Origin of the sequence: Virgibacillus sp. CM-4, from assembly GCF_000445495.1 — a bacterium.
Taxonomy (GTDB): Bacteria; Bacillota; Bacilli; order Bacillales; family Amphibacillaceae; genus Virgibacillus; species Virgibacillus salexigens.
In genome coordinates this window covers 173,014-273,918 of sequence record NZ_AUQA01000001.1, presented here as the reverse complement: position 1 = coordinate 273,918, position 100,905 = coordinate 173,014, and the positions used below count along the sequence as shown (strand labels likewise).

The following is a 100,905-nucleotide window of genomic DNA, read 5'->3' as shown; positions in this document are numbered from 1 at the left end:
CATGGCCTTGGTTTTGTACTACTAATCTTAGTATGTTTGGGGTGTTTATTATTGAAAACGATAGGAGAAACAAAATGATGGGATTCTAACCTCTCTGGGAGCGCAATTGTGGATTGAGAAATGGAAGGAATTTACAGAATTGTGTGAGGGAATATTATATTTAGAAATAGGATTGTTCCTCGAAGCAGCAAATTTTATCACGTACTGATTTTTGATTGGAAATAAAGATTTACATTTTTTGTCTTCAAATTTTAGTCACATACCTGTCTAAATTATGAAAAAATTACACGTAATATATTGCATGTTACGCAAAAAGATAGTATGATTAACAACATCGATATATTGCATATAAATTAAACAATATAAACTAAAATTTTACATCTGGGAGAGGGCATATTTATGAAGGAAAAACTTACATTTTCATCGTACGCAACTATAGGTGTGATGTTGTTTGCGTTATTCTTTGGAGCTGGTAATTTAATTTTTCCTGCTCAACTTGGACAACTTGCTGGAGAGAATGTATGGCAGGCGGTATTTGGCTTTTTAATTACGGGAGTAGGGTTACCGCTTTTAGGTATTCTGGCTATGAGTTTTTCTGGTAGTAAAAATCTCCAGGATTTGGCAGGTAGAATTCATCCAATATATGGCGTCTTATTTACTTCGTTACTTTATTTAACCATTGGCCCTTTTTTTGCTGCTCCCCGAACAGGGACAGTAGCATATGATGTTGGTATTTCACCATTTGTTAGTGAAGGATTCCAGCAAGGAGGCTTACTGATTTTTACACTTGGTTTCTTCTTCGTAACGTTACTTTTTTCGCTGTATCCTGCGAAAATTGTCGATTATGTTGGAAAGATACTAGCGCCTGGCATTGTTGTATTACTTGTAGTGTTGCTAGCTATGGTTGTCTTTCAGCCAATGGGCGCCTTGCAATACCCTCAAGAAGCATATACAAATGGTGCATTTGTGAAAGGGTTTTTGGAAGGATACAATACAATGGATGCTTTAGCTTCGCTTGTATTTGGTATTATCGTTATTAAAGCAATTCGTTCACTTGGTATTACCTCCAAAAGGGAGATACTAGGAGCGACTGCAAAGGCAGGATCTGTTGCCATCGTTTTATTAGGTGCAATATATGTTGGAATTGCTTATTTAGGTGCTACGAGTACGGAAGTTTACGGAATATTTGATACTGGTGGACCAGTGTTAAGCAGTGCAGCAACGCATTATTTTGGAACATTCGGTTTAATTTTATTAGCCATCGTTATTACCTTAGCCTGCTTAACGACGAGCATTGGTTTAACAACAGCTTGTGCAGAATATTTTCATTCGCTATTTCCGAAAGTAAGTTATAAGAAATTTGTTGTATTTTTCGCATTTATAACGTTTGTTATAGCTAATTTTGGGCTTGCGAATATTATTACCTACTCTATACCTGTATTAATGTTTTTATATCCTTTAGCGATTGTGTTAATGTTATTAGCATTCTTATCTCCATTGTTTTATCATAGACGAGCTGTTTATATTTCAGTTATATCTGTAACTTTTTTAATCAGTAGTATTGATGGTTTAAAATCATTGTGTGAGTCAGTAGGAATACCATATTTTGATTGGATGCTCCCAATAATTTCATTCTACGAAACAGTATTACCACTTTATCCAGAAGGGCTTGGTTGGTTACTTCCTGCATGTATCGTAATGATAGTTACTGGTGTTGTTATCCGAATTCAAAAAGCATCGACCGTTCATGCTTAACTAAAAAAACCGACTTTCTACTAGAGAAAGTCGGTTTCATCGTTTATAAACCTACCTATAAATGCTATTTTAATGCTTGAAATTCTTGAATGGTACGTAACCAGTTTTCCTTCATAATCGGAGCTAATGCCTCATTATTACCTTCTTTCATAAGTTTAATAATTTGGCTATGTTCTTCTATGGATTTTTCGGTTAGAATGATGGAGTTATGGAAGAATAATCGTCTTACATGGGCCTGTAAGTTAGCAATAATATTGTGGATATAAGGATTATTAGCAGCATCTACAATGATTTGATGAAATTCTTCATCAATTTTTAATGCAGCATAGTAGTTCTCAGAGCGAATGGCCTTGGCAAACCTCTCGTTAACCTCTTCCAATACCGCAATGATATCTTCTGTTAAGTTTTCAATAGCCAATTCTGCTGATAAAGCTTGTAAAACGGCTAAAGGCGGTAACAAATCATTCATCGATTCCTTTTCAACATCGGTTACTTGTGTAGCTTTCCCAGGAAACATCTTTACGAACCCTTGCACTTCTAAAAGTTGTAAGGACTCTCTGACTGGCGTTCTACTTACGCCTAATGCTTGAGCAAGTTCAGAATCATTAAGCTTCTCACCAGGTTGTAAGGTACCATCTATAATCCATTGTTGAATTTGATTAAATGCACTTTCTTTCGCGGATTGTCGAACTGGCTTGGAATGATCTGAAGGTATTGGCATATCTACTCCCCCTTCCTGAATAATTTTTAGTATACTAAACAGTATACAATAAAAATGGGAATATGAAAAATGCAATATATTAGTTGAAAATTGTAAGTGAGGAGGTCATTTTTTGGTTGCTTATGAGGACATCGTTTCCCAAGAGTTAGCACAATGGCGTAAAAAGATGTATGCGAAACCTAGCTTATTTAATCAGCTTTCTAAAAAAGCACAAACAAAAATAAACAATTGGATTCCTGAGAAGATACACGGTATCATAACCGATAGTATTAAAAATATGGTGAAGGCAACTTTGGTTGGTTCTCATATGACTACGCGAAAACCAGAAGTACAGGAATTGAATTTGTATCAGCAAGATCAACTTGTAAAAGAAAAGTTATCTACTTATAGAAAAACTGCATCTGCGGAAGGTGCAGGGACCGGTGCAGGTGGAATATTACTGGGATTTGCTGATTTCCCATTGTTACTTTCAATTAAATTAAAGTTTCTATTTGAAGCTGCTACGATATATGGCTTTAATACGAAGGAATATGAAGAACGATTATTCATTTTACATATCTTTCAATTAGCCTTCTCTAATGAAAAAACACGGAAACAGACCATGCGCATTATCGAAAATTGGGAACAAGAAAAGCAGCATTTATTAGATATGGATTGGCGGGCTTTTCAGCAAGAGTATCGTGATTATATTGATTTAGTTAAATTATTACAATTAGTCCCAGGTTTTGGAGCAATTGTTGGTGCCTACGCTAATTACAATTTACTGGACCAGTTAGGGGAAACAGCGATGAATGCTTACCGCCTCAGGATTTTGAATATACCAAAAAACTAAAGCTCCCGAATTGGGAGCTTTACCTTTTTAATATGGGTCGGCGTCGTGTCCTTTTTCAATAGCCTGTTCTGGTGCCTTTTCACTATCTTTATTGCCTAACGGATTTTTACTTGTCTCATCCATCATCATTTTCTTCGCTTCTTCTATCCCTTCACGCAAGCGACGGCCATATTCTTCATCTGCTTCTTCAGCAAGAGCAATCATTTTGTCTTGAATTCGTTGGTCGCATACGGAAATATCATTAACTAGATTTGTAATTAAATCGTCTTTTTCCCAGTCCTTGAAACGACGGAATGTTTCGCCTGCTTGTTTTGTGTTATTGTTTCTTTCAATGGATTCACGCACAAGCTCGCCTTTTACTTCAGGGGTGTATTCTTTTCCTGTTTGTTCTGCTTCTTTTAGTCCCCCTAATACCGAAGGCTCATAGTTAACATGAGGGTTTTGACCAGGTGCTTTATCGTTTTGTTGGCGTAATTGACCGCCTTCCTGATTGGTAGCAACTCGCTTCTTAGCAGCATTTATTGGAACCTGTAAATAGTTTGCGCCTACCCGATAGCGTTGTGTATCTGAATAGGAAAAGGTTCTCCCTTGCAGCATTTTGTCATCTGAGAAGTCGAGTCCATCAACAAGAACTCCGGTTCCAAATGCTGCTTGTTCTACTTCCGTAAAATAGTTTTCCGGGTTTTTATTTAATACCATTTTTCCAACTGGTAACCACGGAAACTTATCCTCTGGCCATAATTTTGTATCATCCAGTGGGTCAAAATCTAACTCGGGATGATCATCGTCGCTCATAATTTGGACAAATAACTCCCACTCTGGATAGTCACCTCTCTCAATCGCATCATATAAGTCTTGGGTAGCATGATTGAAATTGGTTGCTTGAATTTCATTTGCTTCTTGTTGAGTTAAGTTCTTAATTCCCTGTTTCGGTTCCCAATGATACTTAACTAGTACGGCTTCCCCTTCTTCATTTACCCATTTGTACGTATTTACTCCCGAACCTTGCATCATTCGATAGTTTGCAGGTATACCCCAGGGAGAATAAACAAATGTCACCATATGAAAGCTCTCTGGTGAATTAGCGCAAAAGTCAAAGAAACGCTCACTGTCTTGGATATTCGTAACCGGATCTGGTCGGAAAGCATGAATCATGTCTGGAAATTTCATGGCATCTCGAATGAAAAAGATTTTGAGATTATTTCCTACCAAATCCCAGTTTCCATCTTCCGTATAAAATTTAACAGCAAACCCACGTGGATCTCGTACCGTTTCTGGAGAGTGGTTACCATGAACTACTGTGGAGAATCGAATAAAAACAGGTGTCTGTTTTCCCTTATCCTGAAAGACTTTTGCTCTTGTATACTTAGATACTGGCTCATCGCCAGCCGTTCCATATGTTTCAAAATAACCATGTGCTCCTGCTCCACGAGCATGAACAATCCGTTCAGGGACTTTTTCACGGTCAAAATGACTAATCTTTTCAATAAAATCATAGTTCTCCAACGTTGCTGGTCCACGATTTCCTACTGTGCGGATATTTTGATTATTGGTAACGGGGTGTCCTTGCCTTGTCGTTAAGGTATCTTCATTTTCAATGTTATTAGGCTTATTTGGATCTTTTCTTTCCATTAGAATCACCATCCTATTTTCAATCAAGTTTCGCTGTTTTTAGTGTTGCCCATTTCATTGCAAATCATTCTTATTTTGTAACAGATACAGACGGAATAAGCTGATACATGATAAGATAATGATAGAGTATTTTGTATAGAGAGGGTTTTTCACGTGAAATTATCAGAAGCGAGACAAACAATGTCCCCATCCTATGATCCGTGGGAAGCATATTTAGATGTGGAACAGTATGGGGAAATGACATTGTCTAACATTGAATTTACAACAACAACGCTTTGTAATATGCGCTGTGCCCATTGTGCTGTTGGTTATACACTGCAAGGAAAGGATCCCGATGCTTTGCCAATGGAATTAATGGAACAGCGATTAGATGAAATTCCTCATCTGCGGACCTTAAGTATTACTGGCGGAGAGCCAATGATGTCAAAAAAATCGGTTCGTAATTATGTACTGCCATTGCTACAATATGCACATCAACGTGGCGTTAAGACACAAATAAATTCCAATTTAACATTGCCTTATAGCCGATATGAAGAGATCATCCCATATTTAGATGTATTACATATTTCACATAATTGGGGTACAGCAGAAGAATTTGCAGCGACTGGTTTTGCGAGGATGGAGAGAAAACCGACGGAGGAAAATCGAAAGAAATATTTTGAACGAATGGTGGCTAATTCCCAAAAATTATCAAGGGCAGGCGTCATGGTTTCTGCTGAAACCATGCTAAACGGCCGAACCTACCCTTATTTAGAAAAAATTCATGACCATGTTTTAGAAATGGGATGTACACGCCATGAAATCCACCCAATGTATCCAGTAGACTTTGCCAGTAATTTAGAAACCTTATCGTTAGAAGAAATGCGGATTGGCATTGAAAGATTATTAGATCATCGTGATCCAGATACATGGATGCTATTTGGGACGTTACCTTTTTATCCTTGTAGCTCATCCACAGAAGATATAGCGTTACAAAAGCGTCTTTTTCAAGAAAAAAATGTCTCAGTCAGGAATGATCCAGACGGACGATCCAGATTAAATGTCAATATCTTCTCAGGGGATATCATTGTTACGGATTTTGGAGATGAGCCAAAACTCGGAAATATTCAGACAACGTCTTTACCAGAAGCTTATGCGCGTTGGATGCAAACAGATACGGCTAAATCATTGAATTGTCATTGTCCAGCTGTCAAATGCCTCGGACCAAATATTCTTGTCAAAAACACGTATTACAAAGAAATGGATTTTCAAAAACGACAAACGAATATTATGTTATAGCAATAACACGCCATCATTTTTTTGACGAACGATTCAGTTCCAAAGACACTACGAATGAACGCCAGTAGTGTCTTTTTGTTGTGCCACTGGTATTCAACATAACAGACTGCATGTCTATTCTTCCTCTGATGAATATATACATATAGTAATAAACATCTTTTGGGGGTAAATTTGCGTTATGTCTTTAGAATTTCTTCAATTTTTACAAACCTATGAAAAGCTGATTTATTGTAGTTTAGCTGTTGTTGTTTTTTTCATGTTTTATTTGCTTAAAAAAGTAATTACTAGGAATTTATTTCTACTGCTATTAAAAATAAGTAAGCATCGACTTAACGGCTTCTTTTTGCAATTACGCTTGTCATTTGAACAACCTATACAGGGATTGATCTTAATACTTGGGGTTTATGTTTCTGTTCGAATATTTCCGTACCTCGATCAAGACCATGTGTTTTTTATGCATGTCATACGATCATCCATCATTTTTATGATCGGTTGGGGGTTATTTAATTTATCTTCATCTTCATCGTTGATGTTTACCAAATTAAATAAGCGATTTCATTTAAAGATTGATTCCATTCTTATTCCCTTCTTTTCAAAAGCTATCAGGCTCATTATCGTTGCAATTAGTCTTAGTGTTATTGCTCAAGAGTTTGGCTATGATGTCAATGGTTTTGTTGCTGGATTAGGGATTGGCGGACTTGCGTTCGCTTTGGCAGCTAAGGATGCATTGGCTAATTTATTTGGGGGCATTATTATCATTACAGAAAAACCATTTACAATTGGCGATTGGATTCTTACACCAAGTGTAGAAGGTACCGTTGAAGATATCTCTTTTCGAAGTACGAAAATCAGAACCTTCGCTCAAGCATTAGTTACCGTTCCCAACGCAACATTAGCAAATGAATCCATAACGAACTGGAGTAAAATGGGGAAAAGACAAATAACTTTTAGTTTACGTCTTACGTACGACACATCAAGAGAAAAAGTGGAGAGTGTTGTATCTCAAATTGAATTGTCATTAAGAGAGAATAAGAACATTCATCAAGATACAATCTTTGTTAATTTTGATACCTATAAAGAAAATGGACTCGATGTTTTTCTGTATTTCTTTACGAAAACAACCGATTGGGGAGATTATTCAAAGATTAGAGAATCTGTTAATCTGGAGATTCTTGATATTCTGGAAAGAGAAGCGGTTTCTATCGCTTTACCAACCAGAAAATTACTGATTGATAGAGATGTTGCTGCAAATGATCCTTTCGTTCAACAGCAGACATAATAAAAATCGGGCTGGGAAATAAAAGATAATTCCTAACCTAAAAAGAGACGATAATTGGCGGGACAGCCCCAGCTAAACCGAGGGGAAGGAAAATCGCTTACCCCGGTCTTCCGCCTCGTACTGTACCCTTGGCTCTGTTTGCCCTATCCCTATGGCAACATAGTTAAGATACAATGGAAAACGATATTTGTTTAAAAGAAGATTGCTTGTATGCACGGATAAGACCATTCGTAGTTATTTCGCGTTTAGTCACCCATTTATATGAATAACCAAAGGATGTATCCTTTTGAAATGGAAAATCATTAACACGTAATGTATGGTTATCTTTCCAAGTTATTTCTAGTGATTTTCCATGAAAACAATCTAATGTATCTGGTATCGGGATTCCATTTTTAAAGAAGGGATGTTCGTTTTTACCAGGTTCATTGATGCATAGAAATAATGAAAGGTTATCACATAACTGTAAAAGACCATAATGCTTCATGAATATATCAAAACGAAATTCTGGAAGCTGGCGAATAATTCGTTGCTGCCGTAATCTTTCTTGGCTAACAAACTGGCGACTTTCTAATTGATTATCGTCTAAAAGAAACCGAGTATAATGAAAACTGCATAATAATGCTGCGTATGAATCATGAGCTTCAACATTTTCAATTCCATTTGTGTAAAGCAATGTTTTAGCTGGATTGGGGAAATCGGTGAAGCTATAGGGGACTTGATGATAGTCGTTCCAAAACGGATCCTGATCATAAGCTTTCCAGCCACCATCATGCTGATCAATGGCTAAAAACAACGAGGATTGAAATGGAGAATTTGGCAAATGGAACGTATTCCATTGTCTAATCATATCACCAGAGACTCGTGCATGATGATCTTGTTCAATCATAATAAATCCATCTGGTTGTTCTCTAACAATCATGAAAATTGGCCTCCCTTTCTAAATTCAATGTAAGAATATCTGTTTTTTTCTATCCTTAACTTGATCTTGCACCTAATTTGCCTTATAGGACAAATTTTACTGATTGGATTTAGATAATTCAATTATTTAAAATTTTAATAGATAAAGGGGCTGAGACACAACTAAAAATAGGTAACCAAAAAGCCGAATGATAAAACAAGGTGAAATAAACGCTGATACGGAGTTTTTTGACGGAGGGATGATAGAACCTGTTTTATGTAAAAAAATAATTCGAACGGTTTCCGGTGAATCCGTTCGAATTATAAGATACTTATACCTCAGTCTCTTTTAAGTAGTCTGTTAATGATGATGGTCATGAGACCTTTCTTGTTCAGGTATATCTTTCTGTAAATATTCAAGATCGTTATCTGATAATTCTCCAACAATAAATTGTTGTTTGGGCATTATTTCAGAATCTTGATGCTTAATATGGGCCTTTATAAAATAGAGACCTTCACTTGAGAAGGAAGTTGTTAATTGGTATTTTCCATTGCCACGATTATCAGGTATTTTGTGAATGGTAGGTATTGATCCGTCTTGCTTCCAAATTTTAACATGAATGTTATCTACCTGGTCAACGGGATTTCCATCTTTTGTGAGAAGAATTTCTATAGTTTGTTCTTCTTTGGTTGATATGGAATCGTCTAAAGTTATTTCTGCATCTAGATTTGGTTCTTGTTTATACAGTTGGGCGACATTTGAATTAAGGGTACATCCGCTTAATAGTATGAATAACGTGAATAGTATCGAAGTAGATAGTAATCGATTCATATTCGTTCCTCCTTTAAGCATGAAAGAAATTTCGAAGTTTTGATATCTTGCGTATAACGAATCGATCTATTAAATAAACAAAGATAATAGATAAACCAACTAATGGAAAAGTAAGGCCTAATCCAATTATTAAAATGAAGAAGAGCTTCATGCTATAAATCGGAGGTGCCTTTGGTGCTCCTAAGCCATCATCTGGCTTTCGTTTCCACCATAGATAAAGTCCACTAAGTGCAACAAAAACAATACCAATGCATATGAATAAGCTGATGATTTGGTTTATAAACCCAAATTGTGTTCCTTTATGAAGAGTGATACCCCATGCAACGACTTTTCCAATTGATCCATAATTATCATAGCGGTAATCTGCTAAAACTTTTCCCGAGTACTGATCAATATGCATAGTGATTTCGTCTTGCGCTTTAGGAGGAAAAGCTGAAAGCGTGTAAACTCCTGTATTTTCTTGAGGAAGATACAATGTATAACTCGAATGCACACCTTCTCGATCAGCAATTGCTACAATGTCGTCGATAGAAACAGGAACCCTACCTTGAATGTCCGATTTGGGTACATCTAAAGTTTCTGCAGCCCAAGGGACTTCTGCAATATCTTTTGTTTCTATTTGGGAGGTTTGGGCGTTACCAACCCAAACAGAAGGAGGGTAACCATTACCTAAATTAGTCGTTACTGTTTGAAAATTCGTTCCCCAAAACCCTGACCAAGGTAGTCCAGTCAGGATTAAGAATAACATCCCTGCTGTTATCCAAAAGGCGGGCACTACATGTAAATCCCTTCGAAGTATTCGTTTTTTGCTAGTTAATCTCGGTACTAAGACACCAGATATTCGAAGCTTGTTTCTGGGAAACCACATGTAAAGGCCAGTTACAATTAATATAATTGCCCAGCAAGCAGCTAATTCCACAATACGGTCACCTAAAGTTCCAGCCATTAGTTCCCCATGAAATTCCTCGATTTTGTCCATTATTCTATCTTCGTTATTTAATTTTCCTAAGGATTTGCCTGAGTATGGATCAATAAAAATAGTTGATGATTGATCATCCATTGTAATATGGAATTCGCTTGAGCGTGTGGCATCCTCCCCAGGTCGATACGCTGTTATTACTGCATTAGGATCTTCGTTTTTAACTTTTTCCATCAGTTGAGATGGTGGAATTCGATCACCCTCAGGAGTTACTTCATAATAATCTTGATAGATGATTTGCTCTATTTGAGGCTTAAATAAATAAATGGATCCAGTGATAGCTAGGATAAGAAGAAATGGTGAAATGATAAGTCCTGCATAAAAATGCCATCGCCAGAAAAGTTTATAATTCGAAGCTTGCTTTTGTTTTTGTTGTCTGTTTTTGCTAGATAACATTGGTTTCTCCTTCCGACCTAACGTCTTGTTAAAAATTGTTATATTTATTTATCGTATTGTGATCCAATAATGGAATGACAAGAGTATAATGTAAGCTTGCTTTTAAAGTTTTTGTAATTGGTAGATAATAAATTGATAATGTGATTGTATGTGTTAACTTTTGTTTTATTTTAACATCATTTATATTGAGATGGAGTAGCTACTATGAAAAAGAAAATGAAAATAATGTGAAGACCAATTAATATATTTACAAAAAGTTCACATGTTTTTTGTTACTATTTGGTACATTAATACGTAATACTATGGATGGAATATATTTAAGGAAAATGTCTTTAAAACTATCGAAAAGGAAGATTGTTGATATGGCTTACATATGGTTAATTATTGGATTTGTTTTATTAATTAAAGGGGCAGATTTATTTGTAGATGGTTCATCCAATATAGCAAAATTATTACGTGTTCCTACTATTTTAATTGGATTAACCATTGTAGCTTTTGGAACTAGTTCACCAGAGGCGACGGTGAGTATCATTGCTGCATTAGAAGGAACAGCTGATGTATCAATGGGGAATGTTATCGGAAGTAATATCTTTAATTTAACCTTAGTTGTCGGGATTGCGACCATTATTTTCCCGATCAAAGTAGAAAATGAAACCATTCGTAAAGAAATTCCATTTACGCTGTTGGCTAGTGTGGCACTATTAGTTTTGATTAGTGATACAGTGCTTCAGGGGTTTGACGTGAATTACATCTCTCGTAGCGATGGATTAATCTTTTTATTATTCTTGTCTGTCTTCATGTATTATGTCATTGAGGTAGCGTTGAAAAGTAGAGAGAATGTAACCCAAGAAAAATCTTCGCACGATATTAAGTGGGGTAAAAATATTCTGTTAACGTTACTAGGGCTAGCTGGGATAATTATTGGCGGACAAATGGTTGTTGATAATGGTAAAGATATTGCCTATTCCTGGGGAATGAGTGAAGCTTTGGTTGGGTTAACTATTATTGCAATCGGTACATCTCTACCCGAATTAGTGACCTCCATAACAGCAGCTATTAAGAAAGAAAGTGAAATCGCTATTGGTAATATTGTAGGAAGTAATATTTTTAATATATTATTTGTTCTTGGATCTTCCGCTGTTATTACGCCGCTAGATGTAAACGGAAAAGTAGTGATCGATATCATTATAATGATTGCTCTGACTGTATTATTATTAGTTTTTTCTAGAACAAATTATAAAATTAGGAAAACAGAAGGGGTTATTCTTGTCATAGGTTATGTCCTTTATTTAACATATATTATCATCCGAAATTAAAAAAGTGCTGGAATTGATCTTCCAGCACTTTGACTTATTGATTGTCGTACCATGCAACCGCAGCTTCTATTTCATCTAGTGTTAATTGGTGACCGTGATTCTCCCAATGAAGCCTCACATGGGCATTTGCTTGTTGTAACACATCTTTGAGTTCTTCTGACTCTTCAGCAGGACATATAGGATCATTCGTTCCAGCAGCAATAAATACATTGATTCCAGACAGGTCAGGTAAAGACAATCCTCTTCGTGGAACCATTGGATGATGTAGAATTGCACCATATAACGCATGTGGATGATGGAATAATAAGCTAGCTGCAATATTAGCTCCATTTGAATACCCAACAGCAAAGATATGATTTCGATCAAACTCATATTGTTTTGCGGCTTCATCAAGGAAGTCGTTTAACTCTTGGGTACGGAAGATCAGATCTTCTTCATCAAAAACACCTTCAGCCAACCGTTTGAAAAAACGAGGCATGCCGTTTTCTAAGATGTTACCACGTACGCTAAGCACATTCGCTGCAGGATCGATTTTACTTGCTAAAGGTATAAGGTCTTGTTCGGTTCCGCCAGTACCGTGCAGAAGTAAGAGTGTTGGTCTTGATTGATCTGTTCCTTTTTGAAAAATATGCTTCATCAATTCTTTCCCCTTTCTTATTACGCACGTTGACCTACTTGTTTTAATACATCAACCAGCGTTTGTTTTTGTTGTTCATCAATGCCAACAAATAGTTCTTCAATCACTTGCTGATGTTGTGGGAAAATCTCATCCATTAATGCTTTACCGGCATCTGTTATATGAATATAAACGACACGGCGGTCTTCACTGCAATGTTGTCTTTCCAATAATCCTTTTGTTTCTAGTTTGTCAATTACATAAGTAATCGATCCAGTATTAATGAGTACACCTTCTGATATTTGGCGTATCGTTTGCTTTCCTTTATGATAGAGTGTCTCTAGAATTGTAAATTCAGAAGTCCGCATACCGTAATTGCTTATATCCTTTTTGATACGTTCTTGAACAGCTTTTGAAGCCTTCATCAACACAACAAATGATTTTAGAGAAAGATTCTCACTCATTGCTAGACCACCTTGTTTAATGTATTTAATTAATTTATTCTTAATTAAATATAAATCAAAAAATAGAAAGTGTCAATTCGATCGTTTAGATTCCAATTCTTTCTTACGCGCTAGAAGTGATTCAAATTCCTGATCCAACGCTTCAGTAGGTTCCATACTCAATTTGCTTAATGTTTCTGTAATCTTTGTCTCCAGCACAATTAGCTCTTGCTCGAATGGGTCTTCTTTTTGTTTTTTCGTATCGTTTTTATAGGCAGCGTATGTGCCTTCAAATAGGTTAATTTGATGATTTTCAAAAACGATGATACGGTTAGCTATTTCTTGAATAAACCTTCGATCGTGGGAAACAAATAGTACGGTTCCTTCATAATCCGTTAATAGTTGTTCTAATGCCTCTACTGCATCAATATCCAGAAAATTAGTAGGCTCATCAAGAATGATGGTATTAACATTACTAACAAATAATTTAGCAAAGGCAACTTTAACTCGTTCCCCCCCACTCAATACCTTAATTTCCTTATAAACATCTTCGCGATAAAAATGTAGTCTGGCTAACACGGTCCTAATTAGTGCTTCATCTTGGCTGGATGTGTCACTTACATTTTCTAAGATGGTTTTATTTATATCCAGCACATCTAAATTCTGACTGAAATAACCGATTTTCATAGCAGGAGAAGATTGTATCTGATCCTCTTGATTGATTATTTTTTTAATTAATGTTGTTTTCCCGCTACCGTTTGGACCGATAATTGCTAATTTATCGCCACCCCTGATTTGAAAACTTACGTTATTCCAAAGCAAGCGGTCACCAACTTTCCCAGCTACTTCTTCTACGCGCAGTATAATTCGACCTTTTGTCCCTTCCTCATTCGGAAGTTTCATTTTAATTGGCGGTATTTCTTTTACTTTTTCAACTTTATCCAGTTTTTCAAGACGAGTTTCAATGGCCTTCGCCGATTTACGTAATTTCTTTTGCTTATTCGCATAATAAGGCTTAGCACCGGTGATTTTTGCTTCCGAGTTGCTTGTTTGCTTTGGTTTCTTGGTTGCTCTCTGTGCTTTTTGTTCTTTGAGTTCCAGCGCTTCCTCTAGCTGTGATTTCTTCTTGATATACGATTCATAAGCTTGTTCTTGTTGCCTTATTTCCTGTTGTTTTTGTTTATAGTAATCGGAATAGTTTCCTTTATATTCGCTTACCTTGCCGTCTTGTAATTCCCAGATTTTCGTGCAGATGTTATCTAAGAAAGCACGGTCATGAGAAACTATGACCAAGATACCCTTCCATTTTTTTAGTTGTTTTTCTAATTTTTCAATTCGAGTTGTATCTAAATTTGTAGTTGGTTCGTCCAGGAAAAAAATATCCGCTTTTTTCGCAAGTGCTTTGTCAATATATTCTTGAGTAATCTCCCCACCGCTTTTAGTTGTATTGGTTCGTTTTAATTGAGGAAGCAGGTGTCTTGTACCATCTGTTACGATATGCCCTGTCTCCGGGACAATCTCCCCAGCTAATATTTTCATTAATGTTGTTTTGCCGCTGCCGTTCCTACCAACCAAACCAATTCGGTTTCCTTCGTGAAGGCGAAGGTTGGTTACATCAATTAATTTCCGATCTTTCATATACATAGATAAATTCTTTGCTTCTAAAAAACCCAATTCTACCACTCCAATCTTTCTTGTGTTGGAGAGACAAAAAAAGCCTCCCATTCATTTCAGAATAGGAGGGCAAACGGTGTGGTAAAAGGGGATATAATATACCCCGAAAAGTATACCACGATAAAGCACAATCCTATTCTGAAACGTTCGTAAAATGACATACAAAAAGGAACAGACTACCATCTGTTATTAAATGCCTTTTGTCGAATGTTTTCAGTGAATAGGATTAGTACTTCATTTAATTGGATCACCCTTTGCTTTTTAGTTAGTACCATTATATACAGTGTAAATGAATTTGTCTACCTGGTCATTCGCCCTTTACGTTTTGAATTTATTGTTTAAAGTATACATACCTAATAATTCTAGTTAGGTGAACGTATGTTTAACAGAGCATTAGTCAAAGGCAGAGTATATCGTTGCTGGTCCTTCAATTATTAAATGAACGGGATATGTATGGATATGAACTTGTAAAGGAAATGGATCAACGTAGTGATCATCATTTTCAAATGAAAGAAGGGACCCTGTATCCAGCCATACATAAGCTAGAGAAGCAAGCATATATATCGTTTTATTGGCAAGAACAAGAAAAAAGTCGAGCCCGAAAATATATTTGTATAACAGAACTTAAAAAGAATATGCTCGAGGAAAAAACAAGTGAGTGGCATTGCTATGTTCAAGTTATGAATAGCCTAACTAGGAGAGATCAATCGTGACGAAAGCAAGGGATCGATTTCTTTACGAGCTGGATCAGGCTTCCCCAATCTATTACTTATGTATGTGACAATTTTTAAGCTTATCCCGTATGAATGTTTTCAATCATTATTAAGGTTTCCGTTTATTATTGCTTGTATTGGTTTCACGTGGGGAAGAAGAACATCTGTCTAGCGCAGGCATAGCTTTATAATCGAGATAATTTGTCGCTACATACATAGAATTTCTATGTGTATAGCAACACTTAATAAGAAGGATATGTTTATGGATGGTCAAGTTCTTATGCACTTTCATGTCGTATCTATTAAAACGCCAATTTAATAGAGTTGGTTTGATTTTCCGTTTATTTATTTCTAATGGAAAAAGTTCAGGAAGTTATCGAGTATCGTTTTCAGCTTTGTAAATATTATTTTACAAAGCTAGTTAAACCCTATGAAGGCGAGAAGGGAGATAGATATTTTCATTCCAGCTTGATTGGATTAGGTATCGGTGCACCACTGCTTGCTGTTATTATTGGGGTTGTTAATGTCTGCAGATAACGTATTCCAGAAGATGATTTAGCGAAATGGGGCGCTTCGAATTATTAATATAACAATTACTTCTTAATGGGTCTTTGTAATTCGTTTTATCAAATATACGAATATCGACAATCAATAAATTACCGTCTCTATGTTTTTTATTAAGCGACCTATGGATACATTAGATCTTACTTTGGTGCATAGCTTCATGTCTTTCCTTATGGTAATATTTGGTTATACTCGGATTCGGGTATGGATAAAACGATAATTTTTTCCTTCACTTCTATTTATTGCAGGGTTATTATTCTACTACGGGCGTAAATGCAATAAATATAGAGAAGGTTGTGTTAGATAAAAATCTAAAGCATTATGAACATACACAGAAGATAAATGTATCGTATTTAGATCTGCTTTCTTATAGCGGATGGAATGGCATGATTTATTTATATGAAAAGGCTCAAGAACTTTCTGAAATAAAGGAACGGCTTAAAAAGCGGATTAGTGAATGAGAATAACGGAAAACCAAGAATCGTGGCAATCCTTTAATTTCACCAAAAGGAAAGTAACAAATAAATGAAAATCAGCGCCGACTTTCGAATAAAGGATATGGGGGTTCCGACGATGGATTATTATACTCCAAAGCATGTTGCGATCATGATGGATGGAAATGGTAGGTGGGGAAAGCAGCGAGGATTAACTCGTAGTGAAGGGCACTACGCAGGAGCCCAAGCAATGGAGCATATCATTGATGCAAGTATTGAATTAAATATTCAAGTGTTAACTCTTTATGCATTTTCATCTGAAAATTGGTCGCGTCCAAAAGATGAGGTCAATTATTTAATGCAATTGCCGGTTAAATTTTTTAAACAAAAGCTACCAGAGTTTCAAAAACGGAATGTGATAATTCGGCTATCAGGTCATATAGAAAATTTGCCAAAGAAAACAAAAAAATCACTACTCCAGGCAGTTGAACAAACCAAGCACAATACAGGTATTATTGTTAATTTTGCTTTCAATTATGGTGGCAGAGCTGATATTCTACAGGCAACTAGACAAATAATTTGCGAGGCAGCGAATAAACAAATAGATATTAATCAGGTGAATGAAGAACTCTTTCAGCGTTATTTGTATACAAGTGAATTGCCTGATCCAGAGTTAGTAATTCGAACAGGAGGTGAGAAGCGGGTTAGTAACTTTCTATTATGGCAATCTTCCATGGCAGAATTGTATTTCTCTGATAAATATTTCCCTGACTTTGGCAAACTGGAATTAGAAGCAGCGATAAATGAGTTTCGGCGTAAGCAGGGTACAAAACAAAATGAAATGTTAAGTTAAAACAGCTTGTTGTTCAGGCTGTTTTTTTAAGAGGTATCATAATCATACGACAAACTTAAAGGTGATAGACCCTTTTTTCATTAAAAAAGGATTATGTCTTCTCGTCCTTCCCCAAAATCCTGATCGACTTGGCTTTTTAGTCTCTCCTTTTGATAGGCTTTTAATTTTCCTTTGTACACAAGCTCAAATACTTCATTCGAAAGCAAGTCATGAGGCGTAATTAGAGCCGGCGGCTTGTGATATTCAATAACATTACTCTTTTTAAGTACAGTGGCAACAAATTGAGAACAAAAGAATGCGTTTCTGCGTTTGATAGGGATTTGGAGGAGAATCCCAAATACACCTAGCAGATTATAACGATAATTATCTTGTTCTTGCTGTATCTCTTGTACATAGGCATTCATTTTATTCCATTGTTCGTTTGTGATGGTAAAGGAATAAATCGCTCCACTAGCTTGCTTAAAAAGGCCTGTTTGAATATCTTCTTTAATAAAACCACCAATAAACGGGTTTCTTCGTTTTTTTCTCCCAAAACTATAGACCTTTTCCAGTTCTTCATCAAAAGCTATGGAAGCGTGGTTGTATGGCTTTCTGGTGTAACACTTAATTAGCTTAGTAAACCAAGTCCCCGTATCCGTAAGTAGTATATATATCTGTTTATCATTCATCATCGTATTTCCCCTTATTTATCGTTTTGGATCTCCCTGATATTGAACTACTTTGAATAACACTTATTACATATTCCTGAATCTATCATAGGTTGTAAAAGAAGGCTTGATAAGCAGCTTGCGAAATAATAGAGGGTAGGTCTAAGGATGTATTTTTGGTATGTTGACAAACACCAACATGTGTAATATATTTATTACACATGATGCTTAAATATTAAGTTTGAGAGGAAGTGGGGATATCCTTCATGATTGAAAAAATGAGAGACCGCGTGTTAGTAAAGTATGAGTAAACAAGATGGAGATACACTGCTTGTCCTTTTTGAAGCGTTAGCCAACCCACATCGATTAAAGATCATTTCCATTCTTTTTGTCGAAAGGCAGTATGTTAGTCAACTAGCTAGAGAAGCAGAAATGAGTAGACCGTTACTATATATGCATTTACAAAAACTAGAGAAAGCAGGGCTTGTAAAGAGTGAAATGGAACTATCTACGGACGGTAAAGCCATGAAATATTATGAGCTTGTTGCTTTTGATTTTACGATCACCCCAGCTTTAATCAAAGATGCGGCGGAAACCATAACAATAAAAAAGAAAGAAGGGAAATAGAATGGATTCTGAAACAATGTTTGGATTAGCGGGAATGCTTTTCGTTGTGCTAATTATTGGGCTCGCAGTTGTATTGCTTGTATCGCTTACAAAAGTATGGCAGACAAAAAATCAAACTTCTAAGGAAGAGGTGTATCAAAACCTTGCTGCTGAAGTAATTGAAGTTCAGAAAGCTTCTAATGCGCATCAGGAAAAAATATCTACTGATATGGAGGAAGTAAAAGCAAAGGTTGTATCAATGGAAAAAATGCTAAAAGAAGTGGAATAGGTGGTAGGGTCTTCATAGATCCTATCTTTTTTAAATTTTCTAACAAATAACACCGTATTATGATATCCTATTTATAAAAGGAGGCGGTCATTATGAATATAAAAACGTTACGCATTTTCTGTAAAGGTATTGATCTATACTAATGGTTTAAGGAGTGATTGTTCTGAATCAAGCATTGTTAATTATTGATGCTCAACAGGAGTTAATTGATGGGAATGAGACAGAAAATGGTGTTTACGATAAAGTAATGCTAATTAATCGAATTAACCTTGCGATTGAGAAGGCGCAGGAGGCAAATGCCCCCATTATTTGTGTAAGAGATGTGGACGTAAGCGAAGGCGAGGGTGCTGGTTTTCAAATACATGAGGAAATACAAATCCCATCAGGAGTAATGACCTTTGATAAACAAGCAACGAATTCATTTCACGGTACGGATCTAAAAAACTACCTATTCAAAAATGAAATAGACCACCTCGTTATCATGGGATGTCAAACGGAGCATTGTATCGACACGGCAGTACGAACAGCAACGATAAGTGGATTTGATGTTACATTAGTAGAAAATGGTCATTCGACAGTTGATAGCGAAGACTTTTCAGCAGAGCAAATTATCAAACATCATAACCGGGTTTTGCACGGACATTACAATGTCGAACATTTTTCAATTGTAAGGAAAGTGGAGGAAAATTTATTCCATCCCACACATGATACTTATCGATAAGTAATTGGCACCCTTGTAATTTATAATCTATATGCTATTCTAATGGTAATTATAAAGAATGGAGGTTTCCTAATGATTTTAATCAGACTACGTTTCCATTTGAACTACTAACTGAATACGTTCAGGGTAGCACTGCATGTACTGTAGTGTTAATGGGGATAGTCTGCCTTTTAGGAAATGATAGTCGTTGATGATTAAGAGGGAGGGGTTGCCTCCTTCTTTTTTTATGCATAGAATGCTTCAGGTAACCAAGGTTAGGTAATAAAACTTGATCCATGTACATACAGTACACAGGCAGTGGTCTGTGTTTTTTCTTTGTGATTAAACGGAAGGAATATTATTTAAAAGGAGTGTACATGATGACATTATCGAATAAACAAGTTATTGAATTGGCAAATCAACATAACATGCAATTAGTGGAATCGTCACTAAAAGGAAACGAATCTGGGTTAGATTTTCAAGTTGTCTTTACAGAAGAGCCTTCTGGTGATCAATGGGTTCTCCGAATTCCAAGAAGGGAAGATGTTATTCCAAGGGCAAACAAGGAAAAGCGAATTTTGGATGTTGTTGGTAGACACCTATCAGTGCAGACACCCAATTGGTCTGTTTTCACGGATGAATTAATTGCATATAAACGACTAACAGGTATTCCTACAGGCACGATCGATCCCCAAGCAAAACGTTATGATTGGGAAATCGACGACAAAAACGTGCCTGATCAATTTCATGAAACACTGGGAAAGGCAATGATGGAATTGCATCAAATTAATCATCATGAAGCTGAGGAAGCTGGAATGACAATGAATACTCCTGTAGAACTGCAGCCATCAATGAAAAAACGTATGGATAAGGTAAAGCAAGAATTTAAGATTGGTGAGCCTTTATGGGGACGTTGGCAAAGATGGTTAGCAAATGATTCATTTTGGCCAAAACACACAGCGGTAATTCATGGCGATTTACACCCAGGTCATATATTAATTAATAAACAAGCTGAAGTGACAGGGTTAATCGACTGGACAGAAGGTAGAGTGGATGACCCTGCTAATGACTTTGTGGCCCATCTTGCAGCATTTGGTGAGGAAGCATTGAAACAATTAATAGCTGCATATCAAGAAGCTGGTGGATATGTATGGCCAAATATGTTTGCACATATCGTAGAGCTTTCTGCTGCTTATCCTGTAGCAATAGCAGAATTTGCTATGATATCTGGCATGGGTGAATATAAGGAAATGGCACAAGAAGCGTTATTAGCTAACTAATTATATGAAGGAAAACTAAGATAAGCCTTGATCCTTTGCGATTGGACAATATATAAAAGAGCACTGCAAGGGATCTCAAGCTATGCATCAATTAAATAGTTAACCCAAAAGCAGAACAATAAAATAGGAATAAAAAAACGCTGATACGAAGCGCAGTCAACATACGTCTGTATACAAAAATCCGAACGAATTCGAGAGGAATCGTTCGGATTACTATGAGAATAAGATACTTTTTGTCCACTTTCCTGCTATTTTTGCTTTGCGGCTTGTGTCATTTGGTTCCAGATAGACCCTTTTGCCTCTTCACCATCTTCAATCCTTGCTAAGGCCATTTTCACTTGCATTCTGACTTCAAATTCAGGGTCTTCCATCGCATCTTTAAGAGCAGGAACCGCTGATTCATCACCTAATTCATATAAAAACATTGCCGCGCGCCAACGAACAAGTCTACTCTTATCCGATAGCGAATGGATGACTTCAGGCATCGCCTCTTTAAATCCGAGGTCAGATAAACAGTCGCCTGCCGTCCGTCTCACATTTACCCCTTTATCCTTTAGTGCTTTGTACAGATAAGGCAGTACCTTTTTGTCTTCAATCATCCCAAGATAGGCAGTGGCTAATCTGCGAATAGAGGACTTATCATCTTCAAGTGCTTTATTTAATACAGGTAAATCTTCTATTGTTGGATCCAATCGATCCAACGCCGCATAGCGTTCTTTCCAATTTGGATGATCAAGCATTTCAACTGTTACTTTTTGATGGAGGGATGATACAAATGAAGCATCATTCGTTAAAGCGTAGTTAACGAGATCGGTTAGTCTTTGTTCATTATAACTAGCTGCTATTTCTTCAACTACTTCACAGCCGATCTCTTCTATATCACCATAACGAGGCTTCTGTTCAATCCATTTACGTTCTTCGAGCATATTATCCGATGATTTAGTTGCTTCCATGGCAGCATTCATAAATCGCTCTGGTAAGCCAAAACGTTTTTCTGTATCACCCTCTAATAGTTTCACTTGCATAGGGATATAGCGAAAGGTTTGAATATATACATTTACTTCCCCATATGCTTCTTCCATACTTGCGTTATTTGCAGGGATATCTTTATTGTCTTCTTCTGCGGAGCCCAGAACTTGTCGCACTTCTGGAAGAATTTCTTCCCAGGAAACTCTTGGATTTCTTTCAAGCGCTATAAAATCGATTACACGGTAGATTCCTTTTACTCCTCTAATCTGAAACAAATCTTGTATATATGGCGGAGCATCCTGTTTATCATCATCTAACTTGAAATTTTGTGTTTGCCCATCTGCTAGTTGTTCATCCACGTTAATTTTCATCGAATATGGGCTAGGGGTTGGTTCAATGGAAACGATCTTCACGATTCATTCCTCCTTTGTAATCAGGGTCGTTATATGAAAACTACTGTTAATAACTATTAAAAGTTTAACAAAAGTGAAAGCGATAATCTATGCCAGTTCCCCATCATCTATTGGTGAATGATCGATATAAACCATCTAAAAAGCGCTGTGTCATTATAATATCATTTGGAATACCATTTCTAAGAGAGTAACGTCATTAGGAAAAAGAAGGTAAAAATGGCCCCGGTTTTTCTTGACTATGGTTAGATGGCATTAGATAATTTATCAATTGCTTCTTGCTCTGATGAAACAAAAAATACATTGTTTCCTTTGTTACACTCATAAATAAAATCTTTGAGTGATTTACTGGTATGAGACGAAAAATCCCCAATAATTGCAAACTTTATATGATAGGTAGCAACCTTTTGGAGGATCGCCCCTGCAAGTCTTGTACGAAGCTTAAAAAAATCTTCAGAAATCGCTTCTTTGTTTAATGCTATTCGACTACCACCTGTCTCACTGCTAATCGTCATAATTACATCTAATGCACGTTGCTCATCTGTTAACAGGATTGAATCTGCATTAGCTATTACGATGATATGTCCGTTAGCCTCTGTCTTTTTAATATTCATCTTCCACCCTCTATTCGAATTGCAGGATAAATTTTCGCTTACCTTTAGAAAAAGGCTGCTTCAGCAGCCCTTCACTGGTTTAATGCTAATCACATTTAGTCTCGGTGGTACACACTTTCATTCTGCAACTTTAATTTGATCAACCGTTCCTTTGTTCTAGTAAACTGGAAAATCGTTGTTCAAACAGCTTGCGATCTTCTTCAGAAAAAGGCTTCGGGCCTTTGGTTCGTTTGCCGCTTTTTCTTGCCATCGCGCTTAAATAGCGGGTCTGTAATAGTCGGTCAATATTTTCATTTGTATAAATGAAGCCTTTGTGGTGAACAACATCACAATTTTTCGCAAGGCCCAATGATGCAAGTCCATAATCTTGTGTCACAATAATGTCTCCTGATTTAGCTAATTTCATAATTCGATAGTCAGCTGCCTCAGCACCTGCGTCGACATAGATGGTATTTACTCCATCTGGATCTTCCTTATTAGAAAAATGGGAAAAACTTTGAACAAAAGTTACGGGGGTATTCCAACTCTTTGCCAATTCAATGATGGATGGTTTCACAGGACAAGCATCTGCATCGACATATATATGCATGAAAAAACCTCACATTCGTACATTAACGTTGGAGTGAGCATAATCCGAATCGGTCAAAAAGTCAAGTTATAAAATATTTTGTGTAATTTAATATTGTACACTTTACAATAGTGTGCGACATACACTATACTGTGTTTAGGAGTTGATTAAATGAGTGAAGCCAAAGAACATTTAGATAAACTAACGCAGGAACTACGTAGAGGTACGATCACCATTGGCGTTTTAAGTCAATTATCCAAACCTCAATATGGATATTCTTTAGTAACTAAATTAAACGAGGAGGGAATTCATGTTGAGCCTGGAACGTTATATCCATTGCTTCGCAGACTTGAAAAGCAAGGTTTATTAGAAAGTACCTGGGATACCAATGAAGCAAGACCTAGGAAATACTACATGTTAAGCAAGATGGGAGCGGAAGTGTTCGAACTGTTATGGAAGGAGTGGCAAAAGATGGTGGATAGCTTAAACCATTTAATTGATTTAGATAAAGGAGGAGATAAGAATGGAGATGATTGATCGGTATATATATGCCGTGACACAACGCTTATCGCAATCACAACGAGAAGACATTTCACAGGAGCTTAGAGGGTTAATTACGGATATGTTGGAAGAACGGATGGAGGGATTGCAAGCGGCAGAAAACGATGTAGAGCAAGTATTAAGCGAATTGGGGGATCCTAAGAAACTTGCACAGCAATACCAAGGAACAAAAAAGTATATTATCGGACCTGAACTTTATGATCCATTTATAATGGTTATGAAAGTAGTACTGATATCGATTGTGGCTGCAATGAGTATCATTTTTGCTATTCAAATCATAATTAATCCTGTTAATATCTTAGACTATTTTATTGATTATATTGTATCTTTTGTAACTACGATCCCGATGGCCATTGGCTGGGTAACATTTGGATTTGTGTTTTTGGAGTATTTTCAAAATGTAGATGGAAAAGACCTGAATTTAGAAAAGGATTGGTCCCCTTCAGATTTGCCGCAACTTCCTGATCCGAAAAGACAGATTAAACGACATGAGCCGCTAACATCGATTGTATTCTTTATTATTTTAATGGCAATGGCGGTCTTTTCTAGTAACTACTTTGGTATTTGGGCTTTTAACAATGGTGAATTGTCAACGGTCGTCCCATTTTTAAACGAAGCTACGTACAATGGCTATATGTTGTTAATTCTCCTTATTCTCAGTCTAGGTGTTATAAAAGAAATTGCTAAACTAGTTAACGGGAAATGGACGAACCGACTGTTTCTCTTTACGATGTTCATTGATGTAATAACTGTCATAGTAGTAATGGTAATGGTATCTGGACCAGATTTCTGGAATCCACTATTTATGCAAGAACTTGTGCAAGCTGACATGCTTACCGAAGGAAGCGATAACTATCAAACGATCGAGAATATTTGGGAAAGTACCACACTTTTGACATTGCTCTTACTAATTGGAGGGCTAGTTTGGAATATCATTGCTAGTTGGGTAAAAGTTAGAAAAGGAAAAGAATCTTAACAAATTATAGAACCGCCGAAATAATCGGCGGTTTGTTTTTATTCATTCGTCTAAACCATCGATTCTTATAGCTTCCAAGGTATGATTGTGCGGTTTTAGGAACTAATAGACCGGGATTTCCCTAAATAGATATATTCCATTGTAACCTCCCTTTTTGTTTTGTGTCATACTATTGTGAATATCAGTCAAACGGTAGTAAAGATTCATGATCTAAGAAGTTATTTTCTTTTTTATAAATTTTGATTATAATTATCATCAATTATCTTTTTGTATAGGGGAGGGGAAATACGATTAGTTGAACCCGGTGTTGAATGGGAAAATGAGCATCGAGCTTATGAAAAAGAGTGGGGCACTACTCGGATGATTCCTTCAAGCTTTGATTTATCAGGATATAATAACTATGACGTTATGTAAAGGAATTGGATCTAAAGCAAGAGGGAGCGGAGACAGGATGCTCAGTTCCAATTATTTATGAATTAATGACATGGATGAAACTGTAGCTATGGTGGATATTCGCCACCAATTAAATGAATTCCTTTTAAATTTTGGTGGCTATATTGGCTATAGCGTCAGGCCGTCTGAATGAAGAAAAGGGTATGCTACCATCCTTCTTCATGAAGCATTACACAAGTGCAAAGATGAAAGATATACCGTGTATTCGTGACTTGTGACATGGATAACATTGGTTCTGCAAAAACGATTATAAAAAATGGCGGATTAGAAGGTACTAACGAACGAGGAGGTTCTGGATAAACAATGTCTAACAGCATAGAACAAATCATAATGAAACCGATGGTATATCGAGATTGGCCAGAGGTTAGGGATATATATATGGAAGGAATTGCTACTGGCAATGCTACGTTTGATACACAAGCTCCAACATGGGAAGAGTGGAATGAGAAATATTTAAATGTCTGCAGATTAGTTGCATCGGAACAGGGGAAAGTCATTGGATGGGCTGCATTACTGCCGATTTCGAGTAAAAAAGCGTATGCAGGTGCTGCGGAGTTAAGTATATATTTAAGCGCTGCAAGTCGAGGCAAGGGAATAGGCAGAAAGCTCATGGAATATGTTATTTCAGAGAGTGAAGCAAATGGATTCTGGACACTACAATCTGGAATTTTCCCTGAAAATGAAGGGAGTATTCGACTACATGAAAAACTAGGATTTTATCAAGTAGGTGTTCGTAAGCGAATCGGAAAATTAAATGGCGTATGGAGAGATGTTGTTTTATTGGAAAGGCGTAGTGACTCGGTTGGAGTTGATTAAGGAAAAAGCTTGAATTAGGATCCAAGCTTCAGGCTGTCGAGCTCGGGAACAATAAATTTCGATCAGTACATGAAGTTGAAGGTAGAGTAGAAGATGTTGATGATTTCTATAAAAAAGGGAAAGAACGATGGAATTATCAAAAGGGAAGTATTGCATTTCAGGGACCGGATTCAGTCTGTGTTTCCAATAATTGATAACGTAAACTAGAACAACCTGTATTCGTAGGAAGAATCAGGTTGTTCTTTGGTTCCGTGCGACTATCCTAAAAATTCACTTTGTAGAATACCCTTATGTAATAAATCATGCCAATTTCCATTTCTAAATAAGTATTGTCTTGTTGTTCCATCATGTTTAAAGCCTAGTTTTTCATATAAGTGAACAGCCCTATGATTGAATGAAAATACTCGAAGGGATATGCGATGGAGGTTCATTTCAAGAAAAGCATATGTCAATCATATTCTCATTGCTTCGTAACCATAACCTTTACCCCAGTATTCCTTTTCACCGATGTCGATAATAATCTCCGTGATTCTATTTTTATGATCGATTTGAGTTAGTGACACAATGCCTATCGGCTAATCTGTTTCTTTCGGCGTAAATATCTAATCGGGCATTGGTTGCCTCCATTACTTCCAAATTATTACGCCAATTGTGGTATTGTTCAACATCTGAAAGGGTTATTTTTCTAAATCTACGTTTTGCTGATTCAAATAGCATGGAATAGATCACTCCTTTGTGTTTACTGGACATAGCATGTGTTTTAAAGAAAACAGTAACCCGTCTATTTGTTCCTCCGTATTTGTCACTGCACTACCGTGTTGAAAAGTGTTTAACATTAAACCATCGATACAGGAAATAATAAACTGTGCAATCGCATCTTTGGATACTATTGGGTTAAATTCACCGTTTGCTTCACCCAATTGTATGGTTTCTTTAATTACTTCAATCATCAGTTCATATCGTTTCTTTAGATAAGAAGCATTTTCTTTATCCATCTTGTATTTCGTCGAAAGAAAAAATTCGGAGCGAGCTAGAATAAGAGAGTCACGATTAAATTGAATGCTTTTTTTCTGATCTTTTATCCAAGTTGTAAGCTGATTCCATACCGATTTATTATAATCAAGTGTAGGAAGGATTTGCTGATCCTCTTGATAGAGCACGTCCATGAAAATATGGTCTAAATGATTAAAATAACTATAAAGTCCCCCTCTTGAAATCTTGGCCTCTGTTAGAATATCCTCCATCGTTGCATGGGTATATCCCTTATTAATAAATACCTTTTTTGCCGCTGCTAAAATTGCTTGTCTCTTCTCTAACTTGTAAGAGTGACTAACTTTAGGCATGAATATGTTCACCTCAATAAAAACGACAATATTGTCGTTTTTATTGAATTTTACGTAACATAAGCATTAAAGTCAATAAGATATATTACAATTTATTTAAATATTAAATACATTTTGTTATTTTTGATTCATAATACCTAAGTATTTTATCTCTTATGAAAAGGATTTACTATAAATATAGGCTGAAGTCCTCTTAAAACAGGGGAATATATGCTATATAATAGTATTGTTGTATGGTAATCACATTTTTGTGTAATGTTGTAGTAGTCTGAGGTGAAAAAATGGAGTCCTTACATTCGATAAATGGACAAATTAGTCGTATGCAAAATTCTCTCTATGACCTGAATTTACAACTGGAAAATAGACGAAGAGAACTGGAGAGATTGGCACTTGCCTTGTCTAATTTATATGATTATAAAGATGATTTTAAACAAAATAGAAAATTATGTGTTACTCCTGAGCTTTCTCCGAATACATGGCATGGTCAGTATGCATCTCGGTTTCAACAATTTAAAGATAATGAGGTTTTAGCGAACTACATATCTTTATATGATTATCAATTAGTTCAAACGATTGATCAACTAAATGAAAAGATTCGGGAAATCAAGCAATCAATTATTGATATCAGAATGGATCTGTCTAATCAGCGTAACGAACTAGATCATTTATATGATAAGCAAAGAAGGGAGTTAATGAGTTAACGTGAGTAAAGAAATAAAGCTACAACAGGAACCTGTCATCCAAGCATTAACGAATTTGAAAACAGCGACAGAATCTATGGATGCAACTGGGCTGGGAAAAGAAATAGAAGGCAATAACACGTTAGATATGGTTACGAAAATAAATGAAATTAATCATCAATTAGAAGATATATTAACCACATACCAAACAATACTCTTAAATCATGAACAGGAAACTGCTAAAGCTGTAGATAACTTTATGCAAACAGAACAAACGATCGCATCTTCTATGGAGCTTTCAAAATAATTGATTGAACTACCACGACTAAACACTTCTTTTACATTCCTCATCAGGAGGTATTTCCATGAAAATAATTGATATTCAAACACTGAACTCTAATATAAGTGAAATGCAACATACCATTCACCAAATCCAAAAACAGTTACATCCTGTTAGCCAAGCAGTTCAACAAATTGCTTCTCTGGATGATGCCTTGAAAGGCAAAGGGGCGAGCGCTATTCGATCCTTTTACGAGGATGTTCATCAACCCTTTTTAGCGTTTATGGACAATTTTTTAACGTCATACGATCAAATGTTAAATCAAATAAAAGATACGGTTCATTCGTTTGAACCAGCGACAGATGGTTTTGTTCGCCAATCTTTCTTAGAGCAGGATTTAGAAGAAGGGCTGAAACAGTTGGAAAATGTCACACAAGGATTAACGGATAACGTCAACCGGGAACTGACAAAGATACAAGATATTATATCGTTACCGCACTTAGATGATATGGATTTATTGACTAGTATTCACCAGGCGAAAAACAAGAAAAATGAAATGATAGAGCAGCTTTATGCTTTAGACAGTTCACAATTAAGGGCATTAGAGCCTATGATGCATGAACTGTCAATGATGACGAATTATTTATCGGAAATGCAGGAAACATTCCATGCAGATAAAGGAGCCGTTACTACGTACGACCCGACGACATTAGATAAGTTAACTTATTATCAGGAAGTAGTAGAAGCGAATTCAACGAAAACCGAATGATTAGGCTTTTGATTTTAATAACACCGTTTTAATGCGGTGTTATTTTTTGCTGTCAACAGCTTGGTTGTTCTTCTTACCTCTCTGAATCAAAAGTAAATATTCCCAAAAATTTTGGTTGGTTTTCTGATTAAATGTTGAAAACATAACATAAAACAAAAATAAATAAAAATAAATATATTTTGTTTGTATTTGCAAACGTTGACTTGTGATTGTTATCTGATTATAATTACAGTTAAATAATCTTTCATCTTCAATGAAACCGTTAACAAAAAAGGTGAAAGATAAAGGTTTATAAATCTGTTAGAAAGGGTGGATATAATTTGATTAGAAAAGCATTTAAAATGAAAGTTTATCCAGATAAACATGAAGAATACCAAAAAAGGCATCGAGAAATTTGGCCAGAGATGATAGAGGCACTACATAAACACAAAGCAAGGAATTATTCAATCTTTTTAGATGAGGGAACGAGTACGCTTTTTGGTTATGTTGAGATTGAAGACGAAGTGACATGGAATATGCTAGCTGCATCGGATATTAATCAACGCTGGTGGGCATATATGGAATCAGTTATGGAAACGAATTCAGATAAAAGTCCGGTGACAGAAGATCTTAAAGAAGTTTTTCATATGGCTTAATTAGAAGGAGAGAGTGGGTAATGGCTAAGAGAAAGTTTGGGGCAAAAAAGGTTACTGGTTGGAAAGCAACGATTGCTGTAGCGATGGCAAATTATATTGAAGCTGGTTCGATTATTGCTGCTGCTAGTAGTCTTACATTGTGGCAAGCCTATTTAAATATTGATAGTTTTGGCGTTGGCTTACTAAGTGCATTAAGTGCAAATGCTTTTGGTGCTGCTGTCGGTGCTTTAATTGGTGGTCCTTTAACGGACAAATTTGGCAGGGCTTTCATATTTAAATATGATTTGCTTTTATATATGCTAGGTGTACTACTCATTGCGTTATCGGTTAATTTTCCGATGTTACTTATTGGAACGATCATAACAGGGGTGGCAGTTGGTGCTGGTGTACCTGTTTCTTGGACATACATTGCAGAAGAGTCACCTGAAGATAAGCGGGCTGCTCATGTTGGAACAGCCCAGCTAGCTTGGTCAACTGGTCCAATGGTGACGTTCTTCTTAGCTGTATTAGTAGCACCGTTAGGTTTGTTGGGATCACGCCTTATTTTCTTCCATTTATTAGTGATCGCATTTATCACTTGGTATATTAGACAAGGATTGGATGAATCAAAGATTTGGCAAGAACAAAAAGATAAAGAAGAAAAGGAATCTGTACTTGGTAAGGAAAAGCGGAGCTCTATCAGGGAGTTATTCTCATTAAGTGTTAATCGAAAAGCGCTGTTCTTATTAATCGGGATTTATTTATTTTGGAATTTAACTTCTGGAGCAATGGGGTATTTTATGCCTTATATTTATGAGAATGTTGGTGGACTAAGTGGAGCACAGGCGAACTTATTACAGGCATTTTTGTGGATGTTTACAGTATTAACGACGTTCTTTGGGTTTATGAAATTAGGAGATAAATATAGTCGTAGATTGATATTTGGGCTTGGCGCTGTGATGGGTGTTGTAGCCTGGATTATCTTAACCTTTATGCCGATGACATGGCCTACACTAATCGCATTTGTTATTTTATGGGGTTCCGCTGCTGGAATTGGCGCACAAGCTTTCTATGCATTATGGACAAGTGAACTATTCCCGACTAGATATCGTGCTGGAGCCCAAGGGTTAATGTACTTTATTGTTCGAACAGGGATTGCAATATGGTCCTTTATCTTACCAACGTTAATGGTTACGCTTGGATTTAAAGTTGCAGGAATGGTCATGATCACATTCCTTATTATTCATGCGATTATTGGAATTGCTTTATCTCCGAAAACACAAGGAAAAACACTTAAACAAATTGAACAGGAACGATATGGTGAGGTAGATTCACTTAGGACAGAAGCAAAAGGTAGTAGTTGATAGATATAGAGTAGGATTGACTGTTGATATGGGGGTATAGACATGACTAAATGTTGCTTAGCGGTTGATATCGGAGCCTCTAGTGGAAGGGTGATGGCCGGTTATTTGAATGATGGTACTGTGCAACTAGATGAAGTGCACCGATTTGATAATAGGATCACCAAGAAAGACGGGTATTTCATTTGGGATATTGCTGGTTTATTTCAAGAGATTAAAACAGGCATTTATCAAAGTAAACTGCTTGGGTATACGCCGCAGAGTATTGGGATTGATACATGGGCAGTGGATTTCGTTCTTTTGGATGAAAATGATGAATTGTTAACAGATGCAGTAACTTACCGTGACCCAAGGACAGATGGGCTAATGAAAGAAGTATTTGAAAATATCATAAGTAAGGAGCGGTTATATCTTGAAACAGGCATTCAATTTCAGAAATTTAATACGATTTTTCAATTATATTCCTTGAAGAAGGCGAATCCAGATATTTTAAAGAAGGCAAAAACGTTTCTAATGATTCCAGATTATTTTAATTATTTATTAACTGGGAAGAAGGCGAACGAGTATACCAATGCAACGACCACACAATTACTAAACGCCTTTACGAAGAAATGGGATAAAGATTTGCTTCGGCAGTTAGGAATCGATGATGGCATCTTTCAAGAAGTTTTACCTCCCTCTACGAATTTAGGGGGATTGAAGCAAGAGTTGATCGATGAGTTGGGAGTGGATATGGATGTTTTATTACCTGCCACCCATGATACTGGCTCAGCTGTTCTGTCTGTTCCGGAATTAACGAATACGATTTATGTGAGTTCAGGAACATGGTCCCTTATAGGTGTAGAAAATAACTTTCCAATTTGTGTGACAAAAGCCTTTGACTACAATTTTACAAATGAAGGTGGATTTGACTATCGCTTTCGGTTTCTAAAAAATGTTATGGGGCTGTGGATGATTCAAGAAGTGAAGCGAAACTATGAACATACCTATTCATTTGCTGATTTTGTACAATTAGCAAAACACGAGAAGAACTTCTGCTCCGTTGTAAATGTAGATGATAATCGATTTATGAAGCCTGAAAACATGATTGAAGAGATTCAAAAGTACTGTGCAGAAACCGAACAGCAAATACCGCAGACTGCTGGTCAAGTTGCTAAATGTGTTTATGATAGTTTAGCTCTTCGTTATAAACAAGCGATTGCACAAATTGAGGAAATATTTGAAAAAGAATTCAAAACAATTAATGTTATTGGCGGCGGTTCCCAGAATGATATGCTAAATCAATTAATTGCAGATACGACGAATAAAGAAGTAAAAGCTGGCCCCATAGAAGCTACCGCAATAGGAAATATTGTATCACAGCTTATTACTTTAGGTGAGGTTAATGGAATTGTTGATGCAAGAAGGATGATTCAGCAGTCTTTTGAAATGAAAACATATAGGAAACAAGATCAGGAGGGAATTATATGAGTATAGAAGCGCGTTATAATGAAGCTAAAAAGCAATATAAAAAATGGAATATTGATGTTGATCAGGTTTTGAAAGAGCTAAAAAAGGTACCAATTTCAATTCACTGTTGGCAAGGTGATGATATTGGAGGATTTGAAGTAAATCAACAGGAGTTATCAGGTGGTATTGATGTAACCGGGAATTATCCTGGCAAAGCTACAACTCCTGAAGAATTAAGAAATGACATTGAAAAAGCTCTTTCACTTATTCCAGGGAAGCACCGGATTAATTTACATGCAATTTATGCAGAAACCGATGGAGAAGTGGTTGATCGTGATCAATTAGAGCCCAAGCATTTTGAAAAATGGGTGAATTGGGCAAAACAGCATGAGTTGGGACTTGATTTTAACCCTACTTTATTTTCTCACTCCAAAGCAGATGACGGATTAACACTTGCTCATCCTGACAAACAAATTAGAGATTTTTGGATTGAACACTGCAAAGCGAGTAGAAACATAGCAGCCTACTTTGGAAAAGAGCTGGGAACTCCTGCATTAACTAATATTTGGATACCAGATGGTTACAAAGACATCCCGAGTGATCGGTTAACGCCTAGAAAACGCTTAAAAGAATCGCTTGATGAAATATTCGCAGATACCATTGATGAAAAATATAATTTAGATGCTGTAGAAAGCAAATTATTCGGTATCGGTTCGGAAGCTTATGTAGTTGGCTCTCATGAATTCTATATGGGTTATGCACTAAAAAACAATAAACTGTGTTTGCTTGATACAGGACATTATCATCCAACAGAAGTTGTTTCTAATAAAATTTCATCGATGCTGTTATACAGTAACAAGCTGGCACTACATGTATCAAGACCAGTACGTTGGGATAGTGATCATGTGGTCATATTGGATGATGAATTACGTGAAATCGGTTTAGAGATCGTTCGAAACGGTGCGCTAGACAAAGTTTCAATTGGGTTAGATTTCTTTGATGCAAGTATCAATCGGGTTGCTGCATGGACAATAGGCACGCGTAATATGATTAAAGCTTTGTTACTCGCAATGCTCACACCTAATGAGTATCTAAAACAGCTTCAAGAAGAAGGTAACTTTACAGATAGATTGGCACTGATGGAAGAGTTTAAAACCTACCCATTTGGGGCTATTTGGGATTATTACTGCGAAATATCTGATGTACCAGTAGGAGAAACTTGGCTGGATGAGGTAAAACATTACGAACAAACGGTGTTGAAACATAGATAATAGGAGTTAAAAAGATTTTCTTATTACTAAACAAAAACAAAAAAATAAATTCAAAAATAAACGGAAGTGTGCTATCATAAAAACAACAAGAAATTGGAGGTATGCAACGTGGTGAAAAACCTTTGGGACAACCAACATGGCAATACGGATAACGGTTTAAATGAATTGGTGTATCGATCAAACTTATTAGGTCAAGATCGCTCGGTAGCAAATTGGGGAGGTGGGAATACTTCCGTAAAAACAAAGGAAACGGACTTTTTCGGTAGAGAGATTGATGTAATGTGGGTCAAGGGCAGTGGCTCTGATCTTGCCACGATGAATAAAGCGAACTTTACTGGTTTGAATTTAGCAGATATTCAACCATTACTTGAAAAAGATGATATGTCGGATGAAGAGATGGTAGAATATTTATCTCATTGTATGATAGATTCCAAACATCCTCGTTCATCAATTGAAACACTTCTACATGCTTTCTTACCTTTTAAACATGTTGACCATACACATCCAGATGCAATTATTAGTATAGCCTGTGCAGATAACGGACAAGAAATTGCTAAAGCGATATACGGAGACCGCTTTGTTTGGGTTCCCTATATTCGACCAGGATTTAAGTTGTCTAAAATGATTGCAGAAGGAGTTAAAAACCATCCCAATCCGGAATTAGTGATTATGGAAAAACATGGACTTGTAACATGGGGGGATACTTCGAAGGAGAGTTATGATAGAACAATTTCGATTATCCAAGAGGCAGAAGATTATATTGAAAAACAAGCTAGTGAAACGGTACTTTTTGGCGGGAAGAACTATGAATCTATAGAAAAGAAGGAAAGGGAAAGGATTTTAGCACAAATCCTCCCTATGATAAGAGGACAAGTTAGTTCAGATAAAAAAATGATTGTAACTTTCGATGATTCGAAAGACGTGTTGGCGTTTGTTAATAGTAACGATGCACAAGCCCTATCGCAAATAGGGGCTGCATGTCCAGATCATCTCGTTCATACAAAACGTGTCCCGCTGTTTATTGATTGGGATCCATCTTCTAAAGATGTCGATCAATTAATAGATACTATGAAGCAAGGAATAGCTTCGTATAAAGCAGCGTATACAGATTACTTCAACCGTAATAAATCGGAAGCAGACCAAATGGTTGAAGCTGCTCCACGTGTTATGCTTATTCCTGGAGTTGGTATGATTAATACAGGTAAAAGCTGGACTGCATCTAAAGTGAGTGAGTCATTATATCATCGCGCCATCGCAGTCATGCGCGGTTCTACTATTTTAGGCAACTTTGTTTCACTAAATGAAGCAGAATCTTATGCCATTGAATATTGGCCATTAGAACTTTATAAATTAAGTCTAGCTCCACCGGAAGCGGAATTCTCCCGTCAAGTAGCTTTTGTTACTGGAGGGGCAGGCGGGATTGGGAGTGCAACTTGTGATCGCCTATTGAAAGATGGAGCACATGTAGTACTAGCCGATATTAATTTAGCAGGAGCTCAAGAGTTAGCTGCTGCGTTTAATAACCAGTACGGTGAGGGTCGTGCGGTAGCCGTCGCAATGGATGTGACGAAAGAGGATCAAGTCATATCTGCTATCCATTCAGCTGTATTAACATACGGAGGCTTAGACATCGTTGTAAATAATGCTGGTCTCGCTAGTTCAAGCCCCTTTGAAGAAACCACGCTTGATAAATGGAATGTAAATATGAATGTATTGGTAACTGGATATTTTCTCGTAGCCAGAGAAGCATTTACGTTAATGAAAGATCAAGCAATTGGCGGAAATATGGTGTTTGTCGGTTCTAAAAACTCTATCTATGCTGGCAAGAATGCTGCGGCATACAGTACAGCGAAAGCAGCTGAAGTTCATCTAGCTCGAACAGTGGCAGCAGATGGAGGTCAATATGGTATTCGTGTGAATTCTGTATTACCTGATGCTGTTATCCGAGGTTCAAAAATTTGGGATTCCAACTGGAAAAAAGAAAGAGCATCTTCTTATGGAATAGATACTGATGATATTGAAGAACATTATCGAAAGCGAACCATTTTAAATGTAAATATCTTACCACAAGATATTGCGGAGTCAGTTGCATTCTTATCTTCCTCCCAATCTGCCAAAACAACTGGATGTATGATTACCGTTGATGGTGGTGTCGCAGCTGCCTTTACAAGGTAACCTTTTCATAGATTCTCTGTTATTTACAGGGAATCTATTATACAATAAAAAGGGAAAAGTTGATTCAGAAAGAAAGTAGGGAATGACATGCTTGTTGCTGAGAGACAACAAAAAATTGTTGAACTTGTTAATGAGAAGAAAAGTATTCGAGTAACGGAGCTAAGCCAGCACTTTTCCGTGACAGAGGAGACAATTCGCAGAGATTTAGAGAAATTAGAAAAAGAAAAACTTCTCTCACGAAGTCATGGAGGAGCAATAAGTATTAAGCCAGTTGACTCGATGGAAATTCCTTATTCTGAAAGAGAAGTCATAAATGTGAAAGAAAAGAGCAAAATTGCTCTCGAAGCAGTCAAGCAGGTACATGAAGGGGATAAAATTATTCTAGATGCGAGTACAACCGCTTGGTACATGGCTAAAGCTTTACCGGATATACCAATAACTGTGTTAACAAATTCGATCAAAGTATCCATGGAGCTGAGTACGAAGAAGCAAATTACCGTAATTTCAACCGGCGGTACACTGCTTGCAAAATCTTTATCCTTCGTAGGGAATTTAGCTGAAACATCTCTTGACCATTACCATGTAAATAAAGCCTTTATCTCATGTAAGGGGCTGCATCTGGAACGAGGTATTAGCGAATCAGACGAACGTCAGGCAAATATTAAGAAAAAAATGATGGAGAGTGCAGACACGGTCTATATTATGATTGATTATAGTAAATTTGGTGTTCAAGCGTTCTCGCGTTTAGCTGGTTTGGGAGTAATTGATCAGCTAATAACAGATAGTAATGTAGATAAACAGGTGATTGAACAATTAGAAGATAGATCGATGCATGTCATACGTGTTTAAAAGCTGAATTGCTCCGGAGAGCAATTCAGCTTATTTATTTTGTTGTGTTCGTTTATTTCTAAGTAGTTATGTTAAACTAATATCAAATATATCTTAAGATTTCATTTTTTCAAATTATTATCCTCATCAATGAATCGTTATCACTTAATCCCGCATAAATTTGGCAGTGGCAGCAGTGCCACCGTTTTTAAATCTACGAGGTTCACCTTAATGATGGAATACAACAACAGAAAAATGTTATTCAGCTTAGAATCCTTTATGTCTTACCTTGTAGCATGATCAATCGAGGGATGAATAAAACGGCGCAGTGAAGTTTTACTTTTTTAGATCGGGGGATACGTAGTGGATGCTGAAATAGGTGTAATTGGATTAGGAACAATGGGAAGTATGACAATGTGGCAGTTAGCTAAGGCAAGGGTAAATGCAATAGGCTTTGAGCAGTTTGGTATTGGGCATGATCGTTCGGCTGCTGGTGGAGAAACAAGGATGTTTCGAACAGCGTATAAGGAAGGTAAACAATATGTTCCATTACTAAAAGATGCTTATATGCTTTGGCGAGAGCTGGAGAGTGAAACAGGAAATGAATTATTGCAATTAACGAAAGGGCTAATTATTGGTGATCCTAATTCAGGAACGTTCAAAAATGTAAGACGAAGCATTCAAGCGTATAATTTAGAACATAAATTATTAACAAATGAAGAAGCAGAACATCGTTTTTATCAACATAAACTATTCGAAAACGATCAAATTATGATTGATGGTGCTGCTGGTTATTTACGATCACAATATGCCATTGTTTCTGCTGTTAGTCGGGCCATTGAACTTGGAGCAACCATTTATAGTCATACGGAAGTAGATACCATTACTTCTGATGAGGATGGTGTAACTATTTATGCTGAGGGGGAACGTTATCGTGTACAAAAGGTCATTATAACTGCTGGACCCTGGGCAACTAATTTTATTGGTGAATTTACGAGTTTCCTAGAAGTTCGTCGCTTAGTGAACGCTTGGTTTTTGCCAAAAGACATGGAGTCCTTTCGAGAAGGTGACTTTCCAGTCTTTATAAGGGAAAATGTAAATAATAGCTATTATGGTTTTCCTTTGATAGATGGAAACATGGTTAAGTTAGGTTTACGTGCAACAGCTGCGCATCGATTAACAGATGCTGCTTCATATATACGTGATGTCACAAGCGAAGAAATTCATCATTTCAAGCACCTCGTAAATCGGGATCTCCCTGGATTACATAGTGATCCATCTAGGATGGAAGCCTTTATGGAGTTGTATACCAAAGATCACCACCCTATTATTGGAAAACTTCCACATGATCATCGGGTCATTGTCTTAACAGGTTTTTCTGGGCATGGATTTAAGATGGCTACTGTGATGGGAAGAATTGCTGCTGAGTTAGCGCTCCATGGAGAAACGCACTATGACATTTCCCTATTTGCACCAAAGCGGTTTGTTAATCTTGGGGTCATGTGAGAAATAAAACGAACGTTGGGTAATCATTTTGCTTTTCCTATAAGTGACATGCGATAATATAGAAAAAAGCAGTAAGGATGAAAACATGACGAAAGAAATGAAGGTACGAGTGAATGATAAATACAGGAAGCAATTGCAAACTGGGTATCCGCTTATTACGAATGATGTGGTTACAGGAATACCAGCGTCTATAAAAGAGGGTACCATCATTCAGCTCGTTGATAATAAAAACCACTTCTTAGCAAAAGGTTACTATGGGATTCAAAACAAAGGGATTGGTTGGGTTCTTACAAATAGACAGGAAGAAGCGATTAATCTGGATTTCTTTAAAAAGAAACTCCTTTCGGCAATTAATAAACGACAGGGATTTTATCAATCGGAGGAGACCAATGCGTTTCGTTTGTTTAATGGGGAAGGGGATGGGATTGGTGGTCTAACGATCGATTATTTTAATGAATATTATGTAATTAATTGGTATAGTAAAGGAATATATGCATTTAAGGATTATATCATTCAAGTATTGGACGAGTTAGGCCGTTATCAAGCGATCTATGAGAAGAAGCGCTTTGATACGAAAGGCAGTTATATAGACGATGATGATTTTGTAAAGGGGAAACGAGGAGAATTTCCAATAACTGTGATGGAAAATGGGGTCCGCTATGCTGTTTATTTGAATGAGGGTGCAATGGTTGGTGTATTTTTAGATCAACGTGATGTCAGGGAAGCAATTCGCGATCGCTATGCAAAGGGAAAACATGTACTAAATACTTTTTCGTATACAGGAGCTTTTTCGGTTGCTGCGGCTTTGGGTGGAGCTGAAAAAACCACAAGTGTTGATCTAGCGAAACGAAGTAAAGCTAAGACCATCGAACAATTTAGTATAAATGGGATTGATTTTGAGCAGCAGGACATCATTGTAATGGATGTCTTTGATTATTTTAAATATGCACGTAAAAAAAATCTAATTTTTGATATGGTTGTTTTGGATCCACCTAGCTTTGCGCGATCGAAGAAACGAACGTTTCGTACAGCAAAAGATTATCCAGATTTACTGAAGGATGCTGTTTCCGTCACTAAGAATAATGGGATTATTGTTGCTTCCACCAATAATGCGAGTTTTGGAATGAAGAAGTTTAAAGGATTTATTGAAATAGCATGTCGTGAGATGCATATATCTTATCAAATACTAGAAACATTCCATCTTCCGCGTGATTTTCAAACGACCAAACAGTTTTCAGAAGGAAATTATTTAAAAGTAGTTATCTTTCAAATAAGCTAAAATTATCAACGCTCCGCCTATCCGGGGTGTTGATTTTTATTTGGAGCCATTAATATAAGAAGTATAAAAAATTTTTTCAACTATTGTATAAATATTCTTTTTATTGCATAATAATTCATATACTATTTGGAAGGTGGAGATTTTTCTTGGGAGTAGAATTGAAACGGGCCAGATTAAATCCTCAGTATTTACATGGAAAAGATTTTTTAACTTTAGCAGATTATACACAGGAAGAAATTACGTACTTACTACAATTAGCGGACCAGCTTAAAACTCAGCGTAAAAATGGGATAGCTGAACAACCACTAAAGGGAAAGACGCTTGGTATGATCTTTGAAAAATCATCAACACGAACAAGAGTCTCTTTTGAAGCAGGAATATATCAATTGGGAGGCAATGGTATTTTTCTAAGTTCTAAGGATATTCAAATTGGAAGAGGAGAGTCAATTTCTGATACTGCACAAGTGTTGTCAGGTTATTTGGATGCCATTATGATACGTACCTTTTCGCAAACTGCAGTAGAAGAATTAGCTGAAAAAGCAAGTATACCTGTAATTAATGGACTAACCGATTTATATCATCCTTGCCAAGTATTAGCCGATTTACAAACAATCAAGGAACAAAAAGGTACACTGGATGGAGTGAAGGTGAGTTATATTGGAGATGGAAACAATATGGCACACTCGTTAATGCTAGGAGCAGCGATTATGGGAATGCATTTATCCGTAGCAGCCCCTAAAGGATATCAACCTGATCAAAAAATTGTAGCCAAAGCTAAAAAGCTAGCGGCATTATCAGAAGCGGACATTCAAATTACGGATAATCCTGAATTATCTGTAAAGGAATCAGATGTTATTTATACTGATGTTTGGGCGAGTATGGGACAGGAAGAAGAACAAGTGAAAAGGGAAATTGCTTTTAAAGATTTTCAGGTTCATTCAAACTTACTTCAACTTGCCAAGTCAGATGCAATATTTATGCATTGTCTTCCAGCCCATCGCGGAGAAGAAGTGACAGCAGATGTTATTGATGGCAATCATTCTGTTATCTTCCAACAAGCAGAAAATAGATTACATGTACAAAAAGCGTTGCTGGTTGCATTAATGGAATCCTAAAAAGAAGTGGCAGAATGATCATTCTGCCACTTCTTTATTTGTCGATACTTGTACACCATCATTATCAACTTCTAATTTTTGAATGAGATAGGAAGGGAAAAGCTCTTGCATCTTACCGACGATTTGTTCACCACTGCCACTTGGGACAAATGCGATCATCGTCGGTCCCGCACCGCTGATAACCGTTCCGTAGGCACCAAATTGTTTTGCTTTTTGTTTGATAGCAAGATAGTTCGGAATGATAGATGAACGATATGGTTCATGAAATAAGTCTTTCTCCATCATTTCACCAGCTAAATCGTACTGTTTGTTTATCAAAGCCGCTATAAAAAGATTGCTAATACTACTTGCAATTGCTGCTTGTTTTCTCGAATATTGTTCAGGCAAAACATTTCGTGAGGCTGTTGTTTTTAGCTCAACATTAGGAATAAAAGTGACCATATCCATATCTAACGAATCTAGCTTGCAATAATGAATTGTTTCGTTTTCTGTGTATGCTGTTACAACAAAACCGCCAATGATAGAAGCTGCAACATTATCGGGATGCCCCTCTTTAGCTGTTGCAAGCTGGAGCTTTTCACTTATAGAAAGATCTAAGTGAGAAAGCTGGTTAGCTAGTTCAATTCCTGCAATAACTGCTGAAGCACTGCTGCCTAATCCGCGAGCTAAAGGAATCGAACTTTCAATCGTTAATTTACAAGCAGGTAGTTGTTTGTTGAAATGGTTTGCAGTTTCTTCAGCAATCATGTAAATAAAATGGTTTTCATAACTGTCAAACGCGGGCAGTAGGTTCGATAGCTGTTTTACTTCCCAAGTATCCTGTTCTTCTACCGTTAATCGCAGGTATAACCCTAGCGATAGACCGAATGAATCAAAGCCTGGACCAATATTTGCTGAACTCGCGGGTATGGTAATCGTAAACTTACTCATGCGTTAACCTTATTTTCCATATACTCCATGATGATTTTTTCATCATTTGGCAAGGAGACAGGATCTATCGTTAACTGATCTATCGCTGTTTGTGGGTCCTTTAATCCATTTCCCGTTAACACAGCTACTACTTTGCTCCCTTGTTTAATGGTACCGTTCTCGGTTTCTCTGATTAATCCTGCAATCGATGCACATGAACCGGGCTCAGCAAAGATACCTTCTTTCTGAGCTAATTTTTTAAAGGCATTCGTAATTTCCCCATCTGTAACCGATTGAATTGCTCCACCTGATTCATCTCTCGCCGATTCGGCAAGCTTCCAACTAGCAGGATTTCCGATACGAATAGCAGTTGCAATCGTTTCTGGATTAGAAATAACCCTATTATAAACGATGGCTGCTGCTCCTTCTGCCTCAAACCCAAACATCTGAGGAAGACCGGTTTGTTTTTGATTATGATATTCTTTGAAACCTTTCCAGTAGGCACTTATGTTACCAGCATTACCTACCGGAATTGCAAGAACATCTGGGGAAGTACCTAATTGGTCACATACTTCAAAGGCAGCTGTTTTCTGTCCCTCTAGGCGATATGGGTTAACAGAGTTTACAAGCGTTACTGGCTGTTCTTCACTTAATTGTCGTACCATTTTTAGAGCGTCGTCAAAGTTACCATCTATTTCTACAATTTCTGCCCCATACATAATTGCTTGAGCTAGCTTTCCAAGCGCGATTTTCCCTTTAGGGATAACGATCATCGCTTTCAGGCCAGCCTTTGCTGCATAAGCAGCAGCGGAAGCAGAGGTATTGCCGGTAGAAGCGCAGATAATTGAGTTACTTCCTTCTTCTAAAGCTTTTGCTACAGCCATTACCATACCTCGATCTTTAAAAGAACCGGTTGGATTAACACCTTCGACTTTCCCATATAGTTCGATACCAAGTTCCTTAGATAAATTGGAAAAATGAATCAATGGTGTATTTCCTTCTTGTAACGTTAATGCTGGTGTCTTGTCAGTAATTGGTAAGTATTTATGATAATGTTTTAGTAGTCCCGGCCAATTCATATGCCGCATCTCCTTCCACTTTATAGTAGCTTTTTAATTGAAGTACTACCTCGAGTTTTTTCAATTGATCTAATGCATGTTGAAAATTATCTAGAGATGTTTGGTGGGTAACCAATATAATTTCTGCTGATTCTCGTTTTTTTATCGGTGTTTGAAGAATTCGTTTAAAGCTTATTTCTAAATCATTAAACAGAGTGGATATTTCAGAAAAAGCTCCGACTCGATCTTTTACATGGATTCGTAAATAATATTGTCCCGAACGCTGATCAGCACTACGTAATTCTTTCTTGAACCGAGCTTCAAGAGAGTGCGTGCCACTTACACCAAGCCTCATGTTTTTAATTACAGTAACCAGATCAGAAACCACGGCAGTCGCTGTTGGTAAACTTCCAGCTCCTGGGCCATAAAACATGGTCTCTCCTACCGCTTCTCCATAAACATATACCGCGTTATATTCATTTTTAACGTCTGCCAACGGATGCTCTTTTGATAATAGAGTGGGTTGAACACTTACTTCGATTTGGTGGTCTTTACTTTGTGCATAGCCAATTAATTTCATGGCATATCCAAATTTATCTCCATATTGAAGGTCTTCTAGCTCTAAACTTTTAATTCCAGTTACTTCAACATCTTCTAAAGCTACATCTGTAGAGAAAGCAAGTCTGCCAAGTATAGCCATTTTTCTCGCAGCATCTAACCCTTCCACATCTGCCGTTGGATCTGCTTCAGCAAATCCCAGTTCCTGCGCTTCTTTAAGAGCATCGAGATAGGAAACACCTTCATTACTCATCTTTGTTAAAATATAATTTGTTGTACCATTTACAATTCCCATCACCTTTTGGATACGATCGGAGGATAAACCATCAGCAATTCCTCTTAAAATTGGAATTCCGCCGGCTACGCTGGCTTCATAGTAGAAGTCACATTTATTCTTTCTCGCAGCCGCCTCTAAATTAGTACCATACAGTGCAACTAAATCTTTGTTTGCGGTTACTACATGCTTTTTATTCGCAAATGCATTTAAAATATATTGATAGGTTTCTTCTATGCCGCCCATAACTTCTACGATTACATCAATCTCAGGGTCATTTATGATATCATCGGGATTCGTAGTGAGAAACGTTCGATCTACCTCAACGTTACGTGTCTTATCTAGGCTGCGAACTAATACACTCTTTACACTAACCTCGCATCCCAGCTGATGAACAAGCTTTTCTTGATGATTTTCAATTAGTTTAATAACTCCCGAACCAACTACTCCTAATCCTAATAGACCGATAGAAACCTTGTCTCTCACATCATCACCTCATCGTTTTTGTTTAATAGCTATTTAAACACGAATACAAAAGTATAGCAATAGTGAATTTTTCACACGAATTGAATTTGTGTGTAAATTCAAAGAACAATATGGATGGGGTATTTAGTCAGTATTTGAAATGAACGAAACGTAACAGACATCTTTTTAGTGGAATTACTTTTAACCTTTCCTAAAGTAGAAGAATAAACTAACGAGAGGAAGGAAAGCAATGGAGGTGTAGGGAATGAGCGACGCAACTGCTGGACTGACGTTTGTTACCTGTTTATTGCTAGGTACGGGAGTAGGAATGTTATTTGGTCAATTAGAGGCTGGAGGAGCAATTGGGCTCGGGCTAGGGATTATTACCATTGGCGTGTTTCGAAAAAGATAGGTAACATCTTCATTTCATTCTTATTGACGTGCTTCTTTTGTCTTTCTATACTTAGGAAGGCATAAAAGGAAGAAACAGGTGATAAAATGGATTTTACAATAAATTATTTATCTTTCTATCTCATTCAAGTAGATGGAGAAGATAAACGTGCACAACATTTTCAAACGTTGGATAAACCTAACTATGAAGCTAGTCCACTAAAAGAATTCCTTGATGGCGAGTTAACGAGAATTGCAAAGCGGAAGGTAGAACGTCATGCTAAGTCAGAAAATGCGCCTACAAAAATCGGTAGATTCATGGTGGAGCCTGGGCATGAATTAACATCTAACCCTAATTATAATGTATTTCAAAAAGTGAGGAATGCAGAAACAACAGAGGATTTTCAGTCTAGTACGGATCAACTTGCACAAATGTATGTAGATACGAGTGCGGTAAGAGGCGGTGTTTTTCTTGTAGCCGCTGCCCGTCTAACGAAATACTTCGATGATCCCTTCTTGTTTGTAATGAAATGTGATTTTGAACCCAAGGTAGCTCGAATTACGAATCAAGAAACACTTGTCCAAAATGTGGAAATGGCAATAACGACAAAAAACATGAAGTCAATTCAATATCCATATATGCCTGAAGAAGGAATAATGGATGAAGCAGAAATTAAAATTCATCAATCTTCCCATGCGCGTTATTTTGAAGACTTCTTACCATTTGTATCCTATGAAAAATCAATGCCAGAAATAATGAAAACACAAGTAATGGATATGGTTCAAGACTATATTAATGAAACTTTCCCAGAGGAAAGTGAGGAAAAAGACCAGTTTGAGGAAGCTATGGAAGAATGGGCGGTTACACCAGAAAGAGAAATTCAAGAACGTTTAACAACAGAGCAGGTAGTCGAAGCTTCTGCGCAGATTGTTGAGCATACCCCGGATGCAGAGCTGAAAATGAAACTTGATCACATCGCTATAAAAGCCCATTTATCGGATTTTGGAGAGTGTCTTCACTTAGCTAAGGTAAATGGGAAATATATTCTAATGGTTGAAGCAGAGCAAATTAGTTTTGATAAAGGATTCTCACCCATTGAATTTCATAAACCAGATGATTTAGAATCCGTAGTAAAGCGAATCTTAGATAGAGGATAAGTGATGGGCTGACTTATCAGTGATTTCAGTAACTCGAATATGCGATACTCCTACAGGCGAAGCACAATGTGCAGGCCTACAGTGCGCGTTATTTCTTACGAGCAGGCTCCATTCTTCGCCGTAGAAAGATCGTATATTTCAGTTGCATGATTCGTGGGCTGACTTTTTTCTTTGTGAATTTCATCAAGCAGGCAGCGTGAAACTGTCCAGCCGCGTTCCTATCTTATTCTACGCATAGCTTTTTCTTCTTAATCTAGTCATGGAGATAAGAATTGTTCCCAATGATAGGAGAACGAATATACCACCAATCGATGCATTTTGTTGGACAGTCGCCTGTTCAATCACAAATCCCCCGATTAATGATCCAAAGGCAATTCCGAAATGCAATGCAGAGTTGTTTAAGCTTTGCTGTATATCGGAAGTTTCTGGTGACGTTTCAATTAAATAGCTTTGCAGGGCTGGCGTTATAGCCCAGCTCATCATTCCCCAGATAATCATAACAACAAGAAAAACAATCATTGTTGATGTTGTATAAGGGATGAGGAGTAACGCGAATGCAAATATAAGGATTGCTGATATGATTGTCTTTTTAGAACCAAAGCGATCAGAGAAAGCTCCTCCAATGCCACCACCGCTTACTGCAGCAATTCCAAAAATGAGATAAATGATACTAACCCAGTTTCCATCCATATTCATTGTTGTTTTTACAAATGGAGTTAGGTAAGCATATAAAATAGTATGACCTGCCATATATAAAAATGTGGTAGCGTGACCTAGAAAGATTTTGCTTTCTCTCAATGTGTTCATTTGTTGTTTTAGTGGCACTTGTGGTTTGGGTGCGACTTTATCCATAAAGAAATGAACCCCTATCATAGATAGTATGGAAAGAATAACAATGAAAACAAAAGGTGCTCTCCAACCGAAACTATTACCTAGTACAAGCCCAATAGGTACTCCCAAAACAAGTGAACCACTGACACCCATCGATACAATACCAATCGCACGACCGCGATATTTATCATCACCTAGGTTTGCCGCGATAGTTAAACATAAGATAATAAGTAACGAACCGCTAGCAGCTGAAATAATTCTGCCAATGAAGAGAATGCTATATACTGGACTAAATACAGCTACTAAGTTCCCAATTAGAAAAACTAGCAATGCAAGTAAGGTTAATCGCTTCCGTTCCATTTTTGCAGTAACAATTAATAAAATCGGTGCTGAAATTGCAAATATTAACGAAAAAATGGTAATTAATAAGCCGGCTTGTCCTAAACTGACTTGTAAATCATTGGCAACTAAATCTAAAATACCACCAATAATTAATTCAACCATTCCTACTACAAACGAAACAATAGTTAATAGATAAATACGTTTGTCCATACAATGACGCCTTTCTAATAAGTTGTTTAAATTTCACCTATATAATAGTAATCCCATTTTCACTAATTGACAAGCGGGTTAACCGAAATAAACGTTTGTGAAAAGGAGATTGAATGAAGTTTCACATTATTTTTGGTATACTTATAATACCTCAGGTGAAAATAAGGAGGAAACATTGTTGCGTACAGATGCTAAATTACAAAAAGATGCGATGCGGGTTTTAAAACAGACAAGCAGAACCTTTTATATCCCCATTACTTTATTAAAACCAACCTTGAAAAAAACGGTAGGATCTGCTTATTTATGCATGCGCGCTGTTGATGAAATAGAAGATCATGAACAGCTAGAAAGTGAGACAAAACAATATTTATTACGGTCGATCAGCAAATTGCTGAAAGAGGATCCATTTGATGAATCCGCCTATTCTGAACTACTAGCCCCTCATCAATCATTTCTCCCAGAAGTTACTACTAGGCTAGCAGATTGGCTTGACGTCTGTCCGGATGAGATTGTATTAAAGGTAAAAGAATCTACCAGTATTATGGCAGCTGGGATGGCAGATTGGACAGAGAAAAATTGGATAATAAAAACAAAAGAAGACTTAGATGATTATACATATTATGTAGCCGGTTTAGTTGGGGTCATGCTGTCTGATATTTGGGAATGGTATGATAATACAAAGACAGATTACGATTTGGCGATTGGCTATGGTAGAGGTTTACAAGCTGTCAATATGTTGAGAAACCAAGAGGAAGATGCAGAACGTGGTGTTCAGTTTATTCCAGACGGATGGACAAGAGCAGATATGTTTGCATATGCGAAATCAAACTTAAATCAGGCAGAAGCATATATAAAAGATGTCCGTACACGTCATATTCTTTTATTCTGTAAAATACCATTAGCATTAGCTAATAAGACATTAAAAGCTTTAGAAGATGGTCAAGAAAAGATAACGCGATCGGAAGTAGAATCGACTGTAGATGAAATCATTAACAAGTAAGTGATTCGTGTTCTTTCTTTTGGAATAAATTTGTTTATGAACAATAAACTAATGGCAGAGGAAAGAATTTATACGTATAAAATTTTGAGCAAGCTGGTGGGTTTTTTGTCATGATTATTTATAAGTAGCATGTAATAATCACTATCCATCCAACGGTCTTTAATGACAAAGGGGTATCAACGATATTACAGGCACTTGCTCCTATAAAAAATAGGAGGAACAGCGTGAATTCAAAGAAAAACACGAAAATAGACATGCCCGTATTTATTATTAGTGGAGGACTACTAATTATCTTTATTCTACTTTCTATCTGGAATAAGGATGCGGTAGGAAGTGCAGTAAATACATTATTTGCTTATTCTTCCGATTTATTTGGCGCTTATTGGCAGTTATTATTACTAGGGAACTTTTTTATCGGTTTAGGATTGGCTTTTTCAAAATATGGGAAAGTGAAGTTAGGTAATCAAAATGAACCAAAATATAGTTATTTTAAATGGGTAGCTATGATACTGGTAACGTTATTGGCAAGTGGTGGCGTGTTTTGGGCAGCTTCCGAACCAATGTATCATTATATGACAACACCTCCGTTGTTTGGCGGTGGGGAATTGAATCATTTACATGCAGCATTTGCTCAATCATTTATGCATTGGGGATTTTTAGCGTGGGCAATTCTTGGGACCCTTAGTGTTATCGTTATGATGTATGTGCATTATAGTAAAGGGTTACCATTAAAGCCTCGTGGTCTGCTTTACCCTATATTCGGTGAAAAAATTTATCAAAAGAGTATTTTAGGCTCTGCTGCAGATATTTTCTCCATCATTGCTACAGTAGCAGGAACATTAGGTCCATTAGGATTTTTAGGTTTACAAATTTCATATGGATTGAATCATTTATTTAATATACCTAATACGCTATCCGTGAGTATTATTGTAATTTTAATATTAGTTGTGATCGCTGCGATATCGGCAGCTACTGGGGTAGATAGAGGAATTCTTACACTTAGTCGTTATAATGTTGGTTTTACTATCTTTTTAGCAGCAGTGGTATTGATTGTTGGCCCAACTACTTTTATTATTGATGCGCTTGTAGGGGGAACTGGCGTCCATTTGCAGAATTTCTTTACGATGGCCATGTTCCGTGGTGATGAAGCGTGGCTGTCATTTTGGACGATCTTCTTCTGGGGTTGGTTTATTGGTTATGCTCCGATGTTAATCGTGTTTATTAGTCGAATCTCGCGAGGCCGTACCATTCGGGAATTAATTATTGGTGTCTCCATTGTTGCACCAATTGTTAGTAATTTTTGGTTTTCAATTGTAGGAGGGACTGGTGTCCATTTTGAAATGGAAAACGCAGGTTCTATCTCAAATGCTTTGAACGATGGAGGTATGCCAGCTGCAGTAATGGCGATCACAGATCAACTTCCTTTGGGAGTCGTGTTTGGTGTTAGCTTTTTAGTTGTATCGATTATATTTGTGGCAACTACTGCAGATACCATGTCGTATACAGTTGCTGCTACGTTATCTGGTAATGATCATCCGAAGCGTTGGCTTCGTGTGTTTTGGGCTTTGATTTTTGGGGCGACATCGATGGTTATCTTAACAATTGGAGAGGATAGTGTGACTTCAATTCAAAATTCAATTGTTATTACAGCTGTACCTGTCTCGTTTTTATTGTTGCCTCCGTTATGGACGGCACCTAAAATTGCTCGAACAATGGCCTTAGAACAAGGGTTGATTTGGCAAAGAGAGATGACTAAAAAAGTTGATAAATAAATGAAGATAGCCTCTACTCCTTCTTCTTAATGAGTAGAGGCTTTTTGAATATAGATAAGCTTATCACTAACGGCACAAAACCTTTCAGCTTTTTATCCGGGAAACGTATTTTTCTGATATAGTAACTTGAATTCGAGTAAAAAACGAAGTAAACTATAAATAAGGTCATCAGATGACCTTATTTATAGTACATCTATGAAATCGCTTTATTTGTGGGAGAGAGGGGTTTAATGTATTTACTTGTGGCACTGAGTGCTATTTTAGCACCATTTATTTTTCTTGTAATATTGCGCTTCCCGGCAACAAAGGGGATGACGTGGAGTGCTTTAATTGTGATTATGTTTGCGCTTACGGTATGGGGAATGGAAGGAGAAGTCATACTTTCTTCTATCTTTCAAGGGACACATAAAACACTGACTATTCTATGGATACTTTTTGGGGCGCTTGTATTACTAAATACACTTCGAAATACCGGAGCAGTTGATCGAATTAATCAAGGGTTTCAAAGTATCTCGGGGGACATGAGAGTTCAAGTTATCATCGTAGCTTTCCTGTTTGGTTCATTAATTGAAGGGGCAGCAGGTTTTGGGACACCAGCAATGGTAACAGGGCCATTAATGATAGCACTTGGATTTAAACCGTTAGCAGCTGCAACATTAGCCTTAATTGCAGATAGTTCAGCTGTGGCTTTCGGTGCTGTAGGAACCCCTGTTGCAGTAGGTCTAAGTAATGTTCCAACTGCTAATGCTTCTTTTTTTCAAGAAATTGGGATTACTATTACAACGTTGGATTTATTTGCAGGGACATTCATCCCTTTTGTCTTGGTCCTGATTATGACTATTTTCTTTGGCAAAGGAAAGGGGATTAAAGACGCACTTCCCATGCTTCCGTGGACTTTACTGATAGGAATTGTGTATACGAGCTCAGCACTATTCTATGCCATCTTATTTGGTCAAGAATTCATTGCTATTTTAGCATCACTTACTGCTTTAGTAGTTGCTACATTAACAGCACGAAAGGGATGGTTAATCCCTAAGGCAGAATGGAAAGAGGCATTGCAGGAAGGTTTTAAACAAAAGGAAGTAAAGTCCGAAATGGGCATTGTTGCTGCATGGTCGCCATACATCATTGTTGTTGTATTGTTATTATTGACACGCGTTGTTCCTTGGTTAGCTAATTTTACAAAGGAAGCTATTAATCTTTCATGGACCAATATTCTTGGTATTGAAGGAATAGCCTCTGACTGGGAGTTTTTATATTCTCCAGGAACAATACTTACGATTGCAGCAATAGTATCGGTGTTTTTACACAAACGAACAGTAAAGACCTTTATAAGTGCATCGAAGCAATCCCTATCTACGATGAAAACAACAGCAATCTCTTTAATTACAACACTAGCGATGGTGCATGTCTTTACAAATTCAGGGGTGAATATGAATGAATTGGCGAGTATGCCTCAATATATAGCAGAATCTTTTGCTAGTTCACTAGGTTCTGTTTGGTGGCTAGTTGCACCATTCTTAGGAGAACTAGGTTCATTTATAACAGGAAGCGCTACTGTATCAACATTAACCTTTTCGCCGATTCAATTTAATGTTGCTCAACAAGTTGGTTTAGATGTAAACGCTGTACTTGCTGCTCAGGTGATTGGAGCTGGAGCAGGGAATATGATTTGTGTTCATAATGTAGTTGCAGCTAGTGCCGTAGTTGGGCTATCTGGTAAAGAAGGCGATATTATTAGGAAAACGTTACCACCAGCAATCTTATATGGACTATTAATTGGAGCAGCTAGCTTTATCACCCTGCAGCTTTTTTAGATCATGTTCTGTCATATGATCAACTTTTCAAACGTTTGACAATCCAGTAAAATGGGTTCAAATGATGAGGAGTTGAAAATCATGGAATATAAACGCATAAAATCAAAGAAAATCTACGAACAAGTAGCTGATTCACTCATAGATATGATTAAGAATGGACAACTGCAACCTGGTGATAAGTTAGCATCGGTTGAACAATTGGCTCGCAATTTTGATGTAGGGCGTTCAGCAATCCGTGAGGCTCTTAGTGGCTTACGATCCATGGGGCTTGTTGAAATGCATCAAGGGGAAGGGACCTATATAAAAACCTTCGACCCAAAACGATTTACGTTACCGGTTAGTACAGCTTTCTTAATGAAACACGCGGATGTGAAAGAATTATACCAAGTTCGTAAAATATTGGAAGTAGGTACAGCTGGTTACGCAGCTAGTTATCATGATGAAAACGATCTAGTTCAGATGCAAAAAGCACTGGATGTCATGAAAGAAGCAAAAGGAAATGATGTAATGGCGGAAAGCGCTGATACTGAATTCCACTTAGCTATTGCACAAGCAACACATATGGAACTACTTATTAATTTAATGGGCAGTGTATCTGATTTAATGTCAGAAACGATTCGAGAGACGCGTCGGCTGTTATTGTATTCGGAAGACCGAGCAAATGTATTATTCGAAGAGCATCAACTAATTTTTCAAGCAATTAAGAACAGGCAATCGGATAAAGCAAGGAATTATATGTATGATCACTTAGAAAAGGTAGAAAAACTTCTATTTAAGAATCTGGAGATTGATTAATATAACCTCGGTCCATTTAAAAAAGGCATTTCGTATCAATTGTCGGTTTGAATTCAAAAGCGACAATCGAAAGGAAAACAGCTTTCAAGAATAAGTTTAGAGGTGAAGGTGAATGAAAGTATCATTATTCATTACCTGTGTCAGTGATATTATCTTTGCTGATGTTGGTAAAAACACGGTAGAAATTCTAGAAAGAGTAGGTTGTGAGGTAGATTTTCCTGCTGCGCAAACATGTTGTGGTCAACCAGCTTATAATAGCGGATACTTACAAGAGGCGAAAAAATCGATGAAACAGATGATGCGTGCGTTTAAGGATTCGAAGTATGTTGTAGGCCCTTCTGGTTCTTGTGTTGGAATGCTAAAAGAATATCCTGCCGTTTTTAAAGGGGATCCTGAATGGGAAGAAGCTGCTAATGACCTTGCGAATAAAAGCTTTGAGATTACTCAATTTTTAGTAGATGTTCTAGGAGTTACGGATCTTGGGTCAACCTTTAAAGGAAAGGTGACTTACCACCCATCTTGCCATATGACACGAGTCTTAGGTGTAAAGGATGCACCACAAACACTGCTCAACAACGTTAAAGGCGTAGATTTTGTTGAACTTCCAGTAAAAGAAGATTGCTGTGGATTTGGTGGAACATTTGCCGTGAAAAATCCAGCAATCTCAGGGGAAATGGTAAAAGAAAAATCGCAGCATGTTTCGGAGACCAATGCAGAATATTTAGTCGGAGGAGATATGGGTTGCCTCATGAATATAGGTGGCAGGATGCGAAGAGAAGGTAAGAATGTGAAGGTTGTTCACATTACTGAGATTTTAAATACACAAGAAAAAGGTGGAGGGATAGCATGAGCGTGAAAATTGGAGATGTTTCTTATAAAGATCGTATTGATAAGGGGATCGAAAATGAGTTTATGCGTCAAGCTGTCTCTTCTGCCCAAGGTCGTTTTCGAACAGGACGTCTATCGCAAGCGGAGGAGCTTGGGAATTGGGAAGATTGGCGACAGCTTGGTTCGGAAATTCGTACACATACGCTAGAAAATATTGATTATTATTTACAACAGCTAAGTGATCAAGTGGCTAGACGAGGCGGAAACGTGTTCTTTGCTGATACAGCAGAAGAAGCCAATGATTACATTGAAAATGTTGTGAAAAAGAAACAAGCAAAGAAAGTCGTGAAATCCAAATCAATGGTTACAGAAGAGATTGGATTAAATCATTGCCTTGAAAATATTGGGGCAGAAGTAGTTGAATCGGACTTGGGAGAATGGATCCTACAACTAGATGAAGATCCACCATCTCATATTGTTACACCCGCCTTGCATAAAAATAAAGAACAAATTCGAGAAACATTTGCACAAAAACGAGGGTATGATAAATCAGATGATCCGGAAGAGTTGGCGGCATTCGCACGTGAACAATTACGGAAGGATTTCCTCTCTGCTGATATAGGAATTACTGGATGTAATTTTGCAATAGCAGAATCCGGTGCTATTACATTGGTAACCAATGAGGGGAATGCTCGAATGGCTACGGCTCTACCTGATACACAAATTACAGTAATGGGAATGGAAAGGATTGTCCCAACATGGGAAGATATGGAAGTACTAGTGAGCCTGCTTACCAGAGCTGCTGTGGGACAAAAATTAACCAGTTATGTGACTTCCTATACCGGAGCAAGATTAGAGGATGAGATTGATGGGCCAGACGACTATCATCTAGTCATTGTTGATAATGGACGCTCCAAAATATTAGGAACGGAGTTTCAATCCGCACTTCACTGTATTCGCTGTGCGGCATGTATCAACGTTTGTCCAGTATATCGTCATGTAGGGGGTCATGCTTATAATTCCATTTATCCTGGTCCAATTGGTGCCGTACTAACTCCGTTATTGGATGGATACGAAGATCATAAAGAATTACCGTATGCTTCTTCACTTTGTGCAGCCTGTACAGAAGCTTGTCCAGTAAAGATACCACTACATGAACAATTAATTCGACATCGTGAAATTATTGTGGAACAGGAAAAGAAATCACCAGTAGCAGAAAAAGTGATGATGAAGGGATTTGCTAAATGGGCGTCTAATCCAGCTGCATATAAATTAAGTACGAAAATGGCTCGTACGGCATTGAAACCTTGGACAAGGGATGGAAATATTGAAAATGGACCTGGTCCATTAAAAGGTTGGACCGATGTAAGAGATTTTCCGGCACCACCTAAACAATCATTCCGGACATGGTGGAGTAACCGTCAAAAGGAAGGGAAGGCATAATGGCTATTCATAATAGAGATACGTTCTTAAGTAATTTAGCAGCAAATTTAGGCCGACCACGACGAATGGATGGCGTAGAAAGACCGACATACAGTGTGCAACCCCAATATGACGTGTTAAACGGGTATTCTACGGATGATTTAATTTCTGTCTTACAGGAACAATGCAACGTTATTCATACCGATTTTATTCATACAAATCGTGATGGCTTATCTAACGTGTTAATGGATACGATTGCCAGGTATGAAGGGAAATCAATAATTGCTTCAAATGATAAGCGTAATCAAGTGTATGGTTTGGATGATATCTATTCCCGACTTGACCAGGAATTAGACGTTCACATATGGGATCATTCTTTAGGAGAAGCGAACCAAAGGATTGCGGAACAAGCGGATGTTGGAATCTCATTTAGTGATATAACCTTAGCAGAATCTGCGACAGTGACTCTATTAAACAATAAAGATAATGGTAGATCTATTAGTCTCTTACCAAAAACATATATCGCTATCATCCCTAAAGATACACTTGTACCAAGAATGACCCAGGCTGCCAAGCAGCTCCACGAAGCCGATGCGCAAGGCGTAGACGTACCTTCTTGTGTAAGCTTTGTGTCTGGACCTAGTAATAGTGCTGATATTGAAATGAACTTAATTGTAGGTGTACATGGACCAATCAAGGCAACCTATATTGTTGTAGATTAATTGGAATTCTAATGCTTCTTTATTTTTCAGATAAATGTTGCTAGCGAAATATTTTTGATCGATCATGACTTTTAGGTGACGAGATTCTAATAATCTATCTGTCATACGTAGACTTATACTTTGTTCACGCAAGGGTCATAGAATCCTAACCATCAAAAGGGATGAGGACAAATAGTAGGTACTGAACTAAAAACAAAACCGTATGCAATCCGTTTTTTAACTTGATTGCATACGGTTTATTCATTTCACATCGTTTCGTCGGATTCTCCATAAGCTATTTTTGAAATAAGGCTTTAAACCCTATATAAAGCGTAGCAACTGCAAATACAATCATAGCTATTCCTCCGATGATGTCGAGGAAGTTGGTGATATCTTCTGTGATTACTGCAGAAACCGGTACATTCGTTAGACCAAAAGCAGCAAATACACAAGCTAAATAAAGAAGAGCCAAATTATACATATCGCATCCTCCCTTCACTTTAGCCTATGAGAGAGAGGGAGGCTTGGTATAGTCGACTATCCTTATTTAACTAAAAGCATTGGTATGATTCAATTCGGTCCAGATCAATTCCGAAATAAACCCATCCAAAACCGGTCCAGCGGAAGCCAGCAATTGAATTTCGGCCTACAAAAATTGGATAGAACCAGAAGGAATCCCTTCTTAGCCAAATATAGGTGTTGCGAAATAAACAGAATCGGATTCCGCCTGGATCAACAGCAAACGTTTGTACTTGTGGTTTTTGCGGAACAAATGATGGTGGCGGAGCAGTTGGCGCCTGCCCTTGACCTGGCCCCCCAGGTCCTGGAGGTGGCCCGGGAGGCCCACCCCCGGGTGCACCAGGGAATCCTGGAGGGCCAGGAGGCCCCCCTCCGGGGCTGCCAGGAAATCCTGGAAAACCTCCGCCTCCTTGGCCGCCACCCGGTCCAAAAATGCCACTTATATTAGGTAAATTAAAGATCCGCTGTTCGTCATTATTAGGTGGTTCATAATTGTAAGGATACATACAAAATCTCCTCCTATTGAATCTTTCTCTTTACTATATGGGGCACGCGTCTATTTTGTTATTATTTTTTCTGAGTATTTTTCTAGATGCATGTTAAAATATTTACCTTTAAAATAATTTAATAATTGAATACTTGCTTCTGTCTATGTTGCATGTTAATATTAGTTTACTTAAATGGAACGGAGGTTTTTGAAGTGGTAAATGATCAATCCAAAATTACTGTTATAACTAAATAACAAGCTAATTTTGTAGCTACTGGGATTGGTCTGCCTATTTCAACAAATCAATAACGTGAAGGGGAGAGAAATAGTCTCTCCCTTTTTATTGTGTTTTTTAATAAAAATGTGTTGACGCTACCTGTCCTATTCGTGACGGCGCTACAAGGTTAATAATTAGAAAGGAGATCTATACAATGAACGATAAGAATGAACCACCATATGAATACTTAGCGGATAATCCGAACTTTAAGGTTATGCCAATTATGTTGTCATTAATTATTGGTGCTTTTTTTGCAATATTGAACGAAACATTATTAAATATTGCACTCACTACATTAATGGGAGAATTTAATGTATCCTTACCAACGGTTCAATGGATGGCAACGGGTTTTATGCTTATCATGGGGATAGTTATCCCCGCGTCTGCTGTGTTATTGCAATGGTTTACGACAAGGCAATTATTTTTAGGAACAATGACCATTTTTACCCTTGGGACAACAATTTGTGCGTTAGCACCAACTTTTCCTATTTTATTAATAGGAAGACTGATTCAGGCAGCGGGAACAGGTTTATTAATGCCAGTAATATTTAATGTGTTTTTACTTGTATTCCCACCACATCGGCGTGGGAAGGTGATGGGACTTGTGGGATTGGTTATTATGTTTGCTCCGGCAATAGGACCTACACTTTCAGGAGTGATTGTTGAATATTTAGGATGGCGTTTTTTATTTATTTGTGTAATCCCATTTGCTCTGTTTTCTGTCGGATTTGCTTATAAGTATTTATTAAATGTTTCAGAAGTTACAAAACCAAAGGTTGATGTGTTATCACTTGTTTATTCAACCATTGGCTTTGGATCACTTGTCTACGGATTTAGTGCAGCGGGGGAAGGGGAAAACGGCTTCCTAAGTCCGAATGTGTACACATTTATATTTATTGGGGTTGTAGGTATTACGTTATTTGCGATCAGACAGTTCAAGTTAGAAGATCCAGTGATGGATTTACGAGTGTTCAAGTATCCTATGTTCACCCATGGGATATTGATGTTCTTAATCATTATGATGACGATGTTTTCATCGGAAATTATCCTACCTGTGTTTATGCAGGGTCCCTTAGGGCTGATGCCTGCAGCAGCAGGGCTTTTGCTATTACCAGGAAGTATCTTAAATGGTATTATGTCACCCGTCATGGGACATCTCTTTGACAAGTTCGGTCCAAGGTTATTAATGATACCTGCGTCTATTGTATTAAGTGGTACCATGTTCATGATGAGCAGGCTGAACGAAAATACAGAACCCTGGATGATTATTATTGGGTATATTATATTAATGCTCACTGTATCAGCCATAATGATGCCTGCGGAAACGAATGGTTTAAATCAATTACCCAAAAGATTGTATCCCCATGGAACTTCTGTAATGACAACATTGCAGCCAGTAGCAGGTGCAATTGGGGTATCCGTGTTTATTAGTATATTGAATGCTCGCCATGCACATTATTTAAGTCAGTCCGAAAATCCGCAAGATCCAAACGCGATTAGTGATGCAATGGTGGCAGGAGTTGAACTTGTTTACTTTATCGCATTTGCTATCTCCATTGCTGCGGTTATTTTAGCATTTCTAGTGTACCGAGCTGTTCCAAAAGATCAAGAAAAAAAAGAACAGCCAAATAATATTTAAGAGTGAAACAGACAATTTTCATGTGCCCTAAGGCTGTCGAGAAAACGTTCTCGACAGCCTTATTTTTTAGCAATAGTTTCCACTGCTATGCTTAAGGTAGAATTCTCAAAGGCACTGATGACAGCGAACTATCAAATATTAAAGGGGTTGTCTCGATTTAGCAGAGGGACGATGAAACGCTTGCAAAAAAACGGGGTGAGACAACGAAGTCACTAGAAGTTCATCCGCGGAAAGCGAGTTGTTCGCACCGTACTTCTAGTGAACAAAACGCAGTATAATGCGTCTGTATTTTCACATGTATCATCAATGACTGATTCATGTAGCGAGCTTTTTTAAAAATTACTTTGACAGACAGAGTAATTTATCGTATGATTACTCTGTGAGATAGAGTAGTCAAAATGAGGAAGTGTGATAATGATAAGAAGTGATATCATCCGTGGTCATTTGGAATCGATCATTTTACGTTTAGTATGTGAAGAAGATCGATATGGTTATGAAATTTCAAAAGAGATAAGTGCACGCACAGACAACCGATTCCAAATAAAGGAAGCTACTTTATATGCGGTGTTTCAACGGCTGGAAAAGAAGGATTTAATTGACTCCTATTTTGGAAATGTTTCTCAAGGCGGAAAGCGAAAGTATTATCGTATAACTACCCTTGGAAAGGCTTATTTGAAAGAAACGGTTGAAGAGTGGAAAGAAACGAAGGCAATTATCGATTTATTCATGGAGGGATTAGATTGAAGAAGATTAATGGATACGTGGAGGAATTATTTAAAAATATACCTGAGAGCGAGCAAAAAAACGCAGTTATGCAAGAGGTGACCCAAAACCTTGAAGAAAAGGTCTGGGACTTAATGGGAGAAGGAAAAACGGAGGAGGATGCAATTAATAAAGCCATCGTTGATTTTGGAGATATTGAAGATTTAAAGCAAGAATTAGGTGTAAGCCAACCTAAAAAGAAGAATACGTCTAAGCTGAATTTATGGTATTCCATATGGGGAAGTCTTCTCATTATTTCCTTATTTGTATTTATTAATTTCTATTACTCCCCAGAAATCATATGGTTTGTATACCCAACATTTGCGGTACTTTGGTGGCCACTTACAATGTATTTTTCATGGAAACGAACAAAGTAGGGGGAAACAAGATGAAAAAAATAGATGTTGCTTTTTTACTAACAGGTTCGATCATGACGATTATTTTTCTAGTCATTGTCAATCTATTAACAAGTAAAGAACATGTATGGTTTATTTACCCAACTGCATTCATGCTCATTTTTCCGTTTGGATTATATTGTTTCAAAATGAAGAAACAGACGTTTTTCTCTGTCATTAGTAGTGCTATTATCTTTTTTTTACTTGTGATTGAGAATATAAGAAGTACCCCTGAACATCCATGGGCATTATACACGATCATCCCTCTCGTTTATTGGCCGATGCTGATGATTCTGAGGAGGAAAGTAAAACCGTTGCGAATTGCAATTATTGGTAGTGGAATCTTTATTCTTTATTATTGTTTATTAAACCTACTTGTTTCACCATATACGCCTTGGGTTATATTCCCTGTTTTTGCTATATTATGGTGGCCGCTTTCTGTCTACCATGCAAGAAGAAAATCGTATTTCTCTTTCTCCCTTCAGGGGGCTACCCTTCTTTGCGCATTTTTTATTATGGTGAACGTTTTTTACTCTCCAAGCACGATTTGGGCAATCTACCCAATATTCACGATACTTTGGTGGCCTTTAAGCATGTATTACTTTGTATATAAAAGGAATATAAAATCATGAATCAAGATAGTAATAGTAAAAGACAAGTTTATTTAATTTTTACAGACACCGGAACATTATTTACAAAATTAATTAAGTTTTATACGAGGAAGCCTTTAAACCATGCTTCCTTATCATTTAGCTTAGAACTAGAGAACATGTATAGTTTTGGTCGTAAAAATCCAGCAAATCCTTTTATTGGTGGCTTTGTTAAAGAAAACATTTCAGAAGGGTTGTTTAGAAACGCAGTATGTGAAGTGTATAGCTGCAATGTAACAGAGTTTGAATATAAGAAAATGGTTGATAAAGTAAATCAAATGGAACAGCAAAAAGATAGGTATCGGTATAACTTGATTGGCATGGTTGCCCTCTTATTTCAGTTTAATATTCATCGATCAAATGCATTTTTCTGTTCACAGTTTGTGGCAACGATTCTTAATGAATTAGATAATAAGTTAAATAAATCGGCTAATCTTTGTACGCCTCAAGATCTTCGAGATATGAATAATCTTACTTGTATTTTTAAAGGAGAGCTTAAAAATTATCCATATCGTTTTGAAGAGAAAGAAAATGAAATAGAACTTCCGTCAAGGAAGGCGATTTAATCAATGTTGGCACTGTCCATTAGATGGATGGTGTTTTTTTATACTCATCGGCAGGTGTGTACGTATAGGAAATGGATCATTTACAATGATGGTTTCAATCTGATGAAAATTATTTTGAAACTTGCTATTGACCCTCACGCTACGTGATACTCTATAGTATAGATTGTAGGGAGGTTAACAGCCATGAAAGTTAAGGAAGTAGCTGATTTGGTTGGAATTAGTGTGCGCACACTTCATCATTATGATGACATTGGGCTTTTGACTCCTGAACAGACAACCGAATCAGGGTATCGTATTTATTCTGAGATGGATCTAGAACGCTTGCAACAAATTCTATTTTTTAAAGAACTTGATTTTCCGCTGAAGAAGATTAAAGAGATTATTGACAGCCCTTCTTTCAATCAAGCGGAGGCACTAGAAATGCAACGAAATATGCTGCTTGATAAACGGGATCGAGTCGATACAATGATTCGAACAATTGATAAAACGATAAAATATAAACAAGGAGAGATCGTTATGAGTAATAAAGAAAAGTTCGATGGATTTGACTTCAGTCATAATCCTTATGAACAAGAAGCACGTGAGCGTTGGGGTGATAAGGCAGTGGATGAGTCCAATGCGAAAATGAACCGAATGACGAATGAGGAGAAAAAGGAATTCGAGGAAACATTCCATGCTATTTATCGTGAATTAGCAGTGGTTCGTCATGAAGATCCTGCTTCTGAAATAGCCCAAAAATGGATTGGTGAATGGTTTGAATTCTTGAACCAGATGGGAACCTATTCCCTTGATGCTTTTAAAGGGCTTGGTCAAATGTATGTGGACGATGAACGATTCACCAAAAATATTGACCAATTTGGTAACGGACTCGCTATATTTATGCGTGATGCAATGGCTGTTTACGCAGATAAACGAAAGTAGAGTTGAGAGCGAGGCAATGAATGGTTTTTACAGGGTAACCAGTTCCAAAACATTGGATAATGGGTAACTTTATTCATCCATCATAGCAATAGAAATAGGCATGATTCGAACGGGATCCATCCATCAGCTCAATTTGGATAAGCGGTTTTTGCTTTTCCAATTTAACCTGGTCATCCCCGTAGAAAGCATGCCCTATTTCGAATTGCGGTTATCGAATATTCGAATTTAGAGGTCCTTATTCTCATAATGTTCTAGCTTCTTTATTATTCATAAAAGCTGTTACTTTTCTTCTATAGAGGGCTCTATAATTGCGATACGGCTTGGTCTATATATTTCGCATTTGTAATAGCTGAGATGATTGAAACCCCATCTGCTCCAGCCTCCATCACAGATGCAGCATTATCAACAGAGATTCCTCCGATTCCGACGATGGGGATATGGGGATAGGCATGTTTAACTTCTTTTACCCATTGGGTACCAACAGCAACTTTAGCATCCTCTTTTGTAGTTGTAGAGAATATTGGTCCAACCCCCAAGTAATCAATGGAATCGATTGGACTATTGTTAAGCTCTGCCTGATTAGATATCGAAAGCCCAATCCACTTGTTTGGAAAGCGGCGTCGCAGCTCTGCTGCCGGTTTATCATCTTGACCTACATGTATACCGTCGGCATCTAATATTTCTGCTAATTCTTCGTCATCATTAACGAAGAAAGGAATTTGGTATTGTTTGCATATATCCCGTAATTGTTTGCCTAATAAATATCTTTGAAATCCCTGTAATGCGCCGTTTCCTTTTTCCCGATATTGAAATGCGGTTATTCCAGCATTCGCTGCTTGTTTAAGGATTTCCTTAGGGTCGCCATTACAGTTTTGGCTTCCCATAATAAAATATTTTCTTAATGCTTGTCTTACTTCCAATTCCTGATTAGCTCCTTTCCAATTGCTCTGATTTCAAAGATAGTGCATCAATAAATGCTGGCAGGAAGCTTCCTGGACCGTAGACATATGATTGTGCTGCAGCATGTTCTGCTGCTAGTCCATAGAATTGTACAGCAGTAAGTGCTTGTTCTTCAATGGAATAATTTGTTGTTAAACAAGCTGTTAGAATGGAGCCTAATAAGCAGCCTGCACCAGTAATTTTTTCTAACCAGGCATGACCTGTTGTATTATGAATCATCTTTTCATTACTACAAATGACGTCTGTTTTTCCTGTAATAATAGCAGTTGTTTGGTACAATTTGGCTACTTTAGCTGCAATTTCTTCAACATTTCCATCACCAACAGATTCCACACCTTTTGTTTCCCATGGGATATCAACAAGTTGTGCCATTTCTCCAGCATTTCCCTTAATTGCTGTAAATGAAACAGCCTGTAATAATTGACGAACTCCGTCTTGCCTAAACGAAGTAGCCCCAACTCCGACTGGGTCTAGCACAACAGGTATCCCTTTCTTATTGGCCGCTTTACCAGCGAGCTTCATTGCTTCCAGCTCCGTTAATGACGTTGTTCCAATATTGATCAATACTCCATCAGCCGCCGCTGCCATCTCTTCAACTTCTTCCTTTGCTTTTGCCATAACTGGGGCTCCCCCAAAAGCCAGCAACCCGTTAGCTGAAAAGTTCATGACAACTTCATTTGTGAGGTTATGGATTAGTGGAGTAGTTGCTCTAACCTCTTGAATGATCGAATCCTTCATTATTTCACCCTTTCTTCTCTTATAGCCCAGTGATTGGTAGGACCGTTACCTGTTCCTAATGGAAAGGAATGCTTTATTGCTTCGGTCACATAGTGCTTTGCCATTTGAACAGCTTCGATTAAATGAAGCCCATTGCTTAAGTTTGCAGTAATTGCTGCTGAATAAGTACAACCAGTTCCATGGGTGTTCTTCGTATCAAATCGGTCCGCAGCAAATGTATGAAGTTGTGATCCATCATACAAAAAGTCAATTGCTTTCCCCTGTAAATGGCCCCCTTTGATAAGAGCTGCTTTTGGTCCATACGTATGGACAATTGATATGGCTGCTTCTTTCATATCCGCTAGGCTATTGATGGAATTTCCTATAATAAATTCCGCTTCGGGAATATTTGGGGTAACCAACGTTGCTATTGGTAATAATTGTTCTTTAAGAAACCCCCTTGCCTCTTCATCAATCAGAGGATCACCGCTTGTTGCTACCATAACAGGATCAATTACGTAAGGTGCATTTGTTTTTGGTATTGCATCAGCAATTACTTCCATCATATCTCGGTTAGCAATCATTCCTGTTTTTATCGCATGAACTGGCATATCGGTTAATACAGATTGTAATTGATCATGTAACATCCCTGTTGGTAAGTGATGGATGTTTTGGACTCCAGTTGTGTTTTGAGCAACCACAGAAGTAATGACAGACATCCCATAAACCTTCAATTCTTGAAATGTCTTAAGGTCTGCCTGTATTCCTGCACCTCCACTAGGATCCGTTCCCGCGATAGTTAGTACACTTGGAGGTATACTCATTGATTGGTCACCTTCTTTTCTCCCGGCCATTCTTCACAGGTGTAAGCCATCTCCCAGAATTTAAGTTCCAACTGGCAGCTTTTTCGAAAAGCTTCGCTAATTAGATCTTGTTCTGATTTTGATGCATTGGCTGCTAATATATCGAGCCGGCTTCTCATTTCAGTTGTTGTTTTCTCTACCTCATCACTTGCATAAAAGCTAATCCAGTCATAAAATGGATGATCTCTTGTTGGGTGGAATTGCTTCATCAATTCTTTCCCTATTTCTAAATACGTCCATGGGCATGGAAGTAGTGCTCCGAGTATTTCACCGGATGTCCCCATTTGGGCATGGTACATCATATGTTTTATATAATGGTCTGCTGTTGGTGGAAGAGGGTGTCCTTGTAAATCTTCATACTTAACCCCAATATGATCACAAAAATTTCGGTGGGGGTGGATTTCATCATTTAATACAAAGTTTATTTGGTCAAAGAAATAGGCAATATCTTCTCGCTTTTTAGACTTTGCTAAGGCTATCCCATAAATTTGCATAAATGCATTCAAATATTCGAAATCCGCTTTAATATAATGAGCAAGGGCTTTATCGGGGATCGTTCCATTTCCGACGCCTTGAACAAATGGATGTTCAAAAATGAGCGCAAAGATATCATTATTTTCTTGTCTTAAATGATCTGTGAAACACATCATTTAGCCTCCTTTATTATGGGACGCTACTAGAGGAATTAAAGTAGATAAATAGAGGAGTGTTATGTTAATTTCCTCACTACTTTCCTGCGCTGGTATTAGCCAGATCAGGTTCAAAGGGACAAAGGAAGCGTTCCTTATCTCAGCAACATGGCGCCCCTAGTAGTTTCCTTGTAAACGAATAATATGTTCTTGTTTTACTTTTAATAAGATGATCCAACCAATAAATGCTCCAGATATACTGCTTGCCAAGAAGGATGGCATAAAAAATAGTGCACCTGTACCACTATTCATAAATAGTTTGGCGAAAGGGACAGCAAAGAGAGAACCGATGATTCCTGTGCCGATAATTTCTCCAAAGACAGCAGCTATTTTTTTACCTACCCAACGATAAAGCATTCCTGCTAGGAAAGCACCAATCATCGCACCAGGGAATGCTAACAGTGTACCTAGACCGATCATGTTTCGTAATAAACCGATTATGAAAGCAATCACTACAGCTGGGCCAGGTCCTAATGTAATGGCAGCTATGACATTTACAGCATGCTGCACAGGGTAAGCCTTAGCAATTCCAGCAGGAAACCAAAGAAATTGGGCTCCTAACGTACCAATCGCTATAAATACAGCCATGTATGTTAGTAAATAGGTTTTTCTCATGGATTCATAAATGAGCTCCTTCTTGTTATATATTTAAGCTTAGTAAATGTTCTCTGTTTGTTTTTACGACTATGAAAAAGCCAGATCCTTTGGGGACCTGGCTTCGGTTTATGAAATAGAAAGACGCTATGCCTACTACTTCCCTCCGCTGGTATTAACCAGATCAGGTCTGTAAGAGTCAGAAGCTCAACTGCTTCCTCTCAGCCCACGCCATGGGCACCCCTAGTAGTCTACGAATATTTAGTTATGTTTCACTTCACTAAGCTTTATTATTAGCATAACAAATCAAATCATGTTTGTCATTCATAAACCGAATGAGCAATTAATAAAACTACGAACCATAAAAGCTAGTTTAAGCAAACGATTGATTAAACTTATACTTTATAACCCTTATATACGTACGGATATCTAAAGGTTTTTAAGTAAATGAAAAGGCCATTTCGCACAAGAAAATGGCCTTTTCGTTTATGATTATTTAATAGGTTATTTTGTAGGTTGAAAATTATAGAATATCTAATCTAACAACTAGTGCAATCAAGATTTGAAGCAACACTTGAACGTTGATCGCGATATCTGTATCGGAAGTAGATACTTCTACGCCACGAGAATTTTCAATAAATACTTGCTGTTTATTCACTTGGCTGGATTTTAGTTTAGCAAATAGGTCTTGTGTTACGTCGTCTGCTTGATTTCCATCTGCAATAGAGATACTAATTACAATAGCAATGGCAACCTGTAGCGCTACCTGTACATTAAGTGCAGCTTGAATGTCAGATGATGTCACATTTACATCACAAGAATCTTTGATAATAATGGATTCAATAGATTGTTGAACATTCTTCAATTCACCGCTTGCTTCTTGATCTACGGTAGAATCATCAAATGGATGGCACATCGATGTGTCTAAGGCTCTCCATTTTCTATCTTCTCCTCGGGAATCATTACAAGAATTATGACATGAATCATGACATGAATCATTGCAAGAATCATAACTTGGACGTACATTACTACAGCTGTCACAAACATTTTCATGACGACCACGTCTTCTCCTATCTATTGTTCTGCCGCAATCTTCACAGCAAGACTTCTCAAACGCTTTTGATCTTGACATAGTATTATTTCCTCCTTCTTCTCGTTTAGAATATCTTATGTCTCAAAATTGAAATAGGAAGGGTGATTGTACCAAGATAAACTACCTATTTATTGGAGAAATAATTGTTTTTTAAAAGACAAAAGGAAATCCCGGTAATTTTTGTTGGTTTACCGGGATTTAGATTTAACTTTGAATATAGGGGGTTTTAAAAATTGATCTATTTGTCTATTATTTATTTTGTTTCATCTTCCTCATTATTACTTTTCATTACGCCATCCACATCTTTCCTTAGCTTGCTAACCATATCTCTAAGTGTTTCTTTATCTGTTTCACTTACTTTCGTTTTATCTAACGTAACACCGTGCTTTTTTAATGTTGCATCTAAAAGAAAATCGACAATATGGCTTGAAGCATTATTATTTTGATTGTTTTTACTCAATTCTTCCACCTCCAGCAAAGCTTTTTATATAGTATATTCTCACAAGATGTAATCGTGCTAAGATACTAGTCTATTTATGGGTTATATGAATCTATAGGATAAAGGTGGAATTATCGCTCCATGAAATAAATGCCCTTACTAATGGCTATTGTGGTACATATATTGAATAGAAATATATTATAGAAAGGATGAATATCATTGGCACTAACAAATGGACAGCGTAGTCTACTAGAGCTGCTAAATCAATTGTCCCAGAACCTAGCTAATAGCAGTGGCATAAATTCAGATGTATCTCTAAATTTACCAGGAATTGGTGTAGATGTTGGGCTTGACCTAGGTGGTACCGGCAGTACTGGAGACACAGGAGATAATGGGGGTACACCTGACACGCCTACTACAATCCGAGATGTACTTTTAGGTTTAGTTAATGAACAAGTAGAACTAACCACTCCTTTTGGAATGGTAACAGGGACATTGCTAGCAGTAAGAGATGATTATGTTGTTGTAATTGAGAATACCGGGTCACAAGCACTTGTCCGAATCGATAAGATTGAATTTGTCAGTGAACTATAAAGGAGGATTATAAATGTTTGAAGATGCATTTGCAGCTGAACTTGCAACGCAATTGGGTTCTACTGTTGAGGTAGCTACAGATAACAACTTAATAGAAGGAATTCTTTCAACAGTGACTGCGGAATTGGTATTAGTAATTGATGTAAGCAGCGGATACGGTGATAATGTGAAAATCTATATATCGTTAGACGCAATTAACTTCGTTCGTTTCCCTGTAGCAGCTTAAATAAAATAAAAAATACCCTGATATAAAGTTCAGGGTATTTTTTATATTGTTTTTTCATAAGTTTATTCCAAAAGTCATACGATGAAATGATAAGCGTACACTTCCAAGTGTACGCTGACAATACTTAATTCAACTTACTTATTGCATTACCGATTTGGTTGGTAAGCTGAAGTGCTTTTATCCCATCTTCGCCCGAGACTTTTGGTTGATCGTTGTTTTGGATGCAACGTATAAAATCCATTAACTGTAAGTGGAGCGGTTCGATCTCATCATCAATCACAGTTATGCTTGTTATGCCTGATCGTACGATTTTTAATTGCTTTTGAATGATGTCGACATCAAATAGAGCGTCTTCGGTTAAAATCTGGATAGACCTTATTTTTCTTTTCGATTTAAAGCTGGCGGTTAATTGTACAATAATGTCTTTAACAGATGTAGCAATAACAACCGCGTGTTTTGGGGTGTTTTCAATGATTTTACCAAAAGCATGAAAGTCGTCAATGGTATCTTGAAGAATAGCTTGTAGGATATAAAGGTCATGGATCATTAAATCAGCTACTACATCTACATTTTTAATACGGTGATGATATGGATTCATTCGATGAAATTCCATTCCAATGATCTTTTCATCTGTTAATTCCTTTATCAGTAATTGAATTATTGGATTAAATAGTTCAATATGACCGACTTGAAGCTTTATTCCCGCCTTTTTCGCTTTTTTGACCAAATCGTTTGCCTGAACAACCGTACTAGTTATTGGTTTTTCCATTAGGATGTGCACGTTGTGCTTAATACAGGTTAAGCCAATTGGGTAATGGTATTCAGTTGGTACAGCTATACTTATTGCATCAACTTGTTGGAGAAGGTTATCCATCGATTGAAATTGTCTCACATTATATTTGTTCGCCATATCATTTGCCCTTTGTTCATCTTTATCAAAAATACCAACTAGTTGGCAGTGTTCATGCATGGATAAATATGTTCGAATATGATTTTCTCCCATCTTTCCTGTGCCAATTACACCAACTCTCATAATAAATCTCCTCACTCTGATGACTCCTTGTTCTATATCGTATGCATGAGCTTGTAAGCGAGATAGACTGACATAACACAAATAAATAAAATTGGCCTTTGACCTGTTCAATTAAGAAGGGAGGTGGCAATATGATTCGTCTATTATTAATCGCTGAAGACACTTCACAGATGATTAATAGAAATTACTTCTACTTAGAGCAGGAACTATCTCGTCTTGTTCACGTCATGCTGTGGAGAAAATCAGGACATATTGATTATATCCTGAAACAACTTGATGTGCGTCCGGATTTTATATTGATTCTCAATGATATCGATCGGCAAATGAAGCCAATAATAAAGGGGCTTGCACATGTGGATATCCCTACTGGACTATTTATAAATGATGTTCATCGTTTTGTAAGTCTTCGAAGGAATTATATACAGAAAAACAACATTGATTATTTGTTTCCAGTCGTTCGTGATAAATGTTTGGAGGTATATCCGGAATTTCAAAATAAAATGGAATGGTTTCCACATTTCGTTAATATAGAATTATGTAAGGACTACAGATTAAAAAAAGATATCAATTTATTAATGATTGGGGCGGTAAATGAGCTTTATCCATTAAGACAACGTATTATCAATACCTATCAAGGAAGGGCAGATTTCGTGTATCATCCACATCCAGGGTACCATCATTTTAATGAGGAAGAACAACAAGAGAAGATGATTGGTAAGAATTATGCCAAGGAAATAAACAGATCAAAGATACTTTTTACTTGTCCATCAAAACTTCATTATCCTGTAATCAAATATTTTGAGGCTCTTGCTTGTAAAACATTGCTACTGGCTCCTACGTTTAATGAGCTAGAGGATATTGGATTTATACCAGGGATTCATTTTGTACCAATAGATGAGCATGATTTTGAGCAAAAAGCGGCATATTTCTTAAGTCATCAAACGGAACGTGAACAAATTGCCGAACAGGGGTACCGATTTGTACGTAAGCATCATAGCGTTCAACAAAGAACAAACCAATTAATTGAAAAAATTAAATGTATACTACAATAATAGTATAACTTGAGGAGGTTTTTGTTTGGCTTCTATTCCAGAGAGCTCGCAGTTTGGAAATAATGTTGTTATAGAAAATAACGTTAGCATTGGTGAGCACGTTGTTATCGGCCATAATTCGATTATTTTAGAAGGTACAACCATCGGTGATCATGTCCATATTGGTTGTAATTGCGTTATTGGTGTCAAGCCTAGCATAAATCAGAGAATGCGAAAAACATCTAAGGCGACTCAGCTCGTGATTGAACCTGGTACGCGAATTGGGCAGCTCGTCTCTATTTATTCTGGTACACGAGTGGGAAAAGATGTGTTTATTGGCGACCATGCAAGTATTAGAGAAAATGTTACGATCGGAGATGAATCGATTGTTGGTAGGGCGGCCATTGTAGAGTTAAATACAATAATTGGAAAATCTTGTACCATTCAAACGCTGGCATATGTGACAGGGGATACAACAATTGAAGATAATGTATTTCTAGGTCCATGTGTATCGATGTCGAATGACAAATATATGGGAGCACAAAGCTACTCCCTAAAGGGACCGTACATAAAAAAAGGAGCTAAAATTGGGAATAACGCTTCACTGCTGCCTGGAGTAAACATTGGTGAAAATACGATTGTTGGTGCAGGTTCTGTTGTCACTAAACATCTTGAAAATGGGATAGTTGCTGTAGGTATCCCTGCTAAAAAATTACAATCTTAACAGAAGTTGAGGGTGATATAAAAATGGAATCAGGACGGCCTGAGGATATTCGTGTAGTGATGCATCAACATTTAGAATGTAAAGGAAAGAAGATTGGGAATGAGCTATTTGTTCCAATCACGTTATTAGAGAAGGGATATTTCGCTGAAAAGGAATGGATCGAGGGTCAGAAATTATTAAAGATCCATGTTTCCAAAGCCCGTTATTCCGAGATTAATCAGTACGATTTTCGAGGGAATTATTTACATTATGATAAAAACGGGGTGGAGAACTGGAGTGTAGAATTTCATGATGGTATTCCAAAAACTGTCTATCCATTTGGAACTTATTTTAATCCTTCTACTATTGCCCAATATGGTTTACAACATTATAGTTTATACCTGAAAAATAAGGATGAACAAAGTAAACAGAAATTTTTATCTGTTGCAGCATGGTTTTTACAAAACCAAAATTCTCAAGGAGGCTGGGCATATCAATTTGATCATGCTTATTATCCTAGCAGGCTAGAAAAGTTAAAGGCTCCATGGTATTCGTCTATTGGTTTAGGAATGGCAATGTCTGTTTTGGCAAGGGCATCTTATTTAACAAAAAATACTACCTATCAAAACAAAGCATTACAAGCTACCTCTATTTTTCAAACATCTTCTAATGATCATGGAATCTTAGCCAAGTTTGAAGGCAAGTATTCATTTTATGAAGAGTGTCCTACAAATCCGCCTAGCTACATTTTAAATGGCTTCATGTTCGCTTTAATTGGACTATATGATCTCCACAAACAAACAGGAAATAGGCAAGCAGGAATGTTATATGAAGATGGTGTGAGAACTCTAAAAAGAATGTTACCTTTATATGACTTAGGAAATCGAACTGCATATGATTTAACCCATTATACGACAGATGGTGGGTATCCGAATATCGCATCGTGGGGATATCATGTAACACATATTCATTTATTAGCTGCTTTGAACTCGGTTAAGAAAGATCCCAAGATGAGTGAAACACTACAAAGGTGGAAGGGTTATATCGATGGAAAGATGGCTAGATAACCAAAGGAAGAGGTAATGAATGCCTCTCCCACTAATGATTCTTGTTATACGTTTGCAATAATAGATTGTGAATGAGAGAAGAAGTTTTTCCATCTCCATATAAGAGTGGCGAATTTGTTGGTATGGACAGATCTTTCATGCTCTTGACGATTTGCTGCGTATCTGCGCCAACTAGTTGATTCCAACCAGTTTCTAACGTTTCAATCCACTCGGTTTCCTCTCTGAGCGTAACACAAGGGACTTGCAGCATGTATGCTTCTTTTTGCAATCCTCCAGAGTCGGTTAAAATCGCTTTTGCATCAGAGGCAACCGCTAGCATGTCAAAGTAATTTACAGGTTCAATCGTCTTTATCTGAGTATGAGTAATTAAGTCGGTTAATTTATACTGCTCTATTTTCTGCTTCGTCCTAGGGTGTAAAGGAAGGACAACTGTCTTATCCAATTGTTGGAGCCCTGTTAGTATGGCTGTTAATCGTTCAACTTGATCGGTATTCTCTGCGCGATGAATGGTTGCTAGGTAATAATTATTTTTTTTAAGCGTTAAATCATTTCTTAGCGTGGATTGTTTTAATGCTTGATTTTTAAAGAAAAGCACTGCATCAAACATAATGTCACCAGTCTGGTACACACCTGAAGTAATACCTTCTTTTTTTAAATTCGTCATAGCAGTTTGTGATGGACAAAATAACCAACTAGACAAATGATCTGTAACGATTCGGTTGATCTCTTCAGGCATTTCTTTATTATAGCTACGTAATCCAGATTCTACATGTGCAATAGGAATATGGAGCTTTGCTGCTGCTAGGCTTCCAGCTAAGGTGGAATTCGTATCTCCATATACCAATACGATGTCTGGTTCCATCGAGATCATAATACTTTCCAATTTTGCAAGCATATTTGCTGTTTGTTCACCGTGGGAACCAGATCCAATACCTAAATAATAATCCGGTTTAGGGAGCTTTAGTTGGTTAAAGAATATGGTGGACATATTTGCATCATAGTGCTGTCCTGTGTGTACTAAAATTTCTTCCATTTTCCCTTCAGATTGAATTGCTTTGGATAACATGGATGCTTTAATAAATTGTGGCCTTGCACCAACTACAGTTAAAATTTTCATACAAATCCCCTCTCTTATAAATATGTATGATTTATCAACCAATCATTTCTTGTTAGGTATTCAACGTCAATATGTTGGATTAAGGAAGGTGTTAGCATGAATGCTTACCAAGCTAAATATAATGAATGTATTCAGAAATAAGAAAGGAGTGCTAAAATGTCTAAAAAGGTATGTATGCTAGTTGCTGAGCACCCTTTTTTAGATTCAAGGATATTCAAGAGAGAAGCGAAATGCCTTAAGAAATTAGGCTATGATGTCACGATGATTGTTCCAAGAAAAGATGGGTATCTTTTTGATATTGATGGAACGCCGTTTAAAGATACCTATTTATCACAGAGATTCACCCATGAAGGGATTACGATAATAACCTATGACTTTAGAGAGAGTAGGAATTCATTAAGTAAAGTAGTCTCCCCATTAGCACAATGGGAACAAGGATTTAACAATCCGTTAACTGAACTTGGCGTACAGGAAAATGCGGATGTTTATCATGTTCATGAGTACTTATCTTTATTTGCAGGAATAGGCGTCAAAAGAAGAATGAACCAGCAGCAAAAACATGTGAAATTAATATATGATAGTCATGAACTAACCCCAGATCCATTTGATTCTAGAAATTCCAAACAGCACAGAGAGAATTTAAAAGAGAAGTTGCTCGTAATGTTGAAAGAAGTAGACTACATTATTACTATTTCCCATGCAATAAAATCATGGTTTCTTTCACAGGATCCTACTTTTGCTGTAGAAGTAATTTATAATTCCCCCCCATTAGCGACGAAGTATAAACCGAAAAATTTTAGTGGAGACAAACTTGTTGCTTGCTACGAAGGGAATATCGATTACAAAAGGGGAAGTAAAAATAAAATCACGCAAATGACCGAAATATGCTCCAAATCCATCGATTTTCAATTTAAAGTTATTGGTGGAACAAGATTTGGCGATTCATTTGTCCTTCCCGATCACTTAAAGAACAACGTGATTCTAACGGGATGGGTTGATTATTATTCCATTGGTGAGTATATGAAAGATGTTGACGTTGGCTGGATTGATTATGAAGATTTAAATGATTCCCTCAACCGTTCGTATGCTATGCCGAATAAATTTTTTAGTTACTTAAATAATGGTGTTCCAATTATTGTAAATCGCTGTCATGAAATGGAATCTTTCTTAAGAGAACATCGTTGCGGTTTAGTAATTGATAAAAAAGATGCCACTGCCAAGGACTATGCTGAAGCAATGCTGTACTTGGCAAAGAACAAAGAACTGGTTAGAACGATGAGTATGAACGCTAGAAATGTAATGGAAGAAATTTATTGCTGGGAGCAAATGGAAGTAAGATTAGCCAATGTATACCAACAGTTACTTCAACAAACTACCCTATTTGATGTGTAATCGTATAGGTTACTGGTTCGCTTTTACCCAATTTACGGTAGATGTGATGCCATCTTTAAATGCTGTTTTATTAAAAGTACCAATTAATCCATGTAATTTTTTCATTGAACCTCTGTGAATTTCAACATCTGCTTTTCGATTAGGTTTTTGAAGAACTTCACCGTTATAATTCATTACTTCCATAATTGTTTCGATCACCTGTTTAATGGATAGTTGCTGGTCTGTTGTGATATTTACACAATCACCGGAAGAGATAATAGGATAGGTTTTTATTACCATATCTACGGTGTCTTTGACATAAATAAAGTCTCTTGTTTGTTGACCATGTCCATGTATCTCTGGAACATCACCGTCTAGAATTTTCTTAATTGTAACTGGAATGACACCAGCTAAAGGCCCTGAGAAATTTTGCCTTGGACCATAATTATTAAATGGCCGAACGATAAAAGCATCCAAATCAAACATGTTGACGTAAGATTGTAACAACAAATCAGCCGAAGCTTTTCCGGCGGCATATGTTGTGGTCGGGAGTAAAGGATGGGCTTCATCCATAGGCTGATATTTAGATGAACCATATGCTTCAGAGGATGAAAAATGACAGAGCGTTTGAAAAGCTCCGTTTCGTTGTAATTCTAAAATATTCTTTAAGACGACAACATTGGTTAAAAATGCATTTGAAGGGTTTATAAAGGAGTAGTTTAACGCCTTGGTTGCACAATTAAAAACAATATCAATATCATGTTTTCCCATAATGTAATTCAATGTCTCTTGATTTTCTGCATCATCGATATAAAGGGTTGTATTTTGTGCTAGTGCAGCAGTTAGGTGTCCTATACTGCCTGTAAAAAGACTATCCAAAATCACAATATGTTTTGCGTTTTCTTTTATTAATTTATCTACTAAATGGCTCCCAATAAAACCAGCTCCACCAATAACCAAGATGGTACTGTTTGCAAGCAATGGTCGATTCATAGTTGGCACTTCCTTTTCCGTTAATAATTCATTCGTGATTGACCACCATCAACAGTAATCGTAGTACCGACAATCCAAGATGCCTTATCTGAAGCTAAGAATACAGCAGTGTTTCCAATTTCCTCAGGTTTACCTAGTCGTCCTGCAGGTATTCTAGCGCTTGCATAATTTGTTAAGAAGTTTGGATCGTTTTGGATACGTCGATTCCATTCTTTATTTGGATGGAAGATCGCCCCAGGGGCGATACCAACAACACGAATATTATGTTTTATTACTTCAGAGCTAAAGGCTTTTGTAAAGCTGATTACTGCTGATTTTGAGGTGTTGTACGCAGGTAATCCGCCTGATTCTTTTCCGTAAATGGATGCAATATTAATAATTACCCCTGCACCTTTGTCTATCATGTATTGGCTTACTAATTGACTTAAGTGCAACACAGAGATGAAATTAATCTTCATTGACGCTTCGAATACGGCTGGTGCTGTGTCTAAAACCTGAGTTCCTATTCCTGCACCAGCATTATTAACTAGTACATCAATTGTCTGGAAGTCTTCGATAAATTCGTGAATTAACTGTATACGCTCATCCTCTATCGTGATGTCTTTTCTATATACCTTTACTCCAAGTTCTTGTTTTACATGAAGAAGTTCCGTTGGGTTTCGAGCCACAACGCCAACATTAGCTCCTTCTTTACGAAAAGCTTGGGCGATGGCTTTCCCTATTCCTCTTGATCCCCCAGTTACAAGTACATTCTTTCCAGTTAAGTTTAATTCCACTTGGATTACCTCCAATACGACATATAGCCATGGTGATAACAAATAACGACATCCTAACACGTACATTCAATTATATGAATATTTGCATTCAGATGTTAATACTTTATTAGGAGGATAGGAAAATAATAATTAAGTTGAAGAGTGGAGGTTGACATGTTGAAACCAAAGGTGTGTATGCTGCTTTGCTACCTTCCCTTTCTAGATTCGCGTATTTTTGAATGTGAGGCGAAGAGTCTTTTAAACAATGGTTATGATGTCACCATTATTGCACCGCGTAAGGCTGGTCTTCTTTTTGATATAAATGGAGCACCATTCAATAAGAAATTTCGTGAACGAGTTTTTTATTATCAAGGTATAAAGGTAGTTACTTATGATAGTGAGAGAAGGTCGTTAAATCCAGTATCTGACCCGCTTTATCAATTAGGAATAAAAGAAGATGCTGACTTTTATCATGCGCATGAATTGAACTCTTTTACTTATGGAAAAGCGATTAAGCAGGATCTACAACAGCAGAGGAATAAAGAAGTTAAGTTAATATATGATAGTAGACAACTTATTCCTGATCCCTTTCCATTACAGATAAATGATCATACAAAGCAACAATGGCATAAGACACTCTTAGGAAATTTACAAGAAGCCGATTATGTTATTACCGTATCGAATTCAATTAAATCTTGGTACCTGGCAATGGATCCTATGTTATCGGTTGAGGTAATTTATAATGCTCCGCCATTAAGTAAACATATCATGAACAAAAACACACCTAACGATTCATTTGTTGTCGTTCATGAAGGCAATATGTCAAGAGAAACCTTCGAAAAGGTAATAGCAATCACTGAGGGAAGTAACAGCGGAACGGATGTTGAATTTAAAATCATTGGTGGATCGAGGTATGGGGAAACCTTTCCAGTACCTGCGCATTTGCAAAATAGAGTACACATAGAACAGTGGGTTGATTATCATACACTACCAGCAACGATGGCAGGTGCAGACCTTGGTTTAATTGATCTAGATCCAACCCATTCCCTTAATAATATGTTTGCGATGCCTGCCAAATTATTTAGTTACTTAAATAATGGAATTCCGGTTGTAGCTAGCAAGTGCAGTGATATAGAAAAATTTATAAAAACGTATCAATGCGGACTTGTTATTAATAAACGAAATCCTGCGCCGGCAGACTATTTGCAAGTAATACATCATTTGCGACAGCATCCAGAAAAATGGGCAGCTATGGGAAGCAATGCAAGGAAAGTAATGGAGGAAGTCTATAATTGGAATCATATGGAGAAACGGCTGATATCGATTTATCAATCCCTAGGTTCGAATCAAATGCCTTATCTCTTATCATAAGGCGAAATTGCTTGTTGGGAGGGAATTATGACTAAAACAGTATGTTTTTTAGTGTCGGAGCATCCATTTTTAGATGCACGGATTTTTAAGAAAGAAGCAAAAAGCTTACATAAATCAGGGTATCATGTAACGATGATCGTTCCTAAAAGAGATGGTTACTTATTCGATATAGATGGTACTACGTTTACTGATCAGTATTTAGAGGATTCGTTTTATCATGAAGGAATTAAAATAATTACCTATGATCAAATGTATCCAGAAAAGCATATTAAAGCCCTCCACTACAATTTAAAATCTGGAAAATACATACGGTTTACCGATCCCCTAACTCAATTGGGAATACAGCAGCAGGCAGACTTTTATCATGCACATGAATTTTTTTCTTTGTATTGCGGAGTAGGCATTAAACGGTGTCTAATGTCTAAAGGGAAACCATGCAATTTAATCTATGATAGCCATGAACTGGAACCCGATCCACTGATCAATCAATCTAGTAAAACAAAAAAACTAAAAAATGAAATGCTTGAAAGCATGATAAAAGAGATAGACTATTTGATCACCGTATCTGAATCTATCAAGGCATGGCATCTATCCGTCAATCCGACCATACCTGTTGAAGTAATTTATAATTCCCCGCCTTTAGCTACGGATTTCAAACTAAGTAAGAATGGAAAATCGCAATTAATCCTTACATTTGAAGGGACAATCAATAAGAAAAGAGGAAGTTTTGATAAATTAGTAAAGATTATAGAGATCGTTAATCAACAACTAGATGTTAAGGCTAAAATAATTGGAGGGTTTAAGGGAAAAGAAGCAAAACAACAATTAGAACGATTGCCGGATCATATTCAAGATAATATCCAATTCACCGGTTGGATTCCTTATGAAAAGATACCACAAGTAATGCGCGATGTTGATATTGGATGGATTGATTTAGATGCAGCTCATTCGTTGAATAATCGATATGCAATGCCAAATAAGTTTTTTAGTTATTTAAATAATGGAATTCCTGTACTTGTTAATCAATGCGAAGACATGGCAACATTTATTCATTACTATCAATGCGGATATGTCGTGCCGAAGCTACAAGCCACTGCACGGGATTATGTTGAAGCGCTTATCGCTTTATCTGCCAATCGTAATGAGCTTGCCGAAATGAAGTATCAAGCACGTAACGTAATGGAGTCTACATTTAGTTGGGAACATATGGAGAAACGTCTGATTAACGTCTATCAACAGCTAACGGAGACTTCATAAAAAGCGAACAGTTATGATTCAGGAAAGGGGTTTATTTGATTGCGAGTGCTACATCTTCCGTACGGACCTTCAATGATTGAGTTATGTCGAGCTTTACGAGCAAAAGGAGTAGACGCTACTGCTTGCCATTTCGATGAAAATAATTTCGAGTTTGAACCGGATTTATGCTTACGCTTAAATTCCCTTTCGTCTCCAGAAAGGGAGAACCGCATCCATACGTTTTTACAAAAAGCGATTGAAACATACGATATTTTTCACTTTCATTTTGGAGCAACCTTTTTCCCTGATAAACGCGATTTAAAACGATTAAAGCAAGCAGGAAAGAAAATGGTTGTTCATCATCATGGCTCTGATATTCGAGTAGGTTCGATAGCTAGAAGCTTTAACAACCCTTATGTTCGAGTGAAGCCAGAATGGACGGAAGAGAAGATATATGCCAATATTGCGACGTTATCCAATTATATCGATCATGCGATTGTTCAAGACCCTGAACTAGAATGTTACATTTCAAATGTATACGAACATACGCATATCATTCCCCATACAATTGATGTACGTCAGTTTACCCCAAATTATCCGGATAGTAATACATCCACCCCTCTCATTGTCCATGCTCCTACTTCGCGCAATCTAAAAGGAACCGAGTTTATTCTAAATGCTGTTAGTACGCTAAAGAGGAAGGGAATTCCATTGAAATTTAAATTAATTGAAGGTTACACATATCAGGAGACGAAGCAGCTCCTCTCTCAAGCTGATATCGTTATTGATCAATTGCGCATTGGTGCAAGTGGATTTATTAGTTCGGAAGCCATGGCATTCGGAAAACCCGTGATTTGCTATATAAGGGAAGACTTAGTAGATAAATATTCTGGTAAGCTACCAATCGTTAATGCGAATCCTAGTACTATCCTAACTGTATTAAAGGAGCTTGTTCAAAACCCGGTGAAATGGGGAGAGCTAGGCAGGGAAGGTAGAAAATATATTGAATCCTTTCACGATGCCCCTATTGTGGCTGATCGTTATATTGATATCTATAAAGCGTTATAAATGGCTGGATTCGGACAGCAGTTGAAGTTTTTCCAACCGGTGACAACGTCCAAACTGTCTATGATTTACAATCATATCCTATAGAAAATCTTCTCATAGAAATGAGGGTAAATCCATGACCATAGACGAACAACAAGCGAGTGTAGCTGTGATTGGACTTGGCAAAATTGGGCTTACCTTGGCTGCTGTATTTGCAACAAATGGGTATTATATTTTTGGTGCAGATAAAAACAAAGAAGTTGTTGCTTCTATTAACCAAGGGAAATCACATATTAATAATGAGCCAGGATTAGATCAATTAGTTTCGGATGCCGTTGAAAATAATCAAATGCGGGCTACTTCCGACAATGTGGAAGCTGTTGCTCATTCTTCCATCATTGTTGTTATTGTCCCTGTATTAGTCGATACCGCTAACCAAATTGATTATCAAATGATCGATGCTGTAGTGGAAGACATAGCTAAAGGGATAAAGAAGGGGTCATTAGTTATTTTTGAAACAACACTGCCACCGGGGGACACGAAAAACCGGTTTGGAAAACGAATTGAAGAGCGATCGGGTTTACGGTTAGGTACGGACTTCTATCTTGCATACAGTCCTGAACGAGTGTATTCAAACCGAATCATCGAGGACTTGGAAAAATATCCAAAAGTAGTTGGCGGCATAAATGAGAAAAGTTTATTGTTAGCATCTACATTTTATAAGCAGGCATTAAACTGTCAGCTAATAGAAGTAAGCTCAATTGAAACCGCTGAATTCTCAAAAGTGGCAGAATGTGTATATCGGGATGTTAATATTGCTCTTGCGAATGAACTTGCTCAATTTGCAGATCAAACGGGAGTTAATATATCTGAAGTAATCGTAGCTAGTAATAGTCAGCCGTATTCACATATACATTCACCAGGTATAGGGGTTGGGGGACATTGTATCCCGATCTACCCATATTTCTTTATTAATAAAGGATTAAATCAAGGGCTAACACCACTTGCTAGAGAGGTTAATGATGGCATGGCAGCCTATGCCATCTCACAGGTTAAGAAGGAAGTTGGTAGTCTAGCAAATAGGAATGTTCTTATATTGGGACTTTCATATAGAGAGAATGTAAAGGAGCCAACGAAATCAACGACGTTATTACTAATAGATCAACTACTGAATATGAATGCCAACGTCTTTGTGAATGATCCATTATTCTCAGATAGAGAAATTCATGCATTTGGGGTAACGCCGCTTTCTCTACAAGACAAATCCATCTCCAAGATTGATATTATTATTTTGCAGGCCTATCATGACGATTATAAGAATTTAAATTTTAAAGACTTTACCAATTGTAAGCTTTTATTTGATGGACGTAATCAATTAAAACAGGAAGATATCAAAAAACACGGGATTACTTATCAAAGTATCGGTCAACAAAGTGAAAAAGGGGAGTGGTAATGTGTCTAACCACAGTTTAACCCCAATACCAATGGTTGACTTAAAAGAAGAATTAGCCTTAGTAAGAAACCCAATTCTAGCAAGTCTTACCGAGGTTTTAGATAGCGGGGAATATATTCTTGGAACGAAAGCAGCACAATTAGAAGAGGATGTTGCAAGATATATAGGAGTTCCGTATGCAGTCGGCGTAGGGAATGGAACGGATGCGTTACAACTATCTCTAATGGCATTTGATATTGGCCCTGGGGATGAGGTGATCACAACGCCATTTACTTTTTTTGCCACTGGCGAGGCTATTGCGCAAGTCGGTGCCACCCCTGTATTCGTTGATATTGATGAAGCAACGTATAACCTAGATCCTTCCAGAATAGAAGAAGTAATAACAGATCGGACAAAAGCTATTATTGTTGTCCATCTATATGGACAAATGGCTGAAATGAAAAGCATTATGGAAGTAGCTAAAAAGTATCAAATTAAGGTGATAGAAGATGCTTGTCAAGCAATTGGATCAGAATATAATGGAGTAAGAGCTGGAGCGATTGGTGACATTGGCTGTTTTTCTTTCTTTCCTTCCAAAAATTTAGGCGCGTATGGAGATGCCGGTTTAATAACAACAAATCAACAAAGTCTCTATGAGAAGTTAATGCAATTGCGAAACCATGGAAGTGAGCAGAAATATTATCACACATTATTAGGTATGAATAGCCGGCTTGATGAATTCCAAGCTGCAATTTTGTTAGCAAAGCTCCCTTATTTGGATATCTTTCTACACCAACGAAAAGAGGTTGCTAGAAGATATACGGAGAGCTTTCATCAGCAATTACGTCCTCCTTCTGTTCCGCAAAATCGGGGGCATACGTTTCATCAGTATTGTATTGAATTAGATAATAGAGATGAACTGGCTTTGGAATTAAACAAACATAAAGTTGCTTCTGCTATCTATTACCCAATACCATTACACTTACAAGTCGCATTCCAATACCTTAAATATAAAGAAGGGGATTTTCCTATTGCTGAAAAAACAGCGAAACGAATACTAGCTTTACCGATTTATCCTATGCTATCGATCCAGAAACAAGCATATGTGATATCCATCGTGAAGGAATTTTTAGAGAGTAATAGATAGCATCTATCTATTACTCTTTTTGTTTAGTGTCCTTAAAAATTCTTTCCATTTCCCATTCTCTTTTTTAGTAATGCTCTCTGGATGTTCTCTTACATTATAAATTGTAAAATCCTGATAGCGGAAAGGAGAGGTAGTAAACAGCTGTTTCAATACAGCTACGTCTTCGTAAAGCCGGCCTTCTTCATACTCAATGATTGGAAACCCACCTTGCTTTTTTAACATGGAAGTTCGATATATCCGTGGTCCAAGTGGAAAGCGATAAGCCATTAAATCATGTATATCTTTGATGGTTTTTCCTTGACTAATTCCTTTATAAAGCAAATTATTGTCTCGTTGCTTCCATCTACGAAAATTGCCGTACAATACACCAATTTCTTGCGGTAAAGTCATTAAATACGTTGTAATGATTGATACAGCATCTGGGTCAAGCCAATCATCTGCATCCAACTCTAAGATAAATTCACTAGAAACATAGGGTAACAGCTTATTTAATGCTTTTGCTTTCCCTTCATTTTTTTTATGAAGTAACTGGATCTTGTATTGTTTTTCCCACCGTAATAATTGCTGATAGGATCGATCTGTAGAACCATCATCTATAACAAGAATTTGTTCAAAGGGTTCCGTTTGCCAATGACATGATGCAACCGCATTTGCTACATAACCCTGCATATTATAATTTGCCAACATTACGGATAATGAGGGTTTATTAGTCGAAGAAGTTATCGCATTGGATTGGTGTTTTTGTACGAATCTTTCCTTTTCAAGGCTCGTTGCAGAACGATTCCTCCTGGCTTGTTTCAAGCAATCCTTCTTACTTATTTTATGGGTTTCTTCTAACAAGGACAGCCATATTGGTAATAACCCTTCTTTAAAAGGGGTGCTTATTACTGAGAATTTGGTTTGTTGCTGCATATAAGCGGTGCAAACGAATAAGGGCATTTGAATAGGTATATTGTTAGACGTAACGTAATTGGTTGCTAAGACAAATACTGCATCTGGTAGCTGGATAAATTCTGAATTTACATTTGGAGAAAGACACATTGAATCTTGTAGAAACAGCACATAACTACTAGCTAATTGGTTTATTGTTTGGTCTATGCACTCTCCAGCGTTAACATCATTCACTGTTATTAAGGTAATTGGAAACGAATAAGAAGGCATGTTACTTTCTTTTATGGAAGTACTGTTGGAATCGATCATTACAACAATGGAAGTAATTCTTGCATTTAGACGATGTAAAGACTGAAGGGATTTATGAAATGCTACACGATCAGATGGCCACATAATAATGACAGTTATATCCTTCAATATGGTACCTCCTCTATGCAAGGCTTAATTACGATAGCATATGTATTTGAAATGAGAAATGTTGATGTTTAGAGAGGGAAAAACGATTATCATGTCGAAAGTAAGAATGAATGTTCATGTTTAGCAAAGGGAGATGAAATGCAATTGGAGGAAATACAGGTTGATGTACTACAAATTAGAGGAACTTCATTTAGGAATGGGTACATACAGGGCAAGCAATTAAACCGTGAATTAATGCACACCTTCTCGATAATGGAGGAGAATGACAGAAACGTAGAAGCAGTAATACCAATTTACCAAGAGTTGGCACCACATTTGGTAGATGAACTTCATGGGTTGGCAGACGGGTTAGCCAACCCATTTTTTAAAAGCGGCAACATTATTTGGTGGATATAATATTCCGAAGATCAAAGGAATGGGCTGTTCTTCTGTAATAAATCGAGACTTTGCTGTACGTAATTACGAATTCTCCCCTAAGTTATATGATAAACGTTTGGTGTTAATCCAGCCAGAAGAAGGATTTGCAAGTATTGGCCATAGCCTTCACGTGATTGGGCGACATGAAGGAGTTAATCAAGGTTCCCATGTTTGCTTTTTACATGAAGCAGATGGAGCATAGCGGGCTCGAACCGCTGACCTCTTCGCTGCCAGCGAAGCGCTCTCCCAACTGAGCTAATGCCCCGTACATAAAAATTATAGTGAATGATCTTTGTTTTTGCAAGCCTATATGAGTAAATTTCTGTCGCCTTCTTTCATTGATAAACTGTTATCGGTTTAAATGTAGATCTTAGATCTTTTTTCCTAATTTAATAAATTAGTGGTACTATTGGTTTGAATTTACCAAAAATTTACTAATCTATTATAGATTATACATGTATGTTATGCGATAGTAAAAGTGTGTCATGTCGACGTAACATGACAACAAACTACTAAATCCTGAGGAGGTTGCAGATGCGAAAATTACGGGTGAAGCAGTGTTTTTCCTTATTACTTATCTTTACGCTTATTGTAATGAATTTTTCACCAGTATCACGTACATCAGTAGCTGCGGCAGACAACACAGAGACGGCAGATAAGTTGTTTATTTCAGAGTATATAGAAGGAAGCTCCTATAATAAGGCAATTGAAATTTACAATGGTACAGGGGCGGAGGTAGATTTAGGCAATTATCAATTGGCACTTTATAGTAATGGGGCGGAGGATGCTAGTAAAACATTGAATCTTGAAGGGACATTAGCACAAGATGAAGTGTATGTGCTTGCACATACAAATGCTGATGAATCCATTTTAGAAGTCGCTGATCAAACGAATACAACGGTTATTAATTTTAATGGAAATGACGCAATTGCTTTACAGAAGAACGAGAACAACATCGATATACTGGGTACGGTTGGGGATGATAGTAACTATGCAAAAGATATGACGATTGTCAGAAAGCCTTCCATAAATATGTCAAATACAACCTATGATGTGGCAGAATGGACAGAGCATAACCACGATTATTTTGAAAATCTTGGTGTCCATACCATCGATGAAAACAATCCTGGTGATCCAGGAGAACCCGACCCAGAGGATCCTAATGTTTCTACTATTGAAGAGGCTAGACAGTTTGATGATGGTACAACGGTATCAGTAGAAGGGACTGTCACGGTGAATTCAGCTGCTATTAGTAACGGCACCCAATTTACAACGTACATACAAGACGTTACTGGCGGTATTAATCTATTTGCCTATGAACAAGGTGAATTACCAGAGCTTGCAAAGGGAGATAAAGTAAAAATTGTTGGTGAATTGGCCACATACAATGGATTAAAAGAGGTAGTCCCTACTAGTATACAGGTATTGGAGTCCGATCAACCATTACCAGAGGTACAAGAAGTTAGTTTAGAAGATTTACAAAATGAGGAGACAGCAGAGTCACTTGAAGGGGAACGTGTTCGTGTAAATGGGTATCTATCTAGTATTCCAGATAGTCCTGCTGGTGGTGGATACAATGTATCATTTATTGATAGTGATTATAATGGTACGACGCTCCGTATTATGGAAAATGCCTTAGATATAGCACAAGTGGAGGAAGATGCATGGTACAACGTTACAGGGATTGTAAGTCAATACAATAATTATCAGGTTATTCCCACAGAGCAAGCAGATTTTGAGGTGGCGGCGGAACAACCAGATCCACCATCCGCCTCAGGAGAATATGAAACAACCGTTGAAGCGGTAACGGATGGAGATACCATCCGTATTGCAGATCCTGTACTCGGTGAAACAAGGGTTCGATTTGTCAATATGGATACACCGGAAACGTATGCCGCACATAATGAGGATCCAGCAAGAGGTGAAATCAATCAAAACCAAAAGTATCATGGGGATGCAGCTACAAGTTATATCAATGAGTTAATTCAGTCTGGTGATGAAATTATTGTTAAGCTTAGCGATACACCTACAGATGACTATGGTAGATTGCTAGCAGAGATCATTCGAAAAGAAGATGGCATGAATATTAATCTAGAAATGGTAAGACAGGGATATGCATCGACTTATTTTATAGCTCCTTTTAATGACGAAGTGTACCCAGAGTACCAACATGCGGTTAAGCAAGCAAAAGATAGGGGGTTAGGTATTTGGAATGCTGAAAACCCTCTAATGGAATTACCATTTGTGTTCCGTGCAAACGATGATCAAAAAGGATTTCAACGATATGTAGGTAACTCGGATACTAAGGAGTATGTTGTTCCAGATAATTGGGCAGATGTTCCTGTTGAGAAGCGTGTGTTTTTCTCAAGCCCGGAGGAAGCAGAATCCTATGGATATTCTCCAGCAGAGGAAACAGCCGATGAAAATTTACAGGTACAATTATTAGGAGTGAATGATCTTCACGGAAAGATAGATCAGGAATATGAATTAGATCCAGATGGTGATGGCACATTGGCCATGTATGGTCGCTCCGATTATTTAGCTTCTGCGATCAAACAAAGAGATCAGGAACACGAGAACGCTTTAGTTGTACATTCAGGTGATATGATTGGTGGAAGTTCACCAGTTTCTGGTTTATTGCAGGATGAGCCTACAGTTGAAATTATGGAAGAAATTGGATTCGATGTAGGTACGGTCGGTAATCATGAATTTGATGAAGGTACGGACGAATTATTGCGTATGGTCGATGGTGGGGAGCACCCGGATGGTACACCTGATTATGATGGCATGGACTTTCCGAATCTTTGTGCTAATTGTGTATACAAGGGTAGTGGTGATCCGATATTACCCCCTTATTATGTGGAAGAAGTTGATGGTGTAGAGATTGGTTTTGTTGGTGTGACTACGGAAGAGACGGCGAATATCGTCATGCCTGAAGGTATTCAAGATATTGAGTTTACAGATCCTACAGCTGCAGTGAATGATGCGGTTGCTGAATTAAAAAGTCAAGGAGTAGAATCGATTGTTATTTTGGCTCACATTCCTGCTGAGCAAGATGGGGATGGGGCAACAGGAGAAGCTGCAGATTTAGCAAATAATGTGGATGATGCGGTTGATGTGATTCTTGCAGCGCATAACCATCAAGTGGTTGATAGTGTGGTAGATAATAAGTTAATCGTTCAAGCCTCTGAATATGGAAAGGCATTTGCGGACATTGATTTGGAAATTGACCGAGAAACAGGAGATATTATCCAAAAAGAAGCAGAAATTGTCTTTGTGAAACAAAGTGATTATCAGCCAGACGACAAGGTTGCAGCTATTCTAGAAAAATATCAAAATCAAATCGGACCAATTTTGGATGAAGTGATTGGCTATAATGCTACGGATTTAACAGGTGATTATATTGTCGATGGTGATCATGGATTAGGTAATTTGCTTGCAGATGGAATGAAATGGTCAATGGATAGCGATTTTGCCATGATGAATGGTGGAGGTATTCGAGACGATCTCCTTGCAGGTGAAGTGACGTGGGGAGACCTATATAATATACAGCCATTTGGAAATACTTTAATGACAGTGGAAGTTACAGGTGAAGATATCTATACGATCCTAAATGAACAGATTTCTCCTGAATATGGACCTGATTATAGTGTGAGTGGATTATATTATACATGGAACCCGTCCTTAAATCAGGTCGTTAACGTAAGTTTTCCTGATGGTACGTTAATTGATAGAGAAGAGGTATATACCCTAACGGTAAATAATTTTATGGCAACGTCTGAGGGACCGATCAAGGATCTGGGACAGAACCCAGTCACCGGACCAGCGGATATTGATGCCACGGTTGATTTCGTAGAAAGTTTAAATAGTACAGCTGACAATCCATTTGAATATGCTTCAGAAGGCAGGATAACGGAAACCGATGAAGAACCAGGTGATCCAGGCGGCACTCCTGAAGTAGAAATAGAACCAAAGCATGATTTTGGGATAGCAACAGTCTATACAAGAGATTTGTTAGATATCGAGAATGGGGCACGTGTAACAATTGATATCGAGAATGGTTGGAGTTATCGTTTTGTCTTTTTACACAAAAGGCAAGTAGATGTTTTAAAGGAAAAAGAAGTGACCTTGGTCATTACAAATGGATTGGGGTCAAGAACGTTTGATATGACGGACTACGAGAGACGATGTCTATTTGCTGGTGTAAGAAACCGTTGATAGGAAAGCAAAAGCAAAACCTTGCCTAAGCATACCATAACTCAGGCAAGGTTTTTTCATTTATTTATAATGAATGGAACATGCGGTGAAGTGCAAGGGCAGCATTGGTTGATACATCTTGGGACACTTTGATTTGATTGACTGGTTTGCCGCTGATAATGGACTCAAGGCACCAAAGGAGGTGGACCAAATCAATCCTATTCATCGTTAGACAAGGGCACATATGTGGATTCAAAGATATAATTTGTTTATCGGGATGCTGATCAATCAGTCTTTGGACAAGATTCATCTCTGTACCAATTGCCCAAGCAGTACCAGGATTTGCTTGTTCGATGGTACGAATAATATGATTGGTACTCCCATTATAATCAGATGCGTCAACTACTTCTTTCCGACATTCTGGATGTACAATGATATTCATACTTGGATCGTTTTTACGTACATCTTCAACATTTGATAATGTAAAATTCTCATGAACGGAACAATGCCCCTTCCATAAAATGGCTTTAATTCTTTCTACGTCCCCTTCAAAAAGAAGTTCGTTGTTGATTGGATCCCAGATCGCCATCTCATCTAGCCCAATACCAATATCTGAGGCAGTATTTCTACCTAAATGTTGGTCTGGTAAAAATAGAATTCTTTCTTTTTGGGAAAAGGCCCAATTCACCATGTTATGCGCATTCGATGATGTCACCGTAGCACCGCCGTGCTTTCCAACAAACGATTTAATCGCTGCTGTAGAATTAACATAGGTTAAGGGTACAATGCTATCTCCAAATATAGTTTGTAAGGATGACCAGGCTCTCTCCGTTTGGTATATATCTGCCATATCTGCCATCGAGCAACCTGCGCGCATATCAGGTAAAAGCACGTTCTGATCGTTGTTCGTTAATATATCTGCTGTTTCTGCCATGAAATGTACCCCACAAAAAACAATATAGGTTGCCTTGGAGTTTTCAACAGACACTTGAGCTAGTTGAAGCGAGTCTCCCACGGCATCTGCAAATTGAATAACTTCATCTTTTTGATAATGGTGTCCTGGTATAAATAATGAATCTCCTAATGTTTGTTTGATTTCTTGGACGCGTTGTTCCATTTCTTCTTTCGTTAAATGAAGGTATTTATCATCAATCGTATGTAATGAACCTGTTAGCTCTTCAAGTAACCCCATTTTTATTTCCTCCTATTTTGCCATTTGATTTTCCGCACGTACCTGTGCACTAATATCCAGTCCCGATGCAGAATGTGTCAAATATCCCAATGAAATAAAATCAACACCACTCGTAGCATAATTATAAAGCTGATCCATTGTTATTCCACCAGAAGCTTCTGTAGTAATATTGTTAGGGACATGATGTATCCATTGTTTAATTGTTTGCGGGGAACAGTTATCAAACATAATAATATCTACATTGTTTGCAGCTGCCTCAACTAATTGATCCTCGGTTTCAATTTCAACTTCGATTTTGATCGTGTGACCTAGACCGTTTTTTAAATTTCGAATAGCATTTGTGATCGACCCGGCGTAGGCAATGTGATTATCCTTTATCATCACTGCGTCAGCTAAACTAAGTCTATGATTAAAACCGCCACCGCATCTGACGGCATGTTTTTCAAGCATTCGTAGTCCAGGTGTTGTCTTTCTAGTGTCACAAATTCTCGCTTCTGTACCAGTTATTACATCCACGGCGTGAGCAGTTAAAGTAGCGATTCCACTCATACGCTGTATAAGATTAAGTACCACTCGTTCAGCCTGAAGTAAATCCTTTATCGGGCCATGTATACGAGCAATTTCCGTTCCTTCAACTACCTTGTCACCATTTTTTACAAATAGTTGGGAATGGACCATTGGATTAATGATAGGAACCCCTCTGTTAATGATTTCTTCCCCACAAAAAATGCCTGGACTTTTTGCGATCAGTTGCATTTCTCCCATTTGTTTACTGTCAAATAAATACTGTGTAGTAATATCGCCGTCACCAATATCCTCTATGAAAAAGGATTCAAGCATAGATTTCAATTTGATGTTGTTTATCATAGGTTATCCTCGCTCTATTATTTTCTTGATTATGCATGATTCGTTTTTTGTACCAATTTATTTGATCCTTATTTGGAAAATCAGATCGAATATGAGCTCCGCGACTTTCCGTTCGAAGCAGCGAAGATTCGGTCATTAATACAGCATGAATCCACATAAAATAAGTTTCAATGTCTGATCTGCTCTTATGGTCAATTGCTTGAAATGGAGTCAAAGCAAATCTATTCAACCAATTTAATTGTTTGGTTAAGCCGTTTTGATTACGAATAATACCAACATGACGCATCATGGTATCCTGTAACGCTTCTTTGGTAAATGGAAGCTGGATTAGTGGAGACTGGTTCTTTTCAATAGGGTCGAAATCTAATGTAGTATCTTTCTTGGTGCTTAGTAACAATGCCGCTAATCGATTCCCATATACGAGTCCTTCGAGCAGTGAATTACTTGCTAATCGATTCGCTCCATGTACCCCGCTGCATGCTACTTCACCAATAGCATAAAGCCCTTTTTTAGTGGTGCATCCCCACTTATCGACCATAATTCCGCCCATCATGAAATGGGACCCTGGTGTAACAGGAATTCTGCATTTATGTATATCAATGTGATTATCAAGACACATAGCTGCTATGGAAGGGAACTGGTCTTGAAAATTTGTTATTGGCGAAATATCCAAATATATTTTTCTACCAGACTGTAATTGTTTATAGATTTCATAAGCTACAATATGCCTTGGCCCTAAGTCTTGGAGTGGGTGAATATCGGTCATTATTTTTTCTCCATCTTCATTAACAAGCTTTGCTCCTGCTCCTCTAATTGCCTCAGATATTAATCCGATTGTTTTCCCATTTACAGTAAGGATAGTGGGATGGAATTGAAAAAATTCCAGGTCGGTAATATGCGCTCCAGCCCGATAGGCTAAGGCGATCCCATCTCCTACTATGGAGGGGTGATTGGAGGTACGCGTAAATAGTCCTCCGGCACCTCCCGTGGCTAATACAACATGAGAAGCAAAGTATGTTTTACACTGATCCTGCTTGTTCTTTGTTTTCACACCGATGCAGTTCCCGCTACGGTTTAACATTAAATCAATAACCATTTCATTTTGAACCCATTCAATCGTTGATGAAGCGGCAATTGCATCCATGATAAAACCAGTTATTTTTCTACCTGTCTGATCACCACCTGAATGCAATATTCGTGGTTTGCTATGTGCACCTTCTATACCTAAATCATACGTTCCCTCCCTCGTTATATCGAAGGGGGCACCAGCATGAATGAATCGTTCCACGGCTTGTTTTCCTTCTTGAACAAGAGCTGTTACCGCTTGTTCATTTCCGTGCCAATCACCTGCGATCATGGTATCCAGAAAATGATGCTGCGTATGGTCATCTTTAGAGATAGCAGCTGCAATTCCACCTTGGGCTAAATATGAATTATTAGCTGTTAATTGGTTTTTTGTGATAATCATCACATGCAAATGTTGATGAAGGTTATACGCTAATTGCAAAGCTGCAATTCCGCTTCCGATGATAATCACATCTGTTTTAGGCACTTTTGCACCTCCTGATATTACAATTGTCTTGACACATATCATTACATATAATTACGATAAATACAAGCGTTTTTTCTGAAAAAGGTGGGAGGGATATTGTTGAAGTACTTTGACTTTGCTGCGACAACTCCGATAGATCCAGAAGTGTTATCCATATATCAAGAAGTGGCACGTGATTATTGGGGGAATACCAGTAGTTTGCATGATACAGGAACAAATGCGAAACAAATCCTAGAAAGTTGCCGAGAAAAACTGGCTGCTGTATTACAAGTTCCAGCACAAGGGATTTATTTTACGTCAAGTGGGACGGAGGCTAATCAACTAGCGATTACTTCATTAGCTTTCAGCCAAGGTCATAAAGGAAAACATATTATAACGTCAATGGCAGAGCATCCTTCCGTTGGTTCTAGCCTGGATTTTTTAAAGGATTTTGGTTACACCATTACGAAATTACCTTTTAACCAGAGCGGACAAGTAGATATACATGATTTCAATGAAGCGATTCAAACAGACACAGTATTAATTACAATTAGCCATGTTAATAATGAAATAGGCTCTATCCAACCCATTGAAGCTATTTATCAACGAATTAAAGATAGGCAAATTCTTCTTCATAGTGATTGTATTCAATCTTTTGGCAAAATGGAGATGCAGCCCATCAGTTCACTGGTTAACAGTATGTCGATATCTGCCCATAAAATCTATGGACCTAAAGGAGTAGGGGCTGTTTACATTCAGCCTGATATTCCAGTAAAGGGGTTATTTCCTAATCAAACACATGAACATGGTTTCCGGGGGGGGACGGTTAATACCCCCGGTATCGCCGCCTTTGTAGGAGCAGCATTAAAAGCTTCTCATGTTGAACGGGAGAAAGTAATGGCGTTACGAAATTTGTTTATAACTCAATTAACAAAGGAAATGGATCACATATTTCGAATTGTGGAAGCACCATTTAATTGGCAAAACCCCTATGTATTAGGGGTTATAGTGAAAGGCTTGGAGGGTCAATGGGTAATGTTAGAGTGTAATCGCAGAGGATTTGCGATCTCTACAGGGAGTGCCTGTGGTCAGTCAGTTCATTTGAAAGCAAATACATTATTGGCGATGGGATATTCCCAAGAGGAACAGAAGGAATTTATCCGAATTTCTTTTGGGAGAAATACAAAAGGTGAAGATGTAAAAGCGTTAGCGAATACTTTAAAAGAAATAGCACAAAGCGTATAATAAGAACTGAAATTGGATGATTACGTCTTTAATATCGCAATTAATCTTGGACGGTGATGGAATGAGTGGGAAGCAGAAGCTCCTTGGTGAAGAAAGAAGAAAAGCTATTTTAGATCTATTGAGAAAAGAAGATAAGCCAATAAAGGGTGGGCAATTAGCAGAATTAACGAATGTAAGTCGACAAGTCATTGTAAATGATATTACCTTGCTGAAAGCTAAAAATGAGCCGATTATGGCAACCAGTCAAGGTTATCTTTATATTTCACATTCTGCTCCAGCTGGTGCCGAACGAATCGTTGCTTGTCAACATCCTCCGATGCGAACAGAAGAAGAGTTGAATTTACTTGTGGACCATGGTTTAACAGTCAAAGACGTTACAATTGAACACAGTGTTTATGGAGATTTAACAGCGTCTATTATGGTAGCAAATCGGGTTGAGGTAGCAAATTTCATCGAAAAAATCACATCAACTGGTGCGTCATATTTATCGGAACTAACGGAGGGAGTACATCTCCATACCTTAGTAGGTGTTAATGAAAATCAGTTAGATAAGGCAGAGGAAGCGTTAAAGAAAGCTGGATTTCTAATCCAAACAAATGAGTAACAGGAGGCTAAAGAAAGGTTCGGTATAGACAATAATCTTTATTTATCATATTATATATGAATCATCTCATACACTAGATAAAGTGGTAGTTACAGCCGCTTTGGATGGGGTGAAGGTGTAAAACAAAGGAGGAAATACCATGCATATGCACATCATTCGCTGGGTGATTGTTGGAGTTGCAGTAAATGCGGTAACATTAATGCTGTTATTTGCAAATATCGAAGGATTAAAAGGACTTCTCGAATTTATGACCGAGTTTAGTAAGTATTCGAATAAGTCATAATATGGTAATGTCTTCCTAAATCGACGATGAATCTGTTATGAAAAATCTCTTTATTAGGAAGGAGATAAGTTGTGCTTCTCCTTCAAAATAAAGAGATTTTTTACTTTTTAAATACTAAAAATGTAATAATTAAGAAATACTTCTCAATATTTTCTAAATTATGACGTTTGACGTATGACTTTAATAGGAGTAACATATTTTTGTCGAAAAAAATAATTTTCAGTTTATTCTGAAGGAAGAAAAGGAGTTTAACAACATGTCAACACATAGCAAAGAAGAAATTGTGCGAAGTGTCCCACAAAAGGGATTTTTTGGACATCCGAAAGGCCTATTCACACTTTTCTTCACAGAATTTTGGGAACGTTTTTCCTATTATGGAATGCGTGCACTTTTACTTTATTATATGTATACAGAGGTTGCGAGTGGTGGTTTAGGAATTGATGATGGCACTGCTAAATCAATTATGGCAATATATGGATCCCTCGTTTATATGTCTGGTATTATTGGAGGATGGATTGCTGACCGCCTGTTAGGAACACAACAAACAGTGTTTTACGGTGGGGTACTAATTATGGCAGGTCATATTGTATTAGCACTTCCTGCTGGAACCACTGGACTATTTATTTCAATGTTCCTTATCGTCGTTGGTACAGGCTTATTAAAACCAAATGTATCAAGTGTAGTGGGTGATCTGTACAGCCCTAGAGATGTACGTCGTGATTCTGGATTTAGTATTTTTTATATGGGTATTAATATGGGAGCTTTAATTGCGCCATTGGTTGTTGGTACATTAGGACAAGAATATAACTATCATTTAGGTTTTGGTGTAGCAGCAATTGGTATGCTTCTTGGATTAATTGTATTTGTTGTTACCAAGAAAAAATATCTTGGCCTTGCTGGAACCTATGTACCGAATCCACTTGAACAAGATGAAAAGAAAAAGGTATACAGTCGTATTGGCATCGGCGCACTTATTGTTGTTATCCTTGGTGCAATAACAATACCAACAGGTATATTGACAATTAATGGCTTTACCTATTTAGTAAGTATATTAGGAATACTAATTCCGACCATTTACTTTATCGTGATGTATCGTAGTCCTAAAACTACTGCAGATGAGAAATCACGATTGGTTGCATATATTCCATTGTTTATTGCTGCTATCATGTTTTGGGCTATTCAAGAACAAGGTTCTATCATTTTAGCTGAATATGCAGATAAACGTACGGAACTTAGCTTTCTAGGTCTTGAATTGCAATCATCATGGTTCCAATCTCTTAATCCGTTATTTATTGTAATATTAGCTCCAATATTTGCAGGATTTTGGATGAAGCTTGGTGAGCGTCAGCCATCCACACCGAAAAAATTCTCCATTGGTTTACTATTTGCAGGTTTATCCTTCTTAGTCATGATTATTCCTGCAACAATAAATGGAACTGATAGCTTAGTAAGTCCAATTTGGCTGGTACTCAGCTTCTTACTTGTTGTAATTGGGGAGCTATGCTTATCACCCGTTGGTTTATCTGCAACAACAAAACTTGCTCCACAAGCGTTTTCCGCGCAAACAATGAGTTTATGGTTCTTATCAAACGCATCTGCTCAAGCAATTAATGCGCAGATTGTAAAACTATACACACCAGAAACAGAGGTCATTTACTTTGGAGTAATTGGTGGGGTTGCAATCCTACTTGGATTTATGCTGTATTTACTTTCTAAAAAAATTCAACACTTCATGAAAGGTGTTCGCTAATTAATCTGGATAAAAATCGGCAATTCTAATGAGTTGTCGATTTTTTAATTATCCGTATTCATATAATTAGAGTCACGCACATCTTCTGTTGGTAGGCTTTCTAATTTTACATAAAATAACGGATTAAGGTATATTGGTTTTAAGTAATTACGGGGGTGAGTTTTTGAAAAAGGATACTGTGAAAATCGCCAATCGAGAGGCACTAATTGGTGTTGGTTTGGTTGTTTTTCATTTTATTTGGTGGTTTGCGTTTGCCTACGGCTTAGGAAGTAAAGACATCAGCGAGTATACATATATCATTGGCTTACCAGCCTGGTTCTTTTATAGCTGTGTTGTAGGTTTTATTGTTATAGCGGTGTTAGTCACAATTGTAGTCAAGAAATTTTTTGTCGTTATTTCATTTGATGATGAGGAGAAGGAAACAGAATGAATTGGGAATCTCTACTACCGTTAATCGCAATCTTAATTATTATTTTTGGTGTTGGTATTTGGGCTGGAGGTTATTTAAAGGGATCTACCAACTTTGTTCAAGATTATTTTTTGGGTGGTCGTAGTCTTGGCGGGTTTGTCCTGGCAATGACAATGACAGCAACATATGGAAGTGCAAGTAGTTTTATTGGCGGGCCTGGAACAGCATATAATGAAGGGCTTGGCTGGGTACTGTTAGCGATGTCGCAAGTTGCAACAGGTTATATTGTGTTGATGATTTTAGGTAAGAAGTTTGCGATTATAACACGTAAGTATAAGGCATTAACAATGGTTGATTTTTTGAAGCAGCGTTATCAATCCAAGTGGGTCGTTATCTTTTCGGCGGTTAGTATTATCGTTTTTCTTTTTTCAGCAATGGCAGCGCAGTGGATTGGTGGTGCAAGATTAATAGAATCCTTAATTGGAATTGATTACACATCTGCGCTATTTATATTCGCTGTTTCTGTGCTGATTTATGTTACTGTCGGTGGTTTTCGTGCGGTTGCTTTGACGGATGCGATTCAAGGAAGCATTATGTTTATAGGGACGTTTATATTACTTATCGCTGTGATTATAGCTGGTGGCGGTATTCCACAAATTATAGCAGATTTAACAGCGGAAAATCCTAATTTAATTACTCCATATGGATCAGACGGACAGTTAACTCCAGCCTATGTATCCTCTTTTTGGATACTGGTCGGTGTTGGGGTAGTAGCATTACCACAAATTGCTGTACGGGCGATGTCTTATAAAAACGCACAATCAATGCATCGGGCTATTATTATTGGGACAATTGTCGTTGGTGTTATCATGTTAAATATGCATTTAATAGGGGTATTTGCTCGGCCTATTTTACCTGGAATTGAAGTTGGCGATCGTGTTATGCCTTTAATTGCATTAGAAGTCATGCCAAATTGGTTAGCAGGAATTGTCCTGGCAGCTCCCATGGCAGCAATCATGTCTACGGTTGATTCGCTATTATTATTAGTGAGTTCGACCATTCTAAAAGATGTCTATCTTAACTATGTAAGGCCAAATGCGTCTGACCAAACGGTTAAACGATTAAGTATAGGGATAACCGCATTACTAGGTATAATCGTATTTATTATGGCATTAAATCCACCGGATTTAATTATCTGGCTGAATTTATTTGCATTTGGTGGGCTAGAGGCTGCTTTTATTTGGCCAATTGTATTAGGTTTATATTGGAAGAAAGGGAATAAGTATGGAGCCTTGTCTTCTATGTTTACTGGCGTAGCTTTATATATTGTATCCGATCGTTTCTTTCCACAACCATTTGGACTCCATTCGGTCGTGTTACCCGTTATTATTTCGTTCATCGTCTACGTGGGGATAAGTATAGTGACACAGAAGCGGACGGATGCATCGATCAGTTAAGGAAAAGCGTCAGGCTTGCTCTGGTAGGTTCTAAGCCACAACCTCTTTGTAAACACTTGCTTAAAAAGAGACTTTCTCATAAAATGGAAAGTCTCTTTTTGGTAAGAAGGTATGCTATTCAATCAGTCTTATTTGAGAAAAGGGAAGCAGACAACTCTACAAGTTTAGAGTACTAAATTAGACTTTTAAGTGGTTTGCAAATTCAAGAAATGCATCTAAGGACGATTCATTACTTAATGAGCCTTTATTAACAACTTGATCCAATGGCTTTCCCATTAAAAGTTTTTTAACAGGGATTTCAAGTTTCTTTCCATTTAGTGTCTTAGGTAGATCAGGAACTTGATAGATTTCTGTCGGTACATGGCGAGGGGAACAGTGTGTGCGAATTTGCTGTTTAATGATCTGCTTAATTTCTGAAGTTAACTCCTGTTCTTCTTTCATGACGACAAACAAAGGTACAAATGAGTCCCCATTGCGAGCTGGGATATCAACAATTAAACTATCAGCCACCGATTGCACGTGGTCGACAGCACGATAGATTTCACTAGTACCAATACGAACTCCACCACGATTAATTGTTGCATCAGAACGTCCATAAATGACACAGGTATTTCTTTCAGTAATCTTAATATAATCCCCGTGACACCATATGCCAGAAAATACATCGAAATAACTGTCACGTAGTCTGGTTCCGTCTTCGTCATTCCAAAAGTATATGGGCATGGAAGGAAATGGTTCTGTCAACACGAGCTCTCCAACCTCTTCAATCTGTGATTTTCCATGCGCATTAAAACTTTCAATTTTTGCACCAAGCCCGCGACATTGGAGTTCACCAGCGTAAACTGGTAAAGTAGGTACACCTAGAATAAAAGCAGTGCAAACGTCAGTACCACCACTAGCTGAAGCTATCCATAAATCATCTTTCACGTTCTCATAGCACCATTGAAAACCTTCTGGAGGTAGCGGAGAACCAGTGGAACTTATATTATATAAGTGGCTTAAGTCGAATTGCTCTTTTGGCTCCAATTCCTCTTTCATACAAGCAGTAATATAACTAGCACTTGTTCCAAGCACGGTCATCTTTGTTTCCTCAGCTAATTGCCATAATTTATTTTTAGATGGATAACTAGGGTTTCCATCATATAGAATGATCGCACTGCCAGTTAGTAAACCACCAATAAGGAAGTTCCACATCATCCAACCGGTCGTTGTAAACCAAAAGAAACGATCTGTTTCATCTAAATCCACATGGAAGCTCAACGCTTTTAAATGTTCAAGTAGAATTCCGCCCTGACTTTGCACAATTGGTTTTGGCTTGCCTGTTGTACCAGAAGAGAATAATACCCATAACGGATCATTAAATGCAACATATTCAAACGTTAATGTTTGTGCTTGCTCCTGCTTGATTACTTGGTCCCAATAGGTGACAGCAGAGAGTTTTTTAAAGGTTGCATGTTCATCTAAATAAGGGATTGCAATCGTTGCTTCTAAAGAAGGGAGACTTGATTGAATCTTTGCCGCAACTTCCGTGCGATCAAAATTTTTTCCACCATAGCGGTACCCATCAACAGTGATCAGGAGTTTGGGTTCGATTTGTTGGAAACGATCAATCACACTTTGTGTACCAAAATCAGGAGATGCACTAGACCAAATAGCTCCAAGACTCGCTGTTGCTAGAAACGATACAACTGCTTCATATATATTCGGAATATAACCAACAACCCGATCTCCCTTGTTAATTCCTAGTTCTTTTAAGGTTTGCTGCATCTCAACAGTATCTTGGTATAGTTTTTGCCAGGATACTTCTTCCGTTGTACGGTTCTCAGATGTATGAATAATAGCAGGTCGAGTAGAGGTAGCACGATTTCGAAAGACATGCTCTGTATAGTTTATTGTTGCTTCTGGAAACCATTTAGCTCCGGGCATTTGATGCGAAGTTAATATCGTATGGTATGAATCCTTCGCTTGGATATCAAAATATTCCCAAATGCTGGACCAAAACGATTCCACATTATTTACCGACCATTTCCAGAGGGAGTGGTAGTCTTGAAATTCAAGATTCTTATGCTGTTTTAACCAACGCATGTAGTGATAAATTTGGGTAGATTGCTTTCTTGCTTCGCTCGGCTCCCAAAGTAAGTCTCCTTCGTGTACTAGTTTCATCTCGTTCCCTCCTGTAGTATCGAATAATTCTATTATATGTAACCGCTTTCCTTGTGTAAAGTTACTATTTGGTATAAGAAGGCCAAGCCTCCGATGGTAATCGTAGGCTTGGGATATATTTACTCTGATGAACGATGGATAGCTTTGTAGGTTTATTACTGCTTTGATAGTATATCAGAAAATGTTTTCATGTACACTGGTAAATCAGGTGGTCTCCGACTTGAAATTAAATGTCCGTCTACAACGACAGGCTTATCGACCCATGTTGCACCTGCATTTGTCATATCATCTTTAATTCCTGGTGTACTTGTAACTTGCTTGTTCTGAAGAATGTCAGCAGAAATAAGCACCCAACCAGCATGACAAATTTGGCCGATCGGCTTTTTGTCTTTATTCATTGATTGTACAAGTTGAATCACTTCTGGATAGCGTCTTAATTTGTCAGGTGCCCAGCCACCTGGCACTAATATTGCATGATAATCAGTAGCACTTACGTCAGCTAAAGCATAATCGGATTCAGCTGGAACACCGTATTTGCCGTAGTATATTTGGTTAGCTGTTTTTCCAACAAAATCAACTTGGGCTCCTTCTTCGCGTAGACGTAAAACAGGATACCATAGTTCAAGATCCTCAAAATCTTGTTCAACTAATGCTATCACCTTTTTTCCTTCTAATCGCATATTCAACCTCCGTCTCTACATCTTTTATATATGTTAGTTTATCAAACTTGAAAGAGAGGAGGGAAGTAGAATGATTGCATCGCTTTTCCCTTTATCTTTTTTTATCAAGGTATTCATTCATAGAGGATGCTAACCGTTTGGCAAAAAACTGTGCACCTGCCCAAAAAAGAATGTAAGCGGAGATAAATAATAATGCACCGATTAGAAAAGAAAGTGGTTGAAATGGCAGCCAGTCAACCGCAAAAGCAATGATAAAATAAACGGTAATCGAAAGTGAAAAATGTATTATTGTCCGCTTCAATGGACTCCATTTATCAAATTCATATAGGAAAGAGGAAAGTCCGAAGTACGTACCAATTAAGAGATTTCCTAGCATATACTTCCAAACTTCAGCTATGGAAGCTTCTGCATCCCCAATTACCATGCCTGTTAAGGCAATAAATGTAAAGATTGCTCCAATTGCAATGCCAATGATTGAGCGTTTTAGTATTTCAACGATCATAGAAATCGCCACCTGTCGCTAATTTCTTTTTAATTGAAGTAGCATATTTTCGTGTAATGTATTCTTTATTCCCCGAATGGAAGTAAACACATAAGTTTCCATTGAAAGAAAGTTCAAAACACTGAATATTATTTAGATTCCCGATCACTGACTTAGAGAACCTCATGAAGTGTTGTGGAAGAAGCAGTTCTTCTATTTCATAGAGCTTCATCTTGATTTCAATTCGTTGATTGTGGAGAGCGGCAAAGATTTTTCGTTTCTCTGCATAAATATAATCGATTTCCTTAGGGTTTAGGATGATAG

At 37.4% G+C, this 100,905-nt stretch carries 99 protein-coding genes, 1 tRNA gene, 2 pseudogenes and 2 riboswitches (1 of these 104 only partly in view); of the genes and pseudogenes, 61 read left to right on the top strand and 41 right to left on the bottom strand.

The window, feature by feature from the left end:
• Positions 1 to 399: 399 nt before the first annotated feature.
• Entirely contained in the window at positions 400 to 1,755 is a 1,356-nt protein-coding gene (gene brnQ / locus M948_RS23880; protein WP_021288863.1) for a branched-chain amino acid transport system II carrier protein, read from the top strand.
• Positions 1,756 to 1,819: 64 nt separating this feature from the next.
• Here the strand turns inward: brnQ and M948_RS23875 are convergent, their stop codons facing one another.
• A complete protein-coding gene (locus tag M948_RS23875) occupies positions 1,820 to 2,476 on the bottom strand; it encodes a GntR family transcriptional regulator (protein ID WP_021288862.1) in 657 nt (218 codons plus the stop codon).
• Between the two features lie 112 nt (positions 2,477 to 2,588).
• Between M948_RS23875 and M948_RS23870 the strand changes: the two genes are divergently transcribed.
• Entirely contained in the window at positions 2,589 to 3,308 is a 720-nt protein-coding gene (locus M948_RS23870) for an EcsC family protein (RefSeq protein WP_021288861.1), read from the top strand.
• 27 nt (positions 3,309 to 3,335) lie between these two features.
• Here M948_RS23870 and M948_RS23865 read toward each other — a convergent pair whose 3' ends face one another.
• Positions 3,336 to 4,940 (bottom strand): catalase, encoded by a 1,605-nt coding sequence (locus tag M948_RS23865; RefSeq protein WP_021288860.1) that lies wholly within the window; start codon positions 4,938 to 4,940, stop codon positions 3,336 to 3,338.
• A gap of 180 nt (positions 4,941 to 5,120) precedes the next feature.
• Between M948_RS23865 and yfkAB the strand changes: the two genes are divergently transcribed.
• Together yfkAB and M948_RS23855 are read left to right on the top strand one after the other, a co-directional pair.
• Positions 5,121 to 6,218, top strand: a complete 1,098-nt coding sequence (gene yfkAB / locus M948_RS23860) for a radical SAM/CxCxxxxC motif protein YfkAB (RefSeq protein ID WP_031334918.1) — start codon at positions 5,121 to 5,123, stop codon at positions 6,216 to 6,218.
• A gap of 178 nt (positions 6,219 to 6,396) precedes the next feature.
• A complete protein-coding gene (locus M948_RS23855; protein ID WP_021288858.1) occupies positions 6,397 to 7,497 on the top strand; it encodes a mechanosensitive ion channel family protein in 1,101 nt (366 codons plus the stop codon).
• 163 nt (positions 7,498 to 7,660) lie between these two features.
• Here the strand turns inward: M948_RS23855 and M948_RS23850 are convergent, their stop codons facing one another.
• The 3 genes from M948_RS23850 to M948_RS23840 all read right to left on the bottom strand — a co-directional run bounded on the left by M948_RS23850 (position 7,661) and on the right by M948_RS23840 (position 10,601).
• On the bottom strand, positions 7,661 to 8,416 hold the full coding sequence (locus M948_RS23850; RefSeq protein WP_021288857.1) for a DUF3891 family protein: 756 nt from the start codon (positions 8,414 to 8,416) through the stop codon (positions 7,661 to 7,663).
• Positions 8,417 to 8,755: 339 nt separating this feature from the next.
• Positions 8,756 to 9,226, bottom strand: coding sequence for a FixH family protein (locus M948_RS23845; RefSeq protein WP_021288856.1), 471 nt, complete (start codon positions 9,224 to 9,226; stop codon positions 8,756 to 8,758).
• Positions 9,227 to 9,239: 13 nt separating this feature from the next.
• The gene (locus tag M948_RS23840) at positions 9,240 to 10,601 is read right to left on the bottom strand and encodes a PepSY-associated TM helix domain-containing protein (protein WP_021288855.1); all 1,362 of its coding nucleotides are present in this window, start codon (positions 10,599 to 10,601) and stop codon (positions 9,240 to 9,242) included.
• 362 nt (positions 10,602 to 10,963) lie between these two features.
• Between M948_RS23840 and M948_RS23835 the strand changes: the two genes are divergently transcribed.
• The gene (locus tag M948_RS23835; RefSeq protein WP_021288854.1) at positions 10,964 to 11,917 is read left to right on the top strand and encodes a calcium/sodium antiporter; all 954 of its coding nucleotides are present in this window, start codon (positions 10,964 to 10,966) and stop codon (positions 11,915 to 11,917) included.
• Between the two features lie 34 nt (positions 11,918 to 11,951).
• Here M948_RS23835 and M948_RS23830 read toward each other — a convergent pair whose 3' ends face one another.
• The 3 genes from M948_RS23830 to M948_RS23820 all read right to left on the bottom strand — a co-directional run bounded on the left by M948_RS23830 (position 11,952) and on the right by M948_RS23820 (position 14,650).
• Positions 11,952 to 12,557 (bottom strand): alpha/beta hydrolase, encoded by a 606-nt coding sequence (locus M948_RS23830; RefSeq protein ID WP_041203029.1) that lies wholly within the window; start codon positions 12,555 to 12,557, stop codon positions 11,952 to 11,954.
• Positions 12,558 to 12,574: 17 nt separating this feature from the next.
• Positions 12,575 to 12,997 carry a MarR family winged helix-turn-helix transcriptional regulator gene (locus M948_RS23825; RefSeq protein ID WP_021288852.1) on the bottom strand — a complete coding sequence of 141 codons (423 nt, stop codon included), beginning with the start codon at positions 12,995 to 12,997 and terminating at the stop codon, positions 12,575 to 12,577.
• A gap of 72 nt (positions 12,998 to 13,069) precedes the next feature.
• The gene (locus M948_RS23820) at positions 13,070 to 14,650 is read right to left on the bottom strand and encodes a Vga family ABC-F type ribosomal protection protein (RefSeq protein WP_101953563.1); all 1,581 of its coding nucleotides are present in this window, start codon (positions 14,648 to 14,650) and stop codon (positions 13,070 to 13,072) included.
• 378 nt (positions 14,651 to 15,028) lie between these two features.
• On the opposite strand from M948_RS23820, the pseudogene M948_RS23815 reads away from it, so the two are divergent.
• Positions 15,029 to 15,363: pseudogene (locus M948_RS23815) on the top strand (PadR family transcriptional regulator).
• A 1,137-nt stretch (positions 15,364 to 16,500) separates the two neighbouring features.
• Positions 16,501 to 17,214, top strand: a complete 714-nt coding sequence (locus M948_RS23810; protein WP_021288848.1) for an isoprenyl transferase — start codon at positions 16,501 to 16,503, stop codon at positions 17,212 to 17,214.
• 80 nt (positions 17,215 to 17,294) lie between these two features.
• Here M948_RS23810 and M948_RS23805 read toward each other — a convergent pair whose 3' ends face one another.
• Positions 17,295 to 17,885, bottom strand: coding sequence for a hypothetical protein (locus tag M948_RS23805; RefSeq protein WP_021288847.1), 591 nt, complete (start codon positions 17,883 to 17,885; stop codon positions 17,295 to 17,297).
• A gap of 279 nt (positions 17,886 to 18,164) precedes the next feature.
• Here M948_RS23805 and M948_RS23800 point away from each other — a divergent pair, with 279 nt between their 5' ends.
• The 4 genes from M948_RS23800 to M948_RS23785 all read left to right on the top strand — a co-directional run bounded on the left by M948_RS23800 (position 18,165) and on the right by M948_RS23785 (position 20,736).
• Positions 18,165 to 18,488 (top strand): ArsR/SmtB family transcription factor, encoded by a 324-nt coding sequence (locus M948_RS23800; RefSeq protein WP_021288846.1) that lies wholly within the window; start codon positions 18,165 to 18,167, stop codon positions 18,486 to 18,488.
• 1 nt (position 18,489) lies between these two features.
• Positions 18,490 to 18,756 carry a hypothetical protein gene (locus M948_RS23795; RefSeq protein ID WP_021288845.1) on the top strand — a complete coding sequence of 89 codons (267 nt, stop codon included), beginning with the start codon at positions 18,490 to 18,492 and terminating at the stop codon, positions 18,754 to 18,756.
• Positions 18,757 to 18,919: 163 nt separating this feature from the next.
• Positions 18,920 to 19,477 carry a cysteine hydrolase family protein gene (locus M948_RS23790; protein ID WP_031334912.1) on the top strand — a complete coding sequence of 186 codons (558 nt, stop codon included), beginning with the start codon at positions 18,920 to 18,922 and terminating at the stop codon, positions 19,475 to 19,477.
• A gap of 359 nt (positions 19,478 to 19,836) precedes the next feature.
• A complete protein-coding gene (locus tag M948_RS23785; protein ID WP_021288843.1) occupies positions 19,837 to 20,736 on the top strand; it encodes a macrolide 2'-phosphotransferase in 900 nt (299 codons plus the stop codon).
• 248 nt (positions 20,737 to 20,984) lie between these two features.
• Here the strand turns inward: M948_RS23785 and M948_RS23780 are convergent, their stop codons facing one another.
• The 3 genes from M948_RS23780 to M948_RS23770 all read right to left on the bottom strand — a co-directional run bounded on the left by M948_RS23780 (position 20,985) and on the right by M948_RS23770 (position 23,318).
• A complete protein-coding gene (locus M948_RS23780; RefSeq protein ID WP_021288842.1) occupies positions 20,985 to 22,118 on the bottom strand; it encodes a conserved virulence factor C family protein in 1,134 nt (377 codons plus the stop codon).
• Positions 22,119 to 22,360: 242 nt separating this feature from the next.
• A complete protein-coding gene (locus M948_RS23775; RefSeq protein ID WP_021288841.1) occupies positions 22,361 to 22,729 on the bottom strand; it encodes a DUF4180 domain-containing protein in 369 nt (122 codons plus the stop codon).
• A 139-nt stretch (positions 22,730 to 22,868) separates the two neighbouring features.
• A complete protein-coding gene (locus M948_RS23770) occupies positions 22,869 to 23,318 on the bottom strand; it encodes a YaiI/YqxD family protein (protein WP_021288840.1) in 450 nt (149 codons plus the stop codon).
• Between the two features lie 150 nt (positions 23,319 to 23,468).
• Between M948_RS23770 and M948_RS23765 the strand changes: the two genes are divergently transcribed.
• The 3 genes from M948_RS23765 (at position 23,469) to M948_RS23755 (ending at position 26,103) form a co-directional block, all read left to right on the top strand.
• A complete protein-coding gene (locus tag M948_RS23765; protein WP_021288839.1) occupies positions 23,469 to 23,834 on the top strand; it encodes a PadR family transcriptional regulator in 366 nt (121 codons plus the stop codon).
• A complete protein-coding gene (locus tag M948_RS23760; protein ID WP_021288838.1) occupies positions 23,821 to 24,834 on the top strand; it encodes an HAAS signaling domain-containing protein in 1,014 nt (337 codons plus the stop codon). Before M948_RS23765 ends, M948_RS23760 begins: the two co-directional genes overlap by 14 nt.
• 756 nt (positions 24,835 to 25,590) lie before the next feature.
• Positions 25,591 to 26,103: a GNAT family N-acetyltransferase gene (locus M948_RS23755; protein ID WP_021288837.1), complete on the top strand. Its 513-nt coding sequence runs from the start codon at positions 25,591 to 25,593 to the stop codon at positions 26,101 to 26,103.
• A gap of 257 nt (positions 26,104 to 26,360) precedes the next feature.
• Here M948_RS23755 and M948_RS23750 read toward each other — a convergent pair.
• Both M948_RS23750 and M948_RS23745 read right to left on the bottom strand, forming a co-directional pair.
• Positions 26,361 to 26,820 (bottom strand): annotated as a pseudogene (locus tag M948_RS23750) (GNAT family N-acetyltransferase).
• A gap of 8 nt (positions 26,821 to 26,828) precedes the next feature.
• Positions 26,829 to 27,446 carry a TetR family transcriptional regulator gene (locus M948_RS23745; RefSeq protein ID WP_021288835.1) on the bottom strand — a complete coding sequence of 206 codons (618 nt, stop codon included), beginning with the start codon at positions 27,444 to 27,446 and terminating at the stop codon, positions 26,829 to 26,831.
• A gap of 281 nt (positions 27,447 to 27,727) precedes the next feature.
• Between M948_RS23745 and M948_RS23740 the strand changes: the two genes are divergently transcribed.
• From M948_RS23740 to argF, 12 genes are all read left to right on the top strand, one after another.
• On the top strand, positions 27,728 to 28,147 hold the full coding sequence (locus tag M948_RS23740) for a YwqH-like family protein (RefSeq protein WP_021288834.1): 420 nt from the start codon (positions 27,728 to 27,730) through the stop codon (positions 28,145 to 28,147).
• Position 28,148: 1 nt separating this feature from the next.
• Positions 28,149 to 28,433 carry a YwqI/YxiC family protein gene (locus tag M948_RS23735; RefSeq protein WP_021288833.1) on the top strand — a complete coding sequence of 95 codons (285 nt, stop codon included), beginning with the start codon at positions 28,149 to 28,151 and terminating at the stop codon, positions 28,431 to 28,433.
• Positions 28,434 to 28,491: 58 nt separating this feature from the next.
• Positions 28,492 to 29,175: an LXG domain-containing protein gene (locus M948_RS23730; RefSeq protein ID WP_021288832.1), complete on the top strand. Its 684-nt coding sequence runs from the start codon at positions 28,492 to 28,494 to the stop codon at positions 29,173 to 29,175.
• 320 nt (positions 29,176 to 29,495) lie between these two features.
• The gene (gene rhaM, locus M948_RS23725) at positions 29,496 to 29,810 is read left to right on the top strand and encodes an L-rhamnose mutarotase (protein ID WP_021288831.1); all 315 of its coding nucleotides are present in this window, start codon (positions 29,496 to 29,498) and stop codon (positions 29,808 to 29,810) included.
• A gap of 20 nt (positions 29,811 to 29,830) precedes the next feature.
• Entirely contained in the window at positions 29,831 to 31,153 is a 1,323-nt protein-coding gene (locus M948_RS23720; protein ID WP_021288830.1) for an MFS transporter, read from the top strand.
• Positions 31,154 to 31,195: 42 nt separating this feature from the next.
• Positions 31,196 to 32,620, top strand: coding sequence for a rhamnulokinase (rhaB, locus tag M948_RS23715; RefSeq protein WP_021288829.1), 1,425 nt, complete (start codon positions 31,196 to 31,198; stop codon positions 32,618 to 32,620).
• Complete coding sequence (rhaA, locus tag M948_RS23710) at positions 32,617 to 33,870, top strand: L-rhamnose isomerase (RefSeq protein ID WP_021288828.1); 1,254 nt, start codon at positions 32,617 to 32,619, stop codon at positions 33,868 to 33,870. The genes rhaB and rhaA overlap by 4 nt, the downstream gene beginning before the upstream one ends.
• A gap of 108 nt (positions 33,871 to 33,978) precedes the next feature.
• On the top strand, positions 33,979 to 36,045 hold the full coding sequence (locus M948_RS23705) for a bifunctional rhamnulose-1-phosphate aldolase/short-chain dehydrogenase (RefSeq protein ID WP_021288827.1): 2,067 nt from the start codon (positions 33,979 to 33,981) through the stop codon (positions 36,043 to 36,045).
• Between the two features lie 87 nt (positions 36,046 to 36,132).
• Positions 36,133 to 36,894, top strand: coding sequence for a DeoR/GlpR family DNA-binding transcription regulator (locus M948_RS23700; RefSeq protein ID WP_021288826.1), 762 nt, complete (start codon positions 36,133 to 36,135; stop codon positions 36,892 to 36,894).
• A 342-nt stretch (positions 36,895 to 37,236) separates the two neighbouring features.
• On the top strand, positions 37,237 to 38,379 hold the full coding sequence (gene solA / locus M948_RS23695) for an N-methyl-L-tryptophan oxidase (RefSeq protein WP_021288825.1): 1,143 nt from the start codon (positions 37,237 to 37,239) through the stop codon (positions 38,377 to 38,379).
• 85 nt (positions 38,380 to 38,464) lie between these two features.
• The gene (locus M948_RS23690; protein ID WP_021288824.1) at positions 38,465 to 39,658 is read left to right on the top strand and encodes a class I SAM-dependent rRNA methyltransferase; all 1,194 of its coding nucleotides are present in this window, start codon (positions 38,465 to 38,467) and stop codon (positions 39,656 to 39,658) included.
• A gap of 146 nt (positions 39,659 to 39,804) precedes the next feature.
• Entirely contained in the window at positions 39,805 to 40,773 is a 969-nt protein-coding gene (gene argF / locus M948_RS23685) for an ornithine carbamoyltransferase (RefSeq protein WP_021288823.1), read from the top strand.
• 18 nt (positions 40,774 to 40,791) lie between these two features.
• Here argF and thrB read toward each other — a convergent pair whose 3' ends face one another.
• From thrB to M948_RS23670, 3 genes are read right to left on the bottom strand one after another with little or no spacing between them, the layout of a single operon-like run.
• Positions 40,792 to 41,703, bottom strand: a complete 912-nt coding sequence (gene thrB / locus M948_RS23680; protein ID WP_021288822.1) for a homoserine kinase — start codon at positions 41,701 to 41,703, stop codon at positions 40,792 to 40,794.
• Positions 41,700 to 42,761 (bottom strand): threonine synthase, encoded by a 1,062-nt coding sequence (thrC, locus tag M948_RS23675; protein ID WP_021288821.1) that lies wholly within the window; start codon positions 42,759 to 42,761, stop codon positions 41,700 to 41,702. Before thrC ends, thrB begins: the two co-directional genes overlap by 4 nt.
• Positions 42,727 to 44,058 carry a homoserine dehydrogenase gene (locus tag M948_RS23670; protein WP_021288820.1) on the bottom strand — a complete coding sequence of 444 codons (1,332 nt, stop codon included), beginning with the start codon at positions 44,056 to 44,058 and terminating at the stop codon, positions 42,727 to 42,729. The genes thrC and M948_RS23670 overlap by 35 nt, the downstream gene beginning before the upstream one ends.
• A 244-nt stretch (positions 44,059 to 44,302) precedes the next feature.
• On the opposite strand from M948_RS23670, the gene M948_RS43410 reads away from it, so the two are divergent.
• Both M948_RS43410 and M948_RS23665 read left to right on the top strand, forming a co-directional pair.
• Complete coding sequence (locus M948_RS43410) at positions 44,303 to 44,449, top strand: hypothetical protein (protein WP_021288819.1); 147 nt, start codon at positions 44,303 to 44,305, stop codon at positions 44,447 to 44,449.
• Between the two features lie 86 nt (positions 44,450 to 44,535).
• Positions 44,536 to 45,585, top strand: coding sequence for a DUF3900 domain-containing protein (locus tag M948_RS23665; protein WP_021288818.1), 1,050 nt, complete (start codon positions 44,536 to 44,538; stop codon positions 45,583 to 45,585).
• Between the two features lie 228 nt (positions 45,586 to 45,813).
• Here M948_RS23665 and M948_RS23660 read toward each other — a convergent pair whose 3' ends face one another.
• On the bottom strand, positions 45,814 to 46,968 hold the full coding sequence (locus M948_RS23660) for an MFS transporter (RefSeq protein ID WP_021288817.1): 1,155 nt from the start codon (positions 46,966 to 46,968) through the stop codon (positions 45,814 to 45,816).
• A 211-nt stretch (positions 46,969 to 47,179) separates the two neighbouring features.
• On the opposite strand from M948_RS23660, the gene M948_RS23655 reads away from it, so the two are divergent.
• The 7 genes from M948_RS23655 to M948_RS23625 all read left to right on the top strand — a co-directional run bounded on the left by M948_RS23655 (position 47,180) and on the right by M948_RS23625 (position 55,324).
• Entirely contained in the window at positions 47,180 to 47,968 is a 789-nt protein-coding gene (locus M948_RS23655) for a squalene/phytoene synthase family protein (RefSeq protein WP_031334904.1), read from the top strand.
• 254 nt (positions 47,969 to 48,222) lie between these two features.
• Positions 48,223 to 49,740: a BCCT family transporter gene (locus M948_RS23650; protein ID WP_155974740.1), complete on the top strand. Its 1,518-nt coding sequence runs from the start codon at positions 48,223 to 48,225 to the stop codon at positions 49,738 to 49,740.
• 230 nt (positions 49,741 to 49,970) lie between these two features.
• Positions 49,971 to 51,557: an L-lactate permease gene (locus M948_RS23645; RefSeq protein ID WP_021288814.1), complete on the top strand. Its 1,587-nt coding sequence runs from the start codon at positions 49,971 to 49,973 to the stop codon at positions 51,555 to 51,557.
• An 81-nt stretch (positions 51,558 to 51,638) separates the two neighbouring features.
• On the top strand, positions 51,639 to 52,352 hold the full coding sequence (locus M948_RS23640; protein WP_021288813.1) for a FadR/GntR family transcriptional regulator: 714 nt from the start codon (positions 51,639 to 51,641) through the stop codon (positions 52,350 to 52,352).
• A gap of 112 nt (positions 52,353 to 52,464) precedes the next feature.
• Positions 52,465 to 53,202: a (Fe-S)-binding protein gene (locus M948_RS23635; protein ID WP_021288812.1), complete on the top strand. Its 738-nt coding sequence runs from the start codon at positions 52,465 to 52,467 to the stop codon at positions 53,200 to 53,202.
• On the top strand, positions 53,199 to 54,623 hold the full coding sequence (locus tag M948_RS23630; RefSeq protein WP_021288811.1) for a LutB/LldF family L-lactate oxidation iron-sulfur protein: 1,425 nt from the start codon (positions 53,199 to 53,201) through the stop codon (positions 54,621 to 54,623). Before M948_RS23635 ends, M948_RS23630 begins: the two co-directional genes overlap by 4 nt.
• Positions 54,623 to 55,324: a LutC/YkgG family protein gene (locus tag M948_RS23625; RefSeq protein WP_021288810.1), complete on the top strand. Its 702-nt coding sequence runs from the start codon at positions 54,623 to 54,625 to the stop codon at positions 55,322 to 55,324. Before M948_RS23630 ends, M948_RS23625 begins: the two co-directional genes overlap by 1 nt.
• A 274-nt stretch (positions 55,325 to 55,598) precedes the next feature.
• Here M948_RS23625 and M948_RS23620 read toward each other — a convergent pair whose 3' ends face one another.
• Both M948_RS23620 and M948_RS43405 read right to left on the bottom strand, forming a co-directional pair.
• Positions 55,599 to 55,784: a hypothetical protein gene (locus tag M948_RS23620; protein ID WP_021288809.1), complete on the bottom strand. Its 186-nt coding sequence runs from the start codon at positions 55,782 to 55,784 to the stop codon at positions 55,599 to 55,601.
• A gap of 70 nt (positions 55,785 to 55,854) precedes the next feature.
• Positions 55,855 to 56,328, bottom strand: a complete 474-nt coding sequence (locus M948_RS43405; RefSeq protein WP_021288808.1) for a hypothetical protein — start codon at positions 56,326 to 56,328, stop codon at positions 55,855 to 55,857.
• A 412-nt stretch (positions 56,329 to 56,740) separates the two neighbouring features.
• On the opposite strand from M948_RS43405, the gene M948_RS23610 reads away from it, so the two are divergent.
• From M948_RS23610 to M948_RS23585, 6 genes are all read left to right on the top strand, one after another.
• Positions 56,741 to 58,225, top strand: a complete 1,485-nt coding sequence (locus tag M948_RS23610) for an MDR family MFS transporter (RefSeq protein ID WP_021288807.1) — start codon at positions 56,741 to 56,743, stop codon at positions 58,223 to 58,225.
• A 414-nt stretch (positions 58,226 to 58,639) separates the two neighbouring features.
• Complete coding sequence (locus M948_RS23605) at positions 58,640 to 58,969, top strand: PadR family transcriptional regulator (RefSeq protein ID WP_021288806.1); 330 nt, start codon at positions 58,640 to 58,642, stop codon at positions 58,967 to 58,969.
• Positions 58,966 to 59,364 carry a permease prefix domain 1-containing protein gene (locus M948_RS23600; protein WP_021288805.1) on the top strand — a complete coding sequence of 133 codons (399 nt, stop codon included), beginning with the start codon at positions 58,966 to 58,968 and terminating at the stop codon, positions 59,362 to 59,364. Before M948_RS23605 ends, M948_RS23600 begins: the two co-directional genes overlap by 4 nt.
• 11 nt (positions 59,365 to 59,375) lie before the next feature.
• Complete coding sequence (locus M948_RS23595) at positions 59,376 to 60,014, top strand: hypothetical protein (RefSeq protein WP_021288804.1); 639 nt, start codon at positions 59,376 to 59,378, stop codon at positions 60,012 to 60,014.
• Positions 60,011 to 60,598 (top strand): hypothetical protein, encoded by a 588-nt coding sequence (locus M948_RS23590; RefSeq protein ID WP_021288803.1) that lies wholly within the window; start codon positions 60,011 to 60,013, stop codon positions 60,596 to 60,598. The genes M948_RS23595 and M948_RS23590 overlap by 4 nt, the downstream gene beginning before the upstream one ends.
• Before the next feature lie 183 nt (positions 60,599 to 60,781).
• Positions 60,782 to 61,519 (top strand): MerR family transcriptional regulator, encoded by a 738-nt coding sequence (locus M948_RS23585; RefSeq protein ID WP_021288802.1) that lies wholly within the window; start codon positions 60,782 to 60,784, stop codon positions 61,517 to 61,519.
• A 302-nt stretch (positions 61,520 to 61,821) separates the two neighbouring features.
• Here the strand turns inward: M948_RS23585 and thiE are convergent, their stop codons facing one another.
• The 8 genes from thiE to M948_RS23550 form a co-directional block, all read right to left on the bottom strand.
• Positions 61,822 to 62,403: a thiamine phosphate synthase gene (gene thiE, locus M948_RS23580; RefSeq protein WP_051170014.1), complete on the bottom strand. Its 582-nt coding sequence runs from the start codon at positions 62,401 to 62,403 to the stop codon at positions 61,822 to 61,824.
• Between the two features lie 43 nt (positions 62,404 to 62,446).
• Complete coding sequence (gene thiM, locus M948_RS23575; RefSeq protein ID WP_021288800.1) at positions 62,447 to 63,217, bottom strand: hydroxyethylthiazole kinase; 771 nt, start codon at positions 63,215 to 63,217, stop codon at positions 62,447 to 62,449.
• Positions 63,217 to 64,020, bottom strand: a complete 804-nt coding sequence (gene thiD / locus M948_RS23570) for a bifunctional hydroxymethylpyrimidine kinase/phosphomethylpyrimidine kinase (RefSeq protein ID WP_021288799.1) — start codon at positions 64,018 to 64,020, stop codon at positions 63,217 to 63,219. Before thiD ends, thiM begins: the two co-directional genes overlap by 1 nt.
• On the bottom strand, positions 64,017 to 64,706 hold the full coding sequence (gene tenA / locus M948_RS23565; RefSeq protein ID WP_021288798.1) for a thiaminase II: 690 nt from the start codon (positions 64,704 to 64,706) through the stop codon (positions 64,017 to 64,019). Before tenA ends, thiD begins: the two co-directional genes overlap by 4 nt.
• Before the next feature lie 67 nt (positions 64,707 to 64,773).
• Positions 64,774 to 64,877, bottom strand: a riboswitch (TPP riboswitch).
• The gene (thiW, locus tag M948_RS23560) at positions 64,866 to 65,363 is read right to left on the bottom strand and encodes an energy coupling factor transporter S component ThiW (protein ID WP_021288797.1); all 498 of its coding nucleotides are present in this window, start codon (positions 65,361 to 65,363) and stop codon (positions 64,866 to 64,868) included. (Overlaps the previous riboswitch by 12 nt.)
• Positions 65,364 to 65,486: 123 nt before the next feature.
• Positions 65,487 to 65,597, bottom strand: a riboswitch (TPP riboswitch).
• A 268-nt stretch (positions 65,598 to 65,865) separates the two neighbouring features.
• A complete protein-coding gene (locus M948_RS43090; RefSeq protein WP_021288796.1) occupies positions 65,866 to 66,258 on the bottom strand; it encodes a spore coat protein in 393 nt (130 codons plus the stop codon).
• 8 nt (positions 66,259 to 66,266) lie between these two features.
• Positions 66,267 to 66,404: a hypothetical protein gene (locus M948_RS43085; protein ID WP_155974737.1), complete on the bottom strand. Its 138-nt coding sequence runs from the start codon at positions 66,402 to 66,404 to the stop codon at positions 66,267 to 66,269.
• A 284-nt stretch (positions 66,405 to 66,688) separates the two neighbouring features.
• Positions 66,689 to 66,895 carry a hypothetical protein gene (locus M948_RS23550; protein WP_021288794.1) on the bottom strand — a complete coding sequence of 69 codons (207 nt, stop codon included), beginning with the start codon at positions 66,893 to 66,895 and terminating at the stop codon, positions 66,689 to 66,691.
• Between the two features lie 198 nt (positions 66,896 to 67,093).
• Between M948_RS23550 and M948_RS23545 the strand changes: the two genes are divergently transcribed.
• Positions 67,094 to 67,468 carry a DUF2642 domain-containing protein gene (locus tag M948_RS23545; protein ID WP_021288793.1) on the top strand — a complete coding sequence of 125 codons (375 nt, stop codon included), beginning with the start codon at positions 67,094 to 67,096 and terminating at the stop codon, positions 67,466 to 67,468.
• Positions 67,469 to 67,481: 13 nt separating this feature from the next.
• A complete protein-coding gene (locus M948_RS23540) occupies positions 67,482 to 67,694 on the top strand; it encodes a hypothetical protein (RefSeq protein WP_021288792.1) in 213 nt (70 codons plus the stop codon).
• Between the two features lie 124 nt (positions 67,695 to 67,818).
• Here the strand turns inward: M948_RS23540 and M948_RS23535 are convergent, their stop codons facing one another.
• Positions 67,819 to 68,727, bottom strand: coding sequence for a Gfo/Idh/MocA family protein (locus tag M948_RS23535; RefSeq protein ID WP_021288791.1), 909 nt, complete (start codon positions 68,725 to 68,727; stop codon positions 67,819 to 67,821).
• Between the two features lie 131 nt (positions 68,728 to 68,858).
• Here M948_RS23535 and M948_RS23530 point away from each other — a divergent pair, with 131 nt between their 5' ends.
• From M948_RS23530 to M948_RS23520, 3 genes are read left to right on the top strand one after another with little or no spacing between them, the layout of a single operon-like run.
• Entirely contained in the window at positions 68,859 to 69,779 is a 921-nt protein-coding gene (locus tag M948_RS23530; protein ID WP_021288790.1) for a glycosyltransferase, read from the top strand.
• 25 nt (positions 69,780 to 69,804) lie between these two features.
• Entirely contained in the window at positions 69,805 to 70,482 is a 678-nt protein-coding gene (locus M948_RS23525; protein WP_021288789.1) for an acyltransferase, read from the top strand.
• Between the two features lie 23 nt (positions 70,483 to 70,505).
• Positions 70,506 to 71,528 carry a D-glucuronyl C5-epimerase family protein gene (locus tag M948_RS23520; protein WP_021288788.1) on the top strand — a complete coding sequence of 341 codons (1,023 nt, stop codon included), beginning with the start codon at positions 70,506 to 70,508 and terminating at the stop codon, positions 71,526 to 71,528.
• A 31-nt stretch (positions 71,529 to 71,559) separates the two neighbouring features.
• On the opposite strand, the gene wecB is transcribed toward M948_RS23520, so the two are convergent.
• A complete protein-coding gene (gene wecB / locus M948_RS23515) occupies positions 71,560 to 72,645 on the bottom strand; it encodes a non-hydrolyzing UDP-N-acetylglucosamine 2-epimerase (RefSeq protein ID WP_021288787.1) in 1,086 nt (361 codons plus the stop codon).
• Between the two features lie 156 nt (positions 72,646 to 72,801).
• Between wecB and M948_RS23510 the strand changes: the two genes are divergently transcribed.
• Positions 72,802 to 74,037: a glycosyltransferase gene (locus M948_RS23510; protein WP_021288786.1), complete on the top strand. Its 1,236-nt coding sequence runs from the start codon at positions 72,802 to 72,804 to the stop codon at positions 74,035 to 74,037.
• Positions 74,038 to 74,046: 9 nt separating this feature from the next.
• Here the strand turns inward: M948_RS23510 and M948_RS23505 are convergent, their stop codons facing one another.
• Both M948_RS23505 and M948_RS23500 read right to left on the bottom strand, forming a co-directional pair.
• Positions 74,047 to 75,009, bottom strand: a complete 963-nt coding sequence (locus M948_RS23505; protein WP_021288785.1) for a GDP-mannose 4,6-dehydratase — start codon at positions 75,007 to 75,009, stop codon at positions 74,047 to 74,049.
• Between the two features lie 20 nt (positions 75,010 to 75,029).
• Complete coding sequence (locus M948_RS23500) at positions 75,030 to 75,785, bottom strand: SDR family NAD(P)-dependent oxidoreductase (RefSeq protein ID WP_031334898.1); 756 nt, start codon at positions 75,783 to 75,785, stop codon at positions 75,030 to 75,032.
• A gap of 153 nt (positions 75,786 to 75,938) precedes the next feature.
• Between M948_RS23500 and M948_RS23495 the strand changes: the two genes are divergently transcribed.
• The 5 genes from M948_RS23495 (at position 75,939) to M948_RS23475 (ending at position 81,997) form a co-directional block, all read left to right on the top strand.
• Positions 75,939 to 77,135, top strand: a complete 1,197-nt coding sequence (locus M948_RS23495) for a glycosyltransferase family protein (protein ID WP_021288783.1) — start codon at positions 75,939 to 75,941, stop codon at positions 77,133 to 77,135.
• A gap of 27 nt (positions 77,136 to 77,162) precedes the next feature.
• On the top strand, positions 77,163 to 78,392 hold the full coding sequence (locus tag M948_RS23490) for a glycosyltransferase (protein WP_021288782.1): 1,230 nt from the start codon (positions 77,163 to 77,165) through the stop codon (positions 78,390 to 78,392).
• Positions 78,393 to 78,437: 45 nt separating this feature from the next.
• Positions 78,438 to 79,439 carry a glycosyltransferase family 4 protein gene (locus M948_RS23485; protein ID WP_231378645.1) on the top strand — a complete coding sequence of 334 codons (1,002 nt, stop codon included), beginning with the start codon at positions 78,438 to 78,440 and terminating at the stop codon, positions 79,437 to 79,439.
• A 115-nt stretch (positions 79,440 to 79,554) separates the two neighbouring features.
• Positions 79,555 to 80,871 carry a nucleotide sugar dehydrogenase gene (locus M948_RS23480; protein WP_021288780.1) on the top strand — a complete coding sequence of 439 codons (1,317 nt, stop codon included), beginning with the start codon at positions 79,555 to 79,557 and terminating at the stop codon, positions 80,869 to 80,871.
• A gap of 1 nt (position 80,872) precedes the next feature.
• Entirely contained in the window at positions 80,873 to 81,997 is a 1,125-nt protein-coding gene (locus M948_RS23475; RefSeq protein ID WP_021288779.1) for a DegT/DnrJ/EryC1/StrS family aminotransferase, read from the top strand.
• Between the two features lie 3 nt (positions 81,998 to 82,000).
• Here M948_RS23475 and M948_RS23470 read toward each other — a convergent pair whose 3' ends face one another.
• Entirely contained in the window at positions 82,001 to 83,305 is a 1,305-nt protein-coding gene (locus M948_RS23470) for a glycosyltransferase family 2 protein (protein WP_021288778.1), read from the bottom strand.
• A gap of 144 nt (positions 83,306 to 83,449) precedes the next feature.
• On the opposite strand from M948_RS23470, the gene M948_RS42470 reads away from it, so the two are divergent.
• Together M948_RS42470 and M948_RS42680 are read left to right on the top strand one after the other, a co-directional pair.
• The gene (locus M948_RS42470) at positions 83,450 to 83,701 is read left to right on the top strand and encodes a hypothetical protein (protein ID WP_148530718.1); all 252 of its coding nucleotides are present in this window, start codon (positions 83,450 to 83,452) and stop codon (positions 83,699 to 83,701) included.
• A gap of 19 nt (positions 83,702 to 83,720) precedes the next feature.
• Positions 83,721 to 83,924 (top strand): carcinine hydrolase/isopenicillin-N N-acyltransferase family protein, encoded by a 204-nt coding sequence (locus M948_RS42680; RefSeq protein WP_074436690.1) that lies wholly within the window; start codon positions 83,721 to 83,723, stop codon positions 83,922 to 83,924.
• Here the strand turns inward: M948_RS42680 and M948_RS23460 are convergent.
• Positions 83,915 to 83,987 (bottom strand) — tRNA-Ala (locus M948_RS23460). The genes M948_RS42680 and M948_RS23460 overlap by 10 nt on opposite strands.
• A 269-nt stretch (positions 83,988 to 84,256) precedes the next feature.
• Here M948_RS23460 and M948_RS23455 point away from each other — a divergent pair.
• A complete protein-coding gene (locus tag M948_RS23455; RefSeq protein ID WP_021288777.1) occupies positions 84,257 to 87,940 on the top strand; it encodes a 5'-nucleotidase C-terminal domain-containing protein in 3,684 nt (1,227 codons plus the stop codon).
• Positions 87,941 to 88,004: 64 nt separating this feature from the next.
• Here the strand turns inward: M948_RS23455 and nadA are convergent, their stop codons facing one another.
• From nadA to nadB, 3 genes are read right to left on the bottom strand one after another with little or no spacing between them, the layout of a single operon-like run.
• Positions 88,005 to 89,111 carry a quinolinate synthase NadA gene (gene nadA / locus M948_RS23450; protein WP_021288776.1) on the bottom strand — a complete coding sequence of 369 codons (1,107 nt, stop codon included), beginning with the start codon at positions 89,109 to 89,111 and terminating at the stop codon, positions 88,005 to 88,007.
• 12 nt (positions 89,112 to 89,123) lie between these two features.
• A complete protein-coding gene (nadC, locus tag M948_RS23445; protein ID WP_031334892.1) occupies positions 89,124 to 89,975 on the bottom strand; it encodes a carboxylating nicotinate-nucleotide diphosphorylase in 852 nt (283 codons plus the stop codon).
• Positions 89,944 to 91,530 carry an L-aspartate oxidase gene (gene nadB, locus M948_RS23440; protein WP_021288774.1) on the bottom strand — a complete coding sequence of 529 codons (1,587 nt, stop codon included), beginning with the start codon at positions 91,528 to 91,530 and terminating at the stop codon, positions 89,944 to 89,946. Before nadB ends, nadC begins: the two co-directional genes overlap by 32 nt.
• Positions 91,531 to 91,629: 99 nt before the next feature.
• On the opposite strand from nadB, the gene M948_RS23435 reads away from it, so the two are divergent.
• The 6 genes from M948_RS23435 (at position 91,630) to panF (ending at position 97,257) form a co-directional block, all read left to right on the top strand.
• The gene (locus M948_RS23435; protein WP_021288773.1) at positions 91,630 to 92,754 is read left to right on the top strand and encodes an IscS subfamily cysteine desulfurase; all 1,125 of its coding nucleotides are present in this window, start codon (positions 91,630 to 91,632) and stop codon (positions 92,752 to 92,754) included.
• A gap of 61 nt (positions 92,755 to 92,815) precedes the next feature.
• Positions 92,816 to 93,358, top strand: a complete 543-nt coding sequence (locus M948_RS23430; protein WP_021288772.1) for a transcription repressor NadR — start codon at positions 92,816 to 92,818, stop codon at positions 93,356 to 93,358.
• Positions 93,359 to 93,497: 139 nt separating this feature from the next.
• Positions 93,498 to 93,641, top strand: a complete 144-nt coding sequence (locus tag M948_RS43080) for a hypothetical protein (protein ID WP_021288771.1) — start codon at positions 93,498 to 93,500, stop codon at positions 93,639 to 93,641.
• A gap of 256 nt (positions 93,642 to 93,897) precedes the next feature.
• Entirely contained in the window at positions 93,898 to 95,391 is a 1,494-nt protein-coding gene (locus tag M948_RS23425; RefSeq protein WP_021288770.1) for a peptide MFS transporter, read from the top strand.
• Between the two features lie 163 nt (positions 95,392 to 95,554).
• On the top strand, positions 95,555 to 95,821 hold the full coding sequence (locus M948_RS23420) for a YhdT family protein (RefSeq protein WP_021288769.1): 267 nt from the start codon (positions 95,555 to 95,557) through the stop codon (positions 95,819 to 95,821).
• On the top strand, positions 95,818 to 97,257 hold the full coding sequence (gene panF / locus M948_RS23415; RefSeq protein ID WP_021288768.1) for a sodium/pantothenate symporter: 1,440 nt from the start codon (positions 95,818 to 95,820) through the stop codon (positions 97,255 to 97,257). Before M948_RS23420 ends, panF begins: the two co-directional genes overlap by 4 nt.
• Before the next feature lie 177 nt (positions 97,258 to 97,434).
• Here the strand turns inward: panF and M948_RS23410 are convergent, their stop codons facing one another.
• The 4 genes from M948_RS23410 to M948_RS23395 form a co-directional block, all read right to left on the bottom strand.
• On the bottom strand, positions 97,435 to 99,420 hold the full coding sequence (locus M948_RS23410; RefSeq protein ID WP_021288767.1) for an acetoacetate--CoA ligase: 1,986 nt from the start codon (positions 99,418 to 99,420) through the stop codon (positions 97,435 to 97,437).
• A 155-nt stretch (positions 99,421 to 99,575) separates the two neighbouring features.
• Entirely contained in the window at positions 99,576 to 100,100 is a 525-nt protein-coding gene (locus M948_RS23405) for a type 1 glutamine amidotransferase domain-containing protein (RefSeq protein WP_021288766.1), read from the bottom strand.
• A 91-nt stretch (positions 100,101 to 100,191) separates the two neighbouring features.
• Complete coding sequence (locus tag M948_RS23400; protein ID WP_021288765.1) at positions 100,192 to 100,602, bottom strand: DUF3021 domain-containing protein; 411 nt, start codon at positions 100,600 to 100,602, stop codon at positions 100,192 to 100,194.
• Positions 100,592 to 100,905 carry the 3' portion of a LytTR family DNA-binding domain-containing protein gene (locus M948_RS23395; RefSeq protein ID WP_021288764.1) on the bottom strand. 148 nt of this gene lie beyond the right edge of the window, so only the last 314 of its 462 coding nucleotides appear in the window; its start codon lies off the right edge, out of view; the stop codon is at positions 100,592 to 100,594. The genes M948_RS23400 and M948_RS23395 overlap by 11 nt, the downstream gene beginning before the upstream one ends.

Coding starts and splice junctions, on each gene's coding strand:
- brnQ (WP_021288863.1), top strand. CDS start 400: ATGAAGGAAAAACTTACATTTTCATCGTACGCAACTATAGGTGTGATG.
- M948_RS23875 (WP_021288862.1), bottom strand. CDS start 2,476: ATGCCAATACCTTCAGATCATTCCAAGCCAGTTCGACAATCCGCGAAA.
- M948_RS23865 (WP_021288860.1), bottom strand. CDS start 4,940: ATGGAAAGAAAAGATCCAAATAAGCCTAATAACATTGAAAATGAAGAT.
- yfkAB (WP_031334918.1), top strand. CDS start 5,121: ATGTCCCCATCCTATGATCCGTGGGAAGCATATTTAGATGTGGAACAG.
- M948_RS23855 (WP_021288858.1), top strand. CDS start 6,397: ATGTCTTTAGAATTTCTTCAATTTTTACAAACCTATGAAAAGCTGATT.
- M948_RS23850 (WP_021288857.1), bottom strand. CDS start 8,416: ATGATTGTTAGAGAACAACCAGATGGATTTATTATGATTGAACAAGAT.
- M948_RS23845 (WP_021288856.1), bottom strand. CDS start 9,226: ATGAATCGATTACTATCTACTTCGATACTATTCACGTTATTCATACTA.
- M948_RS23840 (WP_021288855.1), bottom strand. CDS start 10,601: ATGTTATCTAGCAAAAACAGACAACAAAAACAAAAGCAAGCTTCGAAT.
- M948_RS23835 (WP_021288854.1), top strand. CDS start 10,964: ATGGCTTACATATGGTTAATTATTGGATTTGTTTTATTAATTAAAGGG.
- M948_RS23825 (WP_021288852.1), bottom strand. CDS start 12,997: ATGAGTGAGAATCTTTCTCTAAAATCATTTGTTGTGTTGATGAAGGCT.
- M948_RS23810 (WP_021288848.1), top strand. CDS start 16,501: ATGGATTATTATACTCCAAAGCATGTTGCGATCATGATGGATGGAAAT.
- M948_RS23805 (WP_021288847.1), bottom strand. CDS start 17,885: ATGATGAATGATAAACAGATATATATACTACTTACGGATACGGGGACT.
- M948_RS23800 (WP_021288846.1), top strand. CDS start 18,165: ATGAGTAAACAAGATGGAGATACACTGCTTGTCCTTTTTGAAGCGTTA.
- M948_RS23795 (WP_021288845.1), top strand. CDS start 18,490: ATGGATTCTGAAACAATGTTTGGATTAGCGGGAATGCTTTTCGTTGTG.
- M948_RS23785 (WP_021288843.1), top strand. CDS start 19,837: ATGACATTATCGAATAAACAAGTTATTGAATTGGCAAATCAACATAAC.
- M948_RS23775 (WP_021288841.1), bottom strand. CDS start 22,729: ATGAATATTAAAAAGACAGAGGCTAACGGACATATCATCGTAATAGCT.
- M948_RS23770 (WP_021288840.1), bottom strand. CDS start 23,318: ATGCATATATATGTCGATGCAGATGCTTGTCCTGTGAAACCATCCATC.
- M948_RS23765 (WP_021288839.1), top strand. CDS start 23,469: ATGAGTGAAGCCAAAGAACATTTAGATAAACTAACGCAGGAACTACGT.
- M948_RS23760 (WP_021288838.1), top strand. CDS start 23,821: ATGGAGATGATTGATCGGTATATATATGCCGTGACACAACGCTTATCG.
- M948_RS23755 (WP_021288837.1), top strand. CDS start 25,591: ATGTCTAACAGCATAGAACAAATCATAATGAAACCGATGGTATATCGA.
- M948_RS23745 (WP_021288835.1), bottom strand. CDS start 27,446: ATGCCTAAAGTTAGTCACTCTTACAAGTTAGAGAAGAGACAAGCAATT.
- M948_RS23740 (WP_021288834.1), top strand. CDS start 27,728: ATGGAGTCCTTACATTCGATAAATGGACAAATTAGTCGTATGCAAAAT.
- M948_RS23730 (WP_021288832.1), top strand. CDS start 28,492: ATGAAAATAATTGATATTCAAACACTGAACTCTAATATAAGTGAAATG.
- M948_RS23720 (WP_021288830.1), top strand. CDS start 29,831: ATGGCTAAGAGAAAGTTTGGGGCAAAAAAGGTTACTGGTTGGAAAGCA.
- rhaB (WP_021288829.1), top strand. CDS start 31,196: ATGACTAAATGTTGCTTAGCGGTTGATATCGGAGCCTCTAGTGGAAGG.
- rhaA (WP_021288828.1), top strand. CDS start 32,617: ATGAGTATAGAAGCGCGTTATAATGAAGCTAAAAAGCAATATAAAAAA.
- M948_RS23700 (WP_021288826.1), top strand. CDS start 36,133: ATGCTTGTTGCTGAGAGACAACAAAAAATTGTTGAACTTGTTAATGAG.
- M948_RS23690 (WP_021288824.1), top strand. CDS start 38,465: ATGACGAAAGAAATGAAGGTACGAGTGAATGATAAATACAGGAAGCAA.
- thrB (WP_021288822.1), bottom strand. CDS start 41,703: ATGAGTAAGTTTACGATTACCATACCCGCGAGTTCAGCAAATATTGGT.
- thrC (WP_021288821.1), bottom strand. CDS start 42,761: ATGAATTGGCCGGGACTACTAAAACATTATCATAAATACTTACCAATT.
- M948_RS43410 (WP_021288819.1), top strand. CDS start 44,303: ATGAGCGACGCAACTGCTGGACTGACGTTTGTTACCTGTTTATTGCTA.
- M948_RS23665 (WP_021288818.1), top strand. CDS start 44,536: ATGGATTTTACAATAAATTATTTATCTTTCTATCTCATTCAAGTAGAT.
- M948_RS23660 (WP_021288817.1), bottom strand. CDS start 46,968: ATGGACAAACGTATTTATCTATTAACTATTGTTTCGTTTGTAGTAGGA.
- M948_RS23655 (WP_031334904.1), top strand. CDS start 47,180: ATGCGGGTTTTAAAACAGACAAGCAGAACCTTTTATATCCCCATTACT.
- M948_RS23650 (WP_155974740.1), top strand. CDS start 48,223: ATGCCCGTATTTATTATTAGTGGAGGACTACTAATTATCTTTATTCTA.
- M948_RS23645 (WP_021288814.1), top strand. CDS start 49,971: ATGTATTTACTTGTGGCACTGAGTGCTATTTTAGCACCATTTATTTTT.
- M948_RS23640 (WP_021288813.1), top strand. CDS start 51,639: ATGGAATATAAACGCATAAAATCAAAGAAAATCTACGAACAAGTAGCT.
- M948_RS23635 (WP_021288812.1), top strand. CDS start 52,465: ATGAAAGTATCATTATTCATTACCTGTGTCAGTGATATTATCTTTGCT.
- M948_RS23630 (WP_021288811.1), top strand. CDS start 53,199: ATGAGCGTGAAAATTGGAGATGTTTCTTATAAAGATCGTATTGATAAG.
- M948_RS23625 (WP_021288810.1), top strand. CDS start 54,623: ATGGCTATTCATAATAGAGATACGTTCTTAAGTAATTTAGCAGCAAAT.
- M948_RS23620 (WP_021288809.1), bottom strand. CDS start 55,784: ATGTATAATTTGGCTCTTCTTTATTTAGCTTGTGTATTTGCTGCTTTT.
- M948_RS43405 (WP_021288808.1), bottom strand. CDS start 56,328: ATGTATCCTTACAATTATGAACCACCTAATAATGACGAACAGCGGATC.
- M948_RS23610 (WP_021288807.1), top strand. CDS start 56,741: ATGAACGATAAGAATGAACCACCATATGAATACTTAGCGGATAATCCG.
- M948_RS23605 (WP_021288806.1), top strand. CDS start 58,640: ATGATAAGAAGTGATATCATCCGTGGTCATTTGGAATCGATCATTTTA.
- M948_RS23595 (WP_021288804.1), top strand. CDS start 59,376: ATGAAAAAAATAGATGTTGCTTTTTTACTAACAGGTTCGATCATGACG.
- M948_RS23590 (WP_021288803.1), top strand. CDS start 60,011: ATGAATCAAGATAGTAATAGTAAAAGACAAGTTTATTTAATTTTTACA.
- M948_RS23585 (WP_021288802.1), top strand. CDS start 60,782: ATGAAAGTTAAGGAAGTAGCTGATTTGGTTGGAATTAGTGTGCGCACA.
- thiE (WP_051170014.1), bottom strand. CDS start 62,403: ATGGGAAGCCAAAACTGTAATGGCGACCCTAAGGAAATCCTTAAACAA.
- thiM (WP_021288800.1), bottom strand. CDS start 63,217: ATGAAGGATTCGATCATTCAAGAGGTTAGAGCAACTACTCCACTAATC.
- thiD (WP_021288799.1), bottom strand. CDS start 64,020: ATGAGTATACCTCCAAGTGTACTAACTATCGCGGGAACGGATCCTAGT.
- tenA (WP_021288798.1), bottom strand. CDS start 64,706: ATGTGTTTCACAGATCATTTAAGACAAGAAAATAATGATATCTTTGCG.
- thiW (WP_021288797.1), bottom strand. CDS start 65,363: ATGAGAAAAACCTATTTACTAACATACATGGCTGTATTTATAGCGATT.
- M948_RS43090 (WP_021288796.1), bottom strand. CDS start 66,258: ATGTGCCATCCATTTGATGATTCTACCGTAGATCAAGAAGCAAGCGGT.
- M948_RS23540 (WP_021288792.1), top strand. CDS start 67,482: ATGTTTGAAGATGCATTTGCAGCTGAACTTGCAACGCAATTGGGTTCT.
- M948_RS23535 (WP_021288791.1), bottom strand. CDS start 68,727: ATGAGAGTTGGTGTAATTGGCACAGGAAAGATGGGAGAAAATCATATT.
- M948_RS23530 (WP_021288790.1), top strand. CDS start 68,859: ATGATTCGTCTATTATTAATCGCTGAAGACACTTCACAGATGATTAAT.
- M948_RS23520 (WP_021288788.1), top strand. CDS start 70,506: ATGGAATCAGGACGGCCTGAGGATATTCGTGTAGTGATGCATCAACAT.
- wecB (WP_021288787.1), bottom strand. CDS start 72,645: ATGAAAATTTTAACTGTAGTTGGTGCAAGGCCACAATTTATTAAAGCA.
- M948_RS23510 (WP_021288786.1), top strand. CDS start 72,802: ATGTCTAAAAAGGTATGTATGCTAGTTGCTGAGCACCCTTTTTTAGAT.
- M948_RS23505 (WP_021288785.1), bottom strand. CDS start 75,009: ATGAATCGACCATTGCTTGCAAACAGTACCATCTTGGTTATTGGTGGA.
- M948_RS23495 (WP_021288783.1), top strand. CDS start 75,939: ATGTTGAAACCAAAGGTGTGTATGCTGCTTTGCTACCTTCCCTTTCTA.
- M948_RS23490 (WP_021288782.1), top strand. CDS start 77,163: ATGACTAAAACAGTATGTTTTTTAGTGTCGGAGCATCCATTTTTAGAT.
- M948_RS23480 (WP_021288780.1), top strand. CDS start 79,555: ATGACCATAGACGAACAACAAGCGAGTGTAGCTGTGATTGGACTTGGC.
- M948_RS42680 (WP_074436690.1), top strand. CDS start 83,721: ATGGGCTGTTCTTCTGTAATAAATCGAGACTTTGCTGTACGTAATTAC.
- M948_RS23455 (WP_021288777.1), top strand. CDS start 84,257: ATGCGAAAATTACGGGTGAAGCAGTGTTTTTCCTTATTACTTATCTTT.
- nadA (WP_021288776.1), bottom strand. CDS start 89,111: ATGGGGTTACTTGAAGAGCTAACAGGTTCATTACATACGATTGATGAT.
- M948_RS23430 (WP_021288772.1), top strand. CDS start 92,816: ATGAGTGGGAAGCAGAAGCTCCTTGGTGAAGAAAGAAGAAAAGCTATT.
- M948_RS43080 (WP_021288771.1), top strand. CDS start 93,498: ATGCATATGCACATCATTCGCTGGGTGATTGTTGGAGTTGCAGTAAAT.
- M948_RS23425 (WP_021288770.1), top strand. CDS start 93,898: ATGTCAACACATAGCAAAGAAGAAATTGTGCGAAGTGTCCCACAAAAG.
- panF (WP_021288768.1), top strand. CDS start 95,818: ATGAATTGGGAATCTCTACTACCGTTAATCGCAATCTTAATTATTATT.
- M948_RS23410 (WP_021288767.1), bottom strand. CDS start 99,420: ATGAAACTAGTACACGAAGGAGACTTACTTTGGGAGCCGAGCGAAGCA.
- M948_RS23405 (WP_021288766.1), bottom strand. CDS start 100,100: ATGCGATTAGAAGGAAAAAAGGTGATAGCATTAGTTGAACAAGATTTT.
- M948_RS23400 (WP_021288765.1), bottom strand. CDS start 100,602: ATGATCGTTGAAATACTAAAACGCTCAATCATTGGCATTGCAATTGGA.